Annotated in this window: 106 protein-coding genes and 1 tRNA gene (2 of these 107 only partly in view); 54 read left to right on the forward strand and 53 right to left on the reverse strand. The window is 57.0% G+C overall.

Annotated features, from left to right (window positions below):
• Positions 1–1,807, forward strand: partial view of an aldehyde ferredoxin oxidoreductase family protein gene (locus tag V5N47_RS05220; RefSeq protein ID WP_338729802.1) — the 3' portion only. It extends 131 nt beyond the left edge of the window; only the last 1,807 of its 1,938 coding nucleotides appear in the window; the start codon falls outside the window, past its left edge; it ends in the stop codon at positions 1,805–1,807.
• A 30-nt stretch (positions 1,808–1,837) separates the two neighbouring features.
• Here the strand turns inward: V5N47_RS05220 and V5N47_RS05225 are convergent, their stop codons facing one another.
• The 14 genes from V5N47_RS05225 to trmY form a co-directional block, all read right to left on the reverse strand.
• On the reverse strand, positions 1,838–2,245 hold the full coding sequence (locus V5N47_RS05225; RefSeq protein WP_338729803.1) for a hypothetical protein: 408 nt from the start codon (positions 2,243–2,245) through the stop codon (positions 1,838–1,840).
• 43 nt (positions 2,246–2,288) lie between these two features.
• A complete protein-coding gene (locus tag V5N47_RS05230) occupies positions 2,289–2,657 on the reverse strand; it encodes a hypothetical protein (protein WP_338729804.1) in 369 nt (122 codons plus the stop codon).
• Entirely contained in the window at positions 2,658–2,915 is a 258-nt protein-coding gene (locus V5N47_RS05235; protein WP_338729805.1) for a hypothetical protein, read from the reverse strand.
• On the reverse strand, positions 2,915–3,196 hold the full coding sequence (locus tag V5N47_RS05240) for a ubiquitin-like small modifier protein 1 (RefSeq protein WP_338729807.1): 282 nt from the start codon (positions 3,194–3,196) through the stop codon (positions 2,915–2,917). Before V5N47_RS05240 ends, V5N47_RS05235 begins: the two co-directional genes overlap by 1 nt.
• 38 nt (positions 3,197–3,234) lie before the next feature.
• Positions 3,235–3,621 carry a hypothetical protein gene (locus V5N47_RS05245; protein WP_338729808.1) on the reverse strand — a complete coding sequence of 129 codons (387 nt, stop codon included), beginning with the start codon at positions 3,619–3,621 and terminating at the stop codon, positions 3,235–3,237.
• 36 nt (positions 3,622–3,657) lie between these two features.
• A complete protein-coding gene (locus tag V5N47_RS05250) occupies positions 3,658–4,113 on the reverse strand; it encodes a hypothetical protein (RefSeq protein WP_338729809.1) in 456 nt (151 codons plus the stop codon).
• Positions 4,114–4,149: 36 nt separating this feature from the next.
• Entirely contained in the window at positions 4,150–5,901 is a 1,752-nt protein-coding gene (gene arcS / locus V5N47_RS05255) for an archaeosine synthase subunit alpha (protein WP_338729810.1), read from the reverse strand.
• A complete protein-coding gene (tgtA, locus tag V5N47_RS05260; RefSeq protein WP_338729811.1) occupies positions 5,894–7,399 on the reverse strand; it encodes a tRNA guanosine(15) transglycosylase TgtA in 1,506 nt (501 codons plus the stop codon). Before tgtA ends, arcS begins: the two co-directional genes overlap by 8 nt.
• A 54-nt stretch (positions 7,400–7,453) precedes the next feature.
• Positions 7,454–7,999, reverse strand: coding sequence for an NUDIX hydrolase (locus V5N47_RS05265; RefSeq protein ID WP_338729812.1), 546 nt, complete (start codon positions 7,997–7,999; stop codon positions 7,454–7,456).
• 30 nt (positions 8,000–8,029) lie between these two features.
• Positions 8,030–8,821, reverse strand: coding sequence for an inositol monophosphatase (locus tag V5N47_RS05270; protein WP_338729813.1), 792 nt, complete (start codon positions 8,819–8,821; stop codon positions 8,030–8,032).
• 38 nt (positions 8,822–8,859) lie between these two features.
• A complete protein-coding gene (locus tag V5N47_RS05275; RefSeq protein ID WP_338729814.1) occupies positions 8,860–10,521 on the reverse strand; it encodes a hypothetical protein in 1,662 nt (553 codons plus the stop codon).
• Between the two features lie 189 nt (positions 10,522–10,710).
• Positions 10,711–11,427: a hypothetical protein gene (locus tag V5N47_RS05280; protein WP_338729815.1), complete on the reverse strand. Its 717-nt coding sequence runs from the start codon at positions 11,425–11,427 to the stop codon at positions 10,711–10,713.
• A gap of 241 nt (positions 11,428–11,668) precedes the next feature.
• Positions 11,669–11,741, reverse strand: a tRNA-Pro gene (locus tag V5N47_RS05285).
• 43 nt (positions 11,742–11,784) lie between these two features.
• A complete protein-coding gene (trmY, locus tag V5N47_RS05290) occupies positions 11,785–12,381 on the reverse strand; it encodes a tRNA (pseudouridine(54)-N(1))-methyltransferase TrmY (RefSeq protein WP_338730349.1) in 597 nt (198 codons plus the stop codon).
• Positions 12,382–12,466: 85 nt separating this feature from the next.
• On the opposite strand from trmY, the gene V5N47_RS05295 reads away from it, so the two are divergent.
• Positions 12,467–14,779: an STT3 domain-containing protein gene (locus V5N47_RS05295; protein ID WP_338729816.1), complete on the forward strand. Its 2,313-nt coding sequence runs from the start codon at positions 12,467–12,469 to the stop codon at positions 14,777–14,779.
• Here the strand turns inward: V5N47_RS05295 and aglM are convergent, their stop codons facing one another.
• A complete protein-coding gene (aglM, locus tag V5N47_RS05300; protein WP_338729817.1) occupies positions 14,780–16,072 on the reverse strand; it encodes a UDP-glucose 6-dehydrogenase AglM in 1,293 nt (430 codons plus the stop codon). It lies immediately after the preceding gene.
• An 89-nt stretch (positions 16,073–16,161) separates the two neighbouring features.
• Here aglM and aglF point away from each other — a divergent pair, with 89 nt between their 5' ends.
• Positions 16,162–16,899, forward strand: coding sequence for a UTP--glucose-1-phosphate uridylyltransferase AglF (gene aglF / locus V5N47_RS05305; RefSeq protein ID WP_338729818.1), 738 nt, complete (start codon positions 16,162–16,164; stop codon positions 16,897–16,899).
• 9 nt (positions 16,900–16,908) lie between these two features.
• Here aglF and V5N47_RS05310 read toward each other — a convergent pair whose 3' ends face one another.
• From V5N47_RS05310 to V5N47_RS05325, 4 genes are all read right to left on the reverse strand, one after another.
• Positions 16,909–17,793 (reverse strand): hypothetical protein, encoded by an 885-nt coding sequence (locus V5N47_RS05310; protein WP_338729819.1) that lies wholly within the window; start codon positions 17,791–17,793, stop codon positions 16,909–16,911.
• A gap of 177 nt (positions 17,794–17,970) precedes the next feature.
• Positions 17,971–20,226 (reverse strand): NADP-dependent malic enzyme, encoded by a 2,256-nt coding sequence (locus V5N47_RS05315; protein ID WP_338729820.1) that lies wholly within the window; start codon positions 20,224–20,226, stop codon positions 17,971–17,973.
• 24 nt (positions 20,227–20,250) lie between these two features.
• Positions 20,251–21,021: a hypothetical protein gene (locus tag V5N47_RS05320; RefSeq protein ID WP_338729821.1), complete on the reverse strand. Its 771-nt coding sequence runs from the start codon at positions 21,019–21,021 to the stop codon at positions 20,251–20,253.
• A 109-nt stretch (positions 21,022–21,130) separates the two neighbouring features.
• Positions 21,131–22,303, reverse strand: coding sequence for an MFS transporter (locus tag V5N47_RS05325; protein WP_338729822.1), 1,173 nt, complete (start codon positions 22,301–22,303; stop codon positions 21,131–21,133).
• Positions 22,304–22,908: 605 nt separating this feature from the next.
• Here V5N47_RS05325 and V5N47_RS05330 point away from each other — a divergent pair.
• A complete protein-coding gene (locus V5N47_RS05330) occupies positions 22,909–24,009 on the forward strand; it encodes a succinylglutamate desuccinylase/aspartoacylase family protein (RefSeq protein WP_338729823.1) in 1,101 nt (366 codons plus the stop codon).
• Positions 24,010–24,042: 33 nt separating this feature from the next.
• Here the strand turns inward: V5N47_RS05330 and V5N47_RS05335 are convergent, their stop codons facing one another.
• The 4 genes from V5N47_RS05335 to V5N47_RS05350 form a co-directional block, all read right to left on the reverse strand.
• Positions 24,043–24,342, reverse strand: a complete 300-nt coding sequence (locus V5N47_RS05335; RefSeq protein ID WP_338729824.1) for a winged helix-turn-helix domain-containing protein — start codon at positions 24,340–24,342, stop codon at positions 24,043–24,045.
• A 331-nt stretch (positions 24,343–24,673) separates the two neighbouring features.
• A complete protein-coding gene (locus V5N47_RS05340; protein WP_338729826.1) occupies positions 24,674–25,711 on the reverse strand; it encodes a glycosyltransferase family 2 protein in 1,038 nt (345 codons plus the stop codon).
• A 46-nt stretch (positions 25,712–25,757) separates the two neighbouring features.
• Positions 25,758–26,702 carry an NAD-dependent epimerase/dehydratase family protein gene (locus V5N47_RS05345; protein WP_338729827.1) on the reverse strand — a complete coding sequence of 315 codons (945 nt, stop codon included), beginning with the start codon at positions 26,700–26,702 and terminating at the stop codon, positions 25,758–25,760.
• 324 nt (positions 26,703–27,026) lie between these two features.
• A complete protein-coding gene (locus V5N47_RS05350) occupies positions 27,027–28,031 on the reverse strand; it encodes a GNAT family N-acetyltransferase (protein WP_338729828.1) in 1,005 nt (334 codons plus the stop codon).
• Between the two features lie 247 nt (positions 28,032–28,278).
• Between V5N47_RS05350 and V5N47_RS05355 the strand changes: the two genes are divergently transcribed.
• Complete coding sequence (locus V5N47_RS05355; protein WP_338729829.1) at positions 28,279–29,250, forward strand: class I SAM-dependent methyltransferase; 972 nt, start codon at positions 28,279–28,281, stop codon at positions 29,248–29,250.
• On the forward strand, positions 29,251–30,327 hold the full coding sequence (locus V5N47_RS05360; protein WP_338729830.1) for a kelch repeat-containing protein: 1,077 nt from the start codon (positions 29,251–29,253) through the stop codon (positions 30,325–30,327).
• A gap of 3 nt (positions 30,328–30,330) precedes the next feature.
• Here V5N47_RS05360 and V5N47_RS05365 read toward each other — a convergent pair whose 3' ends face one another.
• Complete coding sequence (locus V5N47_RS05365; RefSeq protein ID WP_338729831.1) at positions 30,331–31,380, reverse strand: DUF1616 domain-containing protein; 1,050 nt, start codon at positions 31,378–31,380, stop codon at positions 30,331–30,333.
• Positions 31,381–31,559: 179 nt separating this feature from the next.
• The gene (locus V5N47_RS05370) at positions 31,560–33,506 is read right to left on the reverse strand and encodes a hypothetical protein (RefSeq protein WP_338729832.1); all 1,947 of its coding nucleotides are present in this window, start codon (positions 33,504–33,506) and stop codon (positions 31,560–31,562) included.
• Positions 33,507–33,905: 399 nt separating this feature from the next.
• Between V5N47_RS05370 and V5N47_RS05375 the strand changes: the two genes are divergently transcribed.
• The 3 genes from V5N47_RS05375 (at position 33,906) to V5N47_RS05385 (ending at position 37,932) form a co-directional block, all read left to right on the forward strand.
• On the forward strand, positions 33,906–35,645 hold the full coding sequence (locus V5N47_RS05375; RefSeq protein ID WP_338729833.1) for an asparagine synthase-related protein: 1,740 nt from the start codon (positions 33,906–33,908) through the stop codon (positions 35,643–35,645).
• A gap of 188 nt (positions 35,646–35,833) precedes the next feature.
• Positions 35,834–36,940 carry a DUF354 domain-containing protein gene (locus V5N47_RS05380; protein WP_338729834.1) on the forward strand — a complete coding sequence of 369 codons (1,107 nt, stop codon included), beginning with the start codon at positions 35,834–35,836 and terminating at the stop codon, positions 36,938–36,940.
• Positions 36,937–37,932, forward strand: coding sequence for a glycosyltransferase (locus tag V5N47_RS05385; protein ID WP_338729835.1), 996 nt, complete (start codon positions 36,937–36,939; stop codon positions 37,930–37,932). The genes V5N47_RS05380 and V5N47_RS05385 overlap by 4 nt, the downstream gene beginning before the upstream one ends.
• A gap of 10 nt (positions 37,933–37,942) precedes the next feature.
• Here the strand turns inward: V5N47_RS05385 and V5N47_RS05390 are convergent, their stop codons facing one another.
• Entirely contained in the window at positions 37,943–38,878 is a 936-nt protein-coding gene (locus V5N47_RS05390) for a polysaccharide deacetylase family protein (RefSeq protein ID WP_338729836.1), read from the reverse strand.
• A 194-nt stretch (positions 38,879–39,072) separates the two neighbouring features.
• Between V5N47_RS05390 and V5N47_RS05395 the strand changes: the two genes are divergently transcribed.
• The 3 genes from V5N47_RS05395 to V5N47_RS05405 all read left to right on the forward strand — a co-directional run bounded on the left by V5N47_RS05395 (position 39,073) and on the right by V5N47_RS05405 (position 44,095).
• Positions 39,073–40,965 (forward strand): hypothetical protein, encoded by a 1,893-nt coding sequence (locus V5N47_RS05395; protein ID WP_338729837.1) that lies wholly within the window; start codon positions 39,073–39,075, stop codon positions 40,963–40,965.
• Positions 40,966–41,071: 106 nt separating this feature from the next.
• Positions 41,072–42,658 (forward strand): alkaline phosphatase family protein, encoded by a 1,587-nt coding sequence (locus V5N47_RS05400; RefSeq protein WP_338729838.1) that lies wholly within the window; start codon positions 41,072–41,074, stop codon positions 42,656–42,658.
• 123 nt (positions 42,659–42,781) lie between these two features.
• The gene (locus V5N47_RS05405) at positions 42,782–44,095 is read left to right on the forward strand and encodes a hypothetical protein (RefSeq protein ID WP_338729839.1); all 1,314 of its coding nucleotides are present in this window, start codon (positions 42,782–42,784) and stop codon (positions 44,093–44,095) included.
• 57 nt (positions 44,096–44,152) lie between these two features.
• On the opposite strand, the gene V5N47_RS05410 is transcribed toward V5N47_RS05405, so the two are convergent.
• The 6 genes from V5N47_RS05410 to V5N47_RS05435 form a co-directional block, all read right to left on the reverse strand.
• Positions 44,153–45,682, reverse strand: coding sequence for a flippase (locus tag V5N47_RS05410; RefSeq protein WP_338729840.1), 1,530 nt, complete (start codon positions 45,680–45,682; stop codon positions 44,153–44,155).
• Positions 45,683–45,873: 191 nt separating this feature from the next.
• A complete protein-coding gene (locus V5N47_RS05415; RefSeq protein ID WP_338729841.1) occupies positions 45,874–47,019 on the reverse strand; it encodes a GNAT family N-acetyltransferase in 1,146 nt (381 codons plus the stop codon).
• 163 nt (positions 47,020–47,182) lie between these two features.
• Complete coding sequence (locus V5N47_RS05420; RefSeq protein ID WP_338729842.1) at positions 47,183–47,986, reverse strand: FkbM family methyltransferase; 804 nt, start codon at positions 47,984–47,986, stop codon at positions 47,183–47,185.
• A complete protein-coding gene (locus V5N47_RS05425; protein WP_338729843.1) occupies positions 47,983–49,272 on the reverse strand; it encodes an ATP-grasp domain-containing protein in 1,290 nt (429 codons plus the stop codon). The genes V5N47_RS05420 and V5N47_RS05425 overlap by 4 nt, the downstream gene beginning before the upstream one ends.
• Before the next feature lie 223 nt (positions 49,273–49,495).
• On the reverse strand, positions 49,496–50,638 hold the full coding sequence (locus V5N47_RS05430; RefSeq protein ID WP_338729844.1) for a GNAT family N-acetyltransferase: 1,143 nt from the start codon (positions 50,636–50,638) through the stop codon (positions 49,496–49,498).
• 105 nt (positions 50,639–50,743) lie between these two features.
• Positions 50,744–50,884 carry a hypothetical protein gene (locus V5N47_RS05435; protein WP_338729845.1) on the reverse strand — a complete coding sequence of 47 codons (141 nt, stop codon included), beginning with the start codon at positions 50,882–50,884 and terminating at the stop codon, positions 50,744–50,746.
• Positions 50,885–51,198: 314 nt separating this feature from the next.
• Here V5N47_RS05435 and V5N47_RS05440 point away from each other — a divergent pair, with 314 nt between their 5' ends.
• A complete protein-coding gene (locus V5N47_RS05440; RefSeq protein ID WP_338729846.1) occupies positions 51,199–52,185 on the forward strand; it encodes an NAD-dependent epimerase/dehydratase family protein in 987 nt (328 codons plus the stop codon).
• A gap of 19 nt (positions 52,186–52,204) precedes the next feature.
• On the opposite strand, the gene V5N47_RS05445 is transcribed toward V5N47_RS05440, so the two are convergent.
• Positions 52,205–53,062, reverse strand: a complete 858-nt coding sequence (locus V5N47_RS05445; protein WP_338729847.1) for a helix-turn-helix domain-containing protein — start codon at positions 53,060–53,062, stop codon at positions 52,205–52,207.
• Positions 53,063–53,156: 94 nt separating this feature from the next.
• Between V5N47_RS05445 and V5N47_RS05450 the strand changes: the two genes are divergently transcribed.
• The 3 genes from V5N47_RS05450 (at position 53,157) to V5N47_RS05460 (ending at position 55,663) form a co-directional block, all read left to right on the forward strand.
• Positions 53,157–53,279, forward strand: a complete 123-nt coding sequence (locus V5N47_RS05450; RefSeq protein WP_338729848.1) for a hypothetical protein — start codon at positions 53,157–53,159, stop codon at positions 53,277–53,279.
• Positions 53,280–53,496: 217 nt separating this feature from the next.
• On the forward strand, positions 53,497–54,774 hold the full coding sequence (locus tag V5N47_RS05455; protein WP_338729849.1) for an alginate lyase family protein: 1,278 nt from the start codon (positions 53,497–53,499) through the stop codon (positions 54,772–54,774).
• A gap of 43 nt (positions 54,775–54,817) precedes the next feature.
• Positions 54,818–55,663, forward strand: coding sequence for an alpha/beta hydrolase (locus tag V5N47_RS05460; RefSeq protein ID WP_338729850.1), 846 nt, complete (start codon positions 54,818–54,820; stop codon positions 55,661–55,663).
• Between the two features lie 15 nt (positions 55,664–55,678).
• On the opposite strand, the gene V5N47_RS05465 is transcribed toward V5N47_RS05460, so the two are convergent.
• On the reverse strand, positions 55,679–56,167 hold the full coding sequence (locus V5N47_RS05465; RefSeq protein ID WP_338729851.1) for a pyridoxamine 5'-phosphate oxidase family protein: 489 nt from the start codon (positions 56,165–56,167) through the stop codon (positions 55,679–55,681).
• A gap of 240 nt (positions 56,168–56,407) precedes the next feature.
• On the opposite strand from V5N47_RS05465, the gene V5N47_RS05470 reads away from it, so the two are divergent.
• The 5 genes from V5N47_RS05470 (at position 56,408) to V5N47_RS05490 (ending at position 63,500) form a co-directional block, all read left to right on the forward strand.
• Complete coding sequence (locus V5N47_RS05470) at positions 56,408–57,850, forward strand: sugar transferase (RefSeq protein WP_338729852.1); 1,443 nt, start codon at positions 56,408–56,410, stop codon at positions 57,848–57,850.
• Positions 57,851–57,852: 2 nt separating this feature from the next.
• Positions 57,853–58,947: a glycosyltransferase family 4 protein gene (locus V5N47_RS05475; RefSeq protein ID WP_338729854.1), complete on the forward strand. Its 1,095-nt coding sequence runs from the start codon at positions 57,853–57,855 to the stop codon at positions 58,945–58,947.
• Positions 58,948–59,154: 207 nt separating this feature from the next.
• Positions 59,155–60,948 carry an ABC transporter ATP-binding protein gene (locus V5N47_RS05480; RefSeq protein ID WP_338729855.1) on the forward strand — a complete coding sequence of 598 codons (1,794 nt, stop codon included), beginning with the start codon at positions 59,155–59,157 and terminating at the stop codon, positions 60,946–60,948.
• Between the two features lie 406 nt (positions 60,949–61,354).
• Positions 61,355–62,065, forward strand: coding sequence for a hypothetical protein (locus V5N47_RS05485; RefSeq protein WP_338729856.1), 711 nt, complete (start codon positions 61,355–61,357; stop codon positions 62,063–62,065).
• A gap of 217 nt (positions 62,066–62,282) precedes the next feature.
• Positions 62,283–63,500, forward strand: coding sequence for a hypothetical protein (locus tag V5N47_RS05490; protein WP_338729857.1), 1,218 nt, complete (start codon positions 62,283–62,285; stop codon positions 63,498–63,500).
• A gap of 54 nt (positions 63,501–63,554) precedes the next feature.
• Here the strand turns inward: V5N47_RS05490 and V5N47_RS05495 are convergent, their stop codons facing one another.
• The 3 genes from V5N47_RS05495 to V5N47_RS05505 form a co-directional block, all read right to left on the reverse strand.
• Positions 63,555–64,979: a hypothetical protein gene (locus V5N47_RS05495; RefSeq protein WP_338729858.1), complete on the reverse strand. Its 1,425-nt coding sequence runs from the start codon at positions 64,977–64,979 to the stop codon at positions 63,555–63,557.
• Positions 64,976–66,181 (reverse strand): glycosyltransferase family 4 protein, encoded by a 1,206-nt coding sequence (locus tag V5N47_RS05500; protein WP_338729859.1) that lies wholly within the window; start codon positions 66,179–66,181, stop codon positions 64,976–64,978. Before V5N47_RS05500 ends, V5N47_RS05495 begins: the two co-directional genes overlap by 4 nt.
• A gap of 347 nt (positions 66,182–66,528) precedes the next feature.
• Complete coding sequence (locus V5N47_RS05505) at positions 66,529–67,731, reverse strand: O-antigen ligase family protein (RefSeq protein WP_338729860.1); 1,203 nt, start codon at positions 67,729–67,731, stop codon at positions 66,529–66,531.
• Between the two features lie 126 nt (positions 67,732–67,857).
• Between V5N47_RS05505 and V5N47_RS05510 the strand changes: the two genes are divergently transcribed.
• The 8 genes from V5N47_RS05510 to V5N47_RS05545 all read left to right on the forward strand — a co-directional run bounded on the left by V5N47_RS05510 (position 67,858) and on the right by V5N47_RS05545 (position 77,118).
• Positions 67,858–68,961, forward strand: a complete 1,104-nt coding sequence (locus V5N47_RS05510) for a glycosyltransferase family 4 protein (RefSeq protein WP_338729862.1) — start codon at positions 67,858–67,860, stop codon at positions 68,959–68,961.
• Positions 68,962–69,052: 91 nt separating this feature from the next.
• Positions 69,053–70,669 (forward strand): alkaline phosphatase family protein, encoded by a 1,617-nt coding sequence (locus V5N47_RS05515; RefSeq protein WP_338729863.1) that lies wholly within the window; start codon positions 69,053–69,055, stop codon positions 70,667–70,669.
• 3 nt (positions 70,670–70,672) lie between these two features.
• Entirely contained in the window at positions 70,673–72,148 is a 1,476-nt protein-coding gene (locus tag V5N47_RS05520) for a sulfatase (RefSeq protein WP_338729864.1), read from the forward strand.
• A gap of 271 nt (positions 72,149–72,419) precedes the next feature.
• Positions 72,420–73,451, forward strand: coding sequence for an SDR family NAD(P)-dependent oxidoreductase (locus V5N47_RS05525; protein ID WP_338729865.1), 1,032 nt, complete (start codon positions 72,420–72,422; stop codon positions 73,449–73,451).
• On the forward strand, positions 73,444–74,379 hold the full coding sequence (locus V5N47_RS05530) for a GDP-mannose 4,6-dehydratase (RefSeq protein ID WP_338729866.1): 936 nt from the start codon (positions 73,444–73,446) through the stop codon (positions 74,377–74,379). The genes V5N47_RS05525 and V5N47_RS05530 overlap by 8 nt, the downstream gene beginning before the upstream one ends.
• Positions 74,376–75,566, forward strand: a complete 1,191-nt coding sequence (locus V5N47_RS05535) for a DegT/DnrJ/EryC1/StrS family aminotransferase (RefSeq protein ID WP_338729867.1) — start codon at positions 74,376–74,378, stop codon at positions 75,564–75,566. The genes V5N47_RS05530 and V5N47_RS05535 overlap by 4 nt, the downstream gene beginning before the upstream one ends.
• A 63-nt stretch (positions 75,567–75,629) precedes the next feature.
• Positions 75,630–76,688 (forward strand): N-acetylneuraminate synthase family protein, encoded by a 1,059-nt coding sequence (locus V5N47_RS05540; protein ID WP_338729868.1) that lies wholly within the window; start codon positions 75,630–75,632, stop codon positions 76,686–76,688.
• On the forward strand, positions 76,681–77,118 hold the full coding sequence (locus tag V5N47_RS05545) for a GNAT family N-acetyltransferase (RefSeq protein WP_338729870.1): 438 nt from the start codon (positions 76,681–76,683) through the stop codon (positions 77,116–77,118). Before V5N47_RS05540 ends, V5N47_RS05545 begins: the two co-directional genes overlap by 8 nt.
• A 56-nt stretch (positions 77,119–77,174) precedes the next feature.
• Here the strand turns inward: V5N47_RS05545 and pseG are convergent, their stop codons facing one another.
• From pseG to V5N47_RS05570, 5 genes are all read right to left on the reverse strand, one after another.
• A complete protein-coding gene (gene pseG / locus V5N47_RS05550; RefSeq protein ID WP_338729871.1) occupies positions 77,175–78,182 on the reverse strand; it encodes a UDP-2,4-diacetamido-2,4,6-trideoxy-beta-L-altropyranose hydrolase in 1,008 nt (335 codons plus the stop codon).
• Complete coding sequence (locus V5N47_RS05555; RefSeq protein WP_338729872.1) at positions 78,166–78,933, reverse strand: glycosyltransferase family protein; 768 nt, start codon at positions 78,931–78,933, stop codon at positions 78,166–78,168. The genes pseG and V5N47_RS05555 overlap by 17 nt, the downstream gene beginning before the upstream one ends.
• A gap of 466 nt (positions 78,934–79,399) precedes the next feature.
• Complete coding sequence (locus V5N47_RS05560) at positions 79,400–80,392, reverse strand: NAD(P)-dependent oxidoreductase (protein WP_338729873.1); 993 nt, start codon at positions 80,390–80,392, stop codon at positions 79,400–79,402.
• Positions 80,393–81,622: 1,230 nt separating this feature from the next.
• Positions 81,623–82,123 carry a hypothetical protein gene (locus V5N47_RS05565; RefSeq protein ID WP_338729874.1) on the reverse strand — a complete coding sequence of 167 codons (501 nt, stop codon included), beginning with the start codon at positions 82,121–82,123 and terminating at the stop codon, positions 81,623–81,625.
• Positions 82,124–82,563: 440 nt separating this feature from the next.
• Positions 82,564–82,977, reverse strand: a complete 414-nt coding sequence (locus tag V5N47_RS05570) for a winged helix-turn-helix domain-containing protein (RefSeq protein ID WP_338729875.1) — start codon at positions 82,975–82,977, stop codon at positions 82,564–82,566.
• 97 nt (positions 82,978–83,074) lie between these two features.
• Between V5N47_RS05570 and V5N47_RS05575 the strand changes: the two genes are divergently transcribed.
• From V5N47_RS05575 to V5N47_RS05590, 4 genes are all read left to right on the forward strand, one after another.
• The gene (locus V5N47_RS05575) at positions 83,075–83,695 is read left to right on the forward strand and encodes a hypothetical protein (protein WP_338729876.1); all 621 of its coding nucleotides are present in this window, start codon (positions 83,075–83,077) and stop codon (positions 83,693–83,695) included.
• A 454-nt stretch (positions 83,696–84,149) separates the two neighbouring features.
• Entirely contained in the window at positions 84,150–84,587 is a 438-nt protein-coding gene (locus tag V5N47_RS05580) for a hypothetical protein (RefSeq protein ID WP_338729877.1), read from the forward strand.
• Between the two features lie 503 nt (positions 84,588–85,090).
• Entirely contained in the window at positions 85,091–85,543 is a 453-nt protein-coding gene (locus V5N47_RS05585) for a TRAM domain-containing protein (RefSeq protein ID WP_338729878.1), read from the forward strand.
• Positions 85,544–85,730: 187 nt separating this feature from the next.
• Positions 85,731–86,174 carry a universal stress protein gene (locus tag V5N47_RS05590; protein ID WP_338729879.1) on the forward strand — a complete coding sequence of 148 codons (444 nt, stop codon included), beginning with the start codon at positions 85,731–85,733 and terminating at the stop codon, positions 86,172–86,174.
• Positions 86,175–86,192: 18 nt separating this feature from the next.
• Here V5N47_RS05590 and V5N47_RS05595 read toward each other — a convergent pair whose 3' ends face one another.
• Complete coding sequence (locus V5N47_RS05595) at positions 86,193–86,936, reverse strand: plastocyanin/azurin family copper-binding protein (protein ID WP_338729880.1); 744 nt, start codon at positions 86,934–86,936, stop codon at positions 86,193–86,195.
• A 296-nt stretch (positions 86,937–87,232) separates the two neighbouring features.
• On the opposite strand from V5N47_RS05595, the gene V5N47_RS05600 reads away from it, so the two are divergent.
• From V5N47_RS05600 to V5N47_RS05610, 3 genes are all read left to right on the forward strand, one after another.
• Positions 87,233–87,886, forward strand: coding sequence for a helix-turn-helix domain-containing protein (locus V5N47_RS05600; RefSeq protein WP_338729881.1), 654 nt, complete (start codon positions 87,233–87,235; stop codon positions 87,884–87,886).
• 94 nt (positions 87,887–87,980) lie between these two features.
• Positions 87,981–88,340, forward strand: a complete 360-nt coding sequence (locus V5N47_RS05605) for a group 1 truncated hemoglobin (protein WP_338729882.1) — start codon at positions 87,981–87,983, stop codon at positions 88,338–88,340.
• Positions 88,341–88,413: 73 nt separating this feature from the next.
• Positions 88,414–89,307, forward strand: coding sequence for an amidohydrolase family protein (locus V5N47_RS05610; RefSeq protein WP_338729883.1), 894 nt, complete (start codon positions 88,414–88,416; stop codon positions 89,305–89,307).
• Positions 89,308–89,322: 15 nt separating this feature from the next.
• Here the strand turns inward: V5N47_RS05610 and V5N47_RS05615 are convergent, their stop codons facing one another.
• Complete coding sequence (locus V5N47_RS05615) at positions 89,323–90,723, reverse strand: AMP-binding protein (RefSeq protein WP_338729884.1); 1,401 nt, start codon at positions 90,721–90,723, stop codon at positions 89,323–89,325.
• Positions 90,724–90,961: 238 nt separating this feature from the next.
• On the opposite strand from V5N47_RS05615, the gene V5N47_RS05620 reads away from it, so the two are divergent.
• The 9 genes from V5N47_RS05620 (at position 90,962) to V5N47_RS05660 (ending at position 97,804) form a co-directional block, all read left to right on the forward strand.
• Entirely contained in the window at positions 90,962–91,879 is a 918-nt protein-coding gene (locus tag V5N47_RS05620) for an STAS domain-containing protein (RefSeq protein WP_338729885.1), read from the forward strand.
• 35 nt (positions 91,880–91,914) lie between these two features.
• Positions 91,915–92,262: an STAS domain-containing protein gene (locus V5N47_RS05625; protein ID WP_338729886.1), complete on the forward strand. Its 348-nt coding sequence runs from the start codon at positions 91,915–91,917 to the stop codon at positions 92,260–92,262.
• 5 nt (positions 92,263–92,267) lie between these two features.
• Positions 92,268–92,672, forward strand: coding sequence for an anti-sigma regulatory factor (locus tag V5N47_RS05630; protein WP_338729887.1), 405 nt, complete (start codon positions 92,268–92,270; stop codon positions 92,670–92,672).
• Between the two features lie 10 nt (positions 92,673–92,682).
• Entirely contained in the window at positions 92,683–93,702 is a 1,020-nt protein-coding gene (locus V5N47_RS05635; protein WP_338729888.1) for an ATP-binding protein, read from the forward strand.
• A complete protein-coding gene (locus V5N47_RS05640) occupies positions 93,699–94,883 on the forward strand; it encodes a PAS domain S-box protein (protein WP_338729889.1) in 1,185 nt (394 codons plus the stop codon). The genes V5N47_RS05635 and V5N47_RS05640 overlap by 4 nt, the downstream gene beginning before the upstream one ends.
• Entirely contained in the window at positions 94,880–95,467 is a 588-nt protein-coding gene (locus tag V5N47_RS05645) for a response regulator (protein ID WP_338729890.1), read from the forward strand. The genes V5N47_RS05640 and V5N47_RS05645 overlap by 4 nt, the downstream gene beginning before the upstream one ends.
• 142 nt (positions 95,468–95,609) lie before the next feature.
• On the forward strand, positions 95,610–96,668 hold the full coding sequence (locus V5N47_RS05650; protein WP_338729891.1) for a PAS domain-containing sensor histidine kinase: 1,059 nt from the start codon (positions 95,610–95,612) through the stop codon (positions 96,666–96,668).
• Between the two features lie 75 nt (positions 96,669–96,743).
• Positions 96,744–97,193, forward strand: coding sequence for a universal stress protein (locus tag V5N47_RS05655; RefSeq protein ID WP_338729892.1), 450 nt, complete (start codon positions 96,744–96,746; stop codon positions 97,191–97,193).
• Between the two features lie 53 nt (positions 97,194–97,246).
• The gene (locus V5N47_RS05660; protein ID WP_338729894.1) at positions 97,247–97,804 is read left to right on the forward strand and encodes a metal-dependent hydrolase; all 558 of its coding nucleotides are present in this window, start codon (positions 97,247–97,249) and stop codon (positions 97,802–97,804) included.
• On the opposite strand, the gene V5N47_RS05665 is transcribed toward V5N47_RS05660, so the two are convergent.
• On the reverse strand, positions 97,805–98,635 hold the full coding sequence (locus V5N47_RS05665) for a ZIP family metal transporter (RefSeq protein ID WP_338729895.1): 831 nt from the start codon (positions 98,633–98,635) through the stop codon (positions 97,805–97,807).
• 140 nt (positions 98,636–98,775) lie between these two features.
• On the opposite strand from V5N47_RS05665, the gene V5N47_RS05670 reads away from it, so the two are divergent.
• Positions 98,776–99,489, forward strand: a complete 714-nt coding sequence (locus tag V5N47_RS05670; RefSeq protein WP_338729896.1) for a DUF2071 domain-containing protein — start codon at positions 98,776–98,778, stop codon at positions 99,487–99,489.
• Positions 99,490–99,501: 12 nt separating this feature from the next.
• Here the strand turns inward: V5N47_RS05670 and V5N47_RS05675 are convergent, their stop codons facing one another.
• The 4 genes from V5N47_RS05675 to V5N47_RS05690 all read right to left on the reverse strand — a co-directional run bounded on the left by V5N47_RS05675 (position 99,502) and on the right by V5N47_RS05690 (position 103,616).
• Positions 99,502–100,455: a DUF4352 domain-containing protein gene (locus V5N47_RS05675; RefSeq protein ID WP_338729897.1), complete on the reverse strand. Its 954-nt coding sequence runs from the start codon at positions 100,453–100,455 to the stop codon at positions 99,502–99,504.
• Positions 100,456–100,539: 84 nt separating this feature from the next.
• The gene (locus V5N47_RS05680) at positions 100,540–101,514 is read right to left on the reverse strand and encodes an NAD(P)-dependent oxidoreductase (protein ID WP_338729898.1); all 975 of its coding nucleotides are present in this window, start codon (positions 101,512–101,514) and stop codon (positions 100,540–100,542) included.
• The gene (locus V5N47_RS05685; protein WP_338729899.1) at positions 101,511–102,443 is read right to left on the reverse strand and encodes an NAD(P)-dependent oxidoreductase; all 933 of its coding nucleotides are present in this window, start codon (positions 102,441–102,443) and stop codon (positions 101,511–101,513) included. The genes V5N47_RS05680 and V5N47_RS05685 overlap by 4 nt, the downstream gene beginning before the upstream one ends.
• Before the next feature lie 3 nt (positions 102,444–102,446).
• Complete coding sequence (locus V5N47_RS05690; protein WP_338729900.1) at positions 102,447–103,616, reverse strand: NAD-dependent epimerase/dehydratase family protein; 1,170 nt, start codon at positions 103,614–103,616, stop codon at positions 102,447–102,449.
• Between the two features lie 151 nt (positions 103,617–103,767).
• On the opposite strand from V5N47_RS05690, the gene V5N47_RS05695 reads away from it, so the two are divergent.
• The gene (locus V5N47_RS05695; RefSeq protein WP_338729902.1) at positions 103,768–104,457 is read left to right on the forward strand and encodes a hypothetical protein; all 690 of its coding nucleotides are present in this window, start codon (positions 103,768–103,770) and stop codon (positions 104,455–104,457) included.
• 100 nt (positions 104,458–104,557) lie between these two features.
• Positions 104,558–106,645, forward strand: coding sequence for a hypothetical protein (locus V5N47_RS05700; protein ID WP_338729903.1), 2,088 nt, complete (start codon positions 104,558–104,560; stop codon positions 106,643–106,645).
• An 8-nt stretch (positions 106,646–106,653) separates the two neighbouring features.
• On the opposite strand, the gene V5N47_RS05705 is transcribed toward V5N47_RS05700, so the two are convergent.
• Positions 106,654–106,788 carry a hypothetical protein gene (locus tag V5N47_RS05705; RefSeq protein ID WP_338729904.1) on the reverse strand — a complete coding sequence of 45 codons (135 nt, stop codon included), beginning with the start codon at positions 106,786–106,788 and terminating at the stop codon, positions 106,654–106,656.
• 210 nt (positions 106,789–106,998) lie between these two features.
• Here V5N47_RS05705 and V5N47_RS05710 point away from each other — a divergent pair, with 210 nt between their 5' ends.
• Entirely contained in the window at positions 106,999–107,640 is a 642-nt protein-coding gene (locus V5N47_RS05710; protein WP_338729905.1) for a hypothetical protein, read from the forward strand.
• Here the strand turns inward: V5N47_RS05710 and glmS are convergent, their stop codons facing one another.
• The 3 genes from glmS to V5N47_RS05725 form a co-directional block, all read right to left on the reverse strand.
• Positions 107,641–109,440: a glutamine--fructose-6-phosphate transaminase (isomerizing) gene (gene glmS, locus V5N47_RS05715; RefSeq protein ID WP_338729906.1), complete on the reverse strand. Its 1,800-nt coding sequence runs from the start codon at positions 109,438–109,440 to the stop codon at positions 107,641–107,643.
• Positions 109,440–110,633 (reverse strand): bifunctional sugar-1-phosphate nucleotidylyltransferase/acetyltransferase, encoded by a 1,194-nt coding sequence (glmU, locus tag V5N47_RS05720; RefSeq protein WP_338729907.1) that lies wholly within the window; start codon positions 110,631–110,633, stop codon positions 109,440–109,442. Before glmU ends, glmS begins: the two co-directional genes overlap by 1 nt.
• Positions 110,634–110,694: 61 nt before the next feature.
• Positions 110,695–111,510, reverse strand: a complete 816-nt coding sequence (locus tag V5N47_RS05725; RefSeq protein ID WP_338729908.1) for an undecaprenyl-diphosphate phosphatase — start codon at positions 111,508–111,510, stop codon at positions 110,695–110,697.
• 155 nt (positions 111,511–111,665) lie between these two features.
• Here V5N47_RS05725 and V5N47_RS05730 point away from each other — a divergent pair, with 155 nt between their 5' ends.
• From V5N47_RS05730 to V5N47_RS05750, 5 genes are all read left to right on the forward strand, one after another.
• A complete protein-coding gene (locus V5N47_RS05730; RefSeq protein WP_332897181.1) occupies positions 111,666–111,965 on the forward strand; it encodes a DUF3303 family protein in 300 nt (99 codons plus the stop codon).
• Between the two features lie 44 nt (positions 111,966–112,009).
• Positions 112,010–112,399, forward strand: a complete 390-nt coding sequence (locus tag V5N47_RS05735) for a hypothetical protein (RefSeq protein WP_338729909.1) — start codon at positions 112,010–112,012, stop codon at positions 112,397–112,399.
• Positions 112,400–112,462: 63 nt separating this feature from the next.
• Complete coding sequence (locus tag V5N47_RS05740; protein ID WP_338729910.1) at positions 112,463–113,116, forward strand: mechanosensitive ion channel family protein; 654 nt, start codon at positions 112,463–112,465, stop codon at positions 113,114–113,116.
• Between the two features lie 125 nt (positions 113,117–113,241).
• A complete protein-coding gene (locus V5N47_RS05745; protein ID WP_338729911.1) occupies positions 113,242–113,454 on the forward strand; it encodes a hypothetical protein in 213 nt (70 codons plus the stop codon).
• A 352-nt stretch (positions 113,455–113,806) separates the two neighbouring features.
• Positions 113,807–115,343, forward strand: partial view of a PQQ-binding-like beta-propeller repeat protein gene (locus tag V5N47_RS05750; RefSeq protein WP_338729912.1) — the 5' portion only. The gene runs 188 nt beyond the window's last position; the window shows 1,537 of its 1,725 coding nt (coding positions 1–1,537); the start codon lies at positions 113,807–113,809; the stop codon falls past the right edge of the window.

Here is a 115,343-nt window from a genome sequence, read left to right on the forward strand (position 1 = left end):
CGTGTTCGAGCAGGGGCCGGACGTAGACCCGCTTGGCCCGGACAACCTGCTCGCGTTCATGAACGGCCCGCTTACGGGCACACAGACGGTGATGAGCGGTCGAATCGCGGTCGTCACCAAATCTCCGCTTACGAACACCGTGACCGACTCCCACCACGGTGGATGGAGCGGCGCACGCCTGAAATGGGCTGGCTTCGACGGTCTGCTGTTCACCGGGAAAGCAGATGCCCCAGTGTACGCCGTCATCGAAGACGGTGAAGTCACGCTCAAAGACGCCTCCCACATGTGGGGCTGGGGCGTCCACGACACCATCAGCGAGCTCGAAGACGAGGTCGACGGCCAGCGCGGCAAGAACTTCAGCTGCATGGCCATCGGCCCCGGCGGCGAGAATCAGGTGCGCTACGCCTGCATCGTCAACGAAGACGACCGCGCGAGCGGCCGCGGTGGCACAGGCGCGGTCATGGGCTCGAAGAACCTGAAGGCAGTCGTCATCAAATCGACGACGAAGATGCCGAAGCCGAAAGACCCGGAGACGTTCAAGAAGGGCCACCAGCAGGCGATGCAGGTGATTCAGGAATCGGACGTGACCGCGCCGAACGAAGGCGGCCTGTCGCTGTACGGGACGAACGTCCTCATGAATCTCACCGAAGAGATGGACGGCCTCCCGACGCGCAATGGGAAGTACACGAGTACCGCGAGCGAGGCGCGCGAAAGCCCGAGCGACCCGAACATCGACTCGGAGAAAGTGTCCGGCGAGAACGTCCGCGAGAACATCCTCGTCGACGAACCGACCTGCCACTCCTGTCCGGTCGCGTGTAAGAAAGAAGTCGAGGTGCAGGTCATGCACAAGGGCGACGAGATGAACGTCCGCATGGAGTCGTTCGAGTACGAATCGGCGTTCACGCTCGGGCCGAACTCGATGAACGACGACCGCGACAAGGTTGCGGTCATGATCGACCAGTGTAACAACCTCGGGCTTGACACCATCGAGACGGGCAACATGATTGCCATGGCGATGGAGATGACCGAGGAAGGCAAGTTCGACGGCAACTTCGAGGGCATCGAATGGGGCGACGCAGACGAGATGATCGACCTCATCGAGGACATCGCGGTTCGTGAGGGCGAACTCGCAGACCTGCTCGCAGGCGGCGCAAACCACATCGCAGAGACGATGGACGCCCACGGCAACTCGCTCGCCGTGAAGGGCCAGACCATCCCGGCGTACGACCCACGCTGCATGAAGGGCATGGGCATCGCCTACGCCACCTCGAACCGCGGGGCGTGCCACCTGCGCGCCTACACGCCGTCGGCTGAAATTCTCGGCCTGCCCGAGAAGGTTGACCCGTACGCGTGGGAGGGCAAAGGCGAACTCACCATGGCGTTCCAAGACCTCCACGCCATCTCCGATTCGTTCGACATCTGCAAGTTCAACGCCTTCGCAGAGGGCATCGAAGAGTACGTCCTCCAGTACAGCGGTATGACCGGCTTCGACGTGACCGAAGACGAACTGCTCGAAACCGGCGAGCGCATCTACAACTTAGAGCGCTACTACAACAACCTCGCCGGCTTCGAAGGCGAAGACGACTCGCTGCCCGGACGCTTCGTCGAAGGCCCAGACGCCATCCCCGGACAGGGTGCTTCTGAAGGCCAGCTCTGTGAACTCGACCAGATGAAAGCAGAGTACTACACGGCGCGTGGCTGGGTCGACGGCGTCGTCCCAGACGAGAAACTCGACGCACTCGGCATCGACATCGGCCCCGGTACGGGCGTGAGTTCCGGAGGCGGCGCGGCACCCGCAGACGACTAACCCACTCGCTTTCTTTTGTTTCTCGCCGCGTCAGTAGATGATTCGCTGGCGCATGTCTCGACGGATTGCACCGAGCGCCGTAGCCGTGCCGATGAGTGCGATGAGCGACGGGCCGAACGTTGACGGATTCAACCAGTCGAACGACGAGAAGTACGAGAGGTAGTAGTACTGTCCCTGATATTTCACCACCTCGGGGTAGTCGATGTCGTCTTCGACCGTCACGACACCACCGCCTTTCACCTGCTCAAAAATCGCCTGTTCGGTTGGGCTCATCTCCGCAAAGTAGGCCGTCGGTTTGTGTGGCGAGGGCGCATCTCGCGTTTCGACGTACTCGACGTGATAATCCATATCTGCAAACGGGAAGAACAGCGCCACACCAGCGAGTGCGACGCAGGCACCGACGAAGAGGAGGATGAAATTAATCGTCGATTGGTTCATACTCGCAGGTCAAACAACCACGATAAAAGCTTTCTGCCGGGTGTTAGGCTTCTGCTTTTCCGATGACGATGCAGTCGCGGATGTCGAGGGCAGCGTCGAACTCGAATCGTCGGTCCTCTCTGCGCCCCACACGCAGGAGTTGTTCGTTGTGCGCCCGGCGGACGGCGTTCATCTCGCGGTCGTTCATGTCCACACGGTGGGCGATGACCGCCCACTGCTCGTGGCCGACGAAGAAAAAACAGGCCGCCTCCGTTTCGAAGACGAGTTCGAAGCGGTCACGAAATTCGTCGAGTTTCGGCCCAATCTGTTCTTGGACACGGTCTACGAGGGGGGCGAGGTCGTGGGCGGGAACGCTCGCTTTCGCCCCGGCGATGAGCAACACCTGTCCTTCGATTGGGTCGCCGTTTGCCATCTACCCACCTGCGCGCATCGCTTTCTGTGAGAATCGCTCGACCAGTTCGTCGAGTATCGATTCGTCGCCAGAGAAAACGACGGTCACCTCGGTCAGTTCGAGCGACGGGCCGATACTGACTTTCTCACTGGAAACGTGTGCCGTCCAGTCGGAGGCGACAATCGTCGCTTCGTCGCCACCGGGTTCGCCGCCGAGATTCTGCAGATAGTGTTTGGCGAGGCGTTCTGAGATACCGCGAAACGATTTTTCTATCTGCATCAGCCACCTGCGACCGGCGGGAAGACGCTCAGTCGGTCGCCAGCTTCGAGTTCGGTGTCGACGCCTTTCATGTGGAGGACTTCCCGGCCGTTTTTGAGGACGCTGAGCTGTGGGAGGATGTTGCCGTCGCCGTCTAAGAGACTGCCGGAGAGGCCGTCAAACTCGGCTTCGATCGAGTCGAGCACTTCGCCGACGGTCACGTCGTCGTCGAAGTCGCGTTCGATGGTTTTTGACCCGACGGCTTCTCTGAAAGTGGCGAAGAATCGGAGTTCGACCTGCATTACCCACAGACAGAGGCGCAAGCAGTATAAATATGGGCCTACCGGCCACCGAAACGAATGCCGTCTTCGACAATGCGGGCATTTCGTTCTCGGTCGAGTTCGGCGGCGAGGGCGTCGTGGTCGTACAGTTGCGTGATGAGCGACGCCTGCAGGTTGCGCCACGCGATGGCGTAGATGGGCGACTGCCCCCACGCACGAAGCTCGGGAACGAACTCGTCGTATTTCTCCAGTCGGGCCTCCATGCGGTCGATTGCTTCGAGGACAAAGCGCGCGGCTTCTGCGTCGTCTTCTGCCTCGGCTATCGCGCGGTTGATGCTCGACTCCCAGCCCTCGACGGCGCGCTCCATGTCTTTGGCCGCGTTCTGGCCGTCTTCGGGAAGCGACTCGACAATCTGTGCTGGCAGTGCGAGTGACACGTCGTCCATGTACGAAGGTGACATGGCGCGTGTAAAATGGTTGTGCTACACGTGTGTCGGAGCGGGAGCACCCGTCCGGAACGTCGCAAATGCTGCGCCAGCAAAGACGAACAGCGTGAAGGTCATTGCGCGGAGGATGGCGGTGTAGGCACTCCCCAAAATGGGGAACGTGACTTGGAGACCCCCCTGTCCGTCGAGTGCGACGAACGTTACAATCGCTGTGCCGAGCAGTAAGCCGACGAGTGCGCCCCCGAAACACGAAGTGAGCACGTTCTTGTATGCGACAGCCACGTCGACGCGCTTGCCCGTCACGTAGCCGAGGACAACTGCGAGGACTGGACTGACGAGAAACCCGAGAACGGAGACGACGAAGGCTGCACCACCGAGTTGCGAAAATGGTTGATTGAGAAGAATCTGGAGGTACTGTGAAACCGTCATTATCGCGCCAGCGAGACCAGCCAAGGCGAAGGCCGAAACCGCAAGCCGTCTATCGAGAGCCATAGCGGCACCACTCAGCCCCCGGTAATAACAATTCGCCTATACTTCTTCGACGTGGCGAATCTGCACCGCGATGCCGCGCGTGCTCGTCGCCATCTCGCGGCCGCTCATCTGCGCGACCCCGACGGCGAACGCTTGTGGGCCTTGCACGACCACGTCGTCGCCGACGCGGATGTCCTCGCTCGCAGTAACGACGCCGGGGGCGAGCACCGACCCTTGTGGAACGAAGTTGTCGATTTCGACGGTTTTCGTGGGCACGTCGCTTTCGAGCCAGTGACGTGCACCATCGAGCGTAAAGGAGAGCGTTCCGTAAAGCGGCACCATCGCGGCCAACTGCGTGCCGTCGGACGTGTGGGCCCGGAGTTTCGGATATCGCCCCTGAATCGAGAGGTCGGGGAACAGCTCGTCGCCCGCACCGTCACCGAACTGGTAGTCCGCGAGCGCGCGAAGCGTGTTGTGCTGGCGCTCGCTTTTGAGATACTTTGATTCGCCGTCGAGCGTCTGCATGAGGTTGCCGATGGATTCGGGCGTCGTCGGGTGGTCTTCCACCGTGTATTCGATGTCCAAGTCGAGTGCTTCCTCGACGCGTTCGACGATGTCGCGGTAGCCCTTCTCCGGGACGTGGGCGATGATACGCGGATACTCGTTGCGTTCGAGATAGCGTTTCAGCACTTCCGCGACGAACTGCTTTTCGTCCTCAGACCAGTGGCCGGTGACAACCGAATCGTAGTGCTGGGCCGGATAGGTCGTTTCGAGTTCCTGTGGCACCACGCCAATCGGCGAGGTCATCGAGACGAGGTGGGCGCGGAACTGAATCGCGTCGTGGTACTGCCCGTGGCTCTGGGACTCGCTGTAGGGCTTGCGCGCAGAACACGGCACGAGCACGAGCGGGTTGTCGAAGCGGTTTGTATAGCGGCTGGTCACGCGGTCTGCAAACCGCTGGATTTCGACGCGTTTCAGCGAATCTTCGGTCGCCGCGAGCAGTTCGGTGCGGCGAAACAGCGGCGTGTGCTCCTCCATGTAGGCGTACTCCTGGTCGAACCGGCGAAAGGCAGACGTGAGCCACGCCTCGTGGCGTGCTTGCCCTTCGATGTAGTCGCGCAGGCGACCGCGGCGAATGCGCTGGCGGACGATGCCCAACTGGGCGCGAAGCGCGTTCACGTTGTGTTCTGCACAGTCGGCACGGGTGAACTCGGAGAGCGGTTTCTGACAGGCTGAACACGCACACGGAAGTTCTGCTAAGTCCTCAAGGAAGTGCTGGCCGTCGGTGGTGAGGTAGAACCCTTGGGTGCCCTTGATGCGCGCTTGGGTGGCGTCCACGAGGTCAACCCCGGCGTAGACGAGTGTGGCGACGTTCGCGGGCGTGGCGACGCCAGAGAGCATGAGCGCGGTGTCTGCGGGCGTGGCTTCTTTCATCGCGATGATGGCGTCCACGAAGGCGGCGGCATGGCCGATGACGCGTTGGGCCTCAGAGAGCACGTACACGTCAGCGCCGAAGTCGTCTACCGAGTACTGGGAGACGACGGCCGCGCTCGGGAACTCCACGTCCGGGTAGTCGGGGCCAAAGGAGTCTGCGACTTCCGGCGCGGTGCCGCCGGGAAGCCCGCGATACGGGAGAATCGTCACCTTCTCCGGGTCGCCCTCGGGGAGGTCGCGCTCTTTTGGCCAGCGACTCCCGGCATCGACGACCACGTCGTCTGCGAGCGTCGGCGTCGTCACCGACTCAGCGAGGCGAAGTTCACCGACGCGGGCGGCCCCATCCCGGTGGTGCACCTCGAAGTACTCAGTCATGGTTCTCCTCTGGCGCGTCGTCGTTTTTGTCCATCGATTCTAAGTCCACGACGTCGATGTCGTCTGGAAGTCCCGCGACGATGGCTGCGGGCCAGCCCTTGTGGGCGACCGTGAACTCGGTGTCGGGATTCGCCGCGATGAGTGCTTGAATACCGGCGATGGCTTGGCGATACGCTTCGTCGTCGATGCGTTCTGGCACCTCCGCGGTGAGCGGGTACGTCTCGCGCAATGCCCTTGGGAACGGGCCAAACGGCGGGAGCAGTCGCCACGACTCGTCGTAGTTGTCTGAGGAGCCTGCCTCGGTGAGGAGGACGTGGCCCTCCGGTGACAGCCGCGTGAGTCGCTTGTGGTGGCGGACGACTTCGGGGCGGTATGCGCTCTCAGAAGAGAGATAGAAGAAGGCGTCTTTGCTCGATGGGTCGGCTTCTTCGAGCAGGGCTGCGTGTTCGAGCATGGCCCGGTAGCCGTCCAACATGGCCGGGTGCGAACGGGCGCGCGTTTCGACGAGTTCCATGAGCGTCCCGCGACGGATGGCCTGCTTGATGGTGCGAATCTCCTCGAAGGAAACGTGGAGGTTATGTTCTGCGAGCAGGCGTTCTCGCTCCTTGTTCGAGACCTGTTCTAAGTCCGCAGGCGTGTGCTCGGCACAGACTGGGCACGAACATGGGAAGTAGTCGAGTTCGTCGAAGTGCTTGGTTCCCCGCACAGTGAGATAGCGCCCGTCGCGGGCGTAGAGCGCGTAGGCCGCAGAGTCAAAGAGGTCACAGCCAAGCGCGACGGCGAGGGCGAACATCATCGGGTGGCCTGCGCCGAACAGATGGACCGGCGCGTCCGCGCCGAGGCCGTCTTTCGCGGCGGCGACGGCGTCCACCATATCGTCGAAGCGATAGCCGTTCATGAGGGGAACGACCGCGCCGACCGGGAACACGTCGAGTGAGGTGCTGTAGGCGTGTGCTGCGGCCGCTTTCCGGAGGTCAGGGTAGGTCGAACCTTGGACGGGAGCGTTCACGAGCATCTCGCCGACGTCCACGGTTTCCGCGAATTCGAGTCGCTCTTGGGTGGTGGCGAGTTCCGCCTCTGCCTGTTCGCGAGACACGTCCGGGGGCGTTGGAATGTCAACCGGCGTCCCGATGTCCGAACCGATGTCGTGTTGGAACTGGAGGATTTCCTCGGTATCCACGCTGATTTCGCCGTATTCTGCGAGTTGGAAGGAACCAGAATCCGTCATGATCGCGCCGTCGAAGTCGAGCATCTCGTGAAGACCCACGTCTAAGGCTTGCTCGCGCACGTCGTCGCTCTGGTAGATGATGTAGCTGTTCGTGATGAGAATCTCCGCGCCGAACTCAGAAGCGAGTCGGGACGGAGCCACCGTCTGGCGGTTCGGATTCACGACGGGGAGGAGCGCCGGTGTCTCCACCGTGACGCCCGCCCGCGGAACCGAAAGTCGCCCGATGCGGCCCGCGGCGTCTGAATCGCGGACCTCGAAGCTGTCGCGCATTGTCCGAAACTTCGACGGAACAGGGATACACATTCCGTTCTCAGAGCGCGCCCCTCAAGCGAAGCGTTCGTAGTAGAGCGTCCCGAGCACCGCCCGCCCATCTCGAATCTCGCCCGCTTCGATGGCCGCGAGCAGGTCGTCGTAAGAGTCGGTTACGACGCGAATCGACTCGTTGAAATCGAGGTTCTGCTCGCTCGCGGGGTGGCAGTCGTAGGCGACGAAGTAGTGATGCACCGCGTTCGCGATGCCGTTTGCCGGTTCGACGGTGGTGAGGTGCTCGACTCGACTTGCTTCGTGACCCGTCTCCTCTTCGAGTTCGCGGTGGGCGGCGGCCGCCGGGTCGTCGTCTTCGGACTCCATCGTTCCTGCTGGAAGCCCGCGATTCACGCGTTTTACCGCCTGTCGCCACTCCTCGATGAGCACCACGTCACCGTCCGGGGTGAACGGGAGAATAACGACAGCAGGCGGCTCTGAGAGAAAGTCGAAATCCGTCTCCGTGCCGTCGGGCAGGCGCACGTCTTCGTGGGTCACGTCGAAGCCGGGGCAGGTGTAGGCCGTCTCCGTGGCGAGCGTTTCCCACTCCAAGGGGTCTGCGGTCATTGCCTGCCTTTTGGCGAGCGCGGTGAAAAATCAGGGGATAATCGAGAGCAAGTCGTCGTGGATATTCCCGTTCGAGGCGACAACGCCCTCTGCGTCCCATCTCCACGGGTTGCCGTCGATGTCGGTCACGGTGCCCCCGGCTTGCCGGACGAGGTGGACGCCCGCGACGGTGTCCCACGGCGAGAGCGTGACCGCGGAGACCGCACCGTCGAGTTCGCCCGCCGCAACCATCGCAAGCGAGACTTGGCCGGTGCCAAAGCGTCGGAGGTCACCAAAGGATTCGAGCAGGTTGCGGGACACTTCTGCGAACAGCGGGCGGTGTTGGGACTGGAGGCCGAAGGTGAGCGAGACGGTACACAGCTCGGGGTCGTCTCGGTCGCTCACCGTCACCGGTTCGTTGTCGCGGAGAGTTGTCGTGCTCGCAACGTACTCGTCGCCGAGGGCGGGCAGGCGCGTGACCGCGGCCTGTGGTTCGCCGTCGACGACGTAGGCGATGCACGTCGCCCAGACACGGTTGCCGTGGGTGAAGTTGTTCGTCCCGTCGATGGGGTCTATCACCCACGCATGGCCCGTGTCTGGAACGTCTTTGAGTTGGTCGCCCTCCTCACCGACAATCGTGTGGTCGGGAAACGAGTTGCGGATGACTTCGACGACGCGATTCTGGGCGTCTACGTCGGCTTGCGTCACGGGGTCCATCTTGCTCGCTTTCGCGGTGATAGAAAGGGGCGTCCGAAACGCAGAGAGGGCGACGTTGCCGCCTGCGGTCGCGGCGTCGCGGGCGACGGAGAGCGCGCGGTCTACATCGGATGGCGTAGCTGTCACGTCATGCAGGAGAACAGCAATCGGTAAAAACGCACGCCCTACGCGTTGGTTCCCGAGTCCGTGGTATCTGCGGTCTGGGTCGGGGATTTTGCAACCTTGTAGATGAGCACGCCGTCGTTCTCGTAGACGAGGTCGTAACGCGGGGCCTCGTACAACGAGTCTTGCATCCCGAGTCCCGCCTCGCGTTCTTTCCCGCGAACCGTGTAGCCGTCTTTCGGGACGTAGAGGTAGTCGGGGTGACGGTCACCGAAGGCGAGCAGTTGGGTCACACAGTTTGCACTACCACAGTTCGAGATGGCCTTGTAGTACTCGACCTCCCAGTAGTAGGTGTGTGAGGTCGTCCACTCGACCCCCCACGGCCCGACGATGATGGTTCGCTCCGAGAACAGGGGCACCCACTCTGCGGTGTCGCCCATCACGACAAACGTGGCATCGTGGGGCGTGTTCGACTGCATCCACTGCATCGCCTCGCGGTCGTAGTCGTCCATCGTGGCCGGTTGGGCGGCGCTATGGTCGTACTCCGTCTGGAGTGTACTCGTGGCGAAGGCGACACCCGTGCCGACGGCGGTGAGCATGACGAGGCCAACGAGGGCTACCGACGCGACACGATAGACGTCGCCGCGCGACGTGCGCTCTGCGAGGAACGTTTTGAGCGCGGGCAACACGCCGTCGAACACGAGGAAGGCAACGAGCATCGCGCCGCCGACGAACAGGAAGCGGTCTTTCCCGATGAGGTAGCTCGCGCCAATCGCCCAGATGACGAGGAAATACCGCTTTTTCCAGAGTCCATAGCCCGCGGCGACGAACACCGCGAGGTAGAACACCGAGATGATGTCTTTCTCCTTGAGCGGGATGATGAACTGCCGGTAGATGCGGGACCACCCGCCGCCGAGGCCGTGGTGGGTGCCAGAGGCCTGCAGGAAGATTTCGGGGCCGTGGGTGGCGAAAATCTGGAGCCACCACGGCGCGGCGAGCAGGATGCCACCTCCGGCGACGATGGCACCGTAAACCAGTCCATAAAACGACCGGTCGAACACGGCGTAGGCAAGCAGGTAGCTAAAGGCGAAAAACACGGTGTACGTCGGGTGGGTGAGCACCTCGATGCCGAACAGCGCCATCCCGGGCACGATCCAGCGGCGGTCGCCAGTCTGGAACAGCCGAATCCCGGTGTAGGCTCCGAGCAAGGCGATCGTGACTGCCGGGGCGCGGACGATGCCACCGGCCGAGAGGTGCCACCGAAGCACCGCCGGTGCGCCCGCGAAGATGATGGCCGCGAGGCCTGCCTGCCGTTTCGAGTCGAGGAGGTGACGCGCGAGGAAGTAATACGGCACCATCATGAGCGTCAGCACTGCGCCGGGGATGAAGCGCGTGAGCGTGATGGCATCGACGCCGAACAGGTCGCGAATCACCGCGTAGACGTAGAACATGAACGGCGGGTACGCGAATGGGACGCCCGCTTCGGTGTAACCCGGAATCCGCTCGGGGAGCGCGTAGCCGTTCTGGACAATCGCATCGGAGATGGCGATGTACAACCCTCCGACGTAGGCCGGGTACTGGTGGGTTGCGAGGTAGGACACGTAGACGGTAGCGGCGGCGAGGATGGCGAGGCAGAGCCACGTCACGTCGGTCAACGTCACCGTATGGTTCCGCCAGTCTGGGAGCAGCGAGTGGCGGGTGCGCGAGCGGGGTGGTGTGGACATGGCTAGCTCGTCACCCCACTGGAGCGTGCGAAGAGGGGGGAGGTGCGGGGGCGACGAAGACCACTCTGGGCGAACAGAGTCATTGCAAGAATGCAAATCAGAGAACGGCCATTATTATGGGCGACGTAAGGACAGAAACGTGAGTGGTCACCTCGGTGTTAGCTTGCGATTTTCACCGCGAGTTGTGCGTTATAACTCAACGTGCGACAGGTTCGCATCAAGCTCGTCTACGTGTTCGTTGAACGCCTCGATAAAGCCACGAAAGCCCTCTGCATGGCGCTTTACGTCCGGAGCCGACGGCGGCTCGTACTGCGAGACGAGGTATACTCCGCCCTCGCCACCGACCCGAAGGTACGACGCCCGGTCGCCCTCCCACTTCAACTCCCAGCGCTTGCCTGAAACCGTGGTTTTCCACGCGCCGTAGTCAGTTCCATTAAACCGGTGGAGTTGGGCGGAAATCGCGTCCGCAGTCTCTCGAATCGTCCGCACGAGGCGGTCGCGCTCTTCGACGACCGACGCCGTGGACGCAACCTCGGGGAAGTCAGTCGGAACGTCGTCTAAAATCCCCTCGAACGACGCGACATGGTCGTTAAACGCCCGGACGAACGCCCCGTAATCCTCCATCGCCAGCGCGAGGTCGTCCGGTGCGGGTGGCTGTTTGGTCGAAACCACGTAGATGTCGCCCTTTTTGCCCGAGTATCTGAGATAGTCGAGGTTGCCTGCTTCGTACTTAACCGTCCAATCACCCTTGCTCGTCGAGAACGTCTCTTGGCCGTAGTCGCCGCCTTTCAGCAAGGCGAGTTCGCGCGCAATCGTCCCCGCGTGTTCGTACACCGCAGACACGACCGCATCTCGCTCCGTCGCCACGTCTTCCGTTTCCGCGATTTCCTCATCGAGTCCGTCCATTACCGTTGGTTGGGCGGTTTCGCGTAAAAGGCGTTGGTAAGGGTGGAGTGGAAGTGAAGGCCAGTGCAGATTCGAACTCGCTACTGGCCAGCGCAGATTCGAACATACTCGCAACGAATTGCTCGCTGCTCGGAATCCACGGATTCCGAACCCCGGTCGCTCGCTTCGTTCGCTCCCTGGTTCGAACTGCTCGGCGTCATTTCAACACGCGCCGCTCAAAGTGAGCGGCGCGGTTGGAAAATGGGCCAGCGCAGATTCGAACTGCGGTTACGGCCACCCGAAGGCCGAAGGATACCAGGCTACCCCACTGGCCCGTATGTATTTTCTTGCTCTCCCACCTGTTAATCGTTGCGCACGTTAGTATTTCTCATACCCTTCGGTGTCGAGGAAATTGTGCGCGACGGTGATGGTGTGGTCTGCGTGAAGAATTTCTGGCCCAATCCGCACACGCAGTTCTGCTGCCTCAGAGAGCAAGGCTGCCTCTTCGTCGGTGAAATCGTGATGGTCGGAGAGGACGAACACGGGGTTATCGGGCACGTCCACAGACGCAATCGGGTCGCCGTCTTCGTGGAGTTCGACGACCGTGCCGTCGCGGGCGGCGGTCTCGAGAATCGGCTCGAAGCCGCGCCGTGAGAGGTAGACGCCGGGAGAGGCTTCGGCTTCCATGTGCCCGATGGCGTTTTCTTTTTCTTCGAGTGCGTTGCGAATCAGAGCGGCCGTCGAGCGTTCGTCCGGGTTCAGGCGGCGGAGTTCGCTCCCCTCGAAGCGAATCGTCAGGTCGTCCTGCAAGATGAGGTAGACGCGAACGTCTTTGCGGATGTCGTGGGAGAGGAAGAAGGCGGAGTTGACACACCGACAGAGCACGTCTAAGCGGCCCGCACCGCCCGCGAGGTCGTCGAGCGAGAAGTCGGGCGTCGTCGGCGCGTCGTGGCCGAGGATGATGAACTGGCGCATTGGGAACACAAACGACGCGGAGCCGTCATACATCCGTCGAACGCACCCGGCACATTTATTCGAGTTTGTCAGTATCTCCGTGATAATGACCGACGTGCGCGAGGAGACCGCGGCGCTGCTCGAAAAACGGCCCGAAATGGCCGACTCACTGGAGCAGGTGCTCGCGGTCGATGCACAGCAGGCGACGTGGACGTTCGGCGACATCCCGCTCGACTCCGGTGCGTTCGGCGAAGTCGTCTCCCGCAACATCGTCGAAAAACACGACGACGGCTATCGCGTGGCAGACCGAAAAGCGGTCAAAGCCGCTCTCACTGGCGAGACCACAACCGAGCGAGCGACGCCGTCAGTTTCGTTCTCGCTCCCCGCCTTCGACAGACGCGCAGCCGCCCTCCTCGCCGGTGCGCTCGTCTTTCTCGGAGCCGTTCGTTCGCTATTTTTGACCACGGTGTTCCGCGACGGCCACGTCGTCCTCGGCGCGAACGACCCCTACTACTACCGCTACTGGGTCGAACAAATTGTGACGAACACCAACGGCGTGTTCGACTTCTCCGGGCTCTCTGCGTTCCCCGACGCGGTCGCCAAGGGTGAACCTCTCCTCGTCGCCACCCTCTGGTGGGTTTCCTCGTTGTTCGGCGGGATGGACGCGACCGGCCCCGTCCTCGCGCTGTATCCCGTCGTTACCGCCGTCATCACGGGCGCGCTTGTCTACCTGCTCGCCACGGAACTGACTGATGACCGGCGCGTGGGCCTCGCAAGCGTCCTCCTGCTCGCGCTCATCCCCGGCCACGCCCTCCGTACCAGCCTCGGCTTCGCAGACCACCACGCCTTCGACTACCCATGGCTGGCGCTCACGATGCTCGCCGTCGTCATTCTCGCACGCCACGGCGCGTTCAATGACCTCAAAACCCGCTCAAAAACGTGGCTCGCAACCGTCGCACTCGGCGTTGGTGTTGCCGGGCAAACCCTCGCGTGGGAGGCCGGACCGCTCCTCATCGTCCCGATTGGCTGCTACGTTGCTTTCCGCGTGGTCTCAGACGTTCGGGCAGGCCAGTCACCGCTTGCGTCGAACCTTGCCCTCATCCCGGGATTGGCACTCGGGACACTCCTCACGGGCTTTTTCCACACAAGCTTCGGCTGGCACACGGCACAAGTTGCGTCTGCTCCCGCGTTTCTCCTCGTCGCCGTCGGTGGCGTGCTCGTCATTGGTGAAGTGGGCTACAGGGCCGGTTTCTCGACTGCGGTACTCGGCACGCTTGAAGCGGTCGGTGCAGTGGGTGGCGTTCTTGCCTTCCGCGCGCTGCTTCCCGAGTACTGGGCACGCCTCTTGAGTCAGGTTGACCGCCTCATCACCCCACAAAGCATCGTCGAGACGGAATCGCTGTTCAACGGCGACTCGATGGGCTTTCTGCTCCTGTTCGGCTTCATCCTCGCGCTCGCGCTCCCGTATATCGGGTGGGCAACGCTCGCGAGTTACCGCAAGCACCAACCGCAGTGGATTGTCGGCGGAGTGTTCGCGTGGTACTTCTTCGTACTCGCGGGCTTCCAGATTCGCTTCGTCGGCGAGATGGCGGCGATGACCGCGGTGTTCGCCGGACTCGGCTTCGTCCACGTCGCAGAGCGCGTCGAACTCGCACGCAGGCCAGTACCGTTCCGAGAAACGGTTTCTGCGACGCGCGAATCGGTCGAGATTCCCGACACGAAAGCGATTGCCTCGCTCTGTGTGCTGTTTCTCATCATCGCAAGCCTGAGCCTCGTTCAAGTTCCCGTGAAAATGAATCAGGTGACGACCGACGGCGAACTGTTTGAGACAGCACAGGCCATCGACACCTACGCGGAGGAAGAAGAAATGGCGTACCCCGAGAACTTCGTCCTGAGTCGCTGGGGGAAAAACCGGATGTTCAACTACTTCGTGAACGGCGAGTCACAGTCCTACGGCTACGCCCAATCGACCTACACGCCGTTCATGCGCGCGAGCAACAGCAGTGAGTGGTACGGACGGTTGTCGAACCGCGTCGGCTTCGTCGTGACCGAAGATTTAGACTACCCGCCGGGAACGATGCAAAACCGACTCCACGAACACTTTGGCAGTGAGAGCGAGACTGCGCCCGGCGTCGCCCACTACCAAGCGATTTACAGCACCGAAAGCGGCGCGACGAAGGCGTTCAGACTCGTCCCCGGCGCAACGATTACCGGCCAAGCCGCGCCAAATGCCACCGTTTCGCTCTCGACGCCGGTAACAATCGACGGCGCATCGTTCGAGTACGAACGAACCGTCACCGCGAACGCGAACGGAACCTACCGCGTCACCGTCCCGTATGCGGGGGAGTATTCGGTAAATGGTCAATCGGTCAGCGTGAACGAGACGGCCGTCGAAACCGGTGAGACGGTTGCTGTGTAACTACCAGGTCAACCCTTCGTACGTGATGCCCTCGCGCGGGGTGACGATGCGCCGCCCATCGACCACGACGGGGGTTTCCATTGCGTCGAACTCAGAGTCGAGCGCCGCAAACTCGTCCCAGTCGGTGACGACGAGCGCGCCGTGTGCACCGTCGAGAGCAGCCGCCGCGGAGGGTGCGTACTCGATGTCGGGAAAGCGAGTGCGCATGTTCTCGGTTGCGACGGGGTCGTAGGCCACCACCGTCGCGCCCCGTTCGAGCAGGCCTTCGATAGTTGGAATCGCACGCGACTCGCGGATGTCGTCGGTGCCCGGCTTGAACGCAAGTCCGAGGACGGCAACACGCTTGCCGCTGACATCGACATGGTCGTCGAGCAGCGAGAGCAGTCGGTCGGGTTGGCGGTCGTTTACGTCAACCGCGGCCTGCAACAGTTGGGGTTCGTAGCCCGTGTCACGGGCAGCAGCGATGAGCGCGGCCACGTCTTTTGGGAAACACGACCCACCCCAGCCAACGCCGCTCCGGAGGAAATGTGGGCCGATGCGCTCGTCTAAGCCAATCGCCTCTGCGACTTCGTAGGCGTCTACGTCGTAGGCTTTGCAGATGTTTCCGAGTTCGTTGATGAGGCTGATTTTCGCCGCGAGAAAGGCGTTGTTCGCGTACTTTATCATCTCCGCCTCACGCAGACCCGTTTTCACGACCGGGGCGTCGGTTCGGTCGATGAGCGGCCGGTAGAGCGTTTCGAGAAGGTCGTAGTCCCGAGCTGACTCCGCGCCGAAGACGAGTTTATCTGGCGTGAGAAAGTCTTCGACCGCAGTCCCTTCCCGAAGGAACTCCGGGTTCATCGCAACGCCAAAGTCCTCGCCTGCGACCTTCCCCGAGACTTCTTCGAGCAGCGGACGGACGACATCGCCCGTCGTCCCTGGTGTGACCGTGCTTTTGACGACGACGAGGTGGTAGTCGTCTTTTTCGGCGAGAGCGTCACCGAGCGAGCGCGTCCCGGCTTTCATAATCGAGAGGTCGATAGAGCCGTCGGGGTTCGACGGCGTGGTGAGCGCGAGAAACGTCACGTCTGTCTCGCGGACTGCGCTGTAGTCGGTCGTCGCGCGAAGCGAGGTTCCCGCGTGTGTTTTGACGAGGTCAGCCAGCCCCGGTTCGTGGATGGGTGCCTCGCCGTCGTTGAGTTTCGAGACGACTGTCTCGTCGATGTCGATGGCCGTCACGTCGTGGCCAAGGTCTGCGAAGCATGCGGCGATGGTGGTCCCCACGTACCCGCTCCCCACGATGCTGATGTTCATTACAGATACTTGTCCGTAATCTGTCTTGAGGATTTGGAATAGTCAGTGCAGTGAGAGGGTTTTTAATGTAAGAGAACCCACCCGATGGTATGCAAGCAGTCGTGCTCGCGGCGGGGAAAGGTACCCGACTGCGACCACTCACGGACGATAAGCCAAAGGGGATGGTCGAGGTTGCAGGAAAACCAATCTTGACCCATTGTTTCGAGCAATTGAAGAGTCTCGGAGCCACCGAGTTCCACGTCGTCGTCGGCTACAAGAAAGAAGCCATCATCAGCTACTACGGCGACGAGTTCGAAGACATTCCAATCACCTACTCCCACCAGCGCGAACAGAACGGCCTCGCCCACGCGCTGTTGACCGTCGAAGAACACATCGACGACGACTTCATGCTCATCCTCGGCGACAACATCTTCCGGGCAAACCTTGGGGATGTCGTGAATCGCCAGCGCGAAGAGCGCGCAGACGCGGCCTTCCTCGTCGAAGAAGTTCCCTGGGAAGAGGCCTCTCGCTACGGGGTCTGTCGGACGAACGCCTACGGCGAGATTATCTCCGTGGTCGAAAAGCCCGCAGAGCCGGAATCGAATCTGGTCATGACCGGCTTCTATACGTTCACGCCAGCGATTTTCCACGCCTGTCACCTCGTCCAGCCGTCGAATCGCGGCGAGTACGAACTGAGTGAGGCAATCGACCTGCTCATCCACTCGGGACGCACCATTGACGCGATTCGAATGGAAGGCTGGCGCGCGGACATTGGCTACCCCGAGGACAGAGAGGCCACGGAAGCGCGAATTCTCGAAGAAGAAGGCGAGAAAGCGAAAACGGAGTAGGCGAGTCGCTTAGTTTTCTGGCAGGTCAACGACGATGTAGTGGTGCCCAGCGCTGAAGTAGCGCGCCTTCGCCCAGATAATCTTCATTTCGGGGTGTTCAGGGGCGGCGTACTCGCCGTCTGGCATCTCGTAGAGCGCCAGTGAGTACCAGCTGTGGTCTGGGTCACAGCCCTCGTGGACGTAGAAGTCCATGCGAATCGCAGTGTCGTTCACCTCGACACTCTTGAAGTCAACGCACTCGCGGATGAACTCGCTTTGCCACCCGGTGTTGTGAACGGCTTCGGTGTCGCCGGTGACGATGTTGCCGTTAAACATGTAGATGACTTGGTCGTTGTCGATGTACGACCAGTCACGCGTCTTGTTGAAGTACTGGTACGGCCGTCCCGTGACGAGGTAGGCATGGTAGTGGCCAGATTCCGTATCAGTTGAGTACGTCGGCTCTTCTGGCGTTGGGGTTGGCGTCGGCGTTGGTTCTGCCGTCGTGGTTGGTTGTGCAGTGGTGGTTGGCGTCTGCGTCGTGGTCACCGGCGCGTCAGTCGTCGTCGCGGGCGTTTCAGTGGTCGTCTCTGAATCATCATCATCAGACGAGCGCCGCGAGCGCTTTCGTTCGGTCGTTGTCACCGGCTCTTCGGTCGTCGTCGGTGTATCTGGCGACGCGCTGCGCTCGGTCGTCGGCTCCGCCTCAGTCGTGGTCACGGGCGGCGTCGTCGTTGGGGGTGCGCTCGTCGTCGGGTCAGGGGTGACAGGGTCGTGTGTCACAACGTCATCGAACACGAGGTCTTGGTCGGACGTATCCGGGCCACCAAAGCCCGACAATCCGACGGTGAAACTCACGATGATGAGGAGAACGAATGCTCCAACAACAACGCTCGTTGTTCGAAATGGGATCGCCATACTCTGACTGTCGGGAGTGAAAGATATTGTTACAGGCAGGATACACACCCTGACATGACTGTTAGTTGGATATTACAGTCATTCCGGAAAGACCATTTTTCAGAGGAGATTTCGAGTGACGGCGGCGGGCCAGTCAGTGCCTACTTACGTGAAAGACGTGAAACTGTTCGTCAGTTTTCAGGAGGCGTCTTGGGCGTCCACAACTGCGACGGATGCCAGATTGACCACGTCTTTGACTTCGTCGCCGCGCTGGAGGACGTGGACGGGTTTGTCCATGCCCACGAGCATTGGGCCAATGGCTTCTGCGCCGCCGAGGCGCTGAAGGAGTTTGTACGCGATGTTCCCCGCCTCCAGATTCGGGAACACGAGGATGTTGGCGGGTTTGTCTAACGCTGCGAACTCGTAGGTGCCGTGGAGCATCTCCTCGACGACGGCAGTGTCCGCCTGCATTTCCCCATCGACGGGGAAATCAACCGTCGGATCAGCACGGAGGAGTTGCGCCGCCCGGCGTGGCTTTCGCGTGCCGTCGTTGTCCACCGAGCCGAAATCAGAGTACGACAGGAGTGCCGCGCGCGGTTCGACGTTGAACTTCCGAGCAAGTGTCGCGGTATGTTTCGTAATCTCTGCGAGCACTTCCTCGGTCGGGTCGAGATTGACCGTCGTGTCCACGCAGAACACCACTCTGTCTTTGAAAGTGAGCATGTACACACCCGCGGCGTACTCGGCGTTTTCTGCAGTGCCGATGACTTGTAGCGGCGGGCGCAGGGCCGAGGGATAGTGGTGGGTGAGGCCGGTGAGCATTGCGTCTGCATCGCCCATTTCGACCATCACGCTGCTCAGGAAATTGCCGTCAGTGATGAGTTCTGCCGCCTCGCGGCGGGTGACGCCTTTGCGCCGCCGGAGTTCGTACAGCCGGTCTGCGTAGGCGTCGAGCGAGTCGCTATCGGGGTCAACGATTTCCACCTCGTAGTCGAGACCGAGTTCGGCCATCCGCGCCCAGATTTTTCGCCGGTCGCCAATCAGCACTGGCTCTGCGATGCCCTGTTCTTTGAGCTGGGCGGCGGCACGAATCACCTTGTCGTCGTCGCCTTCTGCAAACACGACGCGTTTTGGGTCGCTCTGGGCTTTGTTGAGGACGACGCGCATCATCTCGCGGGATTTCCCGAGACGCGCTTCGAGGCGCTCGCGGTAGGCGTCGAGGTCGATGTGTTGGCGGGCGACGCCGCTTTCCATCGCCGCCTCTGCGACGGCCGAAGACACATCGAACAGTACGCGTGAATCGAGCGGTTTCGGGATGATGTAATCGGGGCCAAACTGGAGTGGGGCGTCGCCGTAGGCTTTCACGACGGCGTCTGGAACGTCCTCTTTGGCGAGGTCGGCGAGTGCCTCCGCGGCCGCGACTTTCATCGCCTCGTTGATCTCGCTTGCGCGCACGTCGAGCGCGCCACGGAAGATGAACGGGAAGCCGAGAACGTTATTCACCTGATTCGGGTAGTCAGAGCGTCCCGTCGCCATAATCACGTGGTCGTCGCGGGCGGCTTTGGCGTCCTCGTAGGTAATTTCGGGGTCAGGGTTTGCCATCGCGAAGATGATGGGGTCTGACGCCATCGAACGCACCATCGATTGGCTTACGATGCCGCCGACAGAGAGCCCAACAAACACGTCTGCACCCTCGATGGCGTCTTCGAGGTCTCCCTCGGGGAGGGCTTTTGCGAACGGCTCGTTGTGGGGGTTCAACTCGCCCGCATCGGCACGTTTTTCGGTGAGGATGCCCCCAATATCGACCATCGTGATGTTCTCGCGTTTCGCGCCGAGTGAGACGTAGAACTTCGCCGTCGCGGTGGCCGCCGCACCCGCTCCCGAGAACACGATGGTCACGTCTTCGATGGCTTTCTCGGCGATTTCGAGGGCATTGAGGAGGGCGGCCCCGGAGATGATGGCGGTGCCGTGTTGGTCGTCGTGGAACACGGGAATCGACATGCGCTCGCGAAGTTTCTCCTCGATTTCGAAGCACTCGGGCGCCTTGATATCCTCTAAATTAATGCCTCCAAAGGTGGGTTCCATCATGGCAACTGACTCGATCATCTTCGCTGGGTCGTCGGTGTCGAGTTCGATGTCGAACACGTCGATGTCGGCGAAGCGTTTGAACAGGACGCCCTTGCCTTCCATGACGGGTTTCGAGGCCTGTGCGCCGATGTCGCCGAGGCCGAGTACGGCAGAGCCGTTCGAGATGACGCCGACCATGTTGCCTTTCGCGGTGTAGGTGTAGGCGTCGTCCGGATTTTTCTCGATTTCGAGACACGGCGCGGCCACACCCGGCGAGTACGCCAGACTCAGGTCGCGCTGGGTGTTCGTTGGTTTTGTCGTCGAAATTTCGAGTTTACCGGGTGGGTCGGTCTGATGATACTCAAGTGCGTCCTCGTCCAGTCCCATACGACGTATGGGGTAGGCACACAATTATAAGATGTCCGTCAGCGGGATGTTTTGTGCTGGGGTGGCATTCCACAGCGCGAGGGAGAACAGAATGCCGCCGTCATCGCCATCTTCTCTGTTCTCGTGGGCATCTTCTTGGGCGTCGTGTTCGTCTTCTAACTGGCTGTGTGCAGCCTCGCGGTCTTCGTGGTGTTGGATGTCGGCTTGGTGGGCGTCGTAGTCGCCGTACTCTTCGAGGTGGTTTCTGAACTCGAGGCGGTGGTCTCTGAACTTCTCGCGGTGGTCATAGTACGCCTTTACGTGTTCCTCGTGGGCTTTCTCATGTTTCTTCCACTCGCCCTCTGAGGCGTTCGTTTGGATCAGATACTCGTGTTCTTGTTTCAGTTGCTCGTGGCGCTCTACGAGTTCGTCGTGCTCTGCATCGAGTTCCGCACGCACCGTTTCGAACTCCTCGTGTTCTTCCTGGGCGTCTTCATCCACCGCTGTGGTCGTCGCCGTGGCTGTGGTCGTAGTCGTCGTGTCGAACGGGTCTTCGGTCGTTGTCGTGGTCGTACTCGTCGGCGTTGCGGTTGTCGTTGCCGTCGTGGTCACCGCCTCGGTCGTCGTCTCATTCGAGACGGGCGTGTCAACCGGAGCGGACGGGCCAAGCGAGGCGAGGACGACGGTGGCCGTCGCACCAAACATGGCCGCGCCTAACAGCATGAGCATCAGATTTGCTTTGCCTCGCTTGCCGGTCACGAGGGACTTTACAGACGAGAGGCCGCGCATAGTCGGTCCTTTTTGCCTGACCACCATTATTACGCGGCGGGTAAGCGAGTCAAGGCTCTGACGTGTACGAGCCGTCCTCTCTGTGTGGTGACTGGTTGCTTTCCAAGCGAGGAAACGCACGTTGGTACTGGTCGTATCAGAGGCCGATATTGAACACTCGGTTTATGAGAACGCCACCCACGCCAATGGCCATCACTCCGGCGAGGAGCGCGAACGCGACCGACCACCCGGCGACGTCAGAGAGGGTGCCAACGACGACGCTTCCGAGCGCGCCAAGGAGAACGTAGATCGTCCGCATGAAACCAAAGCCTGCACCCTGCTCTGCGGTGGTGAGCGCGTCCATCAATCGCGCCTGGAGTGGCGCACCCCAGCTCATCGCAAGTCCGATACAGACGATGGCTCCGCCGAGGGTGAGCCACGAGTCACCGACGACGAGCAGGCTATAGCCCACGACGCCCGCACCCATGCACACCGCGACGGCGATGTCGCGGGGGATGCGGTCTGAGATGGTTCCCATGAGCGGCTGTGAGACGCCTTGGACCACGAAATACGCGGAGAACACGAGTCCGGCCGTCGTCCGAGAGGTTCCCTGATACTGCTCGAAAAACGCCGAGAGAAACGACGCCGTTGCCTGCCACGCGAACGCTCCGAGCACCGCGAGCGCCACCATGAACGCAATATCCGGGCGGGCAAGCAACGAGAGTAAGGGGCCGGGAGCGAGCCGCTGTCGAATCGAGGTCTCGGGCTGTGAAGGGGCCGTTGGGCGAACCTGCCACGCGAACACGACGAGGACCGGAAGTGCGACGACGGCACCGAGACCGAGGGCGTAGCGCCAGCCGTACACCGACCCGACGTAGGCGGCGGCGACAGGTGCGAGGAGTCCGGCGACGGGCGCACCGACACCATGGACGCCGATTGCCCGCCCAATGTTGTCGAACTGGCGAGTGAGCAACATCGTTGCAGGGCTGTAGTGGAGACCCGCGCCCGCGCCGAGGACGATGGCGAAGACGACGAACGTGAGAAACGAGGGAGCTGCCGCGAGCAGGAGGCTTGCGACGGCTGTGAGGCCAACGGCCGTGAGAATTACGCGGCGCTCGCCGTAGCGGTCTGCGACGATGCCGCTCGGAAACTGCGAGAGGGCGTAGGCCATCCACATCCCCGTGAGCGCCCCGCCAACGGCGCTGTTGGTCACGTCGAAACTCGCCGTAATCGCCGGGACGACGGGGCTGATGACGAGGCGAGCCACCATGGTGCCGAAAAAGGCGAGCGTACAGAGGAGCAGCACCGAGCGGCGGTATGGCCAGCGCATCTACTGGTGGTTCAGCGATGGCGAGGTTTACTCGTTCTGTTCGCGAGCGAGACCTCGTCTCCTGCGCCCAGGTTATTTATTCTGTGCTTTACGTGATGAAATGTAGTTATGTTCGATTTGATTACGTTGACCGTGTTCGGAGGCGAGTCGGCTGCTCGCAGGTCGTGTTTGTGACGAGGACTGATAGCTATCCAGACTGGTCTAGGCAGCTAAACTATCGATACGGAGTTTTAGGCTCGACCGGTGCAGCGCACTGAGAGGGTCAGTGAAACGCGCAAAAGAAAGCCGTGCAGTCACTGTGTTTGTCCCACCACAAGAAACACCAGTCGAGGGAAAAGAGCCGGCGAGATTGGAGGAGATTGTGACCGAGTGTGGTACGATGCTACAGAAATCCAAATCGAAGAAGTTGTGAGAGCTACAGAGTTACACGAGTTACCAAACAAAAAATAAATAAATGAATTCGATTTAATCGCATCATTTCTGGTCAAACGCACTCAAAAATATCCTGTCAAGCCCATTTATTTGATATTCAGATACAAAATTCAGCGAATGTCCGTTTTAGTGAGCGGATAATAAACACCGACAGGAGTGAAGGAACCGATGGAATGTCAGATACGACCTATCCTCGGAGAGCAGTTCTTGCGATGGCTGGGGTTGCGCTTGGTGGCGCCAGCCTCATCCGGGCAACCGGAAGTGCGACCGCGGCGACCCGTGAATCATTTTTACTCCTCGAAGGCACCGACCACGAGACTGAAGTGTTCGTCACCCATGGCGAGGCAGACGGCCCGACCGTTCTCGTGATTGGTGGTATCCACGGAAACGAGACGGCAGGCTACGAAGCAGCAGCCGAAATCAAAGAGTGGGAAATCGAATCTGGGACGCTCGTGACGATACCACGCGCGAACGAGGTTGCAATCAGCAACGACACGCGAATCGGTGACGGCGGCGACCTGAACCGACAGTTCCCAACCGGCGAGGAGCCGGAGACAGCCCTCGCTCGCGCACTCTGGAGCGTCGTCGAAGAGTACGAACCGGGCACGGTTCTCGACCTCCACGAATCACAAGAAGTCTACGACGGCAGTGACTTAGATGGCGTCGGCCAGACCGTGTTCCACTCGGATGGCGAGAAAGCGACGACCGACGCAGAGGACGCCGTCAACTTCGTGAACAACACCTACATCGGCGACAGCACGTACAACTTCAAACTCGGCGGTTTCTCCAGCCCCGATACCGACCCAAGCGACCTGTTCGTCCACAAAGCCTCGCGCGACGCCGGTGCGGACGCTTTCCTCGTCGAGACGGTTTCGACGGACATCGCTCTCGACACACGCGTCGAGTGGCACAACGTGATTACCCGTCGGGTGGCCGGTGAAGAGCTGTTCGCCGGCGAAGAAGAGACGCCAACACCGACTCCAGAACCAGAACCAGAGCCGCCAACGGCGACGATTGCGACCACGCCCGAGAACGCAACTGACGTGACGCTCGAAAAGGGCACGACCGTCGAACTCGACGCGACTTCGTCTGAAGCCGGAAGCAGTGACATCGTCAAGTTCGCATGGGACCTCACCGGCGACGGCGCAACCGACGCGACGGGCGCACAGACGAGCGTCACGCTCGATGAGTGTCAGCAGTACCCCATCGTCCTCACCGCGACCGATGCAGAGGGGATGACCGACACGACCGAGATTTCACTCTCGACGCTGTAAACGCCTCGGTGGGTGTTTCCTAGCGCGGCGGGACTACGCGAGTCCCTTCGAGTCGATAACGTCCCAGAGCTTCTCGCCCTCTTCGGTGATGCCGTAGACACGTCCCTTTCGCTGTTGCTCTGAAACCAGTAACTCGACGAGCGAGCGGCGACGAAGCTGCCCAAGCGCCCGCGAGATGTGCGAGATCGCGTTGTCAGAGTCACTTGCGAGCCGAGACGGTGTCGAAGGACCGTCTGCGAGTTGTGCGAGAACGATTACCCGGTACTGTGAGCTGATTATGTAGCTGACTTCATCCCAGTCATCTACCGATTGTGTCTCCTGCGTCCAGCTCATTGGTTAAACTCGGAGCGTCCATCGCACTGCGCTGCACGTCGGGGTGACTCCGGTGCGCAGGCGAGCCAGCTACTTCTCCGCGGGTACCCATGAGCGCCAGACGAGGCCGTCCTCGGTGGCGCTGCTTCGTGTATAAGTCGGTCACTTCCCAGTTCGCGTGCCATTACGTGTGGGGTAAGCCCCCGAAAATTACATAAATCTTCCGCCCGCAAATATTACAGATTATGTGAATGTCTTTCGTGAGTGGAAGTGAAAGTACGATATAACCGCCAACGAGCACCCAATGCGACCGATTATAAGAAAGTCAAAGTAGTCAGGAAAATCATGTATTCTATGGTGTTTGTGACCGTGTCACAGAGGTCGCATCAACCCGGGTGTCATCGACTGGCAGCAAGGCCGTATCGAGGTGGTCGTTCGCGCGCTTGTCGAGCAGCATACCAAGCGCCATGAACGTCGAGATGAGGACGAGCCCCCCAACGACTTCGACTAGACGCGAGATGCCAGTGTTGCCAAGAAGCACCGAGACGAGCGCAAACACACCGAATACGACGGCGAGCGTGTAGCAGCCAACGACCGAGTAGTCGCCGTTTTTCAGATACCGAGCGCGGAGCCGCCAGAGGAAGTTGCGAAACAGCATCTTAGAAACGTTTGGAATGTACGTCGAGTAGCGGATGTGGCTCACCTCGTCGCCGTAGATGGCGGGCATCGGCACGTCCACGACACGGAGTTTGTAGACGTTGAGTCTGACGAGCAGGTCGTTGCAGTAGCCGTAGAACTCGTACATGTTCTCTATGTCCACCGTCTCAAGGGCGGTGAGCGAGATGGCGGTGTAGCCGCTCTGTGGGTCGCCAATACCCCAGTAGCCGCTCGCGATGCGCGTAAGGTACGTGAGGATGACGTTCCCGACGTAGCGGAACGTCGGCATCGACTGGCGGTGGTCAGCCCGCAACAGTCGGTTTGTTTTGACGTACTCGGCTTCGCCCTTTGCAATCGGGTCGATGACGAGCGTGAGCAAGTCGGGGTCCATCTGCCCGTCGCCGCCGAGGACGGTGACGATGTCCACCTTGTCGTCTCTGGCGCGGAGATAACCCGTCTTGATGGCCGCACCGACGCCGCGGTTCTGGTCGTGCTGGATGGCGATGACGCGTTCTACGTTCGACCCACCGTCTGTGATCGGGTGGACGAGCGACGTTCGCGCTCGACTCGCCGACACCGCGGCTTGAATCTCTTCCCACGTCTCGTCAGTAGAGCCGTCGTCGATAACGTAGATGTGATCGACGAACGATGGCACTGATTCGATGACGTTCCCAACAAACCCCTGTTCGTTGTACGCCGGTATGACGACGCCAACTGAGTTTCCGTTATACATTTTCTTCTCCCCCTTGTGTGGTGTCTCCCCGGACACCGGTCGTGTGTTAGTTAGCTGGCTGTTCGCGCTGTGTCGTTGCGACGAGGCGTCGCAGCCCGTCTTCGAGCGAGACGTGCGGGTCGAATCCGAGTCGGTCCCGGGCCCGCGAGATGTCGGCACAGCTGTGTTGAATGTCGCCCGTGCGTGGTTCGGTGAACTGAATCTCCGCCCGCAGGCCAGTGACCTCACGAATCAGCGTCGCAAGGTCGAGAATCGAGAGCGCCCTGCCCGTCCCGACGTTGAACGCCTCGCCGGTGTGGTCGGTGGTCGCCGCGAGCAGATTCGCCTGCACCACGTCATCGACGTGGACGAAGTCGCGGGTCTGCGAGCCGTCGCCGTGGACGGTGAGCGGCGTGCCGTTCGTGGCACGGTCGACGAAGGTGCTGATGACGCCGCTGTAGTCGCCCGCGGTCTGTCGCGGGCCGTAGACGTTGAAGTAGCGCAGCGCGACCGTGTCCAGCCCGTAGAGCCGGTTGTAGGCGCGGGCGTAGTGGTCGCCTGCGAGCTTGTCGATGCCGTAGGGCGAGTCGGGCGCGGTGGGCGCGTCTTCCGAGATAGGCACCGTTTCTGGCGCACCGTAGATGGCCGCGCTCGATGCCGTCACGACGCGGGCGTCGTTCTCGCGGGCCGCTTCGAGGACGGCGACGGTCGCGTTGGCGTTCACGAGATTGCTGAAATACGGCGCTTCGACGGAGCCTTTGACGCTCACGAAGCCCGCCTCGTGGAACACGAGGTCAACGCCCGCCATCGCCGCGGTGAGCGCGGCCGAGTCACAGACGTCGCCCTCGATGACGGTGATGCCTGTGGGCAGGTTTGCGCGGGTTCCCGTCGAAAAGTCGTCGAAGACGCGCACCGTGTTTTCCGGTACGAGGGCGTCTACGAGGTGGCTCCCGATGAACCCGGCCCCACCCGTCACGAGGACGGTCTGGTCAGCAATCGGTGGGTCACGCATTGTGGCCTCCCGACGAAGGTTCGGCAAGCGCGGCTAGCTGCGGAGCCACGCGGAGTGCATTGCCTCTCATCATAGCAATACAGCGAATAGTAGCGTGATTGTTATATTCGGGCTATAATGCAGCAGCCTCAGCTTGAAATTGAAAACCATACCTAATCGGACACGTCTGTCCAGTGAACGCATGACCGCCGTGTGGAACGATGCACGCACAGTCTCATACGGGCGCGAGGAGCCGATTGGAGTGTTATGAACGAACCGGGTAATCGGGCATTATCGGCCGGTAAACGCCGATTTCCCGTCTCGAATCGAGGGGTGAAAAGAGAGTTACCGCTTTACGACGTTGTACGCCGTCTTCGCCACGTCCATCAGCGGGTTGTTGGTCTCGACGACGTAGTACGGCACGAGGTGTGCGCCGAATTTCGACTTGTAATCACAGAGGCGTTTGGTGTTCGCACCGACCATGTCGTAGGTGGTGATAGCGGAGAGCGCTGGGTCTTCTGCCACGTCTTTGAGGATGGCCCAGTGCAACAGCGTGTTGACGCTCACGTTCTCGTAGGAGGCGCGCATCCCGCCAAGCCAGTAGTACACCGTATCGTTCGAATAGAGTGTGATGATGCCGTTCAGATACGCACCCGTGCCGTCGCGGGCGACGTAGACGCGACACCGGTCGCCAAGCGAGAGCAACAGGTCGCGGACGTACTCCCACGAGAGAGTGAACGTCTCGCCTTGCTCTGCGTAGCGCGCCACTTGGTCGTCGTAGATGATTTTGGCCGACTCGATGCCTTCGACGCTGAAGGTCAAATCGAGGTCGTCGAGACGCCGAATTTCGGTGCGTAGGCTCCGGCTGAAGGAGCTCATCACCGCGTCGAGTGGCCCGTCACCGACGGTGAGGTGGTAGGTGAAATCCGAGGACACCCGAAAGTCGTCCCAGCGATACGGCCGTGGGTCGTGATACGACGGCGAACACACCATCCGCAACAGCGTCCGTGGGCTGTTCGCGTCGAGTGCTTCTAACACGCCTTCGGTGAACTGTTGGTTCAGCTGTTCGTGTTTCCGGCGTTTCGGGCTGTTTGGCATCAACACCGGCCCGAGGTGGGGAATCCCCATCGCGGGAGGTGGCGACATAATCGTCCGCCCGACCGAGCGGTCTTTGACGAACGTCGGCAACAGCGCGACCGGCTCTTGGCCGTTGAAGCCGCCGAACAGCTGCATCTCCGCTGCGGTGTGGTCGTCGATGACCCGGAGTGCCTCTGGTGTGTGAAATACCTCAAAGCCTGCCGCGGGGAGGGCTGCCTCCCACTCCGACAGGTCAAGTTGCTCTATACGCATGTGAGTTCAGCCTGTGTATGCGTGAGGGATACTCTTTGTAACGCAGAACCTACCGGTAGAAGGAACCGATTACAGACACCAGTTGTGCGATATGGTCACAAGAGCCCGACGTCGGGAAATCGCCGGTAGGAACGGCCATCAGCGCATAGTGAGTCCGTAACTATACTCGTGGTTTTCGAACATACAGGTGATTCAAACTGACTGCTGTGTCGGGTAGTTCGTCGTCACAGCGAGAGAGTGATTCCACGTGTTCCAAGAAACAATCAATAAGGTGTATTTACAGACACCAGAAGGCTATCGGGAATTCCTCCGCAAGTGGTACTACGTTCTCAATCCGAAGATGTCGTGGCGCGACCGAAAGAAGACGCTCAAGACGACAGCGCAGTTCTCCGGTCGCTTTTTCGACTGCGAAGAGACGATGCAAACGTACGAAGATGAGTTCAACGAAAGCATCATCGGCCCTGCCATCTACGACGGGATAAAAGACCTCCCCGAGGGAATCTCGCTGTTCGATGCACACAAAGACGAGTGCATTCGGTTGTACGCGCTCATCCGGGAGTACAAACCAGCGGTCATCGTCGAAACTGGCGTGTACAGCGGCGTCTCGACACTCTCAATCCTCGCCGCACTCGAAGCAAATGAGGCGGGACGGCTCTACTCGATTGATTACTCACACGTCCTGAGCGACGAGGCGACAGACATCGACGCGAATACAGAACAGAGCTACTTCCGTGGTCGCCCATCGTGCGCAGAGGAGGGAACACACGTGCTCCCGAGAGGGAAACAGCCGGGCTGGCTGATTCCGGCGTCCATGCGCGACCGCTGGGAACTCATCCCCGGCAAGCCACAGCTGGAGCTGCCACGCTTGCTCGACCGGCTCGGTGAAATCGACCTGTTCCACCACGACTCCTCACACGCCGCCTCGAGCATGATATTCGAGTTTGAACTCGCCTGGCAGTACCTGCGGCCGGGCGGCCTCATGGTCTCGAACCACATCGGCTGGAACGACGCCTTCGAAACGTTCGTCGCAGAACACTCAGACGACTACGGCCTCATGACGTGGCACTACAACCCCGGTGCGGACTACCCGTGCCCGGGGAGCAGCGGCTACATCGTCAAATCGATAGCCGACGCGCACACCAACGACGACACGGGAGTCGTCCATTCGGTGATACACGTCCAATCCCCCGAGCAGGCCCCAGAGCCAACAACTGACTGAATGACCACCGAACCACGATTTTCGCACCCGACTCGCCGCTCGTTTCTGACCACGACGGGCCTCGTCTTTGGGACGCTCTCGGTCGCGGGCTGTTCCTCGCTCGTCTCGCCGCCATCGCTCGACGCAGAGACATCGTGGGAGACCGGCCCGTCGCTCTCGCTCGACCGAACCGAAGTCGCCGCCGCCACGCTTGGTACGTCGCTCTACGTCATCGGCGGCATTGAACCTGGACGGGAAGCAAGTCGAGCGGTCGAACGCTTCGACCCCGAACGCGGCTCGTGGGAGCGCGCACCCCCGCTCCCCGTTGGACTCCACCACACCGCGGCCGTCAGTGTCGGCGACGCCATCTATGTCATCGGCGGCTATCAGAACCAGTGGGACCCCGTGAACACGGTCTACCGCTTCGACGGGACGGCGTGGAGCGAGCGAGCAGCGATGCCGACCGTCCGTGGCGCGCTTTCGGCAGCCGTCCACGACGGCACCATCTACGTCGCCGGGGGCGCGGGTATCGACGGTATCCTCGCCACGTTCGAACGATACGACACCGCGAGCGATTCGTGGGCGCGCGGCCCGCCCATGCCCTCCGCGCGCGAACACCTCGCCTCGGCCGTCGTCGCCGGGAAGTTCTACGCCATTGGTGGGCGGACCGGCGGGTTGCGCACGAATCAAGGCACGACCGAAGTGTACGACCCAGCGACGAACGAGTGGCGTGCAGTGGCGGGCATGCCAACCGCACGCAGCGGGTTCGGGGCAACCGTGTTCGACGGCGCCATCGTTGTCGCGGGCGGCGAAGGGGCTGGAGGAACAATCGCTGAAGTCGAACTCTACATCCCAGAAACAGACGAATGGTTCAGGCTCCCCGACCTACCAACGCCGCGCCACGGCCTCGGCGTGACCGCGCTCGGAAATCGGATTTTTACGACCGCAGGCGGTCCGGAGCCAGGCTTTTTCTACGCGAACACGGTGGAGGTGTTGACCTTCGAAGCCGGGAGTCTGCGTCCGGTCGTGAAATCGTCACAGTCGCTCGTGTGTGGCCTGCCGCTGCTCGGCGAGTTGCTTCGCGGAACGCTGTGTTAAAACTTAGTTGGCTTCTGAGACGGTCACCCAGAGATAGAGGTGCCGGTAGGCGTTTTCTTCCGTCGGGTCTGCTGGAACGTCGCCCTTATACAGCATGTAGCTGAGGCGGAGGTTCTCACCGGTCATGGTTGGTGTGAGTTCGTGTGACTCCAACCACGTACCCTTGTCCTGAACGGTTGCACTGTAGCGGTTCAATTCTTCACGCTCAACAACAGTGAGTGTGCCATCAACGGTTTCGACACGTTGGAGTTCGACGACTACGTTGTACGTGGTCAGTCTCCCCTCTTGATTCTCGACGACCAAGAGGAGCTCTTGGGGAACCCCTTGCTGGAACTCTGATGGATATCCAGAGAAGACGAAATCGCCTGCCTCGTTCTGCGAGACCAGAGAGAACTCGGTGTACTCCTCTGCATAGTTGGGAACGAACAGTGCGTAACCGAACCCGGTCGTCGCCACGACGACAGTACAGATGAGAGCAACGTTCAACACGAGATCGATGTTCGACTCTGTGTCTAAGACCGCGACCGACAGCTCAGAGAACCACTGCTTGACTGGGATGTCGAACCGTTGTTCAGGTGCAAGTGCTTTCCGTCGTTGTGAGCCGATGAACATCAACAAGATGATAAATACACTGAGGCTCCCGATAACGGTGCGAATAGTGAGTCCGAAGCCTGCAAGTGAGAGTGCAATCGCAAGGGGTGGCATAAGCGCGATGCTGAGACCAAATGAGAGGGCGATTCGTTCACCGAACGTAACTCCGCGCTCCCGTCTGTGGATGAATGCTGGCAGTGGCCCCTCGATAGAATCGTTCTGAATCCATCCATCAACGTCCGCTTCGAGGCTGAAACGGTGTGGGTATAGTGCTAACAGCAGAACGAACCCGGGGACGAACAGCACTAACGGAAGACCGATAATCGTTCTCATAACGGCGTTTTCCGTATAGAGAACAAGTGAGAGACTCAACAGAAGATACACAAGTCCTACGGCTAGGTCCATCCCCGGGACGTGAACCTGCGAAAGAACTCTTCGCCAAACCGTTTCGTCAGTCATCATAGTACATCAGCCAGACGGGTACCCAAGCGGGACACTACCGTTTGCTAATGTAGAGATAGGTGGATTCACACATTGTTATCCTGCTACTTCTAACCGAAATCGCGCGCTCGCCGGTTTGGTACGTTCCAAAAGAATAGAACCACCGCAGGGGAATCGAATTAACGGTATGTTAACCCGACCTAGAAGTCGCGTTCGTCGACTTTTTGGCGATTGAGAACGACGCTCACGTTTCGTTCCCTGGTGAAGTCAACGACCTCGCCAGTGAATTCGTAGCTGTCGGTGCCGCCCGCCACGGTCCCCGTTGCAGTCGACCCTGAGATGCTGTCTTCAGAGTCGATAGTTGCTCCTGCTGCATCGCTCTTACTCAGGGAACCAGTGACGCTGAACGCATAGTCAATGGGGTTGTTCCGGCTTCCGCCAGAGATACTGAGGACGTTCGTCTCCTCTTCTGCGTAATCTGCCGGGTCAAGCTCCTCACCGTTCACCGTTACCGTTGCGTCGCCGCTGAGACCGAGATCGGTAACCGAACCGCTGAATCGATAGCTATCGACGCCGCCGCCGAGGGTTCCCGTCGCGGTAGAGCCCGAAATCGAATCGCCGGGGTCGATGCTTGCGCCATTTGCTGAACTCTTCTTTAAGTCGCCATCGACGGTGAAGGTGTATTCGACGATATTCGAACCACTTCCACCGGTAAGGCTGATGACGTTGGCGAATTCGTAGTCTGCTAGGTTAATTTCCTCGCCGTTTACCGTAACTCTCGCCTCTCCGTCGATCGAGATGTGGGCGAGGTCGCCTTCGAATCCGTAACTGTCGATGCCGCCCGCGACGGTGCCGGTCGCTGAGGAGCCATCGATTACGTCTTCTGAATCGATGCTCGCACCGTTTGCATCAGTCTTTTCGAGTGCTCCGGTGACACTGAACTCGTAGTTTGCAACCGCCCCATCCGTTCCGTAGATGGAGATGATGTTTTCGTAGTCTGTTTCGACCGTGTCTTCCTGCGTAGCAGTTTCGGTCGTGGTTTCTTCGGTCGTCGTCTCCTCAGTCGTGGTTTCTTCGGTCGTGGTCGTACTGTCGCTGGTTGTCGTCGTGGTCGTGGTCGTCGTCTCCTCGGTCGTACTGTCCGAGGTTTGCGCACTCCCACTTGCAGCTTCTTCTGGAGTCTGTGGAACGCCCGCTGGGACGCGAATGTCAGGATTATTGCCAATGTTCTGGGTTTCGGTGTGCTCACCGCGAATTTCACCGACGACTTCAGAATCGACGATGCGAATCGTACTACAATCACCGTAGGTACTATGCTCACCGGAGTAGGCGACGCTCGCTCCTCCGTTGGTATTGTCGTCGGTGATGCGGATATCACAGTTCTCAACCATGACGACCTGCGATGGATCACCGTATCCCGTATAGAAGCCGCGTGAGTTCACAACACCACTGTCCCCACCCGACGTGGATGGGTGGGGTGGCACGTCGCTCGTGTTGTGAATGACAGAGTCTCTGACGAACGAACCGTCCGAGGCTATGCGGAGGTGTGCGATGTTGTTATCAGAGAAGTAACAGTTCGTGAAGCCGGTCGAACCACCTTCACCGTCGGTTTTACCAGGATCAATGAGGCGTGCCGGGCCAGCGACGTAACACGCGTTTGCCGTCCACCGCGAAACGTACATATTCTGGACGTCAATGTGTCCTGCGTGGTCTGGTGGAACGATGAGTGCACCCTTGCGAATGCCATCTTCGTGCCCGTCACCCATGTACACGTTTTCGATGAGGCCGTTACCTTCGACGCCGAAAACGTACTTGATGCCACCAGTGTCGCCACCGATGTCAAAGACACCTCTAATGCCGATGTTGCGAATCGTCCAATCGTCGCCGCTCGCGGAGAAGCTGACGTCTGCTTCGGAAGCACTGACGTCGATGAGGAGGTTCTCGAGCGTTTCCCCGCTGCCAACGTGGAATGAGCGCCGCTCACCAGGGTCTAAGACGATTTCCGTATACTCTGCTGCTGCCGCCGAACCGCTTACTGCAGTCCCCGCACCAAGGGCTGCAGCAGACACACCAAGCGCCTTGAGGTAGGTGCGTCTGTTGAATAATTTATCATTAACACCGAGTTTCTCACCACTGCGTCGTTCCATGTTTGGGGAATCTACGTTCAACTAAAGATATTTCCGGCTACTTTATTGCCAGATTATTGAAGGTTAGTAGCAAGTGCCTTTTTTTAAGTTCCAGATACATGGATAATTAGTAGATGTACTCCCATTCACGCGTTCAGTACGAGAAAATCTCAGAACAAGCTGTGTTTGTGAAGAGAAAAATTACGTGAGATTAACACCGTCCTAACGGGGTTTTTGCGCGTTAACTGGTTGACTGAATATCCCGAAAGCATGGATTCGCGCCCGGTAACCGGGCGGTGAGTGGAGCAGGCTCCATCCGTCTTTCCAGAGTATGCGGCCTATTACAAAGTCAATGTTTGCACAAATGAGAGTAGAATGCCTGGGATCAGTTTGGTTCTCGGAAGTACGAACGAAGACGCCATGGAGTCAGCAGTAGACTCTGTTCGCTTCTTCGAGGACTACGACGTACGGATTGAGTGGATGAACGAGGAGACGGCCATTGGTTATTCTGGCTTTGCAGACTATCCCCTTACGCGTGTCGAAACCGACTCTGAGAGTGTCGTTCTTGAAGGGGATCTCTATGGGCAAGCAGATATCGAGTCCGTGCTCTCATACGTAGGACGCCTCGCTACAAATAATCGACACGAAGAACTTTCAGAGTGGGTGCGCGAGATCGACGGCGATTTTCTCATCATCGTCTACGACAAAACCCGCGAAGAGATTCACGTTATCAATGATGTATTCGCGCGTCTCCCAGTCTTTTACGCGACAGTCGGCGACGCACTCGTCGTCTCCCGCGAATTGAAGTTTGTCCGGACGTTTGCCGCCGAGTCTGGGACGCCTCTCGTGCTGAACCAGCTTGGTGCAGCCCAGCAACTTGCCTTTGGGTACTGCCTTGGCGACCAGACGCTCTTCGCTGGCGTCCGCTGTCTGCCTCCGGGAAGTCACCTCTCGATAGCCGACAGCTTCCATCTAGACCGCACCTACCAGCACAATTTCGACGGGCGAAACCACGCAGACAAGACAGTCGAAGAAAATGGTGCTACGCTCGCGTCGCTGTTCAAAACGGCTGTGAGAAATCGCCATCGACCCGACGCAACGACCGTCCTCTCGCTCAGTGGTGGTCTCGACTCACGGGCGGTGGCGGGTGCCTGCATCGCCACACGGACGCCGTTCACCACGGCCACGTTCGACACCGGTAGCGATACCGAAAGCGACGACGCCCGTGTAGCGAGAATGATTACAGACAGCCTCGGCGTGGATTGGCACAGCTACAAGACGCAGACGACCGACGACGCGCGAGACAGGCTGCTTGACATGAAACAGGGCATGAACTACCTCGGAATGGCGTTCATCCTCAGCTTCTTTGACCAACTCCGCGAAGACTTCCCGCAGGCAACATACCTCACCGGCGATGGGGGGGACAAGGTGTTAGTTGATCTCACACCCGTCAAATCACTTTCCTCTACGGAAGCCCTCGTCGAGTACATCATCGAAGCGAACAGTCGCATCCCACTCGATGAGGCCGCTGCTATTGCCAATGTCACGCCGGCGTCGATCGTCGAAAGCGTCGAAGACCGGCTTGCTAGCTACCCAGAACAACAGTTCGCGCAGAAATACGTCCATTTCCTCATTCGGGAGCGAGGCATCAATTTCCTCAACCACGGTGAAGACCGAAATCGGTACTTCTTCTGGAGCGTTTCGCCGTTCTACGCACTGCCCGTGTTCGAGTACGCGATGAACTGTCCAGACGAACAAAAACAGGGACAAGCGCTCTACAAGGCCTTCCTCGGGGAGTTCGCGCCCGAACTCATCGACATCGAATATCCGAACTTCGGCGCACCGATTACGTCACTTGAATATCGGGCAAAGCGATTCGTGTTCGACGTCCTCTCGCGGTACCCATCGCTCCGTCACACGGTCGTCAAACAGATGAAAGACAATGCGATCGCGAACAGCGCAGTTACAGCGAAGATAGACGCGCAGCGTTCGACGGCCAACCTCGACCCGCTCGACACCGATGCGATTGGAGCGGTTACAGCTAATCCCGGTGCCTACCGACTAATAGAGCTGAACTTCCTACTCACGCTAACCACCATTGTTTCCGAGATGCGAACTGTCACGAAACCCTCAGTGACGGGTTCACCAGCAGACGACTGAGTTACGCGAAGTATTTTACGACGAAACCGGTTCAAACACAACGAAGAGCACCACTCGTTGAGCAGTGTTAGCCCAGACGTGACCGTCGCAGGGAATCAATAACAAAAGGCGAGGGCTGCGTCTGAACGACAAATGAACTGTATACACAACCACTGGAGCCAGCCTCGTCATCCAGTGTGGGGAGCACGATGAAAGTCCTTTTCGACGTGAACCACCCAGCGCACGTCCACCTGTTCAAACACGCCATCTGGGAACTCGAAGCGGACGGCGTGGAAGTGCTCGTCACCTCGCGGCACAAAGAGATGACCACCGAGTTGTTAGACGCCTACGGCATCGACCACGTCCCGCTCTCAGGGCGACGACCCGGCACGCTTGGGCTGTTCGCAGAGTGGGCCATCCGCGAAGCTCGGATGCTGAACGTCGCCCGCAAGTTCAAGCCAGACGTGGTCGTTGGCCGACTCAATCCGCCGCTCGTCCACGTCTCGAAACTCCTCGGTGCGCGGAACGTCATCGTCATGGACACGGAGATCAAGTCCGCGGCAATCGACCGTGCGTACTCAGTGTTGACACATCCGTTCATCGACGTCTACTGCACGCCACCGAGCATCGAGCCGCCGACCGACCGCATCGACCACCACCTGATGGACTTCCAAGAGCTTGCGTACCTCCACCCGAACTACTTCACGCCCGACCCAAGCGTGCTCGAACGCTACGGCGTGGCAGCGGACGATACCTACTTCGTCCTCCGATTTGCGGGCTGGGACGCCTTCCACGACGTGGGCTTTAACGGCATCTCACCTGCGGGAAAACGCGAACTCGTCGAGTATCTCGCCGCCCACGGCAACGTCTACATCACGAGCGAGGGGGACCTCCCCGACGAGTTCGCAGAGTACGCACTCCCGCTTCCGTCACACCTCGTCCACCACCTGCTCGCGTTCGCAGACCTCTATGTGGGCGACTCGGGCACGATGTCCTCTGAGGCCGCCATCCTCGGGACGCCCGCCATTCGCGCAAGTTCAATGGTGAGCCACGACACAGAGAGCATCTTCTATGAACTCGAACACGAGTACGGTTTGATGTTCGCGTACGCAGACGAACAAGCGGCACTCGAAAAGGCAAAAGCGCTGGTCGAATCGCCCGCGACCGAAGCCGAGTGGCACGCAAAACGCGAACGCCTCCTCGCAGAGAAGGGCGACGTGACGACACAACTCGTAGACATCATCTGGGAGGCGGGAAACGCCGCGCGCCCCGCACCCGCAGACGCCACGCAGTCTACACCGGAGGCGCAGCTATGACACAACAACTGCTCATGCCAGAAGACGACGCCGTACAGGACGACGAACAGCTCCGGGTACTGAATCTGGTGACGAGCCGCGAATCGACGTTCTTCAGACAACAGGTCCGCTCGCTCGAAGACCTCGGTGTCTCGTGTACGAACCTCGCCGTCTCCGCAAAGCGCCCAAAGACGAACGAGAAGACCGAAAACCGACCGGTCACCGACTACATCCGATTTTTCGGAACCGCGACCAAGGAGTCGTTCGGCGAGTACGACCTCATCCACGCGAACTCTGGGCTGATTGCGCCTGCGGCGGTGTTCCAACCGAACCTTCCCGTGGTCCTCTCGCTGTGGGGGTCCGACCTGATGGGGCGATTCGGCCCGATGAGCAAGTTCTGTGCCCGGCGCGCAGACGAGGTCATCGTCATGTCTGAAGAGATGGCTGAACTGCTCGACCAGGACTGCCACATCATCCCCCACGGCGTTGACACAGAGCGGTTCAAACCCATGGACAAAGCCGCCGCACGCGCCGAACTCGGCTGGAACCAAGACGAGACGTACGTGCTGTTCCCGTACGCGGCCTCGAAAGGCGTGAAAAACTACCCGCGCGCAGAGCGCGTGGTGGACGCCGTCCGCGACCAGTTCGACGGCACGCTCAACCTCCAGACGGTGTTTCGGGTGCCCCACGAGCAGATGCCCCTCTATATGAACGCCGCAGACGTGCTGTTGCTCACCTCACACAGAGAGGGGTCGCCAAACGCGACCAAAGAGGCGCTCTCGTGTAACACGCCCGTCGTCTCCGCGGCGGTTGGTGACGTGCGCGACCAGCTTCGCGGCGTCTCGCCATCCGCGGTGGGTGAAACCGACGAAGAACTCGTAGACGGCTTGCTCTCGGTGCTCGAATCGAAGCAAGAACCAAACGCCCGCGAGAAGGTGCTTCGGGAGATGAGCGCAGACCGAATGGGTGAACGTATCCACGACGTGTACGAACTCGCACTGGCGAAGCGATAACGACGGAAAATCAGGAGGACGTGACCGCACGGCTCGCGTCAGGCAACGTTTCTATCTGTTCATACAGGTCGCGTGGCGGGCCAATCCACGCGCCGAGTTCCTGTGCGTACTCGATGATGCGTTTGTAGAGTTCACCTTGCCCGGGGAAATCGCGGGCTGCAAACTTCATCGGGTGCCACAGAATCGTCATCACAGCCTTGTTTGCTGCGGCTTCGTCAAGCACGGCTTTGCACTCGCTCCACGCGTATTCGAAGTCCACGCCGGGGTCAGGAATGGCGTTCTCCATGAACGTAAGCGGGAACACCACGAAATCGTCGTCGAACGGGCGGACGATGTGGTAGCCGTGCTGGAAGCCGTACTCGCTGCTCGACCCGAGCGAAGCGTCGTATTTGAGGCCGAGGGCGGCGTGGTACTCCCACGTCGTTGGAAGTTCGAGATTCAGGTAGTGCTGGCGGCCGCCCGTGATCTCGTGGCCGAGGATGGCTTCGAGCGTCTCTTTCTCGTAGGTGAGCCGCGCGAGGTCGGTCGGCGAGTCGTAGGAGCCGTGAATCCCGACCTCCCAGCCGCCGTCGTCTAAGCGGTGGATGACGTCCACGATGGCCGGGTCGGTAATCGCGTAGCGCCCGGCGTAGAGCTGCCAGCTTTTCGGTCTGAGCCACTCACGCGGGTGTTTGTCACCGAACAGGCGTTTTTCGTTGAGGAAGTAGAACGCAGAGCGCACCCCAAGGTCGGCTTCGAGTTCCATGATGGTCTCGAACTGCCAGTAGGGGTTGTTCCCCGGCAACAGGGTCTTCAGGTGATACGGGTCACGGTTTTTGAGTGCGTAGTAGAGCGACTGGTAGCCTTTGTAGGGCCGGTCTACGTCGTGGGTGAGACAGAGCCAGAACGTCGGGTCGGTCGAGTTGCCGTCGGCACGCTCGGGGAGCGTCCGAGGTTGATGAGTCACGAACGTCATTACACGTGTATATTCTGCGACACACACGCCTATTGTTATACGGTCAGTTCCCAGAGATCGGATTGAATTTAGGCGGCTGAGCGGTATCCGATCCGCAATTCAGCGCAGACTCGCGCTCGGATGATGCTGGTAAGAGACCCATAACAAAACGCGAAGGGAGATAATCAAAACCAAGACAACCAGCTATGAGCGTTATCACTCGAACGTTGCGAATACGAGGAACGATAGAGGCGTCTTCGACTCAGGTGCGCGCCAGTAAACTCGCCCTGGCTGTGGGATTTATCGCGTTCTGGGTTGCGGTCGTTGCAGCCTACAACGCACCTGCAACAGCCTACGAACTCTCGATTTACGCCGCAACACCTGATCAATTCTGGGCTGGCATCGCTACTGCAGTCGTCCTCGGGCTGCTCGTTGCATGGTTTGTAGCGCCCGAAAATGGCTTACGAAACCTCGCAATTGCACTCGTCGTCGGATCCATCCTCGCGGTTGCTGCACTCCCTATCATACGTGGCTATTTCTTTCTCGGTGCAGGAGACTCGCTCACACACCTCGGCTGGATGAAAGATATCGCAAATGGCGTTCTCAACCCGCTAAACTTCCTTTATCCGGGAATTCACACTTCCACGGTGTTCATCGAGCGCGTGACCGGGATGTCGCTAGAGCGGGCAACGCAGTTCCTCGTCCTCTCTTACCTCCTCGTGTACGTGACGTTCGTCGGACTCACGGTCCGGCTCATTGCGAAAACCAAGTATGCATTGCTTTTCGGGCTGTTATCAGGACTGCTCGTTTTGCCGATAAACAACATCAGTGTCCACCTGATGGCCCACCCCAGCACGGAAGGGATTTTCTTCCTGCCATTGGTGCTCTACGCGACGTTCCGCTATCTCACCAAACCAGCAGAACCATTCAGAGTCTGGCGACTTCCAATAACGTCCTCGGCGGTCGTGCTCGCAGTGGTTCTCACTGCGATCTTACTGATTCACCCACAAGTGACGGGGAACGTCATTCTCATCTTTGGGTCGATTTCGTTCATGCAGCTTGCATTCCGTCAATTGCGCAGTGAACACCCCCTCAGTCAGCACCGGGCGCTCTTTGGACACACCATCTACCTCATCACCATCTTCTTGCTGTGGGCGCCACGAAACCCCCGCACGACGAATACAATCGACACGTTAACGAACGCCATCCTCTACGGCGTGTCCTCAGGGAGTGCAATCGCGCAGCGTGGCTCAACGCTCACCGAGCTTGGTGGCAGTCTCCCAGAACTGTTCTTCAAGCTGTTCTTGCTCAGCCTCGCGTTCGGGATTCTCTCTGGGATGGTCATGCTACTGAGCCTCGGTCGAAAGTTCGCGCGGGAGTATCCCGTCGGCGATGGGATTGTCAAATACCTCACTATTTCGATGGTGCCACTGTTCGGGATGTTCCTGCTGTTCTCGATTCTGCAGGGATCCACCCAACGTTTCCGCTACATCGGTTTCGTCATGGTGTTGCTCACGATTCTCGGCGCAGTCATGCTCTCGTGGGGCTTCGACTGGCTCTCACAGCGGACGACGGGTACTCGTGTGTTGCGAGCAGGCGTCGTCATCGCGTTCCTGTTGATGTTACCGCTCAGCACGATGACGATATTCTCTTCGCCGTTCATCTATCAGCCCACACAGCACGTGAGCGAGGCAACATTCAACGGCTACGAGACTGCCTTTGAGTACCAAGATTCGTCGATTCCGTTTACGGGCATTCACAGCGGGCCATCGCGATACGTCCACGCAATCTACGGCTCTCCATTCACCAACGAAGAGGAAATCGTTCCAGGAGCAAAAGCGGAAGTGCCAAACGCTGGATTCGCAGTAGGCAATCTGACGACATACTATTCGTCTGATCGGTACATCATCTACTCAGATTCGACGGAGCAACGAGAGTTAGAACTCTACGAAGGCCTCCGCTATCCTGCGGTCGGTTTCACTGCCCTTGAGACGACCTCGAGAATCGACCAAGTCCACTCCAATGGAGAGGTTCGCGTCTACCTACTGCACCCGAATACAGCGCCTAACGTGACCGAGAATTCGACGGTGACAACGTAACTTCTGCATAACAATATGACACACCACGGTATAAAAATCAAGAACACGCGAAAATGCGGTTCCGATGTTCCACAAACAGAGTCAGAACCCAACGCAGTCACTCATCATGAAAACAAATACTGAACTGAACTCGAGAGCATTCGTTCTCGGACTAGACGGGGTACCGTGGGATTTGCTAGAAGAATGGGTTGGAGCGGGGGAGCTCAAGCACTTTGGAACGGTGATGCGAGAAGGGACGGCAGGTCCGCTCACGAGCACAGTTCCAGCAACGACACCACTCGCGTGGCCCTCGATTGCAACGGGCGTCAGACCCGATAAACACGGTATCTACGGGTTCCGCCGGCTCACGGAAAACTACACGCATCAGGTGTACACTGGCAACGACGTGAAACAGCCTGCACTCTGGGAGATGCTCTCACCGGCTATCGTTGGGAATGTGCCGATGACCTACCCGGCGCGTGAAATCAACGGAACCATGGTCGCCGGGATGATGACGCCACAGATTGGTGAGGGGTTCACCTACCCTCAGTCTCTCAGCGACGAGATTACGACCCGGATTCCAGATTACCAAATCGCTCTCGATTGGAGCCAGTATCTGAACTCGAAAGATGAATTCCTGCCAGATTTGAACGCTCTCGTCCAGAATCGCAGAGAGTTGATGCGTCTGCTCATGGCAGACGATGACTGGCGGCTGTTCTTCTTCGTGTACACGGCCCCAGACCGCCTCCAACACATCATCTGGGAAGAGGACATCCTCCTCGAACACTACCGGTACTTAGACGATATCCTCGGTGAGGTCATGGCGTACGTCGAGGATCACGATGCGACGCTATACATCGTCTCCGACCACGGCTTTGGCCCCATCGAGAAGAAAGTCGCAGTCAATCGCGTACTCGCAAACGAGGGGCTGCTCACCCAGCGAAAGCAAAAGGGTGTCCGTGGAACACTCTCGAAGCTTGGAATCACCAAAGACGGCGTGATGGGTGTGCTATCCCGGCTTGGCATCGACGACGAGATGGTCGTCGATCACCTCCCGCAATCGGTGACGGCGCAGGTTGCAAAACAAATCCCCGGTGCACACTTCCTGTTCGATGTCGACCACGCGAACACGACGGCCTTCGTCTACTCGTTCGGTCACGTCTATGTAAACGACACGCGGAGATTCGAACAGGGAATCGTCGATCCGACAGAAATTCCGGCGGTCAAGCGCCAGCTCAGGTCGGTGTTCGAAGGGCTCACCGACCCTGAGACTGGCGAACATGTCTTGCGAGTGACCGATGGTACAGTGGAGTACCCCACGGATCCGACTGCACCAGATCTCATCGTCGAGCCACTCCCGCGGTACGATATCGCAACGGCACTCTCAGAGGAGGTCTTCACGCCGACACCAATGGCAGGAAACCACCTACCAGAAGGAATCTTCCTCGCGTGGGGTTCCGACATCGCTGCCGGCAGTCAGCCAACCGACGCAACTGTCTACGACGTTGCACCGACCGTCCTCCACGGGCTCGGCGAAGCGATTCCCGATAATACCGATGGACGAGTCCTCCGTGAAATCTTCACGCTCAAATCCATTCCCGCAACGGCCGAAATACGCGAAAAAGCGTACGCCAAAGGAGAGGTCATTGCGACCGTAGATGAGGATTTCTCCGATGTGGAGAATCGTCTCCGTGGGCTCGGCTACATTGAGTAACGCTTCCGAGCCCTAAATGACCGCAGTCTTTCACTTTTCGGTTAGCTTCGCAATAACAATACGAGCACTCACGCTAGTAACGCTATGACCTCGAGAGCGGGGTATCGACCGAGTCGACGCGATGTGCTTCGGCTTGGCTCTGCAGCACTGGCAGGTGCACTTGCCGGGTGCTCTCTTTCTAACACCAATAGCGGCGAAACGACAACTCCGTCTGGAAAGCAATCAGACGCGCCCCTTTCACCTGATGGGGCAATGGCGTATACGAACGACCAGTTCGAGACGGTCATCAATATGGTTTCAGATGCCGGTGCAGACCCATCTGGACAAACCTCGATTCTACCGCTCCTCAAGGAGTATGCAGGCGATGACACTGTGTTGTACTTCCCGAGTGGAAGATATCTGATGGATGACTTATGGGCGTTCCCAGCGTTCTCGAATTTCGGTATCGTTGGCGAGCCGGCGACGATCGTTCCCCCCAAAGGGTACAACAGGTACTTGTTCAATATCGGGTCGGTAGAGGATGCATCGGGAACCGGTTTTTTGTTTGAAAATATACATTTCGACTTTCGTGCGAAAGCTACTGCACCGCGACCGATTCAGGTCGCGGTCACGGACGGTCTCGTCGTTCGTGACGTAATCGTAATGGGATTATCCGGAACGGTTCGCTTCGATGTGACCACTGAAACGGGAGCAGGTGTCATAGAGCGCTTGCGAGTTCCCGATGGTGGAAAAGAGCCCAATCCAACAGGGCTTCTTATCAGTCCAGAAAACCGTGGTGAGTTGACGATTACCGACTGCCACATCGCTGGGTTCCCGGGAAACGGACTCTATGCCTCCGGTTCGGTTGGGCCAATAAACGTGATTGGGGGATCCTATTTCAACAACGGCATTGCCAACGTTCGCGTTAGTAGCCCCGCCGTCGTTCGTGGCGTCCATGTTCGCTGTGATCGCGCCCCTGAAGGGTTTCGGAATATGCGGGGGATTCGACTCCGTGATGGTGATTCCGTGCTGGTCGAAGACTGTACCATCGAGATGATTGACGTTACCTACAGCGAGGGCGCCATTGTCATCGAACCGCTGATGAAATCAGCAATCATACGGAATACGGACATCCTCACGACAGCGGATAACGTTCTCGGAATCAACGCAAAAACGCTCGAAACGCCGGATGAAACAGCACGTATTCTGTGCGAGAACGTCAAGATTTTCGGGTCGGCACAAAACGATGCCGCGATTCGGATTGTCGACCGAGATAATTGCGTCTTCGAGAACCTCAGTATCGTCCAGTCCGGTGCCAACAGAGACGGTGTCCAATTGCTTCGTTCGAATAATGCGATTATTCACGACGCGACGATTTCGGTGACGCGAACTCCAATCCTCGTCGAGGAATCGACTGGGCTCAACGTCAAGAACGTGACCACTTCTCCCCCGAGATGACGCGTGGAGACTCGTTTTTCGAGGCGGTCTATGGTTCCGTGTTGCGGCGCTGAGACGCTACTCTTCTACGGACGCTGGCAAGTAGTTTCTGAGGAAGGTGAGTTCCTTCCCAATCGACTTCTCGATGAATTCTAAGAACACGGCGTCCTCGGGCTGGAGGCAGCCAGCGAGCGTGATGACGACGAGTTCTGCGAGGCCGATGCCGATGACGAAGGCGACGAACGTGAGCGGCGTGAGCGTCATCACCGTCGAGAGCAGGTAGGCAATCGGTCCGAGGACGAGCGGCACCACGAGATAGGTAGTGACGGTGATACGCGAGAACGGCGTGATGCCGAATTTCACGTGTAAAATGATGGAGACGACGGTGTTGCGGGCGACGTAGGCGGCCGTGGTGGCGACTGCTGCGCCCACGAAGCCGTAGCGCGGAATCAGGTAGACGTTCAACAGCAAGTTGAGCGTGAGCGTGATGATGTCCGCGAACAGCATGTGGGTCGTGTAGCCGAGTGCGGCGAGCGTCGTACGGTTGTGGCCCATCGCGGCGTCCGTGAGGAAGCCAAGCGAGAGGATGGTGAGCGCGAGGCCTGCAGGGGCGTATTCGGGCGAGAAGAACATCGTGAGCAGCTCACTTGAGAAGATGAACACGGCAGCGAACGCCGGGAAGGAGGCGATAAAGCCCCACTTGGTCGTCACCCGGTAGATCGAGGAGATGTCCTCGTAATTGCCCTCAGAGTCGAGCCGCGAGACGATTGGCAAGTAGAGGTAGCCAAACGCGGAGACGAACAGCATGAGGCTGCTCGCAAGCGGGTAAGCGGCGTTGTAGAGCCCAACCTCCGCAGAGCTGCGGAAGAAGCCGACCATGAGCGTGTCCATCTGCGTGAGCAACACGGTCAGGAACATCGCAAGCGTGAGCGGAATCGAGTAGGCGACGATTTCGCGGGTGTGGGTTTTCACCGGGCCGAACAGCGGGACGAGCCGGTTTGCGAAGTAGTGGACGACGAACAGCCCAAGCACCGAGGCGATGGCGTAGGCGTAGCCAACGGCGATGATGGAGAAGCCAGCAGCGAGAATCCCGATGAGTAAGAGTAGCCGGACACCGGGGCGGATGAGGTCTTCTGCGTAGAATTTGTACTTCGTGTTCTCCATGCCTCGGAGGAAGCCAACCCCGATGTTGACGCCGACGTTCACCGGGATGAGGAGGATAAAGATGGTGAGAAGGTCTGTTGAGACGGCGTCGTCGAACAGGTACGTCGTGAGGAGGTCCATGTTCAAAATGAGCGCCACTGCCATGAGCACGCTCGTCACCATCGACGCGAGCAAGCCAACGAGCCACACGCCCCTAATTTCCTTGGGGTCGTCGTAGCGCGAGACGAACCGTGGCATCCCGTGGTTGAGGCCGATAAGCGAGATGGTCAGCCCAACCGAGAGGATTGCGAGCCCGAGGGTCACCTCGCCGTAGACGGCAGGTGTGAACGTTCGGGCGATGACGATGCGCTCTGCGAATCGGGATATCGAAGAGAGTCCGACTCCGAGGAAGATGAGCGCCGAACTCGCGAGGAGCGCTAAGAGGTTATCATTCTTTGCAGACATATTCTGACAGCTGACACCGGTTTCTCGCGGGACCATCGGTCGCACGCGACAGCTGGTGTGGGCACTGTATGGCTAGATACACTCCGATTCCACATTTCGTTATTCGTCGGCTACCAGCGACAGTCAGGATTGTTTCAGCCGTTACCGGCCGCCAAACGGTCGAAGAAGGCGGTGTCGAGCAAAACAGGCGCTCAGCCGAACAGCCGTTCGCAATACGACATGTTCCAGCCGAGTGGGTTCACGAGCGCCGCCTCGATGCCCGGCCGTGTGGGGTCAAGCCCGCCGAGCGGGCAGACGAGGAACGACGACGCTTCGACGAACTTCGAAAGCGGGTAGGAGTTCCAACGGGCGAAGCCGTGGGCTGCGAGGATGCGGTGGGGGATGACGTTCCCCGTTGCGCTGATGTGGTCGACGAAGTCGAACTCCGAGGTGAGCCGCGAGAGAAGACACGAGAACGCCGCTCCGAGTTCGAAGCCGCCTGCGAGCGGCAGGATTTCAGTTAGGTGTGCGGTTGTTGGTCCAGCAGTGGTCGGTTTGAAGCCAACGACGATGGCCGCCTCTCGCACGCCATTGCGACTCGCAGAGTACATGACGAACTCTGTATCCGGCTCTGCAAACCGCCAGTTGTAGAACGTTGCATCGCGGCAGATGTGTGGCTGGTCTGTGTGAACCGTCGCACAGATTTCGAGGAGGATGTCCGTCCGAACCGAGTCGTGGCGCGTGACGATGATGTCCTTGTCCGTGAGCTTGAGCATGTCCTGTACCCGGTTTTTGAGCATGCCAACTGGGTTTGCCACCTTCGCACCGAACTGGAGGGCTGGCGGATGGTCGTCGGTCGTAAACGCCGTGAAATCGTGAATCCGCTCGTACTTGTCGAACTGGCCGAGGTTGTGGTGGGTCCACCGCTCGTCGTTCATCTTCATCATGCCCCGGCGAGAGGGCTCGTTCGCGTAGGTAAACGTCGCGGCGTAGTCGTCCCAACACTCGTCTCGCATCCACTCGTACATCTTCGTCATCAGCCCTTGGCGGCGGTGGTCTGGGTGGACCATCAGGTCGATGAGCTGGAGCGCCATGACGGTCTGGTCGCCGACCTGAATCGGGAGGGGTAACACCGGCCGAAAGCCACCTATCTCGCCGTCTTTCTCCGCAACGATGATGGGAACGAAATCGACGTATGGAAGCTGTTTGTACTTCCACGCGAACCACTCTGGCGTACAGCCGCTGAACGCGAGGTCATACAGGTCGAGAAACGCCTCCCGGTCTGTGTCTTCGTACCATCTAATTGAATAATCGCCGCTCGTGGAGTCGAGACTCGATGCCGTACGTGGGACGGACATATAGGGGAACGTTCTGTTGGAACCGGAATAAGAATGAATTTCCTAACGAATGAGGGGTTGAATGGGAAAGAAGAGCTTAATCGACCGCAGTAACCCGCGTGTCGAGAATCGGGTACCGGACAGACACGACGGGCACTCCGTCGTTCGTTTTGTCAGCCGACATTCACGAGTGGCGACCCGCCCGCACGTAGTAAACGCCCTCTCGACTCCCCGCGGGCGTTCCAAGGTTCGTGAGGGTGAATCCGGCGTCCGTGAGGAACTGTTCGACCTCCTCGACCGTCGTCCCGTAGCGTTGTGGGCACTTTTCGGTGTGGAGTTCTGCGTAGATGAGGGAAACGTCTGCGAGCGCCGCGCCCATTCCTTCGAGCACTTTCAACTCCGCGCCTTGGACGTCGATTTTCAAGACGGTGGGTGCTGGAATCCCCTCGGCGATGGCCGTCTCGCCGCGGCGACACTCGACTGACAGCCAGCCGTCGGGAGCGAGATAGTGGTGGCCAGCCCCCGCCTCTGTGCCCTTCGCACGGTCGTCTGCGGACGCCAGCCGTCCGGGCCCGTCTTCGTCTGAGAGCGCAACCGACGTGGTTTGCCATCGCTCTGCGGGGGCGTTTGCTTCGAGGTTGGCGCGCAGTCGGGCTTCGTTCACTGGCTCCGGTTCGAAGCCGACGACGACGCCGGAGGTGAGTTTGTTCGCGATGAAACAGGCGTAGATGCCAACGTTTGCCCCAACGTCCCAGACGACTTCGTCGCCGTCGAGTTCGGCAAGGAGTGCCGAGAGAATTTCTTCTTCACCAAACAGCGTCGTCACCCGCTGGTATTCGAGCAGCGATGTGGTCGCAAACTCGGCGGTGACGTCGCCAACCTGACCGCGATGGCGCCACCCCTTCGGGGCAGCCCGCACCAGCAGGTAGCTTTTTCGGGCGAGCGGGGCGAGACCCGCGGCCTCGACGAACTGCCAGACCCGGCTCATCGGTCGTAGACGGAGATACCTTTCTTCCGGTTCGACCGCACTTTAAGCGAGCGCGGGATGAGCCCGAAGAAGGGCAGCGGGTCATCGAGGTTGAGGAACACATCGCGCGTCGTGAAAAACGACGTAGTGAACGGGATGAGTGCTTGATATTGGTTGCGCGAGAGTTGCTCTCGCAGCCACATGATGTCCGTGTAAAACAGCTTTCGCTGTTTGACGTCAGTTCGGTAGTCTGGCTCCGGAAGCGTCTGCCAGTTGGCGACATTGACGCCGCCGCTCGTTGCCATGATGGGTTGTTCGATGGAGGGGGGCTCGAAGGGGAACTGGCCGGTCAACTGCTTGTAATGGAGCCATGGCACGTCAACACCGCTGTTTATCGTGAGCGCGAGCGACCCCCAGTAGCGGCCGTTGACCTCAAGCAGGTAGAAGTCGCCGTCGGGCATCTTCATGAACTCGACGTGTACTGGCCCGTTCCAGTCGAGCGCCCGGACGATTTCGTCTGCGTAGACTTTCATCCGTGGCTCCCACGTCCCCTGTCTGACCGCGCCGATACCGCCAGAGGGCGGATAGACGCGATATTTCTTGTGCTGGAAGAACGTCACCAACTTGCCTTCGTGCGCGAGGCCGACCGTCGCCATCGTCTCCACACCGTCTACGAACTCTTGGACAAGTGGGTACTCGAACTGGCGTCCCGACCACTTGCCGATAATCTCCTCGAAGCGTTCGACGAGGTCTTCGTCGGGGCCGACGTAGTTGACCCCCGACATCCGATTGGTCGTAGACTGGCCGCTGTCGGTGGTGAACGTCGTCCGGCGGGGTTTGATAACGACCGTGTAGTCGCGTTCGTCGTCTATTTTCGCCACCTCTTCGAGCGACTGGGGCGAGAACGTCTTCGGGCTCGGGATTGGGAGCCCTTCTGCCAGCTCGAACAACCGCTTTTTGTCGTTCGCGTTGAGGTGGGTTTCCCAGTCCTCAGCGCCGACTTTCGTCCCCGTCGATTCGAGTCGCTCCTTGTGTCGCGACAGAACCGTGGTCATCACGTCCGTTACGGGGAACACAGCCGCGTAGTCATTCGTGGCTAAATGGTCGTACAGATGGTCAACAAATGCAGTTTGGTCTGCTGAAACGTCTGGATAAATGTACGACCCCTCAGTGTACTTAGAAAGCATGCCGGGCAGGTATTTTGTGTAGCCACCCGAAACCACTGAAACCCCCTTCTCCCCAAGCGTCCGACACAACGCCAGTGAATTCGGCCCTTGTCCATCAAGGACGAGAACTTTGTGTCCCATTACACCCGCATATACAGTGTAATATTGCTTAAGTAGTAATCACATATACATGAGTTTCATCGCGAAGCCAAACACTAACATCCTCGTGCCTGCTGTGAGTTTCGCAAAACCAAGCGACGAGGTTGGTATGGAACTATCAAAATGGCCGAGCAGTCCATGGCGGAGTAGGGGTTATTGGTTGGATAACCGGCGTGATTTCACGGTGTCGAGCGCCACACGGCAGTCAGCCCAACAGTCGGTCGCAGTAGGTTGTGTTCCAGCCGCTTTCACGTGTCAAGCCTTCGGTAACCGCGGAGCTGTCCGCTGACCCACCGAGAGGGCACACGAGGAGGTAGGCAGGTGCGACGAGCTTCGAGAGCGGGAACGAGTCGGTTGCCGTGAAACCGTGGGCTGAGAACACGGCTTTGGAAAGTGCCCCACCCGTCGCACAGAGGTGGTCAACCGCGGCATAGTCGCGCGTGATGTGTGAGAGGAGCGCAGAGAACACTGGGTCGAGCGCGTCGCCGCCGGTGAGCGGCAACACTTCGACGAGCTGTGCGGTCGATGGTGACCCGGTGATGTGGTCGGTACCGACGACGATGGCAGCGACCGGCAGCGCATCGCGCATGGCGACGTAGGTCACGAACTCCCGGCCTGGTTCGGCAAACCGCCAGTTGTAGAACGCTTCGTCGCGCAGGACGTGCGCGGTTTCTGGTACGCCAGTCTCGTAGAGGCTCGCGAGCAACGAGACCGGAACTGACTCGTGGCGAACGACGCGAATCCTCGGGTCGGTGCTGACGAGACGGTCGCCAAGACGGTGTTTGAGCCGGTAGGCAGGCGTGGCAAGGGTTGCACCGAGGCGAACCGAGAGCGAGTGGTCGTTTCCAACGAACGCAGCGACGTTGTTCAAGCGTTCGTATTTGACGAACGTTCCGAGGTCGTGGTCGGTCCATCGCTCGTTTTGCATCTTGAGAACCCCGTCGCGCGCTGCTTGCGTGGCGTAGGTGAACGTCGAGGCATAGTCGTCCCAACACGTGGTTTTCAGCCAGCGCGAGAGCGTCGTCATCAGTCCCTGTCGGCGGTGGTCGGGATGGACCACGAGGTCAGCAAGTTGGATCACGGGGACGGCCGTGTCCGCCACCCGGAGCGAGAGCGGAATGAACGGTCGAACCGCGCCAATCTCGCCGTCTTTCTCCGCGACGATGATGGGGACGCGCTCTGCGTAGGGGTTTTGTTCGTATTTCCACGTGAACCACTCTTCGCCCCGGCTGGCGAACGCGAGCTGGTAAAGGTCGATGAATGCCGCCCTGTCTCGCGGTTCGTACCAACGAATCGTATACTCCCCCGTGTCCTCAAGAAAAGTGTGAACGTCCCCATTAACAGACATACACAACTGATTCCGCTGGAAGTAGGTTAAGAATGAACTTCTTAACACATTATTGAAGCGTCAGAAACGCCTGTCTGTCCCTGAAACTAAGGTGAAGAAAGTAACCTACGACGCGTTCGTCGCGTCTGGTTGTGTCTCCGTACCGACTGGCTCGTCTGCGTCGAAGGCACAACAGTACAGCGCAACAGAAAGGTCTGCTCGCCGGTGAGTCGGTCGAAGCGCGGAGAGAAGAGTGAACACGCCCATTTTAGGTAAGCCTAAATCGCGGATGAGCAAAAAGCTGTTGGCGGCGATACGGAGATAAGAGCTGTCATTCAAACAGATAGCAATGGGTATTCTAACGAAACTTTTCGGCGCAAAGTGGGAGTGCATCAACTGCAAGAAGGGATATCGGAACGCACCGCGCAAGTGTTCGAAGTGCGGGCATACGGTGTACACTCGCCTCCGCGACTGAGAGAAAGAGGACGCGACCCCACCAAATCGGCTGAATAACACTCCCCCTCAGCTGAGCGGTTGGATACTCGAAGCTTTTTAGCATACTTACAGGAGTGTGTGGTGTAATGCAAATTCTCGTGACAGGTGGCGCTGGCTTCATCGGTGGTCACCTCGCAGAGCGGTTCGTGCGTCGTGGCCACGCGGTGACGGTACTCGATAATTTTGACCCGTACTACAATGTGGAAATCAAAGAGCACAACGTACAAGCAGGATGTGACGCAGCAGAGGCAGGGAATGGCTCCTACGAACTCATCGAAGGCGATGTCCGCGACGACTCTCTCGTCGCTGAGCTCGTCTCCGACGTAGATTACGTCTACCACCAAGCCGCACAGGCAGGTGTCAGGACGAGTGTGAAAAAACCAAAAAAGCCCAACAGCATCAACGTGGCTGGGACGATGAACGTGCTCGATGCGGCTCGTAACGCAGACATCGAACGCGTCGTTCTTGCGAGTTCGTCGTCGGTGTACGGCAAGCCAGAGTATCTCCCCTACGACGAAGGCCACCCAACAACGCCCGTGAGTCCCTACGGGGTTTCGAAACTTGCAGGTGAGCAGTACGCGCGGGTGTACAACGAAGTGTACGGGCTCCCAACAGTTTCACTTCGCTATTTCACCGTATACGGGCCGCGAATGCGCCCGAACATGGCCATCTCGAATTTCGTTTCTCGGTGTATCAACGGCAACCCACCGGTGATTTTTGGCGACGGCAGTCAAACGCGCGACTTCACCTATATCGACGACGTGTTCGCCGCAAACGAGGCGCTCTTAGAAACTGATGCTGCGGATGGCGAGATTCTCAACATCGGGAGTACGGACAATATCGACATCAAATCCCTCGCTGTCGCGGTGCGAGACCAACTCGCACCCGACCTCGACCTCCAGTTTGGCGAGCGCAACGACGCTGATGCAGAACACACGCACGCTAACATCTCGAAGGCACACGACCTGATTGGCTACGAGCCAACAACGACGATTCGAGAGGGCGTCGAGCAGTTCATTGGCTGGTATCAAGACAACCGCGAGTGGTACGAACCGCTCGTGTTGTCGTCGTAACGGCACAAAAACGGAATTTTCAGACGTCAGGTTGAGCGTCCTCGACGCTTTCGTAGTTCCAGATGAGGTCGAAATAGCGTTTGAGACCGGCGACGAACGAGCCGTTATCGGTGACGGCGGCTTGGCGCATGTAGAGTGGGACGTTTAGCTCCTCTACGAGCAAGATAGCGCGCCCAGAATCGTAGGCCATACTCGGGTCGATGAACGTTCCGCGCCACGGCAGCTTTTCTTCGCTATAGCGAATCGAAACCTCGGGATACGCCGTTTGCAGCGTGTCAACCCGCGTCTGCTGGATGTCGCGATTCTGCTCAGTGAGGTGGTCTGGATGGAGAAAGAGCACGCGGAGGGTAATATCGCGGTCGAGCGCAGCAACGAGGGCGGGTTCGATGCTCGGGAGATACTCGAAACTCTTTGTGAGCACGTACACGGTGTCCGTGGCATCTTGGTAGAGTTGGCGGGTTTCGGTCTCGCTCGGGTCGCCCACGTCGACTGCCCAGAACAGCTCTTCGGTCGGGCGAATATCCTCGCTCGCGCGCTCGTAGCGCGGCTGGAATGTTTCGAGAAAGTCGTCTCGAATCTCATCGAGCGACAAGCGGTAGGATTCGAACTGTTGGCGTTCGTTTTCCTCCGCGCGGGCGAGGATTTCGGCGGGCGCTTTTGGCTGGTACTGCTTTGGCCGACCGGGGATGATTTTGATGAACCCGCGGTCGCCAAGCGCATCGAGGACGCTATAGATGCGTGCCCGCGGGATGCCCGTCGCCTCGGCAAGATTCGGTGCCGTGGTGCGTCCGAGCGAGAGCAAGTGTTCGAGCGACTGCATCTCGTACTCCTTGAGATTGAGTCGTTCGAGCAGCCGTCGGGTGTCGTCGTCAGTCATGTCTTCAGTTCGGTATTCAAGGATAACAGCAATTCTGGTTTGAGAAACGTTTATCATGTATCACGATACAGTCGTTACTAAGATTGTGAGTAACATGACCGAATCCCAGAATGACGAACGAGCACACTTAGCCGATATCGAAGCAGGAGCCGGATGTGTCGAAATCTGGGAGAAGCTCAGCGAGCGACGGGCGGCAGCAGACGACACAGAAGAGTAAGTCACAGAGCCCACCGAAAGCGCATTTTCCAGCAGTTCTTGACCGGCCAACGTATGGTATATGCTATCAATAGGTGCGCAGGGTGAACCGCTAAATCTGTAGGCCACCTATGCTGGTACAGCGAACCGGTTGTAGACGGCATTCGCCGAGTGGTGCAACCGGGCGTGGGGTGTCTTAGGTGGAAACTGCGGATGGAAGCGACGCTGGGGACTCTCTGTTGAGTGACGATGAAACACAGCGACGGCTGTATCGTCGGACGTTCCTCGCAGCCGCGCTTGGGGCTGGTGTCGCGCTCGCGGGCTGTGGCCAGCAACCCAGCCAACAGCCAACCGAGGAGCCAACGACGCCACAGACAGGGGACGATCTCGAGCCGACAACTACGACGACGCCGACTGAGCCAACGCGCGTCACCTACGCGGGCTTTCTCGACGAAGATGAACTCAGGGCGATACAGCGAAAAGTTGCGGCGCGCGAAGACCCGTGGAACAGCGGCTTTCTCGCGCTCAGACGGAGTGCGAACCGGGCGCTTGGAACGCGCCCTACAAGCGTCGTGACCAACGGTGCGCCGGGAGAGTTGGCACCAAACCGGTTTGCGACCGACGCAGACCGCACCGACTACACGAACGCGCTGCAGATGAGCCACGCCATCCGCGACCTTGGGATCGCGTATGCGTTCACCGGCGACGACCGCTACGCGCAGAAGGCGATTTCGCTGCTCGACCACTGGTGTCTCGACCCCGAGACGGCGATGTATCCCTCCGGGCGAAATCACGGCGAGGCGTACTTCTCGATTGAACTCTACATCACCATCCCTGCGATGATTTACGGCGCGTCGTTCCTCTCCGGCCACACGGCGTGGGAAGACACCAACGGCGGCGAACCGGCGTTTAGGGCCTGGGTTTCGGCGTTCCTCGCAGACCTCGAAGCCGGGCGTGGGAAGAACCGCTACACGGGGGTGCTCAAAAACAACATCTACGCGTGGTGGATTCACTCGCGTGCGACCGCCGCCGCGTATCTGGACGACAGAGACGTGCTCGACGCGGCGTTCGACGACTGGCGAAGTGATGCGCTCGACCAGCTCACCGTTGAGGGGGTGCTTGAATACGAACGCCAGCGCGAAGACGGCCTGCAGTACTCGATGTACGGGTTAAAGGCGCTCACGATGACCGCCGAAATCGCACGACACTACGACGTAGACCTCTACGACTACCGCTCTGCAGACGTGCCCGAGACGAGCGCACTCAAGCGGGCGTTTACCTACTACGCGAAGTACGTCGCGAGCAGCGATGGCTGGGAGTGGGGGATTGGCGACGAGGGCTACACCGACGCCGAACGAGAGGAGGCTGCGTCGGTGTACGAACTCGCCTACTCACAGTGGGGCGATGAAATGTATTTAGAGGCGGTCAACTCGGTGGGAAGACCCGTGTTCGACCGCCGGATTTTGGGATGGACATCGCTCACGCACGCGAATCGATTTGCGCTGACAGACGAGTGACCACACGAGCGATTATGCTGCTGAAGTGAGATGTATTGTCTGAATGACTGATGTGGAACACCACTACACGACCGTCGATGGCCACCGACTCCACTACCTGAAAGCGGGAACGAGCGGCCCGCCCGTTGTCTTGCTTCACGGTGGCATCATCGACGCCGCACACCTCTCGTGGGGAGCCGTCATCGAACCGCTCGCAGAGCGATTTCAGGTGTACGCGCTCGATTTGCTTGGCTACGGACGAAGCGATATTCCCGACGTGCAGTACACGACCAAGCGCCACATCGACGTACTCGAAGGCTTCTTAGATGGGGTCGACCTTGACGAGACAAGTCTCGTCGGCATCTCCCTCGGTGGGGGCATCGCGCTTGGGTTTGCGCTCCGAGCACCGAAACGCGTCTCTCGGCTCTGTCTTATCGACAGCTACGGCCTCGGGAGCGAATTGCCAAACGGTCGGCTCTCGTACGTGCTCTCCCAAATACCACAGTTCAACACGCTCTCGATTGGACTGCTGAAACGCAGTCGGAGTCTGGCGCGGGCGAGCCTCGGGTCGATTGTCTACGACCTCGACACCGTGAGCGAGGCTGTCGTCTCAGACTTCTACGACCAGTTGCAACGCCCCGGCGTGGCGACGGCGTTTCGAAGCTGGCGCAAACACGAGGTGACGCGGCCGGGGTACAGAACCGTGTTCACCGACCGGCTAGGCGACGTTGAGACAGAGACGCTCTTGCTTCACGGCGCAGCAGACGAGGTGTTTCCCCCAGCGTGGAGCGAACGAGCGGCCGTTCGAATGCCGAATGCGGAGTGTACCCTAGTGGAGGAATGTGCCCACTGGCTCCCGCAGGAAAAACCAGACCTGTGTGTAAAGCTGCTGACCAACTTTCTGACGTGAGGAAAATCGCGCCACTCACACCGTGGGGTCGTCAGACTCGGCCGCTTCAAGTCCCGCCGGAAGTCCGAGATGCTTGATGCCCGTCTGTTCTGTAATGTCGAAGCGATAGAGCACCGTCTCCTCCGCGTCGATGGCTTCCTTGAACAGGTCGGGGCGCTGGGGCAGTGCCATGAGTTCATCGAGTGCGTGTTGGTCGTCTTCGACCTGCGAGATGGTTCCCGTGAGGAGAATGCTCCGCCAGTTGAACATGGTCTCGGCACGATAGACGAGGAATCGGGCGGTGTCCGCTTCGTCGCTCAAGAGTGCTTTTCGACCCGACTCGCCTCCTAAGTAGAGGAAGTAGAGACGATGTTTACCGTCGAACCAGAACGACAGCGGGCGCATGCTCGGTGCGCCATCCGTTGGCAGGGAGAGCACCCCCACGTGCTGGCTCGACAGGAATTTCGTCACTTCCTCGTCGTCCATTCGCACTACCCCATACTCCCCCAGGTCGTCAATTGTCATCAGGTGAATAGACGATGATACGTTGGATAAAGCGGGTCGCTGAGTCTCAGCGAATGAGATTGGGAGCACGGCACAACGCGCGGGAATTGCCGTACGAAATCGCAAGAAAGCCAACCGAGTACAACATTCCGTGAAGGTCAGGAGCTGATTCAATATTAGGTAATTCGTGAAAATTAGAGCACCTGACCGGTCACGTCACATACACAGAATTTATGCTTTCTGAGTGCAGTTTAGTTGACAATGGTATCAGGGTGGGCGTATCGAACCGCGAGCGTCGCAGGTACATTGCTCTTAACGGTTTTGGCCGTGCAGGTGGCGAACCATCCGTTCTCTCAGCAGGCGCTCACGATGCTTCCAGTACTGGGTCGGCTGCCCTCGACAACGCTCACTGGTGGGGCGCTCGTGTTGGCGATATTAACCGCGGTGGTCGTTGTTCTTGGCGTGATGTTTCCGCTGTTCAAACCCCAACCGCGTCGCATTCTCGACGTGATTGCCGTCACGCACAAGCGCGTCTTGATTGCAGGGCTTGCCCTCGCCGCGATTGGCTACTTTGATTATACGTATCGCCTCCCCCGGTCGACGCTGTTGTTGGTCGTTGGCTTGCTGTTTGGGCTGCTCCCCGCGTGGTTCGTCGGCATTCGAAAGTCCCCGGACGTGGGCGAGCGCGCCATCTTAGTTGGAGACGACCTCCGCGGGATGATGGAGCTGTTAGACGAGACGGAGTTGCCGGTGCTCGGATACGTTTCGCCGCCAATGCCCGACCGCGGCAGGGAGCACGCGCGAAAACAGTCTGTGTCGCCCGGTGCCGCGATGGCAGACGGTGGTGTGACCTTTGAACAGTTGCCGTGTCTCGGTGGGTTATCTCGGCTCGAAAGTATTCTGGTCGAGTACGACGTAGACACCGTCTTGTTGGCGTTTTCGAGTACGGACAGAGCGGAGTTCTTCGGGACGCTTGAGACGTGTCACGCAACGGGTGTGAACGCGCAGATCCACGAGCGACAGGCCGATGGCGTGTTGACTCGCGAAACGACCCGCGAGACGATTCGAACGATAGACATCGAGCCCTGGGACTGGCAGGACTACATGGTCAAACGAGCGTTCGACGTGGTGTTTTCGCTGGTTGGGTTAGTGTTGTTAGCACCAGTGATGGTTCTGATTGCACTTGCAGTGAAATTGGATAGCAGGGGGCCCGTGTTCTACAGCCAAGAGCGGACTGCAGAGCGCGGTGAGACGTTTCGGGTGTATAAGTTCAGGAGTATGGTCGTTGACGCAGAGAGCGGTTCAGGAGCAAAAATTAGCGAGGAGGATGCTGGTGGTGTTGATCCTCGAGTGACTCGAGTTGGACGGATTTTACGGAAAACACATCTCGATGAGATTCCACAGCTTTGGTCGATTTTGAAGGGCGATATGAGCGTTGTCGGTCCTCGACCAGAACGACCGGAGCTTGACGTTGAGATGGAAATTGATACGGGGAGATGGAACTCTCGGTGGTTCGTCAAGCCTGGTTTGACGGGATTGGCTCAAGTGAGTGGTGCGACCGGAACCAATCCAAAAGAAAAATTACATCACGATATTGAGTATATCCAACAGCAATCGTTTTCATTTGATTTGAAAATCATTGCTCGCCAAATATGGAAGGTTGGAATGGATATTCTTGAGATGATACACATTCGGAGTGACTGACTTTGCGAATTCTTCGAGTCGCACAAACGCTCTACCCCGATGTGAAAGGTGGTGGAGCGTATCATGTCCACGCAATGAGCCGTGATCAAGCCGCGAAGGGACACGATGTGACTGTGGTGACGATCAGGAGGGCCTCCTCACTTCCGAAGCGAGAAGAGAAAGCTGGCTATACAATTCTTCGATTTGACCCGACGGTTGAGCTACTGGGAAATCCGATTTCAGTAGGCGTTGCTAGATTCCTACAAACTGCGGATAGTTTCGATGTTGTACACGCTCATTCTCATCTATATTTTTCAACAAATCTTGCCGCACTCAAACGAGCGATGGGAGACATTCCGCTGGCGATTACGAATCATGGACTCTATTCACAAAACGCTCCCGAATGGCTGTTTGATGGGTATCTCCGCACCATCGGTCGATGGACATTCAATCAAGCAGATGTCGTTTTTTGTTATACTGAGGGAGATAAAGAACGCGTTCAACGCTTTGGAGTAGATTCAGAGATAGCAGTGGTTTCGAACGGGATTGACCAAGAGAGATTTACGCCAGACGGTCCCGAAAGCGAATTGATTCCCACTGATGGGAAGGTGGTGTTGTTTGTGGGGAGATTAGTTGAAGGAAAGCGACCACTGGATGCGGTTGACGCAGTTGCCAAGTTGAGAGAGGCAGTACCAGATGTTGAACTGTATTTCTGTGGTGATGGTCCACTTCGAGAATCGGTCGAACAACGAGCTATGGAACGAGGAATCACAGATTCAGTCACCTTTCTTGGTCACATACCATATGACAAGATGCCGGAGATTTATCGCTCAGCAGACGTGCTGCTGTTGACGAGTCGAGCAGAGGGCCTGCCGCGTACAATTCTTGAAGCTTTTTCCTCCGACATTCCCGTTGTTGTTAGTGCGCTTGAGCAAATTACACCACTTGTCAAAGGCGGAGGAGAAGCAGTCGAAGTTGGGAATGTGGAAGCGTTCTCAGTAGCATTGGAAACTGTCATTGGTGGGGATTTCAACCCTCAAAAAAGAGTTCGACAAGAGTTCTCTTGGGACGATACCGTTGTTCAAACGACACAAATACTTGCAACACTAGTAGAGTGAACCACTAATTCGACCGACAAAGGAATGGTGGTGGGTTTAAACGAATTTTCCATTCCACACCAACACCCAAACTATGTGCTGCTGGCCAAACGGCAACGTTTACTTTCAATCGGTGGAGTTCCTCACCTTTGAATCACATCTATTTTATACTGCCAATACCGATTTTCGGACACTTACTTGCGACCCTAATAGGTCGCTCTGCTACCAATGAGTAACGATCTTTCACGACGTGACCAGGCCCGTGCACTTGCTCGAGTCGGACAGTTTCGACCGGCGTTGACTATCGGTATTATATGTCTCAGCGTGTTCGCGGCATTGCTGGAGGGTATCGGACTGAGCTTTTTGTTGCCGATTGTTGAGCTTGCACAGGGTTCTGGGAATATTGAGAATGCTGATGGGGTACTCGGTGTGTTTGTTTCCGTGTATCAGTTCGTCGGGGTTCCATTCTCACTTGAGACCGCAATTGTTGGCGTCGCAATTGCAATGGTTGTTCGCTACTCGTCGAGCTTTCTTGTGGCGTGGTTGAAGGCGGCGCTCCAGACCATATATGTCCGTGAATTGCAAACACGGGCATTCGACAATGCACTGAGTGCGAAAATCGGCTACTTTGACGAGGAAGGATCCGACGATATCCTGAATGCAATCGTCACGCAGGCGACGTACGCTGGCCGCACGATCGAGTGGATCGTTAGAATTGTCGAGCAAGGATTCTTGAGTCTGATGTATCTAGCCGTTGCGCTATACTTTGCACCGTTGCTGACAGTCATTGCCGCCGTATTTCTCGGTGGCCTCACGGGTGTAGTTCGCGGCGTCCTTGAATCTGGATACGCTGTTGGTGATCGGGTTGCCGATGCGAATGAGCGACTCCAGCAGTCCGCCCAAGCGGGAACGCAGGGTATCCGCGACGTGAAGCTGTTCGGTATGTCCGAAGAACTCTTCGCGGATTTCGAAGGTGCCGTCAATCAATTCGCGAACTCGACGATTGCGTTGCGTCGGAATCAGGCAGCAATCGATAATTTTTATCAGATGGTGACAGCGGTGACCGTCTTCGGACTTATCTACGTCGCAGTGGCAATTGCCTCAATGTCACTCGCTTCCTTGGGCGTGTTCTTGTTCGCCATGTTCCGGCTCGCCCCACGGGTGAGCACACTCAACAATCTCGTCTACAAACTTGAGGGAGACCTCCCACATCTCGTTCGTACACAGGCGTTTATCGACGAACTGGATGACGAGGCGGAACCAGAAAGCGACGTCGAAAATCTCCCACAGAAAGTCGATCGGGTCGAGTTTTCAGATGTCTCCTTTTCATATACTGAAGACGAACGCGTCCTTCAGAACCTCTCATTCGACGTTGATAGCGGTGATTTCGTCGCGTTCGTTGGGTCATCAGGTGCTGGAAAATCAACCATCGTTTCGTTGCTTACCAGGATGTACGAACCCAATTCAGGTGAGATTCGAGCGAACGGCATCCCTATTGATCGATTCGACATTGGCAAGTGGCGTTCTCGAATAGCGGTGGTTCGGCAGAATCCGTTCGTGTTTAACGACACACTGCGGTATAACGTGACGATTGGCAACCGCAATGCAACCCAGGAACAGATCGAACGGGCGTGTGAAATCGCGCAGGTAACTGAATTCATCGAGAATCTCCCCAACGGGTATGATACCGTCCTCGGGGACAATGGGGTTCGACTGTCTGGCGGGCAGCGACAGCGAATCTCCATTGCCCGAGCCTTGTTAAAGGACGCCGACGTCCTTGTCCTTGACGAAGCGACGAGTGATCTCGACAGTACACTCGAAGAGCGAGTTCATTCGGCAATCGAAGCGATGGAACATGACCAAGCGCTGCTCGTGATTGCACACCGTCTCTCAACGGTAATGAACGCCGACCGCATCTATACGATGGCTGACGGACGCATCACTGAAGTCGGGTCTCATGACGAGCTTGTCGATGATGATGGCGCGTACGCTGAACTGTACGCGACACAGACACAGGGTTAACATTAGCATTGAAATTGAATCTACTCTCGTTCATTTGATCGTAGATAACGACAGTTTCCAAATGGGTGGTGCAAATCAGTTGATGAATATCCAATTAGGAACCGATTTTGGTAGAGTGTTCATTAGCGTAGAGTTTGTTCGTAGCAGTTCCTTGATTTCTTAACGGTATCAGTATGGCTTTTCACGCGCACGACCAACTAATCATAAGTGAGACTATATAAAAACACAAAATTCCTATTCTATGAAATATAACGAATCAATCCGAACCAACTAATGGTAACCTGTTTTGGCCTATTAGCTCTCGATTTGAGGTGGTGGCTAGGGTTTATTTCGAGAGAAAACCGATTAAGTCGTCAAAGTTATTGTAAGGGAAAGTTTCATACGCAGAAGCAGTTATTGGCAAAGTATGACTACTGATGAAGCAAATTATGCGAATACCCTTGCTGAAGATGGGGTAGTGGTGATCGAGAACTATTTAGACGAAGATAGATGCGGGGAGTTGTATGCGAAAATTTCGAATGCTATTGAGAATGAAGAAATTGATGTGGTAAGAGGAGATGGTTACAGTTATAACGAGTTGGCTAACTGGGGTGGTGCAGTTGCAAATGAACGATCGGGCCGCGACGATGGAATGATCGACGTGTTTAACCTTGATTCGGTCGTTCCAGATGTTGCATCATTCAAATTCGACAAGACGATAAACAATATTATCAATCTCGCAGCTTCAGAGAGCTACTCCCCAGACAACGTCAACACCTATTGGAATCGGTCTGTGACGGCAACAAGAGATTTTCACGCCGACACTTACGGTGGCAAATTTAAATCATTCGTCTATCTAACAGATGTCCCAAATCGATCTTACGGGCCATTTACCTTCATTAAAGGGTCTCACAAGGTTTCAAGAGTGAAGGTGAAAACGTCGTCTCTTGTTAACAAAATCAAAAATAAACCGTCGACTGATGCGGTATTTTATGATGAGAAAGATGTTGAGTACTACACCGCTCCAAAAGGTACATTGATTATTGCCAACCAGGCTGGCTATCACAGAGGACACCCACAAAAGGAGGGCGAAGAGCGCATGTTGATGACAACGTCATACACTCCTGAAGAAAATTAGATGGGACTGATTTTAATGATTATTGTGAATGGGGGAATTTGTTGCGCCTGAAATTTATGACCGGCACTCAATTCAAATTGGCATAGTCGCATTAATGAATTGGCTACCACCAGGCAATAAATTGATCATCGGGATAGTCGATATTCTACTCAATAGTTAGATTGGAGTACTGTCAAAAGGTTAATTATCGAATAATGAAACTGGAGCATACAGATAGATGGTTTCTCTCTTAAAACAACCTGTAGGCAATTCCAAAGGCATTCTAGTATTCACTCATAAAGAGAGGCAGTTTTTACTTGATCCGATACCCCCACTACAAAGAAAATTTCAATCGATAAAAGAGGCGTATCTTGTCGGAATGCATTGGGGCCACTTTGCAGAAGATGTTGGCCCCACGCCATTCGTAGATTTCCATCTTGCTGGACAAGGAACAGTTTCATTTACCGATGAGGTTGATGTACCAGTCCTAAACTATTGTAGTAGGAACTTCGTTCCCGAATATTTCACTCCCTCGAATAAAGAGGCGAAATGGGACATTGTGACGATAGCTCCACCAACACGTCTTAAACACCTATCTGAGCTACTCAACGTGGTACGTGAAACTCGTGATCAAGGTGTAGATTTAACAGCATTGTTTATTTGTCCTCGTCCAAAATCTCTTCAAAGTCGAAAATGGGATCACAAATTTATCGAGACGTGCGAAAACGATCTTTCAAAAAGTGAACGAGAGGCAATCAAAATAATATGGCCACTCAGAACCGATGATGAAATATATCCAATCCCACATAGAATCATCCCATACTTCTTTAATATTGCCAATTCATTTGCTCTGTTCAGTGAACAAGAGGGAGAATCTCGCGTTATTTCTGAAGCACTGATGACCGGCACTCCAGTTATCGCTCGTAGTAATCTAAAAGGGGGAGGGCTTGATTATCTAGATAATTCGAACTCTCTATTATTTTCCTCAACTGAGGAGGCAATCGAGATATTTACTAAAATATCAAATAATCCTAATGAATATGCATTTGACCCAGACTATCTCCGAGATGAGCTTTACGCGCCACAAAGCAGTAAACACTTTCAAGCTGAAGTTGAACGAGTGTTCAACCACTATGATATCCCATATGAAGGTACCCTTGAAAATGAACAGCTTGCATTCTTACTTCCTGGCCATGCCTTGACCCTTCCCACAGACCTCCGAGCATCTGGAGTGAATGACCTTCGCAGCCAAGTTGCCGCGGTTAAATTCTGTGAGGAGGTATTGGAATACCCCCCAAAAGACAATCCAGTTAGATTACAGTATTATCGGACTAGAGAATATTTTAGAGATCTACTGACCTCCGAATCAATAACCACCCAAATTGGAAATTTATTGTGGCGAGTGGAACAACATACTCCAATTAATATATATTCACGAATCCAATCCATACGTTAAACCCATCATATAAATAGATAATTTTTGATGTTATCTCGACAAGAACGTAGTTACTTATTTTTCTGGAGAGGGGCTTTCATGTTGTAATCGCTCAAAGGTTTCACACGCTTGTTTTGCTGCATTTGGTTTGAAGTAATAATCACGGTCAAATGAATGTGACTCCTCCTCAAGCGCCAAGACAAGCTCGTCTGCAGACGAGATTAGTTTGGCTGAACCATCGTCAACTAGTGGTTGTAATATTTCTGAACCGGAACATTCGTAGACAAATGTCTCCAATCCGAATGCAAGTCCCTCAAAGACAGCTGTTGATCCTACTCCGATCTGAGCGCTTGACTCCGAAAAGAGTTTGTAAAGCTGAGGTTCTTGACTATCGACGATTTTGAAATTCGCTTCGAGCAACCATGGGTACGCGTCTTCCCACCGCTCGTACTCTCCGGGGTGAAGCTTGTAGACGATGTCCCAGTCAAATTCTGGATGTTGATCAACTTCCACTGCGAGCCTCGACAGATGTTCACCGATCGTTCCCTGGGAAATAAATAACAACTGCTCTGTCGACTCAATTTCGTCATACTGGGCGATCGACTCTTCTAAGAACGGATACCCAACTGAGATTACCTTATTGTCTGGAATGGTCAAATCGACGGTGTCCTTCCAGAAATCCCCGAACGTGAGAAGGTAGTCAGGAAATGTTTCCTTCGTGTACTCCTTGGGATACGAATATCCGACATGCTGTGGGTGAATAACACCATGTTGCAGTTCTACAACTGGAATTTGATTATTCTTACAAATTTCGATGAAATTTTCCTTACCATAACTGACAACGACGACCGCCATTTCAGGATCGATTCGTTCAATGAGACGTTTGTAGAGCCAGTTCGTTGACCGTCGATTTGAAAGTGTATATTCAGCACGACTGACAAGGTCGATTTCAACATTGAAGCGATCCCTGAACGACTCTTCGGCCTCACGGAGTATCTTCTCAACTCCTTTTGAGAGGCTGTAATCAACCAAACCTGATTTTCGAAGAAATGTTCCTGCATACTCAATTAGATCAAGATAGCGAAGGTTATTCGTACGCGCTGGCGACAGATGTTGGTTCTGATAGCTCTGCTCGAAATGCGACACGTCTAAATTGCATTCCTCGTAGAGTGGATCACAGTAAATGTCCCACCACTTTCCATCTTCTCTTTGCTTTCGTCGTGGATGGCCCCAAACGATGATGTCGTGCTTACCGGCGAAAAACGGGTTTCGATAGATAGTATTCCTGAAAAAGAGGGATAAACCACGGGCATAGTCGCTTACATCAAAGGCAATTGAATCGTGAGAGGTTCCAAAATTGAGCACATCGTTTTGGATCTCGCGATACACGGGAAAGCGGATTCGTTCCCAAATATTAACGCCATCAGCCTCAATTTCGAAAAGTCCAGTCTCGATTTCAATGTCACAGAACGTGTCGTGAAATTCTTGGCTGTTAGTCATACGAGAGACTTGTATAAGGTTTCGAATTCGTCTCCGATTCGCTTCGGTGCGTACCGCTCAATCTCCATACGAGCGTTCGACGATAGTGTCTCCAATTCACCACTGCGAACCGTCGAAATAATTCCTTCTGCTAACGCTGCTGCTGTCGGTTCAATCACAACTCCCGCAGTACCGAGAATTTCATCGACTGCGCCAACGTTGGTCGCTACAACGGGAGTTTTTGCTCCCATCGCTTCGAGAAACACCCGCCCAAACGGCTCCTCCCACAAGCCGGGATACACGAAAATGTCATGGTGAGCATACACCGAAGGGAGTTCTTCGTAGGGAACGTGCCCCCGAAAGTCGACGGAATCACTGAGGTTGAATTTTAGTACGGACTGTTCCAACTGTGAGCGCATACCCCCATCCCCAACGATAGTGAGTTTGAAATCAAGGTCTGATTCGTCCAACCGTACCATCAGTTCAGGAAGCATATCCACGCCTTTGTGTTGCTCCAGATAACCGACGTAGAGAAGATTGTACGGCTCCGAAAAGTCGCTTTCGTGGGGGACTACGAATGATTCGTCAATGGGGTTGGGGACGACAGCGATTCGCTCATTCGGAAAGCCAAATCCGGCATACGTCTGTTTGACGTGTCCCGAGAGCGCATGGAACCCGTCAATGCTAAGAGAGCCTGGGTTGACGCTTTTTATCAAACCATAATTTCCAAGCCTACTCACAGTTCGATATACTCGTCCGTGTTTATCGCTTCCACCGCTCGTCTTGCCGATACAGGGGAGACAACGGCTGAGTCTATTGTCATCACATACTTCGGTACCCATGTACCGCAAATTATTTTTTGGGCAGACGCCAGCATAGGCGTTAAGCGTGACCAGGGTCTTCGCCGAAGTCTGTTCACCAATTGTGTTCATCCCTGGGATGAGCGACGTGAGATAACTACTCACAATATCATACTGGTCGAACTCATCAAGTCGCCTGTGAATTGCACGATTCAGTGCCACATTTGTGTGTGGAATTTTGTTATCTGAAAGAAATTTGAGCTTAGTACCGTCCTTTTGAGAGGCTGCTGGTGGCTGTTTAGTACAATAGACCGTGAGATCGTGGCCTTGGTCTACAAGCGTTTCCACAATCTGGCTTGCCGTGTGGGTTGCACCCGTTCCTTCGCTTCCAGGCCAACTCGGGTGAATGAAGCCAATCTTCACTATGAGGTGATTTGAGTGGGTTTTGGTAATACTTTGTGCTTTTTCCCTCTCAAGGGTTCATTGGCACCTATAGATAAGTGCGAGGCAATGAGTTTTCAAGGTGAAAGCGGATGCTGTAAATATAATGATTGAACCCCCCCTCGACAAACAATTGGTCATTCTCACCGGAACTGTTTTTCGGTCGGTTAGAAAGTGTGAAATCATTATCTGAATTCTCAGAATAGAAAAATAGAAGATACAATAGTTTAGGATGTCGTAATTAATACAACATCATATTTGGCCACGAGATTGACCAGTCCAATTGTAATGGTTGAGAGAGGCACCAATTTTCTACGAGTTGATTTTGTTTAGAGATCCATTTTAAATTGGGGGAAATCCGTTTTAAAATCAGTAGTAATGGAATAGCCCAGTATGATTGCGATGATCGTAGAACGCATTGAAATTCCGACGAATGAAAGTTGGTTGTTAACCTGTACAACTGCAAACGCTACCAGCAACATCGCAAGCACAACGCCCGAAGTGGTAGTGGCTCGGCGAGCACCATCGACTGTTGCTCCGATGACGAAAACTAAATACAGGAATCCACCGATGAGGCCAAATGCGGTAAACATTCGGAGGTAGGAATTGTGAGGATTTCCAACAATACTAATGACACCTTGGAAGCCGTGACCAAGTAATAACCGACCTCGCAACGCAGTAACACTATCAATCCAGAGTGCTCTACGCCCATTGAGTGATATTTCTGTGAGGAACTCTGGACCGGGGATAACTCCGAACATCATGAAGAGGGCAATCATTAGACCAGATAAGCCCCCAATGGTTGCGAGAAGCAAAGCACGCCGCCCCCACAGTAGATAAACGATAAAGATCGCTACGGCCGCACCGAAGGCTACCCACCCCGTTCGATAGTTCGAAAGCGCCAATCCAATGAAATTCAGCGCAATTAGTGGTAACGCTATCGACGTACCATCACCAGTCCACTCACGAATGGAAGCGATTGTAGCGAATAAAGTAAGTCCACCAAGTTGATTTGGGTTAATAAATACGCTCATCATCGGCTTTAAATCCGGATACCAGTATATGCTGCTTCCCCACAGGGATACATCGATGAACCCAATGGTGAAAGAGAACCCGAGATATGGTAGAAACCCAATGACAACCAGGACTGCACTAATCCGGCTACCGACATTACAAAACTTACGAAATGAAATTAATTGAGGAAGGATAAACAGATTCGCAGTGGTGAACGTGAGCAGAACAAAGAAACGAACCACGTTGCTAAGCGCAGGATCCAACGCCGTGCGGACGAAGACAATTACTACGAAAGCAACAAATATCGGTGTGAGCCAATTTCTCGCTATTGTAATTTGTGGAGTATACCAGAGGAATGCAATCGAGATGCAAACGTAAGTAAGTGCGATGATTGCGTAAGCAGGAGCAGTGGAAAGCTGTGTATTTTGGAGAATTAGTGAACAGAATAGGAGGGCAGCCAATAGCGAAACTATATTGGGATTGGCCTTCCGGGACTCAAGCGTTTCTTGGAATACCACGCATATTCGACTGAAGCATTGCTAGATAAGTATTGTGTTCTGTAGATTATTCTACATGGCAGGGCTACAAGCCGATTACAATCGGATGCGGAAAGTTATTTGATTGGATAATGAACGTCTCATTCAATGCCGGACATCCTTTATTTGGTGAATTCGATTTCGTCTACCTCTATCCCTATCGAGATTGGAAATGCGATTAACCAACACACAGACTCAAATGTCACAATCGGCGCTTTTTTTGAAAGCGCCGGCATGACGCTTGACCCAGACATCCAGAAGATGGACTTACCGACTGAATTTTTCGGAGGCTCCGGCAACTTTGATCTGAAAGCATATCGGCGATTGTGGAGCCATCTCAATAACCACGACTACGACATCATTCATACTCATCACAACTTCACGGGTGCTGTTGGGAGAATCATCGGAAAACTCCGAGATACGCCGGTCATAAATACAGAGCATAATGATCTTGCCCATTTTTCGTTGCCTCAGCGAATGGTAAATGCGGCCACGTTCGGGTTTCCAAAAGTGAACGTTTACAACTCACATTGTACGCAATCGTCTCTTGGACCTGTCGAACGGTGGCTCTCGAGTCGTGGAGAAGTCATTTATAATGGAATCGACATTGACCGAGTAGCCGCAAGCCACGACTACCCACTTCCGGTTGAACTACCTGAAGGAATTCTTGTCACAAACGTCGGTGTGATGACTGAGCAAAAAAATCAAACTGCGATTCTGAAAGCTGCTAAAAAAATCAAAGGGGAGCCGGAAGCAGAAAGTGTACACTTTCTCATTGCGGGGTCTGGGCCACTTGAAGATAAATTGAGAAAAAAGGCGGTCCGATTAGGAGTCAATGACATTGTGACGTTTACGGGTTATCTCCCCCGCCGAGAACATATCTACAGCCTCTTTCACCAATCAGATATTTTCCTCGTGCCATCGGTCTATGAGGGATTCTGTGTCGCAGCAGTTGAGGCGATGGCGTGTAAATTACCCGTAATTGCAAGTGATATTGAGGTTCTTCACGAGGTGATCGGTGACGATGGTATTTATGTTCCAAATAGAGATGTTCAGAGATTAGCCGAGAAGATAGTTCAAACCATTCCAGAGATTGACACAGAATCGATGGGAAAACGTCGTGACGCATTGCACCACAGAGCAGTAACTCGATTCCCTCTGAAACGCACTGCTGTTGCGTATCATGAACTTTATTTAGATGCTTGTAATTGAGTCGTGTTATTAATGGTTGAGAGGATTTCTAGCGATGGAACGATCTGCTATTTCCGTGATAGCGTGAGGCGAGCAAGGGTGGGAATGGGACATGACTGACGTAATTGTTCTTGGTTTGGATGGTGCTACGTGGGATGTTTTAGACCCACTGATCAAGGATGGTAGATTACCAAACATTGAACGTGTGAAGTCGAACGGCCCGTCTGGAACGTTAGAAAGCACCTTCCCCCCTATTACAGCCCCAGCTTGGCTTTCGATGGCAACAAGCCAGAACCCAGGAAAAACGGGTGTGTTCTATTTCCTCAACCGTGAAGACCCAGATTCATTTGAGTTCGAATCTGTTGGTTCCGATAAGTTCCACGGGCAGAGCTTCTGGGACGTGCTGTTAGCCCGTGGTTATGACGTGGGTGTATTCAACTTCCCCATGCTGTATCCGCCGTACAGCCTTGGAGAAAACGGCTTTATGGTCAGCGGTCTTGGCTCCCCCGAAGATGATACGATCACGACGCCAAATAATCTGAAATCGGAGCTCGACGAAGTCGCTGATGGATATGAAATTAAGGTTCCGTACGCTGACCCGAAATACCGTGGACGCCCAGGGAAGTTAGAAAGCGACCTCCAAGGGATTGTTGAGAAGAGAGAGCGTGCAATCGAATACTTGCTCACCGAAAAACGCCCAGACGTATTTTTCGGTGTCATCAGTGCGACCGACTGGGCACAACATTACTTCTGGAGATATCACGACTCATCTCACCCGCTATACGAAGCTGACGGAGACGCTGACTATGATGATGCGATTGGGCGACTATGGGAGCGTGTTGATGAAACAGTTGGGCTCGTCGCTGACATAGCAGAGCGAGAAGATGCAACGCTTCTGCTCGTGTCCGACCACGGATTTGGTCCAGTAAACAAGACGTTCCACTCAAACGCTTGGCTTGAATCTGAGGGGTTCCGCGTTCCGACTGAGCAGTCACCAGTACAGAAACTCCGTACTAACTACTTTCCGTATCTTCGTCGATTTGTCGAACCGGTCGTGACGGCAATACCGCAATTAAACGATTTAGCGAAATCAGTTGGTAAGTCAATCCGTGGGTCGCCTGGTGAAGCTGTAGATTGGGATCGAAGCATCGCGTTTGCACCCAAACAGAACCTCACTTGCGGCATGATCTACATGTTGTCAGACGATCCCGAAGATCGTAAAGCAGTTGTAAACACATTATCTGAACTCCGAGATACCGATGGCAATCGCCTCGAAGTTGAGGTGTATAGCCCGGAGGATCTCTATGATGGTTCAAACGTCAAATTAGCCCCCGATATTCTGTTCACTATCGATAACTTCGCTTGCGCAGTTGACCCACGTTTCAGCACAGATGATGAATTCGTCACGACTGGTCCTCCGTCTGCAGCACGCAGTGGTGGTCATCGAATGGAGGGGATATACTGTGCCAGTGGGCCAAACATTGAATCCGGTGGTAGTGCAGACAAGAATTTACTAGATATCGCCCCGACGATTCTATACGCGCTTGACGAACCAATCCCAGAAGTAATGGATGGAAACGTATTGAAAGATGTGTTCACTGACGAAGCTCTGAGTGAGCGATCGGAGCGACGGGAACCACTGGAGAATCTTGTTGAAGCAAATATAGGGAGTACAAAGCGAGACACGAATGCTGTTGAGAAACAGCTTGAAGATTTGGGATACATTTGAGCGATGGATTCCAAGCCCCCAAACGTCATTCTGCTCGTACTCGATACTACTCGCTACGACGAGACGCTGACAACGCATTCAGGTGCACCGATTGCCCCGTTTCTGAATGACCTCGCTACAGAGGGAGTGTGCTATGACTCCACATTCACACAAGCACCGTGGACACTCCCCTCTCATGCTTCATTGTTCACCGGAACCTATCCGTCGAAACACGGAGCACATGCTAAGCACAAACGTCTCAGCCCTCAACTGTTGACTCTCTCCGAAATTTTCTCAAACGCACAGTACGAGACTGTTGCCGTCTCAAACAACACTTGGATCAGTGAAGAGTTTGGCTTCGCTCGCGGCTTTGATACGTTCCACAAAACTTGGCAATTCGTCCAGTCAGAGACTGACTTGGGGAGAATTGCTCGGACAGAAGAGGGTGCTGATATGTTTCGCGCGCTCGCATCTGAACTCACTCAGGGAAATCCGCTTGTCAATCTAGCAAACGCGTTTTACGGTAAGTACCTCCGAAAGCACGAGGATGACGGGGCAAAGCAGACAAACGAGTGGATACAACAGTGGCTTCAGAACAGAGATTCTTCACAGCCATTTTTCCTCTTCGGGAACTATCTTGAACCTCATCTCGAGTATCGACCTCCAAGGAACAATGCAGAACGATTCCTTCCAGATGGTGTCTCATTCAAATCAGCAATGGCTGTCTCGCAAGATGCTTGGGAATACATTTCTGGTAAAACTGAACTTTCAAAGCGGGACTTCGATATTCTCAGAGCGCTTTACCGGGCGGAGATAGCATATTTAGACTCGCGGATTGAGGAGGTAAAAGAGGCACTCGTTACGGCAGGAGAGTGGGATAACACAGTGTTCGTTGTGACGTCTGACCATGGAGAGAACATCGGGGAACATGGACTAATGGATCACCAGTACGCACTTTACGATACACTTCTTCACGTTCCGCTCATCATCAATGGCGGCTCTTTTACAGGCGGCAAGAAGGTGGATAACCTAATTCAACTTGTCGATTTGGCCCCAACATTACTTGATGTGGCTGGCATCGAAGCACCGAAAGCTCGTGAGCAATTCCAAGGTCAGTCGTTCCATCCAGAGGCCAATAATGAACCACAGAGGTGCGTATTCGCGGAGTATATGGCCCCTCAGCCGTCAATGAATGCACTCGAAAAGCGCGTTGGTGAGCTTCCGAAACATCTCCGTAAATATAATCGTTCACTGCGAGCGGTTCGTACAGAGGAATACAAGTATATTCGCGGTTCGGACGGGTTAAAAGAACTCTACGACATTCGAACCGACTGTGGAGAAACAGACGATATTGCCGAAGGAAATCAAGATATCGTCAAAGAGTACGACTCGATATTGAACGGATGGGCCAACTCATTCGAACACTCACAATCCACAGAGAGTGTCTCGATGGACGCGGACACGAGATCTCGTCTAGAGGATCTCGGTTATCTCCAGTAACTTTCCGAGTACTAGAGTTATCTTCGGAACCATCCCACACTAACTATTGGTTGTGGTCTCACGTCCATGCCCGTTCGGGGAGTCTCTACCAATATTTGGCCCAATGTTGCCCTATATCTCAACGATATCACCAATCATTTTCTTTTGCACAGCGACATTTGCAGCATGCTCTAAATGGCGCAAGCACAGGTTGGTTGGTAGTTGAAAACAGCCCATCTCAGTTCTAAAACCCATAGATTGAATAGCAAAACTTCAAAAGTGCTGTTCATAGATGCTTTCTGGAAAAACGGTTCTGATTACAGGTGGAGCAGGGTCTGTGGGGCGTGCACTACTCCCTCGATTTCTTGAAGAAAACGTGAGTTCGATTCGCATTCTGGATAACAACGAACCGTCTCTGGCTGAAATTAGGAATCAAGTGGACGATGACAGGTGTCGGTATCTTTCGGGAGATATTCGAGACAAAGATCGTCTGGCTCGGGCGATGCAGAACGTCGATATCGTCGTTCACACTGCGGCGATGAAACACGTCGACCTCTCCGAATACAATCCATTCGAAGCGGTGAAAACGAATGTATTCGGCCTCCAGAACGTCGTGGATACAGCAATAGACGAGTCCGTCGAAAAAGTCGTATTTACGAGCAGCGACAAATCGGTTGCTCCCTCAAACACGATGGGTGCAACGAAACTACTTGGTGAGCGTCTGGTGACTGCTGGCAATAAGTATCGAGGAAAGCGAGATATCGAACTGGCCTCCGTTCGATTCGGCAACGTAGTCAACTCCTCCCAATCTGTGGTTCAGCTATTCGATAACCAGATTCGGCAAGGAGGCCCAGTTACACTCACGGACGAACGCATGACTCGGTTTTTCCTGACGTTTACCGATATCTCGAACCTCGTCACTGGCGCGATCGAGCACATGCAAGGCGGTGAAATATTCTTGAAGAAAATGGAAGCGATGCGAATCGAAGATTTGGCCCACGGTATGATAGAGACACTTGCTCCACGGTATGGCTACGATCCAGAGGGTATAGAGGTACAACTCATCGGCCGTCGAGTCGGAGAAACGCTCCACGAAAAGGTGATGACCGAACGCGAAGCAGGCAGAGTTGTAGAAAACGGTGACCTGTATGCCATCCCGCCAGAGGACGTTGGTTCCGTGAGTTCGATAAATCGCGAAGAACTCACCGAATTTTCTAAGCCAGAAGTAGTCGAACGTTCCTCAGGAGAAAGCGAACTGCTCACCCAGGACGAAGTGAATTCATTTATCGAGAACCACATCGTCCCGGAGGTTTGCAATGAGTGAGACAGTAGTAGTTACTGGAGCGGCAGGATTTATCGGCAGATGGGTTGTGTCGGAACTGCTCGATAGAGACTACAACGTTGTTGGTTTAGATGATTTCTCGCACGGTAAGCCAGAGAACATTGCAGAGTTCGATGCTGACGACCAGTTCGAGTTCCACGAGGGCGATATCTGCAACGAAGAAATAGTCGAGCAACTCATTGATAACGAAACGGCAGCCTGCATTCACCTCGCAGCAGAAATCGACGTCCACGAGAGTCTTGAACGGCCGAATGACCATTTCGATGCAAATGTTGTTGGGACGCGGAATGTCCTCGAAGCGTGCCGAGAGACGGACACACGACTCGGGCTGATGGGGACGTGCATGGTGTACGATATGGCAGACTCGACCGAGGGTATCGACGAGACACACCCGGTCAAGCCAGCCTCTCCGTACGCTGGTACGAAACTCGCTGCAGAGAACATTGCGGAATCATATTACCACGGATACGACCTCCCGGTTACTATTCTGAGACCGTTCAACACGTATGGGCCGTATCAAGAAGTGGGAGTTGTCCCGATATTTGTTGACCGTGACTTGCAGGGTAAAACGCTGAAAATCTACGGCGAAGGTACCCAAACACGAGACTTATTGTACGTCACTGACTGCGCTCGGTTCGTCATTGATGCGACGTTCAGCGATGCTGCAGTCGGAGAGGTGCTGAATGCAGGGACAGGAGAGGATGTTTCGATTAACGAACTCGCAGAGCTGATTGCAAGCGAGAAGACCGACATTGAACATATCGAACACCACCACCCACAAAGCGAAATTCCAAAGCTGCTTTGTGACCCCAGCAAGGCAAACGACCTCCTCGGATGGGAGCCAGAATACAGCCTAGAAGAGGGAATCAAGGAATTAAGAGACTGGCTGGCAAATCAAGCGAACGAATGAGCGACGACGCACTCCCCGCAATCGAAGGCGGTACTCCAATCTTCGAGGATGGCATCGGGTACGGAGGCCAGTCAATATCCGAGGCCGACAAGCAGGCTGTATTTGAGGCTCTTGAGGGCGACTACATCACGCGAGGGCCAACTGTCGAAAAATTCGAAGCGGCCGTTGCCGACTACGTGGGCGTTGACCACGCGATTGCGGTCACGTCTGGAACTGCTGCGTTACATTTGGCAGGCAAAGCAGCTGGCTTCGGTCCCGGTGACGAAGTCATCACGACCCCTCTCACGTTCGCATCGACGGCACACGCGGCCGTCTACAACGATGCAACCCCAGTATTTGCAGACGTGAAGCGTGACACACGTAATCTCGACCCTGAGGCTGTTCGCGACCAGATCACGGAGGACACAGCAGGATTGATCCCGATGCATTTTGCCGGACAGCCCTGTGAGGTGGACGAGATGCTGGACATCGCAGACGAGCACGACCTCACAGTAATTTGGGACGCATGCCACGCGATTGGCTCGACATGGCGAGAGAAGCCTGCAGGAAGCCACCGCAACGCTGCAGTCTTCAGTTTCCATCCCGTGAAGAATATCACAACAGCAGAAGGAGGGATGGTCGTCACAGACGACGAAAAATTTGCCGAGCGTGTTCGGTCGCTTCGTTCGTTCGATATGGAGTACAGTCCAGAAGGTCATGAAGACGAGCCATGGTTTCAGGTGACTGAGGGAGTTGGCTACAATTACAACGTCACCGACCTACAGGCGGCACTTGGCCTCTCGCAGTTGGATCGTATCGACTCGTTCAAACAACGCCGCAAAGAGATCATCGCACGCTACGAAGAGGCATTCTCTGACATCCCTGGACTGCATCTTCCCACGGTCAAAAATGACGTGGATCCGATGTGGCACTTGTTCGCTGTCGAAATCGATGAGGAGTTCGGCTGTGACCGAAAGCAGTTCGTCAACGCGATGCACGCAGAGAACATCTACGTGCAGGTTCACTACGTCCCCCTCAACTATCACCCTCTGTTTCAAGAGCGGTTCGGTTACGAAGAAGGCCAATTCCCGAATGCAGAGGCGATCTACGACGGAATTGTCTCTCTGCCGCTATATCCCTCGATGGACGGTGAAACTGAAGAAGCCGTGATTCGAGCGGTTCAACGCATCCATCAGTACTACACGTAAATTACGCTGTGTCAGCCGGTTTGGCGCACAGTCTTTATTGTAGTAGTCTGGTTTGTTGGTAGCATGAATACGATTACAATTGGTGATAGGGTGGTTGGCCCCGGCGAGCCGACGTTTATTATCGCCGAAGCTGGTTCTAACCACAATGGAGATCTCGAAATTGCGAAGGAACTCATCGACGCCGCAGTTAATGCCGGTGCTGACGCGGTCAAGTTTCAAACCTTTAGAGCCGAAGATCTCTACGTTGAAGATAGTGGAGAAGTAGAGTACTTAGAGGACAAACGCGATATCTACGAGATTATTGAGTCAATGGAGATGCCATACGAGTGGATTCCGGAGCTCTATGATTATTGCCAAGAGCAAGGAATTCTGTTCATGTCGACCCCATTCGACGAACGGTCTGCGAAGGAACTCGCAGAATATGTCCCTGCTTGGAAGGTCGCATCATACACGAGTAGCCACGTTCCCTTCCTTCGTCATCTCGCTGGAACCGATAAACCGATCATAATGTCCACCGGGGCTCACGAATTGGAAGAGATCCATGAATCAGTAAAGGCACTTCGTGAAGAAGGCGTCAACAAACTCGTTTTACTCCATTGTGTCGCGGCGTATCCAACACCGATCTCGGATATTAATGTCCGTGTGGTTAAAACCCTCTATGAGGAGTTCAAGGTTCTCTCCGGACTGTCTGATCACACCCTCAACGCGACTACAGCTCCGACTGCTGCGGTTGCACTCGGGGCAAGCGTGATTGAAAAACACTTCACTCTCGACAAAGAAATGGAAGGACCAGATCACGAATTTGCACTAGAACCAGATGAACTTGCTGCGATGGTTTCAGCAATTCGAGATACGGAAAGGGCGCTAGGGGACGGGAAAAAACGAGAGATTGAGGTGGAATCAGAACTTCGACGAACTGCTCGAAGGCGAATCCAAGCAACTCGAGAGATTACAGAAGGATCTCAAATAGAACAAAACGATATCAGAGTTCTCCGTCCAGGAAATCAGAGTGCTGGCCTCGCTCCGAAATTTAGAGACGATGTTATCGGCTGTAAAGCCACTACAAAGATCCGCAAAGGCGAAGGCATCACATGGGAGAATATTGAACAACCCAATGATTGAAAACCACCTGACATACAGGCCACTTCAACTTGAGGACCTTGAATTATTACTTGCCTGGCGTTCAAACCCAGATATATATAAACATTTCAGAAATCAGAAGTCAGCTCTTACTTGGAGTGATCATCTTTCATGGTTCGGCTCTCGCCCAATTGACAGACATGATTATATTATTGAATACAATGGGAGACGAGTTGGTTCAGTAAATCTAACGCAGGATTCCTATGTCGGTGTTTTCATTGGAGAAGTTGACCTTTGGGGAGAGGGAATCGCAACAGAAGCAGTCAACTGGGTGTGTCAACGACATTCACGAGAAAAGTACTTTGCAGAGATTCATGAAGACAATATTGGTTCCAAACAGCTATTCGAAAAATGTGGGTTCACTAAACACGAATGTGTAGACGAGTGGATAATATACCAATTAGATGATTGAAACGCGTACGAATGATTACTCGATATCAGTTTTCTACCGGTAATTACTCTGGTTTACTACCCTCTACCTAAGTTAACCATTTTGTTAGCGATTCTTTCTGTGCCATTTCCATCGACGAGATTACGCCCTCGTTCACGATGTTCACGTCGTAGAGTTGTGTTTGACGAATAAGTCTTAATTGCATTTTTTATTTTTTCATCATCTGCCCTCCAACCGAGTACAGTTGCGATATCGTATTCTTGGAGAGACGCTGCGATTTGTTCCTGATTGTCGACGACCGCGAAAGTTACGAATGGTGTGCCTAATGCAAGAAGTTCGTAGGTTGTAGAGCTTGCCGTACTCACCGCGAAATCCGCCTGAAACATTCGTTCTGGTAAATTCTCAGGGTCACGAGCGACTCGAACGTCAGCCGAAACATTCGCTCCAGCGTCACGGATCTCTTGCTCTTGATTTTCGGTGAAACCAGGCCCGACAATGGCGTCCACACGGAGGTCAAGCCCGTCAAATGAGCGAACAACGGTTGGGGTCAAATTTGCAGTGTCGCTTCCCCCCATCGTTATAAGAGCCTGTTCAGGGTTTTCACGCCACGGTGGGTTTTGTGATGCGAGATCTCGAATTTCACGACGGAGCAAGACGTAGCGAGTTCCGAGACAGGTCTTCGGTTTCGAATCGACGTAATCGTACTCCAGCGAGGATGCATTGAGATTCCCATTCACGAAGAGGTCCGCACAGACTGCGTGACGAGCGTCATCCTGTAGTACAGCAAGCGGGACTTGTTCCCGGATTTCCCGCTGGTAGTCCGTGTCGACCGGATAAGCGTCCGTGAACACGACGTCAGGCGTTTCGGTTTCAAGCCACGCGACAAACGGAGTGGGGTCGTCTCGTTTTGGCAACGTGACTGTCTCGACGTCAGTCGGACACACGTCCGTGACGTGTTCTGGCGTTGTGGTAGCAAAGGTGACGTTGTGACCTCTTTCGAGAAATTCCTCTGCAAGTGCACCTGACCTCACGAGATGCCCGTAACCAATAGTAGGGCCACCATCTGCTCTAATTGCGAGATGCATCGTGTGTTGATTTCTGAATCACCGTTTCGTTCATCTCCCCTAAACCGTGTTTATCGATATATTCAATAACATCGAGAAGCTGTGGTGTGTTTTCATAGTCCACCTGCTCGAATATTTCTCGGAGAAGAAGATAGTCCTGCGCTTCATCGAGAGTCAACCGAAGGTCGGTGCGGTTCTGCAACTGTTCTTGGTCAAATACTTCTGCTGAGGTCACGTTCGCAAACTCAAACTCGTCAGAGTTGTCTCTATAATAGAGTGTTACATGCTCAAGTTGAGAAGAGGTACTAGCGTGTGAGTGGACGCGTTCGAAACTCTCAGCCGTAAACACCTCAACGTCAAGTCCGCGTGGGAACGTCCGTTCGAGGATGTTTGATACATAATCGGCGTTTGACGCACGTCGCCGTCTCACCACTGCATCAATAACCGTTGGATCGATAAGCGGACAGTCTGCCGTGATACGTACTATTTCGTCAGCCTCAACGGTCTTCGCTGCGCGATACATTCGATCCAGGACGTTCTGTTCATCACCTCGGAATACTGTCGCTCCAGCGTTTTCACTGCACCACTCAATTATGTCATCAGCTGTCTTGGTCGTTGTTGCGACTACGACTTCGTCGATTTCAGAAGCGCGCTGTACACGGTGAATAACATGTTCTAAGTCCAGATGGTCTCCCAAGGGGAGCATCACCTTTCCCGGCAGGCGAGTAGAACCCATCCGAGCCTGAATAATGCCAACAGTGTATTGACTCACGATAGGAACTGTTGGGGTACCAGGGTTAAGATTACTACGCTCCGAATGAGTTTGTAGATACTACTCATTTCAGTGCGACTCCAAATTAATTCGTACAAACACAGATCGAGACTCTCATTCTCCTGTCCACTGGTCACTTTTCACTCTTTCTCGGAAGCCCCACAGACAAACGTGCTCTTTCATAATCGAATCCAATGCCATAGCAAGAGTTAGCGGAGGTATTAGAATCTCTCAGTGGATAGATTCGACTCATAGTCGGGTTCAATCCCCGGAAAGAGTAGCAGACTAGGCGTTACAGATAGGAACTATGTCGAGATGATGAGCGCGAGATTGCGTAAGAGGGAAAAAGTAGGAGATATCCAAAAATCGGATACGCAACGTGATTATGAAGATCACTGCGTCGCTGCATCAACTCAAGGATCAGGAGTTGTGAAATTCTCGGAGTTGTTTTGCCCAGCTACGCTACTCACAGTGACGATGCTTCCAGTGCATCATCGATTGTTCGAGCGAGGTCGTTCCGAATGACATCCTCGATTGAATACGTTGGCTCCCACTCCAGTTCTGCTTTCGTTCTATCAATGTCCACATCAAAGCGTTCGACGAGAGTTTCAGTTCTGGGATTTTCGAGCATTCGAAGCTCTGGTTTGTTGTCGCCCGTAGCGTGTTGCTGGACGAGTTTTGCTACTTCGATGACGGATGGATCTTCGACGCCTGAAAGTTCGAATTTTTCTGCGCCTGTTTTCCCGGCATCAAGTTGCTCAATCGTCCGTTCTGCGCTTCGAATGTAGGCGTTAGAAACGTCTTGCACATGAAGGTAATTGCGTGCTTGTGACCCAGGTAGATGAATTGTGAGGTCTTGCCCAGAAATGGCTCGGTTTACGAAAATGTTGATCACAGTCGGCTTCGAAACCCGTGTCCCATCGACCTCGTGTGCCCCATACAGATTCGACTTCAAGAACAGATGCGCCGGGAACGACCCTTCCGCCATCGTCTCAATCATCCGCTCATTCAGCAGCTTTGTCTCCCCGTAGAGATTCATCGGGTCACGAGGGTGGTCAACGGTAATCGGGAACTCTTGGGGGTCGCCAATCACGGCCATACTGAACGGGAAAATCAAGCCTGCGCCGGTTTTCTTGCAGAACCATGCGACGTTGTTCGTCCCTTGGACGTTCACTTCGTAAGCCAAGTCAGGGTTCTCATCGCAATCTTTCACCCCGGAGATTGCCGCGAGGTGCATCACGATATCCGCACCCGAAAGCGCCTCCTCGAGTCGAGCCCGATTTCGGATATCGACGTGCTCGACTGGGACATCTTTAATCTGATCCACTTGACCGCGATAGAAGTTATCGAGCGCCGTCACCTCCCAGTCGGGATGCTCCGCTCGAAGGTCGTGAACCACACGGCTTCCAATATACCCCGCCGCCCCAGTCACGGCGACGTGTGGCTGTTTTCCACTCATTACACACAGTATTTCACCCTTACTTATTAAAACAAGCAGGAATATTCAGGCCGCAATGGCTGGAAAATGCACCACGAGAACACACCACTTTTTCTCGGGTAGATCAACGTCTGCCAGCTGTGACGAATAGGGTAGAAGAGAGCCTCCCCTCAACATCGCTGTGAGCAAAGCGAATGAATATCTCGACCGCCTAGACTGACGGAACCTCTCTTACTACTGTCTCCCGGCTCACCCAAAGAGAGTTTATAATCGAAACAGCGGCGTCTCCGGCCACGAGAGGAGGTATAGTTGGATGTGTACTGCTCACGAACGGTTCATAATCGGGTTCGTCCCCGCAAGGGAAGGAGAAGAGCTACTTGGCAACGCATTTTGAGAGGAGTCCTGTGTTCACAGAGTCAGTCGGGAGAGTCACGGAGAGGAGATAGCAGAGTTCAGCGCGTCCGCTGTCGAATCCGACTGTTCTCCGTGTGTGAAATCATCGTCACCAGCGCAGAGAGAAATGGCAGACTGGAACCGATTATGAAGAATTGAGGCACCTTTTGAGAGCAGCGAGAGCGGACGATGAAATCCACGCACGCGACCACATCGCTTCTACGGACGGAATTCGGGCCTGAGAGCCAATACAACCCTCTCAAAAATATTATCTAGTTCCCTTCGACGGAGGTCTCCACAGTTCACTTCCGGGGAATTGAGTCGATTATGAACGGCACATGGCGGCTTGAATCAACCCTAGAACATTCATAATCGGCTCTCGTGTCCTGGTTCCGATTATGATAGTGGGAAGCAAAAACGGACACAATTGGCTTACAAAAGACACCATCCCAACCGGTGAATGGGTAGAAAGGAGCAATATGGGGGTTTGGAGGCGAAATATCCAATCAGAAAACGCCGGACGTAAACCGATTATGAAAATTGAAGCGTTGCAGCATCAACTCAAAGGTCAGGAGATGCGGAATTTTCGTAGTGAATTTTGCCCAGACACGCTACTCACAGTGATTGCTCTAACACACGTAATTCGAATGGGGTTGAAATCGGAATTGAGGGAGTACATTTCGTATGTCTTTGTGGGGGACGTAAGCCCAATTCTTACACCAGAATGAGAGTACATTTCGTATGTTCTCACCACCCGTCTGTGCAGTAGCGACAGAGAGTGAGTGCCAGACTGATACCGAATGGAGCGCGAACGGCTGAACCAATGCGCTCAGTGAACAGCCTGACTGCTCGTAACAGTCACTGCAGAGTGAGCATCGCTCGCCTGTTCACCAAACAGTCCGTACACACCCAGTGGCCTTCAGGACAAATCAAGGCCGATCTGAGAGCGAGAACGAGGGGGTCTTCTGGGTCGTCAGCTGCCAGTTCTTGCTCGTATTCGTCTCGGTCAATCGGTGATTCGCCGGCTGCGAGTCGGATGGTGGTCTCGACTTTTGATTTCCCACAGACCATGCAGTCTGTGTCAATCGCAGGAATGGGGACGAGCGATCGTTTGCAGTAGGCACACTCCATCGTCCGGGCAGGATCTTTCCCCATTGCGTGCTCATCGGGGAGTTTCCGAGAAAGCGAGTCCCAGAGGTCGAACCACTCGGCTTGCGAGAGGCGGTACTTCGTCTCCGATTCGATAACAATATCGCCTTCGAGGAGCTTGTCCAGTTCGTCTGAAAGCGCGTCATCGTAGCCGACATGGACCGTGACTTCCGGGAAGAGGTCGAGGGTAGAAACGCAGGTTTCACACATGGGTAGCGGACGCTGAGTGCGGGTGGGTGAGTATCATTTTTGAGAGGGGCCGATACGTGATGGAATGACAATCCATCGTAAAATGAAATGTGTTAATTTCATTAATAAAATTTTCGTGTACTAAGTGAAAGTTGACCATTTTGACCTCGCACAGAGGTGGGAATCACGTAGAGTCCTCAGAGGAAACACGTGCGAAGAAGGCGGCTAGTCGGGCAGTTCCGTCTCCCCACTCCGATAACACTCCCAGCACGGAAAGTCAGTAACTCACGGCTGAAGGCGTGGGCGTCCTCCGTGCAATCATGCAGTCATGTGATACAGGCGGAACCAACGACCAGGCCGAGATACTGTTCGCCCTAACAGTGACACGAGCAGTGACGAATTGTAGCCAGCAGGCGCACGAATGTCGGTACAGTGGTTTGGAACGAGTAGTTCACCATGGTTCAGTTCTCAGTGGAACTGTTGTACAGCGCATCGAATTCCTGTTCACCGCGGATGAGGGTATCCACTCCTTCTGAAAGCGTCACCTCACCGAAGACGGTCGCGCGGTAATAGGTATACAGACCGTCTTGGCCACGTTCCGTGCGTTGACGCTTCTCGACGAGGCCGACATCGACGAGTTTGTTGAGATGGTAGTGCAGGGTGCTATCGTCGATCGTTAGCTCAGCGTCGAGTTCTTTGGGGCTCCGGTCACCGCCATGGACAAGTCGGTACAGTATCTCGTAGCGGGTTCGATGCCCGACTGCTGCGTGCATTGCAAGGTACTCGTCGAGCGTGAGGACGCTATTTTCCGGAAGGAGGTCCGCTGGATCTTCTGGGACTCCATTATCGACCGGCTGTCCATGATTCGTCGCCATCGTACGTGGGAGTACGGGTACGAGACGCTTAGGTTTTCTCAAGCCAAACATTTTAAAAAAGACCAGTTTTTAAATACTCTTGCAGAGATGGTCGAGTATGCCTGTAGAAATCACACGCGACCTACTCGTCGACCAATTGGGTCACGTGAGGTACGACCGGTTTCTTTTCTACATTATGGGCCCGTACAAGTCGTTCAATCTCAATTACGTGCTCAGCGAAAAGGAGCGTCGAAAGTTCGACGTGGAAGACCTTCCAGGACCGTTGCGCCGCCTCTTCCAGAGTAAGGACACGATTGATGAAGCGCAGGCGTTGTTGCGGCGAGTGCAGGGCGAGCTTCGAGTGACACCGGGCATTAACGCGTTTCTGGCTCTCGACGTCGATGTAGATACTGATGACGTGGATGCGGCAACCCAGAGTATCGAGTACACGAGGTGCAGTAACGCAACGGCATTCGTGCTCCCGTTTCTTGGGCACAACTTCGGTATCGGAGAAGAGGCGGGGAGTATCCTTGAGGCGCTTTCAGAAACGCACGGTGACCGGCTAACGTTCGTCCACGAGGACAACGTGACGAGTGCGATGATTCGGTCGGCGCGGGTACGGTGGGATCTGCGGGTTGAAACATACGAGACGGAGGCAGAACTCGTCGAGAAACTACGATTCTTTGCAGGGAGTATTATGCAGCGAGAACGCCGAGGTGAGCTCAATCGATTAGCTTGACTGGAGATACCTCGAGGAATCAGAAATCAGCGCGTTTGAGCCATTCGATGGCAGTGAGGACGAACCACCCCATCCAGACGGTGAAAATGACCAGCAACGCACCGTAGTACGCCTCTTTCGACCCGACCAAATCGCACCAAAAAGTGAAGCGGCGACGACGAGGAGCGCGGCCACGTTGCGTCGCCAGTCACTGAGTTCCTCGGTAAGCGCAGTCGTTCCAGTGTACGCCCCCATACCGACCAGTCGGCCAGAGACAGCATTAGTCTACTTCCGCCACTCGTCTCGTTCCGGAAACACCGTGTGTGGCCACCGCGTCAACGCAATCGAACACCGTCATACCAGTTCTTCTCCGCCTGACCGGAAACGTGGTCGGGCGAAACTCCTCGAAAAAGCCCTTTTGAACGCGCCACCAACCCTAAAGAATCGTTAAGATTTCGCGTCGCCTAGAAGTAGCATGTCAAGTAAATCCCGGGTATCGAGGGGAACTAGCGTCGGACTTCTTGGGTCGGGAGTCGGCGTGCTCCTGTCGCTCGTCATCATGTTCCTCCCGCTTGGAACGGGCGAAGTGTGCACGATTGGCGGCGAGTGTACCCCGGTTCAGGGAGCAGTTGGAATCGACTATCTCCTTGGCGTGGAGGGGGCAGAGCCCATCCTCTTTTTTTGGTCGGTGTTCATCCTTGGGTTCGCCCTTCTGGGAGGCTATGGCGCGTGGCGTGAGCGCCGCATACTCGTGTGGGTGGCTGCAATTGCCCTCCTTGCGTTGACGGTCTTTGGCCTCGCCAGTATCGGTCTGTTGGTCGCACCAGCAGCACTGTTGTTTCTGCTTGCGGGATTCTGGCTCCGTGAGACGCAGCCACCGAGCACCACTGGACGGTCGATACCCCGGTCGTGAGGACTTCGGAGGCGTCGAACCGGTTCAATTCACGCGAATTTCTACAGGGAAACCCGCAGATTTCAGACCACTGTTCGTCACTGACCCTGTTGGAGTGTGTTCATACTCGGATTCAGGCGTGTAGCATGAATCAACAGATACCTAGGCAATGCTAAGGGACTCGTTCCAGTTTCATAATCGGACGTATTGACCGGAAGAGAGTTGAAAATCACCCACGATGGGAACTAGGTCGGATTGGGGTTGCGTGAACGCATGCATCAGGAATTCCGGGAGCGTGAAAAATCCCAAATCGAGGTACGTAACGCGATTTTGAAGAAGCTGCTTTGATGTACCCTACTCACAATCCGAAACGAAAAACCGCAGGAGAGAAAGAGATTGTGAAAATCTAGAGACTCCCCGTCGGAGTCGGAGACCAAGAGAAACCTGTACTGAATCAATATAGCAGTATAGCAGAAAAACGAGCGGCAAATCCCAAGCGGTAACTACAAGGTTTATCCCTCAAATTGCTGACCCAAGAGGCTATACAAATGGAATTTTTGGAGGAATTTCAGTGCCTGTTTTCTGCACAAATCGAAACGCACGGAGAGTCGTACCATATCGAAGTTCCAGAACAAGAGCTTCGCGTAGGCGACCTCGAAGCGGGCAAAACGTATCGCGTGGCGATCGTTTCCGAGCCGTCGGCGTCAGGGCGTGAGCACTGTGAGACGGAATCAACACAACGGTCAGCACCGTCTGCGGCTTCCTATCCGGAACAACCGGTCCAAGTAGGTGAGCAGCGCACGGTGGAAATCGAGAGTCTGGGGGACCAAGGTGACGGCATCGCCCGTATCGAACGCGGGTTTGTCGTCATCGTCCCCGACACAGAAAAAGGCGAACGAGTACGGGTCAAAATTACTGAGGTGCGCACGAACGTTGCCTTTGGCGAAGTTGAAAAGCGCCTGAGTTATTACGAGTGAGCAATCACGGTCCCTGAAATACCTGTTGCCACGCTCGAGAGGAGCCCAGTCAACACCCTAGTTCGTGAGTGCCACACGACTAATAGTAACATTTAGAGACTGTTCAACATACTTATATTCTCGGCGTGCATTTGGTGAATGCAAGAGACTCCAGTTTGCGGGAGCAATCCCCTGCAGGAGGACAGCCATGACCGACCGTACAACCATCCTCGTCCCCATCAGATATCCACTTACTGAACAGAGTGCCCGAACCCTGACGTTCGCTGCACAGATCGCTCGAGAGACCGCGTCCGCAGAACTTGTCGTATTACACGTCAACCTGTTCCAAACGAGTGATAAAACCCAGATCGACGAGATTAGACGCGCGATTTCACCGCTACTCGATGGGGTCGCAGCGACGGTGCTCACCCGACGCGGCTTCCTCGTTGAGGACGTCATCCTCGAAGAGGCCGCCCAGTCGGCTGCAACGATGGTCGTCGTTGGCGCGAATCAACGCCCAACGTGGCGGAAGCTACTCAGTCGCGTTACGGGCAACGAGGTCGTCGTCGCAGACTACCTCCGTGAATGCCTCACACCGGACGTCGAAATCGTAGAAGTGAGTCCGCAAGCAGAGATTGCACTCATTCCGTAAAAACAAGAAAGTGGCTGCTTACAGCGACAGGTCTTCCCACGCGACCGACCCTTCGCTCACGATGTTTGCCGGGGTCAGTTCCGGTGCGCCGAGTACGTCGCCGGCGTTCGGGATGGGGAGCGGGCCGTAGGTGTCAGCGGGGACGTTGCTGTCGCCAGAGACGACGACTCGCATGACCATTCCGAGTTCGAGGTGCGGCAGACAGAGGATGTCGTACACGCCCTGTGTGGTGAACCGATACAGCCAGGAATCGCCGGGTGTCACGGGTGGCGAGGTGAACCCGTAGTCCGTCGCCACGCGGTCTGGCAGAGTGAAGAAGGGTGGTTCGCTGAACTTCGGGTGGAAAGACGTCACGGTGTGCAGCCCGTTGTGGATGTGGAAATTGACGACCTCACCCGGACGAACGTGAAGACCAACAGGATCGAAAAAGGTCTCCACAGGGATTTCGGCTCCGTCCTCGTCGAGCGGGAAGTCTGAATGGTTGGCTGGCCCCTCATGGATGTGGAGCGTGACCGTGTGGTCTACGAGCCCCGAAGGAACGTTGTCAGCTGCTGAATACGGGGCCCCGTAGGTTTCATCGATTTTCGCCCCTTGCCGCGAGTCGGGGAGTGCCGCTGCGGTCCCACCGAACATTGAAAGGGCAGCGCCCGCACCGAACACCTTCATCAGGAGTCGGCGGCTCACCCCATGATTCTTCAGTGCAGCGATGAGTTCTGCGTCACTGAGTGTCAAGTCATCTATCGTGTCGGTTTCAGGCCTCATCTCACTGTGAACCTTCGAGCAACCGGTGGAAAGTTATGACCGGACATGACCCATTAATGTATAATAAATGGAACGAGTTGTTTAAACGGAAAATTGCACTCCCTACTCTGGTTGAGTGCGCTTTGGAGAAAGTGTATCTACAAAAGTTGTTAGATAGAATTGTGGTCAGGAGACTTGTCTAATCGGACGGTCGAGTGCAGTGACCTCACTACTAGGAAAACATCAGATAGTAGAGAGAATGCCCGTAATCAGCAGAAGTCACGACCCATTTATCCATGCGTCCGAAAGAGTGGCCAATGGGCGCTGGAATCCACGTCCGGCTGGTTGTCCGCGGTGTCGATGCATGTCCCGTTGCCTCCTTGAGCGAGGACTTCGAGATCGAGTCGATCACCACTGACCGCCGAGCTGACGTCGCAGGCGGTGGAATCGTCGGTGAAGTCACGATAGACCACGACGCAGCGTCTGCAGCCGAATCCACACAGGCGGAGCTCGTCTTCCGTGACGGCGGCCACTCGGTGTACAGGTACACGAACGAAAGTGGTGACTGTCCGTGTGGACGTATCCCTGACACCGGATGTCCGATCCGAGCACTCCGCGCTGCGTCGGGGGCGCTTGTAGTGACGTTTCTTGCACCGGACATAGAGACAGTCCAATCTGTCGTCACAGACCTGAATGCGTGTTGTACTAGCGTTCGCGTGCAACGACTGGCGCAAACGACAACAGACGACCGATCCGCGCTCATAGTCGTCGACCGAACCGCGTTCACCACCCGTCAGTTCGAAGTGCTGCAGACCGCCCACGAGATGGGGTATTTCGACCAGCCAAAGCAAGCTGACTCGACGGCCGTGGCCACAGCACTCGGAATTTCGGTCGCGACGTTTAGCGAACACCTCGCCGTCGCACAGGAGAAACTGCTCGACCAGCTCCTTGCCGGTTCTGAGGGGGCGTGAGCGTGGTGTGAACCCCCTTACCACGAGACCATAAAGACCCGAATAGCTTAGCAAGAGGGCGTATCCCCATTCGGAGACGAGACACACCTAGTCAATGTCCCAGACCGTATACCGAGAAATCGGCGGACGAGAGGCAATCGAGAACGTCGTTGAAGACTTTTATTCCGCCGTGCTCGCAGACGACCAACTCGTGGACTACTTCGAAGGGATGGACATGCACGCACTCAGAGCCCACCAGGTTCAGTTCATCAGTTCAGTCACCGGTGGCCCCGTCGAATACGCGGGAGCAGACATGCGAGAAGCGCACGCACACCTCGATATCGACGAGGCTGACTTCGATGCCGTTGGCACGCATCTCGAACGCGCTCTGCGAGAAAATGGCGTTGCGGAGGACGCTGTCACGGGCATCATGTCGAAGGTCGAAGGACTCAAAGCACCGATTATCGGCGCGTGAGGCGGGAGAAGTGGCGTGGGTCACACTTGCGAGTGACGTATGGATTTTTCTTAATGGAGATGCCTCATCGGGTATGACATTAGGTAACGAGATGCAAGTGCTGGACGTCCACTGCCATTATTCGACGGACGAGGCCTACGTGTTCAGGACAGCGGAAGACCGGGAGCGAGCGACCGTCAACTTCCGCCGAGAGGTCGAGTTGGGCACCGAAGAAGAGATGCTCGAAGACCTCAGAGCAGCGGGCGTCCGGACGATGATAAACATCGGGTGTACAACCGACCTGCCCATCGAAGAGGTCCGCGAACTCCACGACGACACCGCGCGAATCATCAGCGAGAACCGAGACGTCTTCATCGGCCAGTGGATCATGGTCGACCCGAACGAGGACACCCTCTCCGAGTTCGAGCGCTGTCTCACGGAATTGGACATGGGACTCGTGGGGTTCACTGTAAACGGCTCGTCCACAAACACCGCGGCGTCGGACGAGGCGTATCATCCCTTCTACGAACTCTGTCTCGAACACAATGCGCCCGTCCACGTCCAACTCGGGTACACGGGAATCGGGGCGCGACATCCGGGTGGTGACGGGCGAATACTGCAGTACTGCCATCCGAAACACGTCGATAAGCTGGCTGCAGAGTTCCCGGAGATGAAAATCATCATCGGCCGTCCGGCGTGGCCGTGGCAGAGCGAGGCCATCGCGACGTTCATCCACAAAGAGAACATCGTCGGGTACGAACTCCACGGCTGGAGTCCGCGCTGGTGGCCAGAAGAACTCAAACAGAGCATCGAACACCGACCTGGCTTCCAGGGAAAAATCATGTTCGCCTCGGACTATCCCATCTTCTCGCACGACGAATTGTACGAGGCGTGGGAGGAACTCGACCTGAGTCGAGACCAACTCGAAGGCATCTATCACGACAACGCTGTGAATATCTTGGGGCAGTTCGACGGGGCAGACCTGTAGACCCTGTTCCGACCGTTAGCGTCGGTCTTCGAACCGGTCAATTTTCGTTTTCTGCCCGATTTTCGTGAGGTCGGCCAACTCGCCGGGCGCTTTCACCTCGACGCCGATTGCGACGTCGAACTCCGCTTTGAGCAGGGATTCGAGTTCGGCTTCGAGTTCGGGGATGTTGGACGAATTGCCCGATTTGCGTTCGACCAGTGCGGTGAGCGTCGTGTTGCGCAACTTGTCTGCATCGGCGAAGATGAAGTACTCTGAAGAGGTGCGTTCGTGGTCGGTGAGCACCTGCCCGACTGCTTCGGGCCAGACGTTGATTCCCCGAACCTTGACCATGTTGTCGCCACGACCCAGAAAGTCCGTGAGGCGGTGCATGTTGCTCCCACAGGCACACGGTGTTTCAACCTTGGCAGACAGGTCTTTGATGTTGTACCGAACCTGTGGCGCGCCGGTTTTGTACAGTTCGGTCACGACGATTTCCCCGATTTCGCCCGGTTCGACCTCTTCGCCGGTCTCCGAATCGACAATCTGGATGTGGAATAGGTCTTCGAAGATGTGCATTCCGGCGCGTTCTTCACACGAGGCGGAAATCGTGTTGACCTCGTGGAAGGCGTAGTTGTTGTACACCGGCACGCCCCACGCCTCCTCGACGAGGTCGCGTTCGTTTTTTGGGCCGTAGGTGGAGATCGTCTTGAGGTTGAAGTCGGTTTTCGGGTCGTAGCCCTGTTGTTCTGCGACCTCAGCGAGTCTGAGCAGATACGACGGGAATGCGTAGATGGTGTCTACGTCCCACCGCCGGGCGTGTTCAAGCTGCTCAGTGCTCGGGGTGACGGTCCCCGTGCTCGTGGTGATGTCCGTCACGCCAAGCCAGTGGTAGAAACCGTAGTCGACGATCCACGCGCCGTTGTGGGTCGAAAACGCCCAGGTGTTGAGCGCCACGTCGCCGGGGCGGATGCCGTGCATATACATCGCCCGGGCAATCGAAAGTGCCTGAATCACGCGTTCGTCGGCGGTGAAAATCTGTGGGCGCGGCGCACCGGTCGTCCCTCCGCTCATGAACATCCGGAGGGGTGCGTCCTCAGGGTTGTGAAGCTGCGCACCCTGGTAATCTCCGTAGGGTGGGTCTCGCTCGATGCTCTCTCTGATGTCCTCGATAGTGTAAATCGGAATTTTGTTGATGTCCGCAAGGCCGTTTATGTCGTCGGGTGTAATGCCCGCGTCCTCCCACCGTCGTCGGTAAAATGGGATCTCCCACGCTTGTTCGACCTTCCATTTGAGCCGCTGTTCTTTCCGTTCGCGGATTTCCTCACGCGAGGCGTAGAAGAAGCCATTGTCCGCGAGAAAATCCTCCGGAGGAGGATACTCCTTCTCGATTTCCTCGAAATCAACCGATCGATGCAGTCTATGTGGGTATTCAGCCATGATAGAACTGCCATGAGCAGTTATTTAGCTTATTTTGTCATTTCCACGTCAAATGCTATCTTTGCGCATGGGTTGCCGGGATTAGGGTTCGCACCACCCCATAGAGAGTGGGGTACGACAGGTAGCGTCAAAGCAGTTCGACACAGTTTTTTCCCTTTCCGACCCGCTGAAGATGTCGATACCAGCGGGTCGAATAGCTATTGGGAGCAACCTAAGTGTGTCAGTTGTTCGCCACGGTGTGGAGGACATCGACGAATTCGATTGGGAGTGGCTCGGCACCGATCCGACGTTCGGGGGTGAAGGCGGGGAAACAGTCAATACACAACAATGTATAGATAAACAGGAACGTAACATGTCAATGAGCGATCCCTCTTATCAAAATCTGATTGAAAATGCCCCTATCGGTGTCTTTCAAGCAAGCGTCGATGCCGAGCAATTGCGTGATTCAACAGCGGAGTCGGTTGACTTCTACGTGAACGAATCACTCGCCAACATCCTCTCGTTCGATTCACCCGAGCACCTCCACGAAGAGAGAGCAGTGATTGAACACGTCAATCCCGAAGACGAGGAAACCTTTCAACGACTGCTGCTGGAAAACGGCACAGTAGAGGGGTTCGAGACGACCCTCGTCACGAACGACAACAACACAATCGACGTCCTGATCTCCGGCACGTTCTCGGAAGGTGAGGTGTTCGGCTATGTCACCGACATCACCAAACAGAAGCGACTCGAACAAAAGGCAACGGCTCAGGCCGAAGCCATCCTCGAACTGTCTACGCCAATCGTCCAGATCTGGGAAGGCATCACCCTCGCGACGGTGGTAGGCACGCTCGACACCACGCGCGCCCAGCGGCTCACCGAAGAGCTGCTCACTGAACTCACAGAAAACGAGTCGGGGGTCGCCCTCTTGGACATCACAGGCGTGGCAAACATAGACACTGCGACCGCACAACATCTCATCGACACGGTCAACGCCGTCTCGCTGTTGGGCAGCCAGATTATCATTACGGGAATCAACCCCGAGATTGCACAGACACTCGTTCATCTCGGAATTACGCTGGACGACATCAAGACAAAATCGTCGTTGAGTGCGGGATTAGAACTCGGACTTAACCTCATTCAAGACGACCCCAGCGCGACGATTGAGGCCAGCTGAGCGCCCATATGTCTACTAATCAACAGTTGAGCGTCATGCAGGTTCGCGAGAACCTCATCGCCGCGCTTCCGGCCCACCCGACGGACAGTACCATCGACGAGTTGCAAGAGAGCATCCTCACCCGTATCGACCAAGCAGACACAGAACGCATCGACGGAGTCATTCTCGACGTCGCGCCCGTCCAAACAGTCGATTCCTTCCTCGCGCGGACCATCGTCGAAACCGCAAAGATGGTGGAGTTGATGGGAGTTCACCCGGTTCTCGTCGGCATCAGTCCCGCAATCGCCATCACGGCGACCGAACTCGGTTTCAGTCTCGGTGATATCGATACCGCGCTTAGTACCGATGCGGCGTTGGATATCGTCAGTGGCCTTCCGAAATGACTGCTATGACGACTGAAAAAGGAAGCCTCGAAATCGCCTCCGAAGCCGACATCGTCACCGCGAGGACGACGATTCGGGAGGTCGTGACCACCATCGAATTCGGGTTGACCGACACCACACGCATCGTGACGGCGGTCTCAGAACTCGCCCGGAACGTCTTTCTGTACGCCGAAACCGGGACGATGCGCTGGCACACCGGAATCGACGGGACCCGACGGTTCGTCGAAATTGCCTTCGACGACGATGGGCCGGGAATTTCGGACGTCGATCGCGCCCTCGACGAGGGCTACACGACCTCCGGTGGGATGGGCCACGGACTCTCAGGGACGCAGAAGCTGATGGACGAATTCGACATCGAAACGAGCGCCGAGAACGGGACGACGATAACCATCCGAAAATACCGGCCATGAGAGATCTCCAATGACGCATCCAGATGCCACTACGGTGCAGGTTGCGGATGACGCCGATGTCGTCCTCGCCGGACGAGAGACGAGAGCCACCCTCGAACGAATCGAGTTCGACGAAACGACCGTCGAAGAGGTCGTTCTCGTCGTCCACGAGCTGGCGTCGAACATCGTCAAACACGCCGGTGCGGGCTCCATCACCCTCACCCTCCAGACGGACGGCGAGCGGACAGGTATCGAGATATACGCGAACGATACGGGCCCCGGAATCGCCGACGTCGGCCAGGCGGTCGTCGACGGATACTCGACGTCGGGGAGTCTGGGCGGCGGGCTCGGCGCGATCTATCGCCTCATGGACACTGTCGTCATCGAATCAGACGGCGACCGCGAAGCCGGCTTCGAGGTAGTCGCAACGCGGTGGCAATCGGCGTCGTCGGTCTATTCCGCGCCGCCAATCGTTGTCGGTGCGGCGACGCGAGCGATGCCAGGGCACGACCAGAACGGCGACGCGTTCCTCATAGAGCACGGCGCCGAAACGACGCTCGTCGGAGTGATCGATGGGCTCGGCCACGGCGAAGCGGCACACCAGGCATCGAGTGCGGCCCAACAGTACGTTCGGACGCACTCCACCCAGCCGCTTTCCGACATCTTCGAAGGGGTCGAGCGCGCCTGTCGCAACACGCGCGGTGTGGTGATGCTCCTCGCGCGCTTCGACTGGAACACCGCTACCGTCACGCTCGGCAGCGTCGGCAACATCACCCTCCGAGTCTGTCACTCGCCCAAATCGCGCCACCTCACCCCCAAGCGGGGCGTCCTCGGTGGAAACGCACCCGCACCCGTGATCGCTGAGTGGGACTGGAGTCCGGCGTCCGTCATGGTGGTGCACTCAGACGGGCTGCGCTCGAACTGGCAGTGTGACGAGTTCTCGCTGCGCGACGGGCAATCGGTGACCGCCATCGCAGACGACCTGCTCACGACCCTCTCGACCCACGACGACGACGCCACCGTACTCGTCATCACGGAGGCGACGCCATGACCGAAGACGTACCGGCCCGCGACGAAGCGACGAACAAGGAGCTTCGAGCCGAACTCCGCGAGTCGCGGTCGCGGATTCGAGGGCTAGAGGCGGAGCTGGCGGAGACCAACGAAGGGATGGTCGCGCTGACGCTCGAACTCGAGAATGCGAGAGAGCGATATCAAACCATCTTCGAAGAGAGCACCGACGGCATCCTCCTCATCGAACCGGATCAGGACACCATCCACGAGGCGAATCCGCAGGCGTGCACCCTCCTTGGATACGACCGAGAGACGATTATGACGCTGTCACCGGCTGACATCTTCCCCGACGAGAGCGACCGGTCTCACACGTTCGCAGAGGCGGTCGTCCACGGCTGGGCCGACGGGTTCACCTGCCGCACCAAAGACGGGCGAAAGGTCGATGTAGACATCTCCGCGTCGATGGTCACCCTAAACGGTCAGTCGTTGCTGCTCGCCGCCTTGCGCGACGTGACGGAGCGAAAGCGCCGTGAACAGCGCCTGCAGGTTCTCACGCGGATTTTCCGACACAACCTCCGCAACGACGGGAACATCATCCAGGGCCACGCAGACCTGCTGTACGACGAGGTCTCGGGCTCTCCCCTCGAAGCGAACGTGTTCCAGATTCGAGAGACGATAGACGAGATACTGGAGTTGAGCAGCAAAGTCCGACGGGTCCAGGACATCCTTGACCAGAGTCGGTTGTACAAGAGTCCACTCGCCGAGTTGCTCTCACACCACGAGGCATGGTTCGAACAAACCTACCCGGAGACGACGCTGACCAGCTCCGTGCCCGAGGAGGAAATCGTCGTCGGCCGACGACTCGGCGTTGCCATCCAGGAGGTGATAGAAAACGCCGCAAAGCACACCGGCGATGGGACGACCATCACCGTCTCGGCCGAGATCGACGACGACCAAGTGTGGGTCAAAGTCGCAGACGACGGCCCGGGAATCCCCGACCAAGAGCTCGAAGTCATCCAGGTCGGTGCGGAGACTCCACTTGCCCACTCGAGCGGTGTCGGGCTCTGGTTCACCTCATGGGTTGTTGATAGTCTCGGCGGCAAGCTGTCCGTTCAGCGGCGCGACCCGGAGGGAACGCTCGTCTCGATGGCCGTCCCCGTACTTACGCCAGAAGCAGCCCAGCCGGGCTGGAACGAACAACACACACCGAATCAACCATGACATCCGATAGTCAACTTTCGACGGTGCTCGTCGTCGAAGACGAACACTCGCTCGCCGACCTGTTCGAAATGTTCTTGGAGTCTAAGTACACCGTCCACACGGCCCATGATGGTGCGACGGCGCTCGAACTGATGAGCGACGAGGTCGACGTCGTTCTCCTCGACCGGCGGATGCCTGGCATCTCCGGAGAGGAAGTGCTCAAAGCCATCCGTGCGGAGGGGTACGACTGCCGGGTTGCCATGGTGACCGCCGTCACGCCCGATGTCGATATCATCGAGATGGGATTCGACGAGTACCTGACGAAACCCGTCACACGAACGGAGTTACTCGAAACCGTAGACCAGCTCGTAGAACTTGCCAGCTACGACGAACTGATACAAGAGTACTACCAGCTTATTTCAACGAAGGCGACGCTCGAGGTCGAAAAGGACGACCGGTATCTCGCAGAGAACGAGGAGTACGCGCAACTGACCGCCCGGATGGCCGAGTTGAAAGTCCAGCTCCGTTCGACGGAGGAGTCGTTATCCGACGTCGATGTTCGAAGCCTCATCATCCAAGGAGGGGTACAAACTGACACAGAATGAGGGCACAGATTCTGGCGTTGGAACTGCACAACGAACGACTGGGGCTGGTGTGACTCATGTGTGATATGACCCACCACGAACAACATGGGGGCAGTTGCGGTAGCGTGTTCGGTCCAGTTGCACACAACGAACGTACCCAACCATGACCTCCGAGTCCATCGAACTCTACGAACAGATAGTCGCTCTGATGGGCGACGGGGTTTACGTCCTCGATTTGAACGGCCGATACGTGAAGGTAAACGACCGCTTCGTTGAGCTTACGGGGTACGATCGAGAAAATCTGCTCCAGAAACAGCCCTCAATCCTGCTGGATGAGGCGGCCGTAGAGCAGTTCGAACAGGCGATCCAGCAGCTCATTACGACAGAGACGAACGCCATCAAGACGGTCGAAGCGACCATTACGACCGCATCCGGAGACTGCGTTCCGTTAGAGGCCACGCTCACAGTGCTCTGGGAAGATGGGGAAGCAGTGGGAACAATCGGGGTCGTTCGTGACATCACAGCGCGCAAAGCCCGAGAGGAAAAGTTGAAACGCCAGAACGAACGTCTCGAAAAGTTTGCTACGGTGGTCACACACGACTTACGAAACCCACTGAATGTGGCGATGGGCCGACTCGAAATAGCAAAAGAGACGGGTGAGTCAAGGCATTTCGAGGCGATTGCAAACGCTCAAAAACGGATGGAGCGCATCATCGAAGACGTCCTGGCGGTGGCTCGACAAGGCGAGGCGGTCGAAGAGACACAGCCGGTTACGCTCGACACGGTTGCACGCCGCGCGTGGGATACCGTTGACACCGGCACGGCGACACTCGTCGTGGACACTGACACGCGAATCGACGCCGACGTAAGCCGCCTCACCCAGCTGTTCGAGAACTTGTTCCGGAACAGTGTCGAACACGCTTCGACCGGCGAGCAACCAGCGACCAACAGCGCGAACGAACGCTCCGAAGAAGCAGTAACCGTGCACGTTGGCCGGCTCGACAACGACGCAGGGTTTTACGTCGAAGACACCGGTCGCGGCATCCCGCCAGACAAGCGCGAGCGCGTGTTTGAGTCCGGGTACACGACTGACTCCGAGGGAACCGGCTTCGGACTCGCAATCGTCATGGAAATTGCGATGGCACACGGCTGGAAAATCGACGTCAAGGGAGGAACAGCGGGCGGTGCGCGGTTTGAATTCACAACGGAACCGACTGAGTGAGCGCAGACGAGCGGAGAACGCAAGGTACCGACAGCGACAACAAGAACAAAGAGACTTCACCACATTGGTTGACACATGACACTCCTCGTTCCCTTCGACGGCTCCGCGCTGGCCGAAACCGCCTTGAAGCGAGCCGCAGAGTTCGGCGACGCGTTTGGGAAAACTGTGGTCGTGCTCGTCGTCATTCCAGACGACGAAACCTACGCAGAAGAGCGTGGTTGGACCGATGGCGGGAGTTTCGATGCGGAGGCGTTCACCGAAACCTTGCGCACTCGCGTCGAGGCCATCGCCCCCGAAGCGACGTTCCGCGTCGAGCACGCCCGCGACCCAGAAGACGAGCCGTACTCGTCGGTGACGATGAACATTGTCCGCACCGTCAGGAAGGTCGCAGCCGAGGTCGATGCAGACATCGTCTTCATCGGCAGCGAAAACGCCGGACGCGTCTCTCAGCCGCTCACGAGCGTCGGCGCGCCGGTGTCAGCCGACCCGCAGTACGACGTCCACATTGTGCGCCACGCGAAGTAAATCGACAGCGAGTAAACAACATGTGTAAACCCACCGGCTGAGTAGCCCCTCGCATGTGGCCCTGGGGACACGTCGCGGTTGGCTATCTGCTGTACTCGTTGTATCATCGCTCTAGAGTTGCAGCCATCTCCGGGGTGGGTGTGTTTTTCGTCGCTCTCGGCACGCAGTTTCCAGACCTCATCGACAAGCCGCTGGGGTGGAATCTCGGCATCCTCCCGAGCGGCCGGTCGCTCGCCCATTCGCTCATCACGGCGGTTGTGATAATTGCCATCGCCGTGGCCGTCGCACGACGCTTCTCGCGGGAGGAGGTGGGCTGGGCGTTTGGCCTTGGCTACCTCTCGCACCTCGCAACCGACGGCCTCTATCCCGTTCTCGAAGGGAAGGTTATCTTCCTCTCGTATCTCGGGTGGCCGCTGCTCCCGATTCCCCCCTACGAACACGAATCCGTGAGCATCCTCGCACACTTCCTCTCGATGGAGTGGTCTGCGTATTTCGCCCTCGAACTGGTGCTCACGGCGCTTGCGCTGGCTCTCTGGTTGGTGGACGGGAGACCTGGATTCGGATTGCTTACACAGCATCTCGGGGCAGACGCGCAGGCGAGCGATGAGTGACTATGCAAGCGAGATGTCGAGATACAACATCACGACGGCGCCGAAAATCACCCCGAAAGTGGCGACGCGCTCGTTGCCGCCAGTGTGGGTTTCGGGGATGATTTCGTCGCTGATGACGAACAACATCGCGCCCGCGGCAAAGCCCATCGCGTAGGGCAGCAGCGCGGAGACGGTCTGGACGGCGTACGCGCCGAACACCGCGAGGGGGATTTCGACGACGCCGGAGCGAATTCCGGCGAAGGCGGCGTAGAAGCGACGGTCTAACCCGGCGTTGATGGCGGCGACCGACACCGCAAGCCCTTCGGGGATGTTCTGGATGCCGATAGCGAGCATGAGTGGAATTGCCGTGTCGATGTTCCCACTCCCGAAGCCAACGCCCACAGCGAGGCCCTCTGGCATGTTGTGGAGCGTGATAGCGAGGATGAACAGCACGACGCCGGAGAGTCGTTCGTCATTTACGGGCAAGTTCGTCGAGGGGTGGGCGGCGTCCGGACGCGAGCGTCCCGAAAGCAGGTAGTGTGCGTGGGGGACGAGCATATCAGAGCGGTCTAAAAACAGCGCGCCGAGCACGACGCCTGTGAGCACGGGAAGCGGGTTCCCGTTCGAGTACTGCTCGATGCCGGGGATGATGAGACTCGTGAAACTCGCCGCGAGCATGACGCCTGCGGCGAAGCCGAGTGCCCCGTCGAGTGCTTTCTCGGAGGGGTTGCGCCAGACAAGCACCAGCGACGCGCCGAGCAGGTTGAGCGAGGCGATGACCAGCCCACCAATCAGCCCATGAACAACCGGGTTAGACCCGAACAACCGGATGAATTCATCAGCGAGCGCCATGGCCCCTCCTAGTCATACGAGAAGGTTGCGAACCAGCGATTAAATCGTTGTGAAACAACCAACCGTCACCGCAATTTGGCGGCATCTCTCGTCACGAACGCGCTAAGGGCTTTCCCCACGGCCGTGGTAGCGTTGCGTAGATGACCGCCCTGTGCGCTCACCTCCAACTCCCCGTTGCAATGGGCTGGCGCCACGTCCTGTTCGCAAACTGGCCGGTAGAGCCTGCGCTCGTCGCGGCCCATCTCCCCGATTCGCTTTCGGTGGACACGTTCGACGGACAGGCGTGGCTCTCGGCCGTCCCGTTTACGAACGTCGCCGTTCGTCCCGCGGGCACGCCGCAATTCGCAGGGTTTCGACTGCCTGAGCTCAATTTGCGCACCTACGTCACCCACGATGGCGAGCCGGGCGTCTACTTTTTCAGCCTCGACGCACAGGGCGTCCTCGGCGTGGTTGGCGCGCGGCTGTTTCACCACCTGCCGTACTACTACGCCCGAATCTCGCTCGCGACTACAGCCGAGAGAGTCGCGTTCTCGTGTCGGCGCGTCCACCCCGGCGCGCGCCCGGTTCGATTTCAGGTGACCTACCGGTCGACAGGCGAGCAGTTCCGCGCGGAATCTGACTCACTCGAAGCATTTCTGACCGAGCGCTATCGCTACTACACCGAGGCCACAAGTGGGGAGCTCCGCTTCGCGTCGGTGAGTCACGAACGCTGGCCGCTCACGGAGGCGACCGTCGAATGGGGTGCGAACAGTCTGTTTCGGGCGAACGGGTTTGCCGACCCGGCGAGCGACCCGGTGTATCTCTACAGCCCGGGCGTGGACACGGTTGCATCGGGGAGCAAGCGCGTCAGATAGCGTGGAGGGGTTTCAGAGTTCCCAGAACGCTTTGGCGTCGTCTGCCTCGAGGTTGTACCAGTCGAACATGAAGTAGCACGCGTCGCGGTCGGTTGGAAGCTGAAAGGCGAGTTCGCCCCGTGCGGTCGCGCCAGCGTCGATACTCCCCACGTCGAAGCCCTCGCTGAGCGACTCCCACGCCCAGAGGTCTACGGTGTACACCAAGCCAGTCGCTCCTTTCAGCCGCAAGTTCCAGACCGACGAGATGGGGATTGAATCAGTTCGGTCGTTCGTGATTTCCAGCGTGGGGAGGACGAATTCGTGACCCTCGCTCGCCACCAGTTTCCCACCGAGTTCGGTCGTAGTACGAACCTCTGTGACGGTCACGCGCACGTCATTGTTGGATACCGCTTCGCCCAGTGGATGAACGGTCTGAAGCGTCTGTTCTAAGTCTGCGACCGGCGTTGCTGACGATTCGAGGTCGATTGAAACAGTTGAAAGCGCCACCGCCGAACGATTGGTGAAATCGAGAGCGTAGGTGAGGTTCGTAGCGTCTTCTGGAACCTCGTACACCACGTCGCCCCGCGAGACCTCACCCGGGAGGAGGTCGTGATTTTTCGGGAGGGCGTGGGTCGTCGTCGTGTCGGCCAGATAGTACTCATTGCCGTCACCGTCGGCGATGTACGGCTCTATCCGCGGGAACCAGTGGGCGACCTCGTCGCTCGTGTTCTTTGCGGCGAATCGAAGAACGACGTACGTGTTGCCACGGCTTGCTCGCTGCGCGTCGGTGAGTGCCGTCGTCTTCGTCACCCCCCTCAGTACGAAACTGAACGACGGGGTTTCGACGAGGTCGCCAACGGCGACTGTCACTGGCGTCGCGGTTTCGGTCTGCTCGGTGGCCTGTTCTACACCACCAACACACCCGGCGAGGAGTGACGCCGCGCCGGCGCTCAGAAAGCGTCTCCGAGTGAACAGGTGGAACTTCATAGCGACACCTACAGCGCAAGCTGTTAAAATACTAGACACACGCGGAAATTGATGTGTCAGAGAGAACCAGACCGCAGTGGCGGTTCAGTTCTCGGCTTCCGACAATAAGCCCCGGACGCTCTCTTCGATGGAGTGTCTAACTTCCCAGCCAAGGCGCTCGTGGGCTCCAGAGGTATCGACGGCGAACGAATCGACGAGCGTCTCGCTGCGCGGGTTGTCGAGCAATGTGATATCGAGGTCGGTGCCGAGCAGGGCTGCGGCGTGACGTTGGACTAACTCGGCCACGTCCATGACGCTCGGATCTTCGTCGCTCGCAATCTCGTACTTCTCGACGCCGGTTTCGTCGGCGTCGAGTCGGTCGACGAGACGCTCTGCACTGCGGACGTACGCATTGGCAACGTCCTTTACGTGGACGTAGTTGCGCGCCTGCGTGCCGGGTTTGTACACCGTCAGTTCCTCGCCCGCGAGCGCGCGGTTGACGAAGAAGTTGATGACGGTGTTCTTCGAGATGGTTTTGCCCTCTAGTTCGTGTTTGCCGTACACGTTCGAAATCATGAACAGATGGGCCGGGAACGCTCCCTCGGCCATCGTCTCGATGGCGCGTTCACCGAGCAGTTTCGTCCGTCCGTACCAGTTGAGTGGCGCGCGCGGTTGGTCGACCGTAATTGGGAATTCTTGGGGGTCACCGAGCACAGCCATACTGAACGGAAAGACGAGCGCTGCGCCCGTTTTCTTACAGAACCACGCCACGTTGTTCGTGCCCTGAACGTTCACCTCGTAGGCGAGGTCTGCGTGCTGGTCACAGTCTTTGACACCGCTCACGGCGGCGAGGTGGATGACCACATCCGCGCCTTCCAAGGTCTCCTCTAACCGGTCGCGCTGGCGGATGTCGAGGTGCGAAATGTCCACGTCGCCGACCGAGCGAACCTGCCCGAGATAGAAGTTGTCGAACGCGACGAGTTCCCAGTCGGGGTGTTCTTCCTGAAGTTTTGCGATGACGCGACTGCCGATGTAGCCCGCGGCCCCCGTGATGGCGACGCGCGGTGTGTCCGTACTCATGATTGTCTGAAGTGGTCTGCGAGTTCGCGAACGCCCTCGCGGAGCGTCCATTCGGTCTGAAAGCCGGTATTCGCCAGCCGGTCGAAGTTGACGTGGTACGACGGGCCGGGGTGTTTGTCCTCTAAGTAAGTGATGTTGACCTCGCCCACCGCTTCGCTCACGACCTGTGCAATCTCCGAGATGCGGAAGTTCTGGTCGTTCGACCCGACGTTGTAGACGAACTCGGCCCAGTCGTCGGGGTTGAGCGCGGCGTGGGCGTAGGCGCGCGCGGCGTCTTTGACGTGGATGAACGGCCGCCAGTTGCTCCCGTCGCCGTAGACGGTGAGCGGGCGGCGCGTGAGCGCGCGGAAGACGAAGTGGTTGACGACGAGGTTGAATCGCACGCCGGGTGCGTAGCCGTAGTTCGTGCTCATCCGGAGGGCGGTCCCCTGCATGCTCGACTTGTCGATGGTTGCTTTCAACAACTCCTCTGCGGCCTGTTTCGACTCGGCGTAGGGGTTGAGCGGGTCGGTCGGCGTCTCCTCGGTGAGGTCCATGCTCGTCGCCCGGCCGTAGTTGTTACACGAGGAAGCGAACACGACGTTCGAAACGTCGAGTTTGCGCGCGGCCGTGAGGACGTTCTTCGTCCCTTCTAAGTTTACGTCGAAGGTCTCCTCGCGGCGGTCGTGAGTGCTGTCTGCACCCGTGATGGCGGCGAGGTGAATCACCGTCTGCACGTCGCGCATGGCGCTCTCGACGTCGCCGTACTCGCGGACGTCGCCCCGGCGAAAGTCGATGGAGTCGTCTAAGTTTGCCCCCATGAGGTTGCGCGGCGAGCCAAGCGAGTAGTTGTCGAGAATCACGATGTTCTCGACCTCGTCGTGTTGCTGGAGCAGGGGAACGAGGGCGCTCCCGATGTACCCACACCCGCCGGTGACGAGCACGTTCATGACTTAGTCCTCTAGGACGCTCGGGAGGAAACGGTCTTCGTAGGCGGTGATGGTGTCCTCATAGCGCGCGAGCGTAGTGAGGATGTCGCGGGTGCCGCTCTCGAAGTCCTGGGCCTGCTCGCCGATGAGCGCCATGTACTTCTCGTTTGCAATCTCCATCTTGTGCGTCTCGTCTTCGTCGCGTGGGTTCTCGAAGTGCTTGACAGCGGCGTCGTAGTCGAACTCTCCGGCGACGTCGGAGATGGTGTTTGCCATCTCGACGATGCTGATGGCGCGGGTGACCTGATTGTAGACGGTGAGGTCGTCCGGACGCTCTGCTGGGTCGGTGAGTGCGAGCTGTGCGAGGCCCTCGACGGCGTCTTCTAAGCTGATGAACGGCTTTCGCTGTTCGCCCTTGCCGTACACCGTGAGCGGGTAGCCCGCGACGGCCTGTGCGGCGAAGCGGTGGGAGACGACGCCGAAGTAGTAGTCGAAGTCAAAGCGCGTCTTCAGGCGGTTGTCCTCGCGGGTTTCTTCTGTTTCCGTGCCGTAGGTGATGGCCGTGCGCACGTCGGAGATCGGGATGCCGAACTGCTTGTTTGCGAGTCGGAGGTTCGCCGCGTCGTGGCTTTTCGTGAGGTGATACCAGCTGCCGGCCATGGCGGGGAACGGCACCTCGTCGCGCTCGCCTTGGTTTTCCATCGTCGCACCGCCTTCGGGAATCGGGAAGGTTGGCGCGCCGTAGACGCCCGTCGTCGTGGTCTCGATGAAGTGGGTGTCCGTGAGGTCGTGTTCCTCTAAGCCCCAGATGAGATTCCGCGTGGCCTGCATGTTGTTGTGCTGGGTGTAGTTCGCGCGCTCGCCGTTGATTTGCGAGTAGGGCGCGGAGGGCTGTGCCGCGGTGTGGACGATGGCGCTCGGCTCGTGGACCGTCAGGAGTTCATCGACGAACGACTTCTCGGTGAGGTCGCCTTCGATGAAGGAGAGGTTGGAAAGCCCCAGCGTCTCCTTTGCGGCCGCGAGGCGTTGGTCGATGCTCATGATGGGGACCGCGCTCGTCGCGCCGACCTCTTCGACCCAGCCACGTCGGGCGAAGTTGTCAACGAGAATCACGCGGTCGTCGGTCCGGTCTGCGATGCGGAGGGCGGTTGGCCAGCCAATATAGCCGTCGCCGCCAGTGACGAGAATGGGCATTAGTTACTCTAGTTCTGAGTAACAGAGTTTTTCAATAAATACTTTCTCGTTGTCGGCAGAACGGTTTGGTAACACGACCCGTAATGGTGCTGGTTTGTCTGACAATCGTAAGATTAGAAACAATTATGCTACTTGCAAGAGGGTATCAGCCATGAGCCCCGGTGCGCTGGAGGAGGCGGACGTACTGGAGTTTGGGCGGGCCCTGTCCCAGCTAAAACAAGCTGGAAGCATGGTTCTCGTAACTGGCAGCGTGCCCAAAGCTGCGTTTAGCGCCGTCTCACGCCAGATGCTCGGGGAATCCACGCTCCCGCGACGACGGCTGTTCGTCCTCACAGACACCACCGCAGATGCCGTCCGCGAGCGCGTGCCGCGAACCGCAGACCCACGCCAGACGCGCATCATCGAACAGCTCTCGATGACGCGAAGCGTCACCACCGCGACGGCGGGAAGCGACCCGACCGTCGAGTATGTCTCCAGCGACGAGTTGCCAGCGCTCATCGAGACCGCGTTCGACGCCATCGGCGCGCTCGAAGTGGGCGCAGCACCCGCAGAGTTGCGCGTGTGTGTCGATTCGCTCACGCCGCTCATCGAGCGCTATGGCAAGCAGCGAACCTTCACGGCGTTACACGCGCTGTGTTGGCGCGTTCGCCACGCGCGCGGGCTGGGCCACGCCCACTTACAGACAGATGCGACGGACGTCGTCGCGCTCTTTGCTGAGCTGTTTGACGCTCATGTCGAGCTTCGGGAACGAGCGGGCACGTTCCAACAGCGATGGCATCTTCGCGACGATGATGTGACAACGGCGTGGTTGACATTCGAGGCGGTGGGTGACATACAATGACCAAACACAGAATTTCTAAACTAGTAGATACATTTTTATCTTCATACAACAGTAAGGTAGCAACGACTGTCAGGTGTGGGAGAGCCGGGCAATCACCGAGGTGAGCGCACACGTGTACATTACGTATCGAGAATTAGACGGCGGAACCGGGCTAGAGATTACGGATACCATCGAACGGCGGCGGTATTCACTGCTCTCTGAGACGCCCGTCACACCGACAGGTATCGACACTGACAAATTCGCCTTTCCGATCGACGGCGCAGTTGCGATCGTCACCGAACGGCTGACGCTCCCAACCGTTGTGCCGGTGTACGTCCGCAACGCAGCGGGCGAGATGATCGCGGAGGCAGAACACTTTGCAGACGCGGACCTCCCGGCAGGCGAGTACAGCCTCGAGCTGTGCGCGCCGATGAAAATTTATCTGCGCGCCCGCGGGCCGCTCACCCTCGCAGGCGACGCACAGCAGCTTCACGTCGAGTTCGACGAACCGACCGAAGTGCTCGTCGGTGCGCGCTCACACCACAAGCACCCGGCCGGAACCGTCACGACGACCGAAGACCCGCGCGATTTGATGGCGGCCGTCTCGACGTTTGGCTCTGCGCTCAAGACGACGTCGCCGGAGCGCTCGTACCCGACGCTCAGAGGCCACCCACCGCTGGTTGAGCTCGGCGATGAACTCGATATTCCCGAGAATCTGGTGCGCCCCGACACGGGCATCACCATCGAGGTGCCCCCAGAGACGGGGTACATCTTCTGTGCCGCGCCACTCGTCTACTACCTCGGCGCAGACCTCGTCCCCGGCTTCGACGCGCGGCTCGTCACCGACGAGGGCTTCACCTTCCCGCTTGGCGACACGCCCAGAGAGTTCGAAAACACGGTCGAAGCCGTGCTCAAGCACGTGTTCTTCTTAGACTGCATCACGCGCACGGAGGGGTTGTATAAGCTGAATCTCCACGAGCGCCACGAGATTGCAGACCGCGTCGCGCTCGACTTCGCTTTACTTTACGACCAGTCGCTCGCCGCGCAGCTCGAAGCGTACCTCGCTGTGCCCTTCGAGACCGTCGAACCGCTCTTGCCCGAGTGGAAGCTCACCTCGCACGTCTCGCTGTCGCCAACGAGCATCGAGACGCTGCCGTTCCTCGTCGATGACCTCGCGGTTGTGCGAACCCCACAGGCAGAACAGGTTGCGCACGCGGACGCACAGATGGCGCTCGTAGACGAGTTCCTCCGCGACGGCAGCTTCATGCGCAGCGCCTCTGCGGCGTCTGCAGCACCCGCGTCGTACGTAAAGCCACAGGCGGTCACGTCGCTCGAACAGGCGTGGGTCGGCGACGGTGCGCCACTCGGCGCGAGCAAGACAACGACGCAAGCGTTCCACAACCATCTCGCGCGCGAGCTGTCCGACGGCGACATCGACATCACCGTCGTCTGCAACGACCCGCAGATGGACGAAGAGCGCGACATCGTAGACCGCGTCTATGGCTCGCGCTCTGACCTGCTGTTCGACGTGACCATCAAACACGACCTCACGACCGCAGAACTCGCGGCCGTGCTCACGAGTCAGACCGAGTTCCTCCACTACATTGGCCACATCGACGCGGAAGGCTTCGAGTGCGTCGACGGGAAACTCGACGTGTCCACGCTCGATGACGTTGGCATAGACGCCTTCTTCCTCAACGCCTGTTCCTCCTACGACCAAGGAATGGCGCTCATCGAGAAGGGTTCGATTGGCGGTATCGTCACGCTCTCTGATGTCATCAACAGCGGGGCGGTTCGCATCGGAAGTACGGTTGCACGCCTGCTCAACGGTGGGTTCCCGCTTTCCTCCGCGCTCGAAGTGGCGAAAGGCGAGAGCATCGTTGGCGGCCAGTACGCCGTGATTGGCGACGGCGGGCTCGCGGTTGCACAGGCAGACAGCGGAACACCGCTGGTCTGGGAGCTAACCGCGCTCGAAGACGACCAGTACGAAGTTGAAATGAAAACCTACCCGACCTGTGAACGCGGGATGGGGAGCCTCATCGTGCCGTACTTTGAGAGTAACAACGAGTACTTCCTGAACTCTGGGACGCTTGAGCCGTTCACCGTTTCTGCAGGTGAACTCCTGCGGCTATTCATTATGGAGGATTTCCCGGTGAGAATGGACGGACAACTTCGGTGGTCGAGCGAGATCACGCACAGCGAACTGTAACTTTGTTTTTACGGGCCGCCAACGGTGCCTGCCACGCCGGCTGCTGCATTCCCGACGGAGCTGAGCAGGAGCATCAGCATGAACAGCGCGCCGGTCATCTGGGGGTTCTCTGCGAGGTATGCTTTGAGTGAGCTTTCGGACATTACAACCTCTCAGATGAGGGGCGAGAATATATAATTATTCTAATATATCTGCTATAAAATTAATGTAACAAAACATTTGTGATAAATGGTGTTGCTAGCGCTAGCAGATGACACAAGAAAATAGTTCGGTAACCGAGAACAAAATTCTTTTCCCCGCGTAGACACGACGTGAGCGTAGAAATTCGGCACCTCGCCTGCGCTCACACACTCATGAATTCGGACACGACTCGGCACGAAAACTCCCCAACTCCACGGCTTCGAGCCGCAGTTTCAGAATCGAAACTGGGGCAGTTCGTCGCGGTGGGTCGCACGGCGGCAGGTGAGTCAGTCACCGCGCAGGGAGTGGACACCCTCGAACACGCAACACACCAGTCGCGCGTCGTGTCCACTGGCAGGCGCGCCACAGCCCGCGTTGGCGAGCTGACGCGGCGGTCGTCTCTCTTTCGCTGGCTCACCGCCGAGCCAGAACCAGAAATCATCGTCATCGACCTGCGCGAAACGTGGACAGTCGGCCCTTTCATCGCCCTTCTCGACCGATTCGTTGCCGCCGCCGAACCCCACATCGCGTCGCTCGGCATCGGCACTGCCGCGAGACGCCTCACAAACGCCCTCTCGCGTGCGCCAGTTCGCATCGCTGGCCTTCTGAGCGTGTTCTTGTTCTCAGGGCTGGTCGCGGCAGCGCTACTCACAGGGACGCTCACACGGCCCGCCATGGGCGCGTACGCCATCGTCCTCGGACTTGCCCTCGCCGCGACGCGCGTGGGGCTGTCGTGGCGTGAGCTCGGCGAGACGAAATTCGGAAACGCAGTTGCGGCGGCGTTCGAGCCGCCCGAATACGACGACCGACGCTGACTACTCGACGGTCACACTCTTTGCGAGGTTGCGCGGCTTGTCAATCGACCGCCCGAGCTGTGCGGCCGTGTAGTAGGCGAGCAACTGGAGCGGGACGTTTCCGAGAATCGGCGCGGTGCGCGGGTGACTCTCGGGGATGCGAATGACGTGGTCTGCGTAGCGTTCGACGTCGGACTGGCCGTCGGTGACGGCGATGACCGGCGCGTCGCGCGCCTCGACTTCTTTGACGTTGCCAATGGTTTTGCGCGCAATCTCGTCGTCGCCCGTGACGATGGCGATGACCGGCGTCTTATCGGAGACGAGCGCGAGCGGGCCGTGTTTGAGTTCGCCCGCCGCGAAGCCCTCTGCATGCTTGTACGTGATCTCCTTCATCTTGAGCGCGCCTTCGAGCGCGACGGGGAAGTTGAGCCCCCGCCCGATGAAGAAGTACGCATCCGCGTCTAAGTACTCCTCTGCAATTGCTTCGGTGAGCGGCGCTTCGTCGAGAATCGCCTGCACCGCGCTTGGGAGGTCACGGAACGCCTCAATGATGTCGCGCTTGGTCGAGGACGTGACTGGCGCGGTGGCCATGACGAGCAGTGTCATCGCCGCGAGTTGCGAGGCGAACGTCTTCGAAGCGGCGACCCCGATTTCGGGACCGGCGCGGATGTAGAAGACGTGGTCACACTCCCGAGAGACCGTGCTCCCGATGACGTTGGTGACGCCGAGCGTCGTCGCCCCGCGGCGCTTTGCCTCGCGTAGCGCAGAGAGCGTGTCTGCGGTCTCACCGGACTGGGTGACGCCGATGACGAGGTCGTCGCCCGTAGGCGGTGGCGACGTGGTAAACTCGCTCGCAAGGAACGCCTGGGCGGGAATCCCGGCTTCGCGGAACAGCTCTGCCCCGTACATCGCGGCGTGGTACGAGGTTCCACAGGCGACGAACTGGACGCCCGTTGGCTGTAACGCACCGAGTTCTTCGATGGTGATCGAGCCGGTGAGTTCGTTCATCCGGCCTCGGAGACACTGGCGCAGCGCGCGGGGCTGTTCGTGAATCTCCTTTATCATGAAGTGGTCGTAGCCACTCTTGCCCGTCTCCTCTGCGTTCCACTCGATTGTGTGAATCTCTTTGTCGTGGCGCGTTCCCGAGTGGTCGGTGACGTACCATTCGCGCTCGTTGATGATGGCGATTTCACCGTCTTCTACGTACACCACTTGGTCCGTGTAATCACGGAACGCGGGCACGTCGCTGCCGAGATACGTGGCATCCTCTGCGATGCCGAGGACGAGCGGCGAGTCTTGGCGCGCCGCGTAGATGGTGTCGTGACCCGCGAACACGGCGAGAATCGCGTAGCTCCCCTCGATGGTCTTGATAGCGTCGTAGAACGCCTCTTTCTGGGTCATGCCCGCGTCGAGGTTTCGCTCGATGAGGTGAGACACCACTTCGGTGTCGGTGTCGCTTTGGAACTCGTGGCCCTGGTCGGTGAGTTCGTCGCGCAACAATTGGTAGTTCTCGATGATGCCGTTGTGAATCACCGCCACATCGCCCGTGCAGTCTTGGTGCGGGTGAGAATTGCGGTCGTTTGGCGGGCCGTGTGTTGACCACCGAGTGTGACCAATACCGAGCCGTCCGCCTAGCTCTGCGCCCTTCACTGCCTGTTCTAAGTTGACGAGTTCGCCCTGGCGCTTGACGACGGAGATGTCGTCGTCTACGAGCGCGACGCCCGCAGAGTCGTAGCCGCGGTATTCGAGCTTCGACAGCCCGTTCATCAGTACATCTAACGTTTCCCCCTCTCGGCCAACGCAGCCAATAATTCCACACATTATCTCATCACCTCTGCCCCTTCCACGATGTAGCCCGAAATCTGGACCCCCGTGTGGAGGTGGGCTCCCGAACCCACAAGCGTGCCCGGTGCGACGCTGATAGCCCCCTCTGCGCGGACGCGGTCTGCAAACACCGCGCCGAGTTCCTGGTCTTGATACACGTGGGCGTTGATGCGCACGTCCGCCGGGCCACCGGGCACGATGGTGCTCGCGCCGAGGTGGACGTCTTGGCCCGTCACGCAGTCGATGAGGACGCTCCCGGGCCCAACCCGGGTGTCTGCGTCGATGACCGACTGTTCGACGGTCGCGTTCGCACCAATCGTGACGTTGCGCCCGAGTGCGACGTTCGGGCCGATGACCGACCCGGGGCCGACGACGCAATCAGGACCGATGACGACGGGGCCGAGCAGCGTCGCATCCTCGTGGACGAGCGCGCTGTCTGCGACCCACACCTCACCGTCTTCGCTTGGCTCCTCAACGCGCCCACGCGCGAGCAGCTCGCGGTTCATGTGAAGGATGTCCCACGGGTAGGTTGCGTCCACCCACATACCCTCAGTGCGTACGCCACGAACCACGGTGCCCTCGTCGATGAGGCGCGAGATGGTCGTGGTAAGTGCGAGTTCGCCGTCTTCCCGAGGTGTCTGGTCGATGGCGTCGAAAATCGACGCGTCGAAGGCGTACACCCCGGCGTTGATGAGCCGTGAGATAGCCACATCGGGCTTCTCGACGAGCTGTTGGATGCGACCGCCGTCTAAGACGACCGTCCCGTAGCGGTTCGGGTGGTCGCGTTCGAGGACGGCGAGCGCGGGCGTGCCGTACTGCTCGTAGGCATCCATCACGTCTTTGACGATGCCGGGTTCGAGCGCGCGGTCGCCGTTTACGACGATCATCGACTCCGTAACGGCCTCTTGTGCTTGCAACAGCGCGTGGCCGCTGCCGAGTTGTTTCTCTTGGACGTGATATGAAAGTGGTACGTTCCGGTAGGAGTGGCCGAAGTACTCCTGGACGCGGTCGCGTTTGTACCCGACGACCACGTGAATCTGTTCTATGCCTGCGTCGATGAGCGCATCAAAGACGTAGGCCATTACCGGACGGTTCGCCGCCGGAAGCATCGGCTTCGGGCGGTTGCGCGTCAACGGATGTAAGCGAGTCCCCTCCCCTGCCGCCAGCACGACGGCTGTTCTAACACCCATGTACATTACATTGACATCAGAGAGTAAGAACGTTCTGTCCTAAGAACAATATTGCGACAGGTCAGGCGAGTGTAAGCACGCCGCCAAGAATGGCGAGTGCGCCAAGCCCAACGCAAACCGCCCAGAACGCAACCCGGTGGACGACGCGCATGAGCGCGTCGATGGTTAGGTAGCCCACGACGGCGGCGACACACAGCGCGAACAGCGCCGGGCCAGGGTCGATGGCCGGGACACCCTCGGTGAGCACGGTGAGCGCACCCGCGGCGAACGCCGCTGGAATCGAGAGCAAAAAGGAAAGGCGGAGCGCAGACGGCCCATCGTGGCCGCGAAGGAGCAGTGCGCTCGCGGTGGTTCCAGAGCGCGAGACGCCCGGAAGGATGGCGAGTCCTTGGAGACCGCCGACGAGCACGGCGTCGAGGAGTGACGGTTCCTCACGAGTCCCGAGCGAGAGCCGGTCAGCCCCTCGGAGGACGAGGCCGGTCGCGACGAGCAAAACACCGATGAGCGCGACGAAGGCACCCCCCGTGAGCGCCGAGGCGAGGTCCATCAGCGCGGTGTAGGCGACGAGGCCGACCACGCCCGAAGCGAGCGTGGCGAGGGCGAGAAACGAGAGGTCTGCCGTTTCGCTGTCAAAGGCCTCGCGCGGTCGCCACTGTGGGAGCGAGGCGAGCACTGAGACCACTTCGTCACGGTAGTACGCGAGCGCGGAGACGGCCGTGCCGCCGTGTAAGAACAATGAGAACTGGACGGCAACCTGCGGCGAGACGCCCTGAAACGCCGTGAGAAAGAGGGTGATGTTCCCCTCACTGGAGATGGGGAGCCACTCGAAGATGCCCTGTAAGATGCCGACGACGAGGGCGAGGAGCCACGAATTCATATTCTGACAGTTTCGCGGGAGTACAAAGGTCGTTCGGATTTCCTGAGCGCGACGTTTTCAGCACGGCTCTCCTATCTCCATGAAGAGGTGAGCGGTGAGAGTGAACTGTGGAGGCAAGGAGGGGGGTATCGACAGACGAGAAACCAGACACGATCATGCAATTCATTGCAACACTCACACACAGCCCAGACCATTGCTGGGCACGCGAAGACCGAGCCGACGACGCCCGCGAGTGGATTTCAACCATGCACACCCGCGCAGAGGAACAAGGCATCCACCTCCAAGGCGCGTACGTCGCAACCAACGAACACACGTTCTACTTCATTCTCGAATCTGACGACTTTGGGGCCGTTTCGTCGTTCCTTGGCCCACCGCTGCTGACCGACCATACGGCGCACATCACGCCCGTTGGAAACCTAGAGGAGATCGCCCGCATCTTCATCGAGATGGAGTGACGGCGACACCACGTTTTATCTCGCGTCTGCCCAACTGTCAGCGTATGACAACGGTGGCGGAATACGAAACGTTGCTGCGCGAGGCGCTGCTCGCGCTCCCGCCGTGGCAGGGCGTGGTGGTGACGATTGGGGTCTCGCTCCTCGTCGCAAAAGGGATTGAACTCCTCGGGAAGACGGTCATTCCGCGGCTCACCGCGCGCATCGAGGGCGAAGTCGATGACGTGATTTTCAAAACGATTCAAGCGCCACTCTACGTCTCGGTCGTCCTCATCGGGGCGTACATCGCCACCGTGCCGCTCGGCCTCGCGCCCGCCGTCGATGCGCCACTGCTCGCCGGGACGCTTTCGACGCTCACCGTCCTCTGGGCCTTTACGCTCACCCGCCTCGGGCGGAAGGTGTCGAAAGCCGTCACCGCCGGCAAAGAGTTCGACTAGACCGTCGTCCCCATCTTCCAGAACGTCTGGTCGGCAGTCATTCTCGGGGCCACCATCTTCCTCTTGCTCACGTTCTGGGAAATCGATATCACGCCGTTTCTCGCCTCTGCGGGGATTATCGGGATTGTGGTTGGGCTCGCCGCCCGCGACACGATTGCGAACTTCTTCGGCGGCATCGCGCTCTATTTCGACGGCACGTACGCCGTGGGCGACTACATCGTCCTCGAATCGGGCGAGCGCGGCCGGGTCGAAGACATCTCGATTCGCAGCACCGTCATCCGCACGCGTGACGACCTGCTCGTGACCGTTCCGAACGCCGTGCTCAACTCTGCGCGCATCGTGAACGAATCGACCCCCGAGCGCGAGCGCCGGATTCGCCTCCCGGTGGGCGTTGCCTACGGCAGCGACGTAGACCGCGTCGAGGAAGTGTTGCTCGCAGAGGCGAACGCTGAAAACCTCGTCCTCGAACAGCCCCACCCGCGCGTGCGATTCCGGGGCTTTGGTGATTCGGCGCTCGACTTCGAGTTGCTCTGCTGGATTAGCGACCCTGTCTTGCGCGGGCGAGCCACCCACGAGATGAACAAGCGCATCTACCAAGCGTTCGGCCGCGAGAACATCGAAATCCCGTTCCCACAGCGCGTGGTCACGATGACCGACGAGCCGCCAACAGAGCCGTTTGTATCCTCGGACAGCGTCGTCGGCGACGGCGGCGAATGACCAGAAAACAATAACTCATATTTCAGAGATATTCACGATATAAGGTACGACCCTATAGCGGTCTCCATATGACACTGTTCGATAACGTCCGTAAGGTTCTTGCTGTGACGAGGGAAACAGAGGCTATGGGGGAGTACGGGATAATCACCTGTCCAGTCTGTGACCAACGCTACGTCCGGAGTGGAGTGGAGGCCATAGACCGAGCAACGCTGAAAGAACTCGCCCGAAACCATCTCAAGACCCATCGGCTCGACGAGAGCAAGCGCGGCATCTACGGCGTGTTGATGGTCGAGCAGATGGAGCGATTGCAGGCCATCGAAAACGAAATCATCACCTAACCGTGCACCTATACTGCCACGACGTGCTGTCAGAGAGGTGAGACCGCAACAGGAGAGTCCGTGGCCATCACCCTCAACTTCTGTGGCATCCTCGAAGTGACCGACGAGCCGGACGTGACCCAAACGACCGCCATCTCGCGTTCGCCGGTCTACGCCGCGCACTGTTTTGTTCATTTTATCTCCCCAGAAAGCCCGGCGAAAGCGCCAAGAAATGCCAATATAGCCACACGCACCGTTTAAAATGCACAGGTCCACAGATAGAATAAAATCGGCTCAAGAGATGTGAAAGGGTTACCCAATGCGATATTAGGCACCCGATAGTTAGTAGACCAACACGTTTTGGTCAGGGTGCATGGTACGACCCTCCAGACGGACGTTCCTGAAAGGTATCGGTGTGGCTGGCGCGGCCGGCCTCGTCGGCACAAATGCAATTGCAGCAACCCCGGACGGGGAGACACCAGACTGGCCCGTGAGCCGTGGCACGGACGGGCGGACGGGGTACACCACAGGTCGAGGGCCACAACCCTATGCTGGTCCCGGCTGGTCACCTGGCGACGAACTCTCAGACCCCACAGAAGTGACGGTCGTAGACGGTTCCGCCTACGTTGGGACAGTTGGCTCGTACGACGTCGACGCGAGCACAGGCGAGGTCGCCGCCTACGACGGCACGGACGGTGGCCTCCGCTGGATTCGCGACGACGACAGTATCGGTGCGGTGATCGCGGCCCCGACGGTCGCAGACGGCCGCGTGTTCGTCGCCGCTCGCCCAGCAATCAGCTACACGGAAGGTGGCCGACAGGGTGAGACGCCACCGAACGGCGGCATTTTGGCCCTCGACGCAGAAACCGGCGAGACGCTCTGGACGAACAAGGAGTTGCGGTACACGAACGGTGCAGTGCTCGTTCGTGACGACACGGCGTACGCCATCTCAGGGGCGACGGTGTACGCCCTCGCTACCGCGACGGGCGACGTACAGTGGAGCGTCGAAGTAGACGATACCAACTTCCTCAGCACGCTGGTGTTCGGTGAGGAGACGCTCTACGCGGCAGGCGGCCAAACGATTGTGGCGCTTGGAACCGATGGAACCGTCCAGTGGCAGTCGGATGCCCCCGACGGTGTCGATGCAAACACGCTTGCCGCCGCCGACATCCACCTCTACCTTACGATGGCATCTGGCGCGGCATCGACCTCAGACACGGTGTGGGCACTCTCGCAAGCAGACGGTTCGGTGGTCTGGGAGACGCAGGTCGCTGCCGATTTCGAGGACAGCGAGCCAAACAACCTGAGTCCCCCTGCAGTGGCCAACGGAACGGTGTACGTCTCCTCCGAGGATGACGACGAACGCGTCGGCGCGGTTCACGCGCTCTCCACCGAGACGGGCGAGGAACAGTGGCAGTTCGTCTCGGCCGCGAAACTCGTGGGCAAGCCTGCCGTCACCGACGGCACCATCTACGTCGGGGGGCAGTACACGACCATGGCCGCCGTCGAAAGCGAACGCGAAGCAGGCTACTTCGAACACGGAGCCGACTACGTCGATACGGCCTACGCCCGGCCCATCGTGTACGCACTCGACACGGACGATGGGTCAGAGCAGTGGAGTTACGGCATCGACGAGGCCGGGGCCGACTACTTCGCACTCTCCACCGTACCCGCAAATGACCACCTCTACGTACAGGTCTCCGGTACGCGAACCCCACCGTACGGCGCAGTAGGTGGTGTGTACGCACTCGCTTCGAGCGAGAGTATGCCCGGCCCCGAGCACACGCTGGTGGATGACTCGCCAAAGGAACCGGAGCGCGAACCGGTCAAAGCATACATCACGACCGCTCCCGAGAACGCTGAGGAGGTAGATTTCGACTCAGGCGCGACCGTGACGCTCTCGGGAACTG

The organism is Haladaptatus sp. DJG-WS-42, assembly GCF_037198285.1.
GTDB lineage: Archaea > Halobacteriota > Halobacteria > Halobacteriales > Halococcaceae > QDMS2.

Coding starts and splice junctions, on each gene's coding strand:
- V5N47_RS05225 (WP_338729803.1), bottom strand. CDS start 2,245: ATGAACCAATCGACGATTAATTTCATCCTCCTCTTCGTCGGTGCCTGC.
- V5N47_RS05230 (WP_338729804.1), bottom strand. CDS start 2,657: ATGGCAAACGGCGACCCAATCGAAGGACAGGTGTTGCTCATCGCCGGG.
- V5N47_RS05235 (WP_338729805.1), bottom strand. CDS start 2,915: ATGCAGATAGAAAAATCGTTTCGCGGTATCTCAGAACGCCTCGCCAAA.
- V5N47_RS05240 (WP_338729807.1), bottom strand. CDS start 3,196: ATGCAGGTCGAACTCCGATTCTTCGCCACTTTCAGAGAAGCCGTCGGG.
- V5N47_RS05245 (WP_338729808.1), bottom strand. CDS start 3,621: ATGGACGACGTGTCACTCGCACTGCCAGCACAGATTGTCGAGTCGCTT.
- V5N47_RS05250 (WP_338729809.1), bottom strand. CDS start 4,113: ATGGCTCTCGATAGACGGCTTGCGGTTTCGGCCTTCGCCTTGGCTGGT.
- arcS (WP_338729810.1), bottom strand. CDS start 5,901: ATGACTGAGTACTTCGAGGTGCACCACCGGGATGGGGCCGCCCGCGTC.
- tgtA (WP_338729811.1), bottom strand. CDS start 7,399: ATGCGCGACAGCTTCGAGGTCCGCGATTCAGACGCCGCGGGCCGCATC.
- V5N47_RS05265 (WP_338729812.1), bottom strand. CDS start 7,999: ATGACCGCAGACCCCTTGGAGTGGGAAACGCTCGCCACGGAGACGGCC.
- V5N47_RS05275 (WP_338729814.1), bottom strand. CDS start 10,521: ATGTCCACACCACCCCGCTCGCGCACCCGCCACTCGCTGCTCCCAGAC.
- V5N47_RS05280 (WP_338729815.1), bottom strand. CDS start 11,427: ATGGACGGACTCGATGAGGAAATCGCGGAAACGGAAGACGTGGCGACG.
- trmY (WP_338730349.1), bottom strand. CDS start 12,381: ATGCGCCAGTTCATCATCCTCGGCCACGACGCGCCGACGACGCCCGAC.
- V5N47_RS05295 (WP_338729816.1), top strand. CDS start 12,467: ATGACCGACGTGCGCGAGGAGACCGCGGCGCTGCTCGAAAAACGGCCC.
- aglM (WP_338729817.1), bottom strand. CDS start 16,072: ATGAACATCAGCATCGTGGGGAGCGGGTACGTGGGGACCACCATCGCC.
- aglF (WP_338729818.1), top strand. CDS start 16,162: ATGCAAGCAGTCGTGCTCGCGGCGGGGAAAGGTACCCGACTGCGACCA.
- V5N47_RS05310 (WP_338729819.1), bottom strand. CDS start 17,793: ATGGCGATCCCATTTCGAACAACGAGCGTTGTTGTTGGAGCATTCGTT.
- V5N47_RS05315 (WP_338729820.1), bottom strand. CDS start 20,226: ATGGGACTGGACGAGGACGCACTTGAGTATCATCAGACCGACCCACCC.
- V5N47_RS05320 (WP_338729821.1), bottom strand. CDS start 21,021: ATGGTGGTCAGGCAAAAAGGACCGACTATGCGCGGCCTCTCGTCTGTA.
- V5N47_RS05325 (WP_338729822.1), bottom strand. CDS start 22,303: ATGCGCTGGCCATACCGCCGCTCGGTGCTGCTCCTCTGTACGCTCGCC.
- V5N47_RS05330 (WP_338729823.1), top strand. CDS start 22,909: ATGTCAGATACGACCTATCCTCGGAGAGCAGTTCTTGCGATGGCTGGG.
- V5N47_RS05335 (WP_338729824.1), bottom strand. CDS start 24,342: ATGAGCTGGACGCAGGAGACACAATCGGTAGATGACTGGGATGAAGTC.
- V5N47_RS05340 (WP_338729826.1), bottom strand. CDS start 25,711: ATGTATAACGGAAACTCAGTTGGCGTCGTCATACCGGCGTACAACGAA.
- V5N47_RS05345 (WP_338729827.1), bottom strand. CDS start 26,702: ATGCGTGACCCACCGATTGCTGACCAGACCGTCCTCGTGACGGGTGGG.
- V5N47_RS05350 (WP_338729828.1), bottom strand. CDS start 28,031: ATGCGTATAGAGCAACTTGACCTGTCGGAGTGGGAGGCAGCCCTCCCC.
- V5N47_RS05360 (WP_338729830.1), top strand. CDS start 29,251: ATGACCACCGAACCACGATTTTCGCACCCGACTCGCCGCTCGTTTCTG.
- V5N47_RS05365 (WP_338729831.1), bottom strand. CDS start 31,380: ATGATGACTGACGAAACGGTTTGGCGAAGAGTTCTTTCGCAGGTTCAC.
- V5N47_RS05370 (WP_338729832.1), bottom strand. CDS start 33,506: ATGGAACGACGCAGTGGTGAGAAACTCGGTGTTAATGATAAATTATTC.
- V5N47_RS05375 (WP_338729833.1), top strand. CDS start 33,906: ATGGAGTCAGCAGTAGACTCTGTTCGCTTCTTCGAGGACTACGACGTA.
- V5N47_RS05380 (WP_338729834.1), top strand. CDS start 35,834: ATGAAAGTCCTTTTCGACGTGAACCACCCAGCGCACGTCCACCTGTTC.
- V5N47_RS05385 (WP_338729835.1), top strand. CDS start 36,937: ATGACACAACAACTGCTCATGCCAGAAGACGACGCCGTACAGGACGAC.
- V5N47_RS05395 (WP_338729837.1), top strand. CDS start 39,073: ATGAGCGTTATCACTCGAACGTTGCGAATACGAGGAACGATAGAGGCG.
- V5N47_RS05400 (WP_338729838.1), top strand. CDS start 41,072: ATGAAAACAAATACTGAACTGAACTCGAGAGCATTCGTTCTCGGACTA.
- V5N47_RS05410 (WP_338729840.1), bottom strand. CDS start 45,682: ATGTCTGCAAAGAATGATAACCTCTTAGCGCTCCTCGCGAGTTCGGCG.
- V5N47_RS05415 (WP_338729841.1), bottom strand. CDS start 47,019: ATGTCCGTCCCACGTACGGCATCGAGTCTCGACTCCACGAGCGGCGAT.
- V5N47_RS05420 (WP_338729842.1), bottom strand. CDS start 47,986: ATGAGCCGGGTCTGGCAGTTCGTCGAGGCCGCGGGTCTCGCCCCGCTC.
- V5N47_RS05425 (WP_338729843.1), bottom strand. CDS start 49,272: ATGGGACACAAAGTTCTCGTCCTTGATGGACAAGGGCCGAATTCACTG.
- V5N47_RS05430 (WP_338729844.1), bottom strand. CDS start 50,638: ATGTCTGTTAATGGGGACGTTCACACTTTTCTTGAGGACACGGGGGAG.
- V5N47_RS05435 (WP_338729845.1), bottom strand. CDS start 50,884: ATGGGCGTGTTCACTCTTCTCTCCGCGCTTCGACCGACTCACCGGCGA.
- V5N47_RS05440 (WP_338729846.1), top strand. CDS start 51,199: ATGCAAATTCTCGTGACAGGTGGCGCTGGCTTCATCGGTGGTCACCTC.
- V5N47_RS05445 (WP_338729847.1), bottom strand. CDS start 53,062: ATGACTGACGACGACACCCGACGGCTGCTCGAACGACTCAATCTCAAG.
- V5N47_RS05450 (WP_338729848.1), top strand. CDS start 53,157: ATGACCGAATCCCAGAATGACGAACGAGCACACTTAGCCGATATCGAA.
- V5N47_RS05460 (WP_338729850.1), top strand. CDS start 54,818: ATGACTGATGTGGAACACCACTACACGACCGTCGATGGCCACCGACTC.
- V5N47_RS05465 (WP_338729851.1), bottom strand. CDS start 56,167: ATGACAATTGACGACCTGGGGGAGTATGGGGTAGTGCGAATGGACGAC.
- V5N47_RS05470 (WP_338729852.1), top strand. CDS start 56,408: ATGGTATCAGGGTGGGCGTATCGAACCGCGAGCGTCGCAGGTACATTG.
- V5N47_RS05480 (WP_338729855.1), top strand. CDS start 59,155: ATGAGTAACGATCTTTCACGACGTGACCAGGCCCGTGCACTTGCTCGA.
- V5N47_RS05485 (WP_338729856.1), top strand. CDS start 61,355: ATGACTACTGATGAAGCAAATTATGCGAATACCCTTGCTGAAGATGGG.
- V5N47_RS05490 (WP_338729857.1), top strand. CDS start 62,283: ATGGTTTCTCTCTTAAAACAACCTGTAGGCAATTCCAAAGGCATTCTA.
- V5N47_RS05495 (WP_338729858.1), bottom strand. CDS start 64,979: ATGACTAACAGCCAAGAATTTCACGACACGTTCTGTGACATTGAAATC.
- V5N47_RS05510 (WP_338729862.1), top strand. CDS start 67,858: ATGCCGGACATCCTTTATTTGGTGAATTCGATTTCGTCTACCTCTATC.
- V5N47_RS05515 (WP_338729863.1), top strand. CDS start 69,053: ATGACTGACGTAATTGTTCTTGGTTTGGATGGTGCTACGTGGGATGTT.
- V5N47_RS05520 (WP_338729864.1), top strand. CDS start 70,673: ATGGATTCCAAGCCCCCAAACGTCATTCTGCTCGTACTCGATACTACT.
- V5N47_RS05525 (WP_338729865.1), top strand. CDS start 72,420: ATGCTTTCTGGAAAAACGGTTCTGATTACAGGTGGAGCAGGGTCTGTG.
- V5N47_RS05530 (WP_338729866.1), top strand. CDS start 73,444: ATGAGTGAGACAGTAGTAGTTACTGGAGCGGCAGGATTTATCGGCAGA.
- V5N47_RS05535 (WP_338729867.1), top strand. CDS start 74,376: ATGAGCGACGACGCACTCCCCGCAATCGAAGGCGGTACTCCAATCTTC.
- V5N47_RS05540 (WP_338729868.1), top strand. CDS start 75,630: ATGAATACGATTACAATTGGTGATAGGGTGGTTGGCCCCGGCGAGCCG.
- V5N47_RS05545 (WP_338729870.1), top strand. CDS start 76,681: ATGATTGAAAACCACCTGACATACAGGCCACTTCAACTTGAGGACCTT.
- pseG (WP_338729871.1), bottom strand. CDS start 78,182: ATGCATCTCGCAATTAGAGCAGATGGTGGCCCTACTATTGGTTACGGG.
- V5N47_RS05560 (WP_338729873.1), bottom strand. CDS start 80,392: ATGAGTGGAAAACAGCCACACGTCGCCGTGACTGGGGCGGCGGGGTAT.
- V5N47_RS05565 (WP_338729874.1), bottom strand. CDS start 82,123: ATGTGTGAAACCTGCGTTTCTACCCTCGACCTCTTCCCGGAAGTCACG.
- V5N47_RS05570 (WP_338729875.1), bottom strand. CDS start 82,977: ATGGCGACGAATCATGGACAGCCGGTCGATAATGGAGTCCCAGAAGAT.
- V5N47_RS05575 (WP_338729876.1), top strand. CDS start 83,075: ATGCCTGTAGAAATCACACGCGACCTACTCGTCGACCAATTGGGTCAC.
- V5N47_RS05580 (WP_338729877.1), top strand. CDS start 84,150: ATGTCAAGTAAATCCCGGGTATCGAGGGGAACTAGCGTCGGACTTCTT.
- V5N47_RS05590 (WP_338729879.1), top strand. CDS start 85,731: ATGACCGACCGTACAACCATCCTCGTCCCCATCAGATATCCACTTACT.
- V5N47_RS05595 (WP_338729880.1), bottom strand. CDS start 86,936: ATGAGGCCTGAAACCGACACGATAGATGACTTGACACTCAGTGACGCA.
- V5N47_RS05600 (WP_338729881.1), top strand. CDS start 87,233: ATGGGCGCTGGAATCCACGTCCGGCTGGTTGTCCGCGGTGTCGATGCA.
- V5N47_RS05605 (WP_338729882.1), top strand. CDS start 87,981: ATGTCCCAGACCGTATACCGAGAAATCGGCGGACGAGAGGCAATCGAG.
- V5N47_RS05610 (WP_338729883.1), top strand. CDS start 88,414: ATGACATTAGGTAACGAGATGCAAGTGCTGGACGTCCACTGCCATTAT.
- V5N47_RS05615 (WP_338729884.1), bottom strand. CDS start 90,723: ATGGCTGAATACCCACATAGACTGCATCGATCGGTTGATTTCGAGGAA.
- V5N47_RS05625 (WP_338729886.1), top strand. CDS start 91,915: ATGCAGGTTCGCGAGAACCTCATCGCCGCGCTTCCGGCCCACCCGACG.
- V5N47_RS05630 (WP_338729887.1), top strand. CDS start 92,268: ATGACGACTGAAAAAGGAAGCCTCGAAATCGCCTCCGAAGCCGACATC.
- V5N47_RS05635 (WP_338729888.1), top strand. CDS start 92,683: ATGACGCATCCAGATGCCACTACGGTGCAGGTTGCGGATGACGCCGAT.
- V5N47_RS05640 (WP_338729889.1), top strand. CDS start 93,699: ATGACCGAAGACGTACCGGCCCGCGACGAAGCGACGAACAAGGAGCTT.
- V5N47_RS05645 (WP_338729890.1), top strand. CDS start 94,880: ATGACATCCGATAGTCAACTTTCGACGGTGCTCGTCGTCGAAGACGAA.
- V5N47_RS05650 (WP_338729891.1), top strand. CDS start 95,610: ATGACCTCCGAGTCCATCGAACTCTACGAACAGATAGTCGCTCTGATG.
- V5N47_RS05655 (WP_338729892.1), top strand. CDS start 96,744: ATGACACTCCTCGTTCCCTTCGACGGCTCCGCGCTGGCCGAAACCGCC.
- V5N47_RS05660 (WP_338729894.1), top strand. CDS start 97,247: ATGTGGCCCTGGGGACACGTCGCGGTTGGCTATCTGCTGTACTCGTTG.
- V5N47_RS05665 (WP_338729895.1), bottom strand. CDS start 98,635: ATGGCGCTCGCTGATGAATTCATCCGGTTGTTCGGGTCTAACCCGGTT.
- V5N47_RS05670 (WP_338729896.1), top strand. CDS start 98,776: ATGACCGCCCTGTGCGCTCACCTCCAACTCCCCGTTGCAATGGGCTGG.
- V5N47_RS05675 (WP_338729897.1), bottom strand. CDS start 100,455: ATGAAGTTCCACCTGTTCACTCGGAGACGCTTTCTGAGCGCCGGCGCG.
- V5N47_RS05680 (WP_338729898.1), bottom strand. CDS start 101,514: ATGAGTACGGACACACCGCGCGTCGCCATCACGGGGGCCGCGGGCTAC.
- V5N47_RS05685 (WP_338729899.1), bottom strand. CDS start 102,443: ATGAACGTGCTCGTCACCGGCGGGTGTGGGTACATCGGGAGCGCCCTC.
- V5N47_RS05690 (WP_338729900.1), bottom strand. CDS start 103,616: ATGCCCATTCTCGTCACTGGCGGCGACGGCTATATTGGCTGGCCAACC.
- V5N47_RS05695 (WP_338729902.1), top strand. CDS start 103,768: ATGAGCCCCGGTGCGCTGGAGGAGGCGGACGTACTGGAGTTTGGGCGG.
- V5N47_RS05705 (WP_338729904.1), bottom strand. CDS start 106,788: ATGTCCGAAAGCTCACTCAAAGCATACCTCGCAGAGAACCCCCAGATG.
- V5N47_RS05710 (WP_338729905.1), top strand. CDS start 106,999: ATGAATTCGGACACGACTCGGCACGAAAACTCCCCAACTCCACGGCTT.
- glmS (WP_338729906.1), bottom strand. CDS start 109,440: ATGTGTGGAATTATTGGCTGCGTTGGCCGAGAGGGGGAAACGTTAGAT.
- glmU (WP_338729907.1), bottom strand. CDS start 110,633: ATGGGTGTTAGAACAGCCGTCGTGCTGGCGGCAGGGGAGGGGACTCGC.
- V5N47_RS05725 (WP_338729908.1), bottom strand. CDS start 111,510: ATGAATTCGTGGCTCCTCGCCCTCGTCGTCGGCATCTTACAGGGCATC.
- V5N47_RS05730 (WP_332897181.1), top strand. CDS start 111,666: ATGCAATTCATTGCAACACTCACACACAGCCCAGACCATTGCTGGGCA.
- V5N47_RS05735 (WP_338729909.1), top strand. CDS start 112,010: ATGACAACGGTGGCGGAATACGAAACGTTGCTGCGCGAGGCGCTGCTC.
- V5N47_RS05745 (WP_338729911.1), top strand. CDS start 113,242: ATGGGGGAGTACGGGATAATCACCTGTCCAGTCTGTGACCAACGCTAC.